At 73.5% G+C, this 115,343-nt stretch carries 86 protein-coding genes, 1 other RNA gene and 1 riboswitch (2 of these 88 running past the window's edge); of the genes, 42 read left to right on the top strand and 45 right to left on the bottom strand.

The genetic code is table 11. From position 1 onward, the window contains the following. A protein-coding gene (locus WMF20_RS34425; RefSeq protein WP_437606071.1) for an allantoicase crosses the window boundary here: on the bottom strand, positions 1-590 show its 5' end (the start). The gene continues 964 nt to the left of window position 1, outside the view; 590 of the gene's 1,554 nt are visible here — the first part of the coding sequence; the start codon lies at positions 588-590; its stop codon lies beyond the left edge, outside the window. Next, positions 569-1,924, bottom strand: a complete 1,356-nt coding sequence (gene allB, locus WMF20_RS34420; RefSeq protein ID WP_437606070.1) for an allantoinase AllB — start codon at positions 1,922-1,924, stop codon at positions 569-571. The genes WMF20_RS34425 and allB overlap by 22 nt, the downstream gene beginning before the upstream one ends. Positions 1,925-2,069: 145 nt before the next feature. Between allB and WMF20_RS34415 the strand changes: the two genes are divergently transcribed. From WMF20_RS34415 to WMF20_RS34405, 3 genes are read left to right on the top strand one after another with little or no spacing between them, the layout of a single operon-like run. Further along, on the top strand, positions 2,070-2,891 hold the full coding sequence (locus WMF20_RS34415; protein ID WP_437606069.1) for a DUF3025 domain-containing protein: 822 nt from the start codon (positions 2,070-2,072) through the stop codon (positions 2,889-2,891). A 46-nt stretch (positions 2,892-2,937) separates the two neighbouring features. Beyond that, entirely contained in the window at positions 2,938-3,645 is a 708-nt protein-coding gene (locus WMF20_RS34410; protein ID WP_437606068.1) for a glutathione S-transferase family protein, read from the top strand. Positions 3,646-3,696: 51 nt separating this feature from the next. Then, complete coding sequence (locus WMF20_RS34405; protein WP_437606067.1) at positions 3,697-4,401, top strand: glutathione S-transferase N-terminal domain-containing protein; 705 nt, start codon at positions 3,697-3,699, stop codon at positions 4,399-4,401. Between the two features lie 494 nt (positions 4,402-4,895). On the opposite strand, the gene WMF20_RS34400 is transcribed toward WMF20_RS34405, so the two are convergent. The 13 genes from WMF20_RS34400 to WMF20_RS34340 form a co-directional block, all read right to left on the bottom strand. Then, entirely contained in the window at positions 4,896-5,885 is a 990-nt protein-coding gene (locus WMF20_RS34400; RefSeq protein ID WP_437606066.1) for an ATP-dependent nuclease, read from the bottom strand. Positions 5,886-5,891: 6 nt separating this feature from the next. Next, positions 5,892-7,808 (bottom strand): type VI secretion system Vgr family protein, encoded by a 1,917-nt coding sequence (locus WMF20_RS34395; protein ID WP_437606065.1) that lies wholly within the window; start codon positions 7,806-7,808, stop codon positions 5,892-5,894. Between the two features lie 47 nt (positions 7,809-7,855). Beyond that, positions 7,856-8,341, bottom strand: a complete 486-nt coding sequence (locus WMF20_RS34390; RefSeq protein WP_437606064.1) for a hypothetical protein — start codon at positions 8,339-8,341, stop codon at positions 7,856-7,858. Between the two features lie 10 nt (positions 8,342-8,351). Beyond that, complete coding sequence (locus WMF20_RS34385) at positions 8,352-8,846, bottom strand: hypothetical protein (protein ID WP_437606063.1); 495 nt, start codon at positions 8,844-8,846, stop codon at positions 8,352-8,354. Continuing rightward, positions 8,846-9,628, bottom strand: a complete 783-nt coding sequence (locus WMF20_RS34380; protein ID WP_437606062.1) for a hypothetical protein — start codon at positions 9,626-9,628, stop codon at positions 8,846-8,848. Before WMF20_RS34380 ends, WMF20_RS34385 begins: the two co-directional genes overlap by 1 nt. A gap of 123 nt (positions 9,629-9,751) precedes the next feature. Continuing rightward, positions 9,752-10,558: a class I SAM-dependent methyltransferase gene (locus tag WMF20_RS34375; RefSeq protein ID WP_129578301.1), complete on the bottom strand. Its 807-nt coding sequence runs from the start codon at positions 10,556-10,558 to the stop codon at positions 9,752-9,754. Positions 10,559-10,605: 47 nt separating this feature from the next. Further along, positions 10,606-11,715: a DUF2330 domain-containing protein gene (locus WMF20_RS34370; protein WP_437606061.1), complete on the bottom strand. Its 1,110-nt coding sequence runs from the start codon at positions 11,713-11,715 to the stop codon at positions 10,606-10,608. Further along, on the bottom strand, positions 11,690-12,286 hold the full coding sequence (locus WMF20_RS34365; RefSeq protein WP_437606060.1) for a hypothetical protein: 597 nt from the start codon (positions 12,284-12,286) through the stop codon (positions 11,690-11,692). Before WMF20_RS34365 ends, WMF20_RS34370 begins: the two co-directional genes overlap by 26 nt. 24 nt (positions 12,287-12,310) lie before the next feature. After that, positions 12,311-12,835, bottom strand: coding sequence for a hypothetical protein (locus tag WMF20_RS34360; protein WP_129578299.1), 525 nt, complete (start codon positions 12,833-12,835; stop codon positions 12,311-12,313). Beyond that, positions 12,832-13,392: a hypothetical protein gene (locus WMF20_RS34355; RefSeq protein WP_129578298.1), complete on the bottom strand. Its 561-nt coding sequence runs from the start codon at positions 13,390-13,392 to the stop codon at positions 12,832-12,834. The genes WMF20_RS34360 and WMF20_RS34355 overlap by 4 nt, the downstream gene beginning before the upstream one ends. Before the next feature lie 88 nt (positions 13,393-13,480). Continuing rightward, positions 13,481-14,356, bottom strand: a complete 876-nt coding sequence (locus WMF20_RS34350) for a PAAR domain-containing protein (protein WP_437606059.1) — start codon at positions 14,354-14,356, stop codon at positions 13,481-13,483. Between the two features lie 272 nt (positions 14,357-14,628). Then, positions 14,629-18,372, bottom strand: coding sequence for a methionine synthase (metH, locus tag WMF20_RS34345; protein ID WP_437606058.1), 3,744 nt, complete (start codon positions 18,370-18,372; stop codon positions 14,629-14,631). Next, positions 18,369-19,436: a metalloregulator ArsR/SmtB family transcription factor gene (locus tag WMF20_RS34340; RefSeq protein WP_437606057.1), complete on the bottom strand. Its 1,068-nt coding sequence runs from the start codon at positions 19,434-19,436 to the stop codon at positions 18,369-18,371. Before WMF20_RS34340 ends, metH begins: the two co-directional genes overlap by 4 nt. Positions 19,437-19,804: 368 nt before the next feature. Here WMF20_RS34340 and erpA point away from each other — a divergent pair, with 368 nt between their 5' ends. Together erpA and WMF20_RS34330 are read left to right on the top strand one after the other, a co-directional pair. Continuing rightward, positions 19,805-20,128 (top strand): iron-sulfur cluster insertion protein ErpA, encoded by a 324-nt coding sequence (erpA, locus tag WMF20_RS34335; RefSeq protein ID WP_012238498.1) that lies wholly within the window; start codon positions 19,805-19,807, stop codon positions 20,126-20,128. Between the two features lie 508 nt (positions 20,129-20,636). After that, positions 20,637-21,488, top strand: coding sequence for a sigma-70 family RNA polymerase sigma factor (locus tag WMF20_RS34330; RefSeq protein WP_012238497.1), 852 nt, complete (start codon positions 20,637-20,639; stop codon positions 21,486-21,488). Between the two features lie 66 nt (positions 21,489-21,554). On the opposite strand, the gene rnpB is transcribed toward WMF20_RS34330, so the two are convergent. Together rnpB and proC are read right to left on the bottom strand one after the other, a co-directional pair. Beyond that, an RNA gene (gene rnpB / locus WMF20_RS34325) (RNase P RNA component class A) lies at positions 21,555-22,019 on the bottom strand. Between the two features lie 182 nt (positions 22,020-22,201). Continuing rightward, positions 22,202-23,059 (bottom strand): pyrroline-5-carboxylate reductase, encoded by an 858-nt coding sequence (gene proC / locus WMF20_RS34320; RefSeq protein WP_437606056.1) that lies wholly within the window; start codon positions 23,057-23,059, stop codon positions 22,202-22,204. A gap of 257 nt (positions 23,060-23,316) precedes the next feature. Between proC and WMF20_RS34315 the strand changes: the two genes are divergently transcribed. After that, positions 23,317-24,804, top strand: a complete 1,488-nt coding sequence (locus WMF20_RS34315) for a Do family serine endopeptidase (protein WP_437606054.1) — start codon at positions 23,317-23,319, stop codon at positions 24,802-24,804. Between the two features lie 48 nt (positions 24,805-24,852). Here WMF20_RS34315 and WMF20_RS34310 read toward each other — a convergent pair whose 3' ends face one another. Then, entirely contained in the window at positions 24,853-26,121 is a 1,269-nt protein-coding gene (locus WMF20_RS34310; protein WP_437606053.1) for a lysylphosphatidylglycerol synthase transmembrane domain-containing protein, read from the bottom strand. A gap of 315 nt (positions 26,122-26,436) precedes the next feature. Here WMF20_RS34310 and WMF20_RS34305 point away from each other — a divergent pair, with 315 nt between their 5' ends. Next, the gene (locus tag WMF20_RS34305; protein ID WP_237244351.1) at positions 26,437-27,561 is read left to right on the top strand and encodes a 6-phosphofructokinase; all 1,125 of its coding nucleotides are present in this window, start codon (positions 26,437-26,439) and stop codon (positions 27,559-27,561) included. 203 nt (positions 27,562-27,764) lie between these two features. Further along, positions 27,765-31,076 (top strand): response regulator, encoded by a 3,312-nt coding sequence (locus tag WMF20_RS34300; protein WP_437606052.1) that lies wholly within the window; start codon positions 27,765-27,767, stop codon positions 31,074-31,076. A 39-nt stretch (positions 31,077-31,115) separates the two neighbouring features. Here the strand turns inward: WMF20_RS34300 and WMF20_RS34295 are convergent, their stop codons facing one another. Together WMF20_RS34295 and WMF20_RS34290 are read right to left on the bottom strand one after the other, a co-directional pair. Next, the gene (locus WMF20_RS34295; RefSeq protein WP_237244350.1) at positions 31,116-31,577 is read right to left on the bottom strand and encodes a cytidine deaminase; all 462 of its coding nucleotides are present in this window, start codon (positions 31,575-31,577) and stop codon (positions 31,116-31,118) included. Beyond that, the gene (locus WMF20_RS34290) at positions 31,574-32,425 is read right to left on the bottom strand and encodes a purine-nucleoside phosphorylase (protein WP_437606051.1); all 852 of its coding nucleotides are present in this window, start codon (positions 32,423-32,425) and stop codon (positions 31,574-31,576) included. The genes WMF20_RS34295 and WMF20_RS34290 overlap by 4 nt, the downstream gene beginning before the upstream one ends. 58 nt (positions 32,426-32,483) lie before the next feature. Between WMF20_RS34290 and WMF20_RS34285 the strand changes: the two genes are divergently transcribed. The 3 genes from WMF20_RS34285 (at position 32,484) to WMF20_RS34275 (ending at position 35,666) form a co-directional block, all read left to right on the top strand. Beyond that, positions 32,484-32,927: a hypothetical protein gene (locus tag WMF20_RS34285; protein WP_437606050.1), complete on the top strand. Its 444-nt coding sequence runs from the start codon at positions 32,484-32,486 to the stop codon at positions 32,925-32,927. A 388-nt stretch (positions 32,928-33,315) separates the two neighbouring features. Beyond that, entirely contained in the window at positions 33,316-34,260 is a 945-nt protein-coding gene (locus WMF20_RS34280) for an RNA polymerase sigma factor (protein ID WP_437606049.1), read from the top strand. Further along, the gene (locus WMF20_RS34275; RefSeq protein ID WP_437606048.1) at positions 34,257-35,666 is read left to right on the top strand and encodes a FecR domain-containing protein; all 1,410 of its coding nucleotides are present in this window, start codon (positions 34,257-34,259) and stop codon (positions 35,664-35,666) included. Before WMF20_RS34280 ends, WMF20_RS34275 begins: the two co-directional genes overlap by 4 nt. 44 nt (positions 35,667-35,710) lie before the next feature. Here the strand turns inward: WMF20_RS34275 and WMF20_RS34270 are convergent, their stop codons facing one another. Continuing rightward, on the bottom strand, positions 35,711-36,016 hold the full coding sequence (locus tag WMF20_RS34270) for a PilZ domain-containing protein (RefSeq protein ID WP_020738867.1): 306 nt from the start codon (positions 36,014-36,016) through the stop codon (positions 35,711-35,713). A 226-nt stretch (positions 36,017-36,242) separates the two neighbouring features. Here WMF20_RS34270 and WMF20_RS34265 point away from each other — a divergent pair, with 226 nt between their 5' ends. Continuing rightward, complete coding sequence (locus WMF20_RS34265) at positions 36,243-37,259, top strand: hypothetical protein (protein ID WP_437606047.1); 1,017 nt, start codon at positions 36,243-36,245, stop codon at positions 37,257-37,259. A 64-nt stretch (positions 37,260-37,323) separates the two neighbouring features. Here the strand turns inward: WMF20_RS34265 and WMF20_RS34260 are convergent, their stop codons facing one another. From WMF20_RS34260 to WMF20_RS34250, 3 genes are all read right to left on the bottom strand, one after another. Beyond that, entirely contained in the window at positions 37,324-37,887 is a 564-nt protein-coding gene (locus WMF20_RS34260; protein ID WP_437606046.1) for a hemerythrin domain-containing protein, read from the bottom strand. Between the two features lie 165 nt (positions 37,888-38,052). Next, positions 38,053-40,296: a hypothetical protein gene (locus WMF20_RS34255; protein WP_437606045.1), complete on the bottom strand. Its 2,244-nt coding sequence runs from the start codon at positions 40,294-40,296 to the stop codon at positions 38,053-38,055. 60 nt (positions 40,297-40,356) lie between these two features. Next, positions 40,357-40,761: a PilZ domain-containing protein gene (locus tag WMF20_RS34250; protein WP_129578282.1), complete on the bottom strand. Its 405-nt coding sequence runs from the start codon at positions 40,759-40,761 to the stop codon at positions 40,357-40,359. Positions 40,762-40,809: 48 nt separating this feature from the next. Here WMF20_RS34250 and WMF20_RS34245 point away from each other — a divergent pair, with 48 nt between their 5' ends. The 3 genes from WMF20_RS34245 to WMF20_RS34235 all read left to right on the top strand — a co-directional run bounded on the left by WMF20_RS34245 (position 40,810) and on the right by WMF20_RS34235 (position 44,649). Next, the gene (locus WMF20_RS34245) at positions 40,810-42,546 is read left to right on the top strand and encodes a class I adenylate-forming enzyme family protein (protein WP_437606044.1); all 1,737 of its coding nucleotides are present in this window, start codon (positions 40,810-40,812) and stop codon (positions 42,544-42,546) included. Positions 42,547-42,601: 55 nt separating this feature from the next. After that, on the top strand, positions 42,602-43,702 hold the full coding sequence (gene dnaJ / locus WMF20_RS34240; RefSeq protein ID WP_129578280.1) for a molecular chaperone DnaJ: 1,101 nt from the start codon (positions 42,602-42,604) through the stop codon (positions 43,700-43,702). A gap of 101 nt (positions 43,703-43,803) precedes the next feature. Then, complete coding sequence (locus tag WMF20_RS34235; RefSeq protein ID WP_437606043.1) at positions 43,804-44,649, top strand: pyruvate, water dikinase regulatory protein; 846 nt, start codon at positions 43,804-43,806, stop codon at positions 44,647-44,649. Between the two features lie 277 nt (positions 44,650-44,926). On the opposite strand, the gene WMF20_RS34230 is transcribed toward WMF20_RS34235, so the two are convergent. The 6 genes from WMF20_RS34230 to larE all read right to left on the bottom strand — a co-directional run bounded on the left by WMF20_RS34230 (position 44,927) and on the right by larE (position 55,284). Beyond that, on the bottom strand, positions 44,927-46,165 hold the full coding sequence (locus WMF20_RS34230) for a TIGR02679 family protein (protein WP_437606042.1): 1,239 nt from the start codon (positions 46,163-46,165) through the stop codon (positions 44,927-44,929). Continuing rightward, positions 46,162-50,292, bottom strand: a complete 4,131-nt coding sequence (locus tag WMF20_RS34225; protein ID WP_437606041.1) for a TIGR02680 family protein — start codon at positions 50,290-50,292, stop codon at positions 46,162-46,164. The genes WMF20_RS34230 and WMF20_RS34225 overlap by 4 nt, the downstream gene beginning before the upstream one ends. Continuing rightward, positions 50,289-51,560: a TIGR02678 family protein gene (locus tag WMF20_RS34220; RefSeq protein ID WP_437606040.1), complete on the bottom strand. Its 1,272-nt coding sequence runs from the start codon at positions 51,558-51,560 to the stop codon at positions 50,289-50,291. The genes WMF20_RS34225 and WMF20_RS34220 overlap by 4 nt, the downstream gene beginning before the upstream one ends. Beyond that, complete coding sequence (locus tag WMF20_RS34215; protein ID WP_437606039.1) at positions 51,557-53,119, bottom strand: TIGR02677 family protein; 1,563 nt, start codon at positions 53,117-53,119, stop codon at positions 51,557-51,559. Before WMF20_RS34215 ends, WMF20_RS34220 begins: the two co-directional genes overlap by 4 nt. Before the next feature lie 355 nt (positions 53,120-53,474). After that, entirely contained in the window at positions 53,475-54,395 is a 921-nt protein-coding gene (locus WMF20_RS34210) for an MBL fold metallo-hydrolase (protein ID WP_437606038.1), read from the bottom strand. Between the two features lie 28 nt (positions 54,396-54,423). Continuing rightward, positions 54,424-55,284, bottom strand: a complete 861-nt coding sequence (gene larE / locus WMF20_RS34205; protein ID WP_437606037.1) for an ATP-dependent sacrificial sulfur transferase LarE — start codon at positions 55,282-55,284, stop codon at positions 54,424-54,426. A gap of 126 nt (positions 55,285-55,410) precedes the next feature. Between larE and WMF20_RS34200 the strand changes: the two genes are divergently transcribed. Beyond that, the gene (locus WMF20_RS34200) at positions 55,411-56,223 is read left to right on the top strand and encodes an OmpA family protein (RefSeq protein ID WP_437606036.1); all 813 of its coding nucleotides are present in this window, start codon (positions 55,411-55,413) and stop codon (positions 56,221-56,223) included. Positions 56,224-56,329: 106 nt separating this feature from the next. Here the strand turns inward: WMF20_RS34200 and WMF20_RS34195 are convergent, their stop codons facing one another. Further along, positions 56,330-58,735, bottom strand: coding sequence for a fused MFS/spermidine synthase (locus tag WMF20_RS34195; protein ID WP_437606035.1), 2,406 nt, complete (start codon positions 58,733-58,735; stop codon positions 56,330-56,332). 226 nt (positions 58,736-58,961) lie between these two features. On the opposite strand from WMF20_RS34195, the gene WMF20_RS34190 reads away from it, so the two are divergent. The 3 genes from WMF20_RS34190 to WMF20_RS34180 are packed head-to-tail and all read left to right on the top strand — an operon-like array spanning position 58,962 to position 62,565. Next, the gene (locus WMF20_RS34190) at positions 58,962-60,578 is read left to right on the top strand and encodes an ABC transporter ATP-binding protein (protein ID WP_437606034.1); all 1,617 of its coding nucleotides are present in this window, start codon (positions 58,962-58,964) and stop codon (positions 60,576-60,578) included. Continuing rightward, positions 60,575-61,666 (top strand): ABC transporter permease, encoded by a 1,092-nt coding sequence (locus WMF20_RS34185; RefSeq protein ID WP_437606033.1) that lies wholly within the window; start codon positions 60,575-60,577, stop codon positions 61,664-61,666. Before WMF20_RS34190 ends, WMF20_RS34185 begins: the two co-directional genes overlap by 4 nt. After that, positions 61,663-62,565 carry an ABC transporter permease subunit gene (locus tag WMF20_RS34180; RefSeq protein WP_437606032.1) on the top strand — a complete coding sequence of 301 codons (903 nt, stop codon included), beginning with the start codon at positions 61,663-61,665 and terminating at the stop codon, positions 62,563-62,565. Before WMF20_RS34185 ends, WMF20_RS34180 begins: the two co-directional genes overlap by 4 nt. A 78-nt stretch (positions 62,566-62,643) precedes the next feature. Here WMF20_RS34180 and WMF20_RS34175 read toward each other — a convergent pair whose 3' ends face one another. Together WMF20_RS34175 and WMF20_RS34170 are read right to left on the bottom strand one after the other, a co-directional pair. After that, positions 62,644-63,240 (bottom strand): Uma2 family endonuclease, encoded by a 597-nt coding sequence (locus WMF20_RS34175; protein WP_437606031.1) that lies wholly within the window; start codon positions 63,238-63,240, stop codon positions 62,644-62,646. A 73-nt stretch (positions 63,241-63,313) separates the two neighbouring features. Further along, on the bottom strand, positions 63,314-63,844 hold the full coding sequence (locus WMF20_RS34170; protein ID WP_129578266.1) for a hypothetical protein: 531 nt from the start codon (positions 63,842-63,844) through the stop codon (positions 63,314-63,316). A 107-nt stretch (positions 63,845-63,951) separates the two neighbouring features. On the opposite strand from WMF20_RS34170, the gene WMF20_RS34165 reads away from it, so the two are divergent. Next, a complete protein-coding gene (locus WMF20_RS34165) occupies positions 63,952-65,184 on the top strand; it encodes a M14 family metallopeptidase (RefSeq protein ID WP_437606030.1) in 1,233 nt (410 codons plus the stop codon). Positions 65,185-65,227: 43 nt separating this feature from the next. Here the strand turns inward: WMF20_RS34165 and WMF20_RS34160 are convergent, their stop codons facing one another. From WMF20_RS34160 to WMF20_RS34150, 3 genes are all read right to left on the bottom strand, one after another. Continuing rightward, positions 65,228-66,430: an MFS transporter gene (locus WMF20_RS34160; protein WP_437606029.1), complete on the bottom strand. Its 1,203-nt coding sequence runs from the start codon at positions 66,428-66,430 to the stop codon at positions 65,228-65,230. Positions 66,431-66,598: 168 nt separating this feature from the next. Further along, positions 66,599-67,201, bottom strand: a complete 603-nt coding sequence (locus WMF20_RS34155; RefSeq protein WP_437606028.1) for an N-acetyltransferase family protein — start codon at positions 67,199-67,201, stop codon at positions 66,599-66,601. A gap of 253 nt (positions 67,202-67,454) precedes the next feature. Next, on the bottom strand, positions 67,455-72,416 hold the full coding sequence (locus WMF20_RS34150; protein WP_437606027.1) for a hypothetical protein: 4,962 nt from the start codon (positions 72,414-72,416) through the stop codon (positions 67,455-67,457). A gap of 560 nt (positions 72,417-72,976) precedes the next feature. Here WMF20_RS34150 and WMF20_RS34145 point away from each other — a divergent pair. Then, positions 72,977-74,995, top strand: a complete 2,019-nt coding sequence (locus WMF20_RS34145) for a serine/threonine-protein kinase (RefSeq protein WP_437606026.1) — start codon at positions 72,977-72,979, stop codon at positions 74,993-74,995. Between the two features lie 66 nt (positions 74,996-75,061). Here WMF20_RS34145 and WMF20_RS34140 read toward each other — a convergent pair whose 3' ends face one another. Further along, positions 75,062-76,213, bottom strand: a complete 1,152-nt coding sequence (locus tag WMF20_RS34140) for a THUMP domain-containing class I SAM-dependent RNA methyltransferase (RefSeq protein ID WP_237244345.1) — start codon at positions 76,211-76,213, stop codon at positions 75,062-75,064. A 316-nt stretch (positions 76,214-76,529) separates the two neighbouring features. On the opposite strand from WMF20_RS34140, the gene WMF20_RS34135 reads away from it, so the two are divergent. The 8 genes from WMF20_RS34135 (at position 76,530) to WMF20_RS34100 (ending at position 85,752) form a co-directional block, all read left to right on the top strand. After that, positions 76,530-76,871 carry an SPW repeat domain-containing protein gene (locus tag WMF20_RS34135; protein ID WP_437606025.1) on the top strand — a complete coding sequence of 114 codons (342 nt, stop codon included), beginning with the start codon at positions 76,530-76,532 and terminating at the stop codon, positions 76,869-76,871. A gap of 155 nt (positions 76,872-77,026) precedes the next feature. Continuing rightward, positions 77,027-77,764 (top strand): pyridoxine 5'-phosphate synthase, encoded by a 738-nt coding sequence (locus WMF20_RS34130; protein WP_437606024.1) that lies wholly within the window; start codon positions 77,027-77,029, stop codon positions 77,762-77,764. Positions 77,765-78,823: 1,059 nt separating this feature from the next. Next, entirely contained in the window at positions 78,824-79,834 is a 1,011-nt protein-coding gene (locus WMF20_RS34125) for a pectate lyase family protein (protein WP_437606023.1), read from the top strand. Between the two features lie 123 nt (positions 79,835-79,957). Then, positions 79,958-80,023: riboswitch (guanidine-III (ykkC-III) riboswitch) on the top strand. Between the two features lie 21 nt (positions 80,024-80,044). Further along, on the top strand, positions 80,045-80,362 hold the full coding sequence (sugE, locus tag WMF20_RS34120) for a quaternary ammonium compound efflux SMR transporter SugE (RefSeq protein WP_437606022.1): 318 nt from the start codon (positions 80,045-80,047) through the stop codon (positions 80,360-80,362). Between the two features lie 54 nt (positions 80,363-80,416). Then, a complete protein-coding gene (locus WMF20_RS34115) occupies positions 80,417-81,442 on the top strand; it encodes a dipeptidase (protein WP_129578257.1) in 1,026 nt (341 codons plus the stop codon). A gap of 78 nt (positions 81,443-81,520) precedes the next feature. Then, on the top strand, positions 81,521-82,285 hold the full coding sequence (locus WMF20_RS34110; protein ID WP_437606021.1) for a class I SAM-dependent methyltransferase: 765 nt from the start codon (positions 81,521-81,523) through the stop codon (positions 82,283-82,285). A gap of 143 nt (positions 82,286-82,428) precedes the next feature. Next, positions 82,429-83,658, top strand: coding sequence for an NAD(P)/FAD-dependent oxidoreductase (locus WMF20_RS34105; RefSeq protein ID WP_437606020.1), 1,230 nt, complete (start codon positions 82,429-82,431; stop codon positions 83,656-83,658). 318 nt (positions 83,659-83,976) lie between these two features. Beyond that, positions 83,977-85,752 carry a protein kinase domain-containing protein gene (locus WMF20_RS34100; protein WP_437606019.1) on the top strand — a complete coding sequence of 592 codons (1,776 nt, stop codon included), beginning with the start codon at positions 83,977-83,979 and terminating at the stop codon, positions 85,750-85,752. An 18-nt stretch (positions 85,753-85,770) separates the two neighbouring features. Here the strand turns inward: WMF20_RS34100 and WMF20_RS34095 are convergent, their stop codons facing one another. Genes WMF20_RS34095 through WMF20_RS34085 form a run of 3 tightly spaced genes read right to left on the bottom strand, consistent with a single transcriptional unit; the run spans position 85,771 to position 89,695 of the window. After that, positions 85,771-86,634, bottom strand: a complete 864-nt coding sequence (locus WMF20_RS34095) for a hypothetical protein (protein WP_437606018.1) — start codon at positions 86,632-86,634, stop codon at positions 85,771-85,773. Then, positions 86,631-87,527, bottom strand: a complete 897-nt coding sequence (locus WMF20_RS34090; protein ID WP_437606017.1) for a hypothetical protein — start codon at positions 87,525-87,527, stop codon at positions 86,631-86,633. The genes WMF20_RS34095 and WMF20_RS34090 overlap by 4 nt, the downstream gene beginning before the upstream one ends. An 8-nt stretch (positions 87,528-87,535) precedes the next feature. After that, positions 87,536-89,695, bottom strand: a complete 2,160-nt coding sequence (locus WMF20_RS34085; protein ID WP_437606016.1) for a TonB-dependent receptor — start codon at positions 89,693-89,695, stop codon at positions 87,536-87,538. Positions 89,696-89,993: 298 nt separating this feature from the next. On the opposite strand from WMF20_RS34085, the gene WMF20_RS34080 reads away from it, so the two are divergent. The 3 genes from WMF20_RS34080 to WMF20_RS34070 are packed head-to-tail and all read left to right on the top strand — an operon-like array spanning position 89,994 to position 92,898. Continuing rightward, positions 89,994-90,977 carry an MbnP family copper-binding protein gene (locus WMF20_RS34080; RefSeq protein ID WP_437606015.1) on the top strand — a complete coding sequence of 328 codons (984 nt, stop codon included), beginning with the start codon at positions 89,994-89,996 and terminating at the stop codon, positions 90,975-90,977. 5 nt (positions 90,978-90,982) lie between these two features. Continuing rightward, the gene (locus WMF20_RS34075; protein WP_437606014.1) at positions 90,983-92,236 is read left to right on the top strand and encodes an MbnH family di-heme enzyme; all 1,254 of its coding nucleotides are present in this window, start codon (positions 90,983-90,985) and stop codon (positions 92,234-92,236) included. Next, positions 92,233-92,898: a hypothetical protein gene (locus WMF20_RS34070; RefSeq protein ID WP_437606012.1), complete on the top strand. Its 666-nt coding sequence runs from the start codon at positions 92,233-92,235 to the stop codon at positions 92,896-92,898. The genes WMF20_RS34075 and WMF20_RS34070 overlap by 4 nt, the downstream gene beginning before the upstream one ends. Before the next feature lie 75 nt (positions 92,899-92,973). Here the strand turns inward: WMF20_RS34070 and WMF20_RS34065 are convergent, their stop codons facing one another. Then, positions 92,974-93,945, bottom strand: coding sequence for a hypothetical protein (locus WMF20_RS34065; protein WP_437606011.1), 972 nt, complete (start codon positions 93,943-93,945; stop codon positions 92,974-92,976). A gap of 316 nt (positions 93,946-94,261) precedes the next feature. Between WMF20_RS34065 and WMF20_RS34060 the strand changes: the two genes are divergently transcribed. Genes WMF20_RS34060 through WMF20_RS34040 form a run of 5 tightly spaced genes read left to right on the top strand, consistent with a single transcriptional unit; the run spans position 94,262 to position 99,136 of the window. Beyond that, entirely contained in the window at positions 94,262-94,852 is a 591-nt protein-coding gene (locus tag WMF20_RS34060) for a hypothetical protein (RefSeq protein WP_437606010.1), read from the top strand. Between the two features lie 57 nt (positions 94,853-94,909). Next, the gene (locus WMF20_RS34055; RefSeq protein ID WP_437606009.1) at positions 94,910-96,694 is read left to right on the top strand and encodes an OmpA family protein; all 1,785 of its coding nucleotides are present in this window, start codon (positions 94,910-94,912) and stop codon (positions 96,692-96,694) included. 3 nt (positions 96,695-96,697) lie between these two features. Further along, entirely contained in the window at positions 96,698-97,219 is a 522-nt protein-coding gene (locus WMF20_RS34050) for a Rab family GTPase (protein WP_129578247.1), read from the top strand. Beyond that, positions 97,207-98,364, top strand: coding sequence for a sensor histidine kinase (locus tag WMF20_RS34045; RefSeq protein WP_437606008.1), 1,158 nt, complete (start codon positions 97,207-97,209; stop codon positions 98,362-98,364). Before WMF20_RS34050 ends, WMF20_RS34045 begins: the two co-directional genes overlap by 13 nt. A gap of 13 nt (positions 98,365-98,377) precedes the next feature. Further along, entirely contained in the window at positions 98,378-99,136 is a 759-nt protein-coding gene (locus tag WMF20_RS34040) for a response regulator (RefSeq protein WP_437606007.1), read from the top strand. 214 nt (positions 99,137-99,350) lie between these two features. On the opposite strand, the gene WMF20_RS34035 is transcribed toward WMF20_RS34040, so the two are convergent. The 3 genes from WMF20_RS34035 to WMF20_RS34025 form a co-directional block, all read right to left on the bottom strand. Next, the gene (locus WMF20_RS34035) at positions 99,351-100,085 is read right to left on the bottom strand and encodes a high-affinity nickel-transport family protein (RefSeq protein ID WP_129578244.1); all 735 of its coding nucleotides are present in this window, start codon (positions 100,083-100,085) and stop codon (positions 99,351-99,353) included. A 368-nt stretch (positions 100,086-100,453) separates the two neighbouring features. Continuing rightward, complete coding sequence (locus tag WMF20_RS34030) at positions 100,454-100,789, bottom strand: hypothetical protein (RefSeq protein WP_129578243.1); 336 nt, start codon at positions 100,787-100,789, stop codon at positions 100,454-100,456. 63 nt (positions 100,790-100,852) lie between these two features. Beyond that, the gene (locus WMF20_RS34025) at positions 100,853-103,564 is read right to left on the bottom strand and encodes a vWA domain-containing protein (protein ID WP_437606005.1); all 2,712 of its coding nucleotides are present in this window, start codon (positions 103,562-103,564) and stop codon (positions 100,853-100,855) included. A 996-nt stretch (positions 103,565-104,560) separates the two neighbouring features. Here WMF20_RS34025 and WMF20_RS34020 point away from each other — a divergent pair. The 5 genes from WMF20_RS34020 to tnpC all read left to right on the top strand — a co-directional run bounded on the left by WMF20_RS34020 (position 104,561) and on the right by tnpC (position 114,294). After that, positions 104,561-110,740 carry an FG-GAP-like repeat-containing protein gene (locus tag WMF20_RS34020; RefSeq protein ID WP_437606004.1) on the top strand — a complete coding sequence of 2,060 codons (6,180 nt, stop codon included), beginning with the start codon at positions 104,561-104,563 and terminating at the stop codon, positions 110,738-110,740. Positions 110,741-111,166: 426 nt separating this feature from the next. Next, positions 111,167-111,760: an RHS repeat-associated core domain-containing protein gene (locus WMF20_RS34015; protein ID WP_437606003.1), complete on the top strand. Its 594-nt coding sequence runs from the start codon at positions 111,167-111,169 to the stop codon at positions 111,758-111,760. Positions 111,761-111,879: 119 nt separating this feature from the next. Then, positions 111,880-112,215, top strand: a complete 336-nt coding sequence (gene tnpA, locus WMF20_RS34010; protein WP_437606002.1) for an IS66 family insertion sequence element accessory protein TnpA — start codon at positions 111,880-111,882, stop codon at positions 112,213-112,215. Beyond that, complete coding sequence (gene tnpB, locus WMF20_RS34005) at positions 112,209-112,685, top strand: IS66 family insertion sequence element accessory protein TnpB (RefSeq protein ID WP_437605159.1); 477 nt, start codon at positions 112,209-112,211, stop codon at positions 112,683-112,685. The genes tnpA and tnpB overlap by 7 nt, the downstream gene beginning before the upstream one ends. Then, entirely contained in the window at positions 112,627-114,294 is a 1,668-nt protein-coding gene (gene tnpC / locus WMF20_RS34000; RefSeq protein ID WP_437606001.1) for an IS66 family transposase, read from the top strand. The genes tnpB and tnpC overlap by 59 nt, the downstream gene beginning before the upstream one ends. 652 nt (positions 114,295-114,946) lie before the next feature. On the opposite strand, the gene WMF20_RS33995 is transcribed toward tnpC, so the two are convergent. Continuing rightward, a protein-coding gene (locus WMF20_RS33995; RefSeq protein ID WP_437605999.1) for a hypothetical protein crosses the window boundary here: on the bottom strand, positions 114,947-115,343 show its 3' portion. 293 nt of this gene lie beyond the right edge of the window; 397 of the gene's 690 nt are visible here — the last part of the coding sequence; the start codon falls outside the window, past its right edge — the gene reads right to left on this strand; the stop codon is at positions 114,947-114,949.

Genomic DNA, 115,343 nt, shown 5'->3' with positions numbered 1-115,343 from the left:
CCGTTCTCCGCGGCCGCGAGATCGAGCTCCGCGCCCGCGCGGTCGAGCCGGCGCCAGTCGGGGACGGCATCGCCGTGCACCCGGAGCCGCGCCACCCCGCCGTCCGGATAGATGTTCAGGCGGAGGTGCGTGAACCGGAAAGAGCAGCTCACCGCGAACGCGTTCTGCGCGTCGCCCGCGAGCGGCGAGCGCGGCAGGATCTCGACCCAGTGGGTCCGCGGATTGAGCAGCTCCTCCACCCGCGCGTCGGGCCGCGCCGCGCACGCCTCGATCGAGCAGTGCTCGGGGTAGTTGCCCCGGAAGAACGCCGTGTCGACGACGACCCCGCGGATGATCCCGGGCAACCCCAGCCGGACGAGGCACCAGTCGAACCCGGGAGTCCGGCGCCGGCGCGTCTCCCAGCCATCCATCCACTTGCCGCGATCGGTGTACTCGTGCTCGAGGAACACCGGCTTCGTCGCCTTGAGCAGGTTCTCCTTCGGCGCGAAGAACTCGTCGTTCGCCGAGATCACCGCGCCGCCCAGGCGCTCCGAGGCGAGATCGAGCGCCTCCGCGAACGCCGGCCCCGTCACCCCTCTCGCTTCAGCCATCGCCCCCTCGCCTCTCCGGAGAAGCTCCCGCGGTCGAACACCTTCTCGCCGCGGAGGTAGGTGGCCTGGACGACCCCGTGGAGCTCCTCCCCCGCGTACGGCGTCACCTTGTGCCGGTGCTGGATGAGCGGCGGCTCGACCCGGAAGCTCGCCTCCGGATCCCAGATCACGAGATCCGCGTCGAACCCGCGCCGGATCTCCCCCTTCCGGCGCAGCCCGGCGAGCCGCGCCGGCCCCCGGCACAGCCAGTCCGCGAGCCGCTCGAGCGGGACGCCCCGCGTTCGGGCGTCGGTCCACACGATCGACAGCCCGAGCTGCAGGCTCGAGATCCCGCCCCAGGCCGCGTCGAAGTCGCCGGCCTCGAGCCGCTTGAGCTCGGGCGTGCACGGGGAGTGGTCGGAGACCACGAGATCGATGAGCCCGCCCTGCAGCGCGGCCCAGAGCTCCTCGCGGTTCTCCCGCTCCCGGATCGGCGGAGCGCACTTGAAGGGCGTCGCGCCGTCCGGGATCTCCTCGGCGGCGAAGTGCAGGTAGTGCGGCGTCGTCTCGGCGGACAGCGCGGCGCCGCCGTCGCGCGCCCGCCGCAGGATGCCGAGCGCCGTCGCCGACGAGAGGTGGACCACGTGCGCCGCCGCGCCGGTCGCCTGGCAGAGCGACGCGAGCAGGGCGATCGCGTCGTCCTCGGCCTCGCGCGGCCGCGAGCGCAGGTAGGCGGCGTACGTCCGCGGATCCAGGCCGGCGATCGCCGCGCGCGCCGCGTCGATGGGGCCGGGGAGCTCGGCGTGGACGAGCAGCGGCGCCCCCGTGCCCGCGAGCACCTCGAGCGCCGCCCGCAGATCCGCCTCGGCGACGTGGCCGAACTCCGCGACGCCGGAGTCGACCATGAAGCACTTGAAGCCGAGCGCGCCGGCCTCGAGCAGCGGAATCAGCTCTCCCGCGTTGCCCGGGACGGCGCCGCCCCAGAAGCCCACGTCGACGAGGCAGCGGCCCTCGGCCGCGCGCGCCTTTTCCTCGAGGTGCGCGACCGTGGTCGTCGGCGGGATGCTGTTGAGGGGCATGTCGACGAGCGAGGTCACGCCGCCGGCGGCCGCGGCGCGCGTCGCCGTCTCGAACCCTTCCCACTCGGTGCGTCCGGGCTCGTTGATGTGCACGTGCGCGTCGACCAGCCCGGGCATCACCACCGCGCCTCGTGCGTCCACGACGGGGCAGCCCTCCGGCACCTCGTCGTGCCCGGCGACGGCGGCGATCGTGCCGCCCTGGATGTGAACCGAGGCCGGCCGCACCGCGCCCCCGGTGACCACCCGCAACCCGCGAACGATGAGGTCCGGCGTCATCAGGGGCGCCAGGATACCACGGCGCCGAGCGGGCCGCCGGGGCGGCGCTCCGTCGCGGATCGAGCGCTCGCGGTCCGTGGCGGTTCGAGCGCACGCGCTCCGTCGCGGCTTGAGCTCTCGCGGTCCTGCTCCTACGCTGCCCGGCGTGAGCGCCGACGGCCGAGCTGCGCCGCAACAGGGCGGCGCACCGGGGCGCAGCCCCGTCCCCTGGGAGCCGCTCTTCTACGAGAAGAGCCGCCTCTACTGGCCCATCCGTCCGCGGGCCGAGGTGTTCTCCGGGTGCGTCGACTGGCCGCCGGTCGAGGAGTATGGCCGCGCGCTCGGCGAGGGCTTCCCCGTCCGCTTCGTGGAGCAGCCGCCGAGGCCGCGGCGCCGCGGGCGGCGCGGCCCGGTCGACCCCTCGTCGCTCTACGACGCGCGCATCCACGTCGAGGGCTGCGTGCCCACGCGCCCGAGGAACTGGCACGACTTCCTCAACATGCTCGTGTGGGCCGCGTTCCCGCGCGCGAAGGCGGAGCTCCACGCGCGCCAGCACCGGGCCATCGCCGCGCGCCTCGACCCGTCCGCCGCGGCGCTCCCGCCAGCGCGCACGCGCGAGCTGGACGGGCTCGCGCTCCTCGACGAGGGCGGGCTCTTGCTGCTCCACGACGCGCGCCGGGCGCCCCTGCTCGAAGACGCCGCCGATCTCGGGCGCTGCGCCGGCGAGGCGCGGGGCGCCGTTCAGCGGGGCGAGGCCGCGGCGCTCGTCTTCGGCCACGCGCTTTACGAGAGCCTCCTCCGGCCCGGTCCGACGGTCCACGCGCTGGTGCACCTCATCCCGTGCGAGGGCCCGCTGCCCGCCGCGCCGGGCGCGCTCGTCGCGCTGGCCGACGCGGGCCTCTGCGACGCGCTGCGATCGCCCGGCACTTTCGCGCACCCCGAGCGCAGCGCGCGGCTCCCGGTCGACGAGCGCGTCCTGTGCGCGTGAGCGGCGCTCCTGATTCCACCGCCCGACGAAACAAGGAGACGAAACGATGAGCACCCCCGAGCTTCACCTGTACATCGGCAGCAAGAACCTCTCGTCCTGGTCGCTCAGGCCGTGGCTCGCGATGTCCCACGCGGGCGTCCCGTTCGAGGAGCACGTCATCCCGTACGAGCTCCCCGACTGGGTCGATCGGGTGGCGCAGCATTCGCCGACGCGCAAGGTGCCCGCCCTGCGCCACGGCGAGCTCGTCGTGTGGGAGTCGCTCGCCATCTGCGAGTACGTGGCCGAAGCGTTTCCCGGCGCGCGGCTGTGGCCCGAGGGGCGCGAGGCCCGCGCGATCGCGCGCGCGGTCAGCAGCGAGATGCACGCCGGCTTCGCCGACCTGCGCCGGGAGCTGCCGATGGACGTCGCGCGGCGGTACCCGCGGCGCGCGATCTCGGACGGCGCCGCCCGCGACGTCGCGCGCGTCCTCGAGATCTTCCGCGACTGCCGCTCTCGGTTCGGCCAGGGCGGACCGTTCCTGTTCGGCGCCTTCTCGATCGCCGACGCGATGTTCGCGCCCGTGGTGACGCGCCTGCTCTCATACGACGTCGAGATCGATGAGGTCGCGCGGGCCTATGCGGGCACCATCACGTCGCTCCCGGCGATGGCGCGCTGGTCCGCGGCGGCCGCGGAGGAGGTCGAGAGAAACCCGCACCTCACGGCGCCGGCGGGCAGCTCGTACGCCAAGGCGGCCGGCGGCGCGGCGGCGCCGTGAGCGTGCGCGAGGCTTGCGGCGGCGGGCGGCTCGCCTGGAAGATGGCGACCCATGACAGCGATCCGACTCTACGATCTCCAGGTGCGCGACGACCGCCGGCCGAGCCCCTTCTGCTGGCGGATCAAGTACGCGCTGGCGCACAAGGGCCTCTCGTACGAGGCCGTGCCCGTCGGGCTCACGGACATCCCCGCGATCGCGGGCGGCGCGCACAAGACGGTGCCGATCGTCGAGGAGGGCGGCAAGACCTTCTGCGACTCCTGGGTGATCGCGGATCACCTCGACGAGGCCTATCCCGACAGGCCGCGTCTCTTCGGCTCGCCGACCGAGCGCGAGCTCTGCCGCTTCGTCGAGCTCAGCCTGTTCATGAGCGCCGGCAGGGCGCTCCTCAAGAGCTACGTGAAGGACATCCACGACCACCTGCTCGACAAGGATCGCGCCTATTTCCGGCAGAGTCGGGAGAAGCTGTTCGGCTGTACGCTGGAGGAGCTGGCCGGCGCGCGCGCGGAGCACATCGACTCGGCGCGCGCGGGCTTCGATTCGGTCCGGCTGACGCTCAAGGGCGGCGCGCCGTTCCTCTCGGGGGCGCACCCCGGCTACGCGGACTACATCGTGGCGGGCTTCCTGCTCTGGATAGCGTCGATCGGCACGGCCCCGCTCCTCAAGAGCGACGACCCGCTGCTCCCGTGGCTCGACCGCGTCCAGGGCCTCTATGGCGGCCTCGGGCGGAGCGTGCCGGCGGGCGCGCTCGCCGCCTGAGCGGCTGCTCCGTGCACGGCGCGGCCGCTTTCTGCGGAGGGCTGGCGCGCATCGCGCCCGGCGCCTACTCCGCCGTGGCGACGCGGTAGTCGAGCACGGGCAACGGCGAGCGGAGGCGCTCCGTGAAGGTGAGCTGTTCCTGGCGAGCTGCCGCGACGCCGGGCGGCCAGACGGCGAGCACACGAAATCGCGCCCCTGCTGGGCAACCGGCCCGCCCGGAGCCGTCGCGCAGCCGAGGGCCCCCGCGCAGACCGCGAGCAGGGCGCAACCCCGCACCTTGCGCCAGGCGACGACGGCGGCCGGGGACGCGCTGCAGAGCTCGGGGGATACCGCGGGGAGGAGCGGCCCGCCGGCTCCAGGTACGGGAGACCTGGCGGGGTACGCTCGCACGGCGTGGGCGCGCGCTGCCGGATGCATGAGCATGCCGGAGGCTGCCTGATCCTCGACGTCGCGGCGCTCGACGCGCCTCGGCACAGGTCACCTCGCGCTGCCGTTCAGCCGTGCTTCGATCTGCAAAGGAGCGTCTGATGGCGGGGTACGCTCCCGAGCAGCTCGCTCGATCCTGTCGCGGCGATGATCTGGTGGTCCTCCCCGAGGCCCGCGAGCGCATGGAGCAGCCGGCTCTGCTCGCTCGGGTGGATATGCGCCTCCGGCGCGTCGATCAGGACGAGCGCGCGGCGCAGCCCGAGGAACACGTGGACCAGGGCGAACAGGACAGCCTGCTGCTCGCCGTGCGACAGGCTGTACAGCTCGACCCGCGCGCCGTTGTCCCGCTCGAACCATAGCGCCGCTGCGCCGCCCCGCGGCTCGACGCCGGACAGGCGCAGCCATGGGCACAGCGCCGCGACAGCGGCCTTGTAGGGCGCGAGCGAGTCGCGCTGATCGCCGCGGAGCAGGATCCCGCTCTCCTTGACGTGTGCCATGGCCTGAAGGCCGTCCTCGACGGCGAGCTGCATCAGGACCTGCTCCAGGCCGGCATACTTGTCCGGCCGACGGGTGAGCCGCAGGCGGCCGCCGTCCGCTTCGCCGGGCGGGGCGAGCCCCACCCGCGGCACGAGCCGCCGATCACATGGAAAGTATTCGGCTTTCCAGGCTGCGGGGTCGCGGGTGTACGCGCTGAACAGCGCCTCCAGCGCCGGCTCCGGGGCGCGCACCTCGCCGCCGCCGAGCTCGAGCGCCGCCGTGAAGGTGGGCTCGGACAATCCCGCCTTCGCCATCTCTTCTGGGCTCAAGAGCCACCGCCCCCGGACCTGCCCCGACCGCTTCCCGGACCGGAGCAGGCGCGACGGCTCGGGCAGGACATGATAGCTCCCGACGCTCTCCTTCAGCGCGATGATCGCTTCGAGCAGCGATGTCTTGCCCGAGGAGGGGCCGCCCCCGACGAGCACGAGCGGCAGCGGCGCGCCCGTGGTCGGGTGCGTGAACGCGTACCGGCCGTCCGGGAGCCCCAGGAAATTCTCGACCTCAAGATCCAGTAGCTTCATAGGCGCTCAGGAGTTCAGCTTGATGGGCGTGCCCTTGACGTCCACGATCGCGCCGTTGATCTCGATCGTCCCGCCGCTCGTGATCTTGATTCCGCCGCTCGAGATCTCGATCTTCGACCCGCCCGCGTCGAGCACGATGTCCCCGGAGAAGACCACGAAGCGCGGCGTCACCACCTGCATGACGGATTTGGCGTCGATCCAGAAGCCATGGGTGTCGACGAAGTGGTTGAGGCTGCCGTCGCGCCGGATGTTGACGGCGACGCTCTCGATGTCGGTCCGCGATTTCATGTCGATGGACCTCGCCGTCAGCCGGTAGGGCCCCGTGGAGATGCTGGTGCTGCCCGCGCCGATCGACTGGGCCCCGGAGACGGTCGTCGACGAGTTGCCGCTGACCCGGCTCGTCTGGTTGTTCCCGACGAGCGTGACGGCGTCGCGGCCCGTCTCCGACTTGAAATCGAGCTGCGCGTGCAGCTCGAGCCGCTCGGCCCCCGCCTTGTCGTCGAGGAGGATCTGGTTGAAGCCCCCGCCGCCCGGCGACGATTTCGAGCGCCACACCGAGATGGTCCTCTCCGCGGGGGAGCTGAACGGCCGCACGTTCACCGCGTTGTGGACGCGACCGACGACGATCGGCTGATCGGGGTCGCCGTCGAGGAAGTCGACGACCACCTCGTCGCCCACGCGCGGCAGGCAGATGAAGCCATAATCCATGCCGGCCCACGCCTGCGAGACGCGGACGTAGCGCGAGGTGTTTGCGCGGAGGCCGCGCCGGTCCCAGCGAAACTCGATCTTGACCTGGCCGAGCGCGTCGGCGTCGATCTCGTCGCCGGCGTGGGTCGGCACGACGAACGCCGTCTGCGTGCCGATGATGCGCGGCCGCGGCAGGCGCCGCGGCCGGAAGGGCACGGCGGCGTCGATGCACTCCATGTGATGGCTCGCGCCGCGCTCCTGCCCGACGACGACCGTGCGGGTCACGAGCAGCGGGACGTTCACGTCGGCGCGCGCGTGCCCCGCGAGGCGTACCCGGGTGCCCGGCGCGATCGCCACGTTGGCCGTGATCTCGAGCCTTCGCCCCGGCACGCGCGTCGCCTCGAGCAGCCGCTGAGCGCGGGCCTTCGCCTGCTCCTCGTCCTGCGCCTCGCCGACCTCGAACGTGTACGCCTCGAGCTCGTTCTCCTCGACGAAGAGCTCGGCCCCCTCGGCCGAGGAGCGCGCCTGGATGGTGAACGACGGGTTCAGGTGATCATAGTCGCGCACGGCGACAGCCGAGGTCTTGATCTTGGCCGTCACCACGACCGCGCTCACGGACGGCACGGGCGGCTCGTTGCCGAGCGCGGGCTCGACATAGGGGATCGGCGCGTCGCGCTTGGGCGTCAGGCTGTCGGTCTGATCGACGAGCACCCACTGGCTGCCGGCGGTGTGATCGAAGCAGGTCGCGATCCCCTCGTCCGCCAGGAGGCGAAAGATGAAGTCGTGATCGCTCTCCCCGTACTGGGCGCAATAGGAGCGCTTGCGGTAGCTCCCCCCGAGCCGCTTGATCGGGGCCGGGACGCGGCCGCCGTAGTCGGCGAGCACGTCGTCCACGATCTCCACCGCGGTCCGGTCCTGGAAGATCCGGTGATTGGTCCTGCGCGTGGTCAGCCAGAGCGGGGGAACGATGTAGAGGAAATAGCGGGAGACGCCGCTCGTCTCCGTGGAGACCACCTTGACCTCGCGCAGGATCCCGGTCACGCGCGGCAGCTGGATCCCCGGGCCGAGATCGAGCGCGATCCGCCGGCCGACGAGGGACGCCATCTCGAGGGCCGCGTCCGTCGACTCGACCAGGAGATCCAGGCTGAACAGCCGGCTCATGTCGTCGCGGAGCTCGTACGACAGGAGGTGAAAACCGGGGTCCGGAGCATCAAGGAACGACAGCGTGACAGCCATAAGCCTCGTTGAGGTTCGTCGCACGACCCGAGGAGCGCGCTGTCAGGTCACAGCACCGGCTTGAGCGCGATGGGGGGAGTGACGGTGAGGTTGCCGCTGAAAACGCCCTTGTCCGTGGCGAGGACCGGCGCAGGGCCCAGCGAGCCCACGGCGTCGCCGGCGTTCACCTCCCCGTCACCGTTGCTATCGTACCAGCCTGTCAAGTTGACGTAAACGCTCCGCTTGCGAAACTTGAGCTCGACGTCGAAGCCCGAGGCGGCGGGCGTGACCTCCACCTCGGCGAGGAGCCGCTGCTCCGGCGGCTCGATCCCAGGCGGAGGCGCGGCGAGCGGGCCTGCGGCGGTGGATGCCGCGAAGGTGACGTGCAACTTTTGCCGATCCGGGCTGCCGACCGATGCCGGCAGATCCAGCCGCGAGCGGACGCGGGCGAGGGGAGAGCAGGAAACGAGGAGCACGGAGAGGAACGCGAGGCCGACGGCGGCGGTCGTGGCCTCGCTCCTCCGGCTCGCTGGCTCAGGTCGCATCGCCGTCATGCACGCCTCGTCAGATGAACCAGAGCAGGCTGCGGATATCGTCTCGGATGTAGCGGTAGAGCGGATCGTCCGTGCGCTCTCCTCGCACGAACCAGTCCTCGACGATGCTGGCCTGCTGCTCGGCGTTGTAGCTCGACCAGCTCTGCCCGGGCGCGTAGCGGTAAGGGTCCGTGCCCGTCATCCAGCCGATCGCCTGGTGCGCGATCGATTCCCACATGTATTGAGACGCGATGAGCCGGTGCGCGCCTTGCCAGACGTGCGTGAGCTCGTGGACGAGCGTCGCTGGCTGCGCCGTGTCCATGCCGTGGATGAAGCCGTTCCACCCCACGTTGATCGTGTAGGCCAGCGGCACGATCCCGGCGACGAGCGGCGGGATGGTCGACGTGAACGGCCGGGATTGCATGCCGACGATCGGGGTGATGAAGATCTTGGGATACGGCAGCGTGGCCTTGAAGACGCGGGTCGCGATCTCCAGCTCCGCCGGAAAGAGCGGTCTGCCGGGCATCAGCGCTTCCTCTCCTCGCCCGCGGCCGGCGCGACGTCGACCCAGACCGGGTACGGCAGCGGCTGCCCGGTCTGCGGGTCGAAGCGCATCAGCCGCTTGCGCGGGGGCGCGCCCGGCGCGGGCGCGGCGCCATCGAGGTGCTCCGGCGCGGCGGGCTGCGGCGGGATCGCGATCTCCGCCGCGGGGCGCGGCTGGAACGGCAGCCCCGCGAGCGGGGGGCGCGGGCCCGGAGGCGGCGGGCTCGTCCGCGGCGCCTCTGTGGAGATGAAGGGCAGGACCGGCGCGCTCGGCTCGGACGAGAAGACGGGGAGCGTCGATGTCTCCCACTGCCCGCCCGCGCTGCTCGCGGCCGCGTTCGCCGGCCCGGCTTCGTCGGTCGCGGCGCTCGCGGCGACGGCTCGTTGCGCCGGCGCCGCGGGAGGCTCCGGGGGCGACGGCGCGCTGGAGGGAACGAGCGCGACCTGCGCCGCTTCGGCGCGCCACGGCTGGGCGTCGCGGCTCAAGAACCGCGCGTCCTCCGCGCGCGGCGCGCCGTCCTCCCCCCCGGCGCGCGCGCGGCGCGCCGTCTGGGCTTGCCGGTAAGCGATGGCGAAGCGTCGGCCGAGCTCGCGGCCGGCGTCGCCCTCGAGGGCGAGCCGCGCGCGCCACGCGCCGGTGAGCTCCGCGTACGACCGCTCGTCGAGCCCCGCGCCAGCGAGGCACGCCGTCGGGTCTCCGAAGGGATCATCCATCGACGCGCGCAGCGCCGCGAAGTCCTCCACCGAAGCGTGATAATCCGGCATGAGCCCCCTCCCGCAGCTGGGTCGCCTCGCCTTCGGGGGCGCGCCAAGCAGGGTGCCCTCCAGGCCCGCCCGGCGGAAAGCCTAGCATCGAGGCGATGCGGCTTACAAGCCGCCCAGCTCCGCTCAGCGCCCCTGTCGCGCCGCGAGCGCGTAGACGAGCGGGAGGCGGCGCCCGAACTTCTTCATGCGGAACTGTCCGGGCGGCCCTTCCTCCATGTCCGGGAAGATATCGTAGGGCGACCAGTCGAGCTCCCGGAGCCGCTCCAGCGTGAGGCCTGCCTCGAGCAGCGCTGTCACCACCGTCCCGATCCCATGATTGAAGCCGACCTCCCGGAGCTTCACGGGCGCGTTGCGATCGGCGTACGTGCCCGTCTGTTCCGTGATGATCGGCTCTCCGTGCCCGTCGTATGCGTAATCGATGCGCTCGAACGCGTCGTCGAACATCCAGACGGCGGGGTGGAACTCGATGACGTGGAGGACGCCTCCCGGCTTGAGGCACGCGGCGGCCGCGCGCGCCCAGCGCCCTATGTCCGGGAGCCATCCGAGGACGCCGTAAGACGTGAAGACGATATCGAACGTCTCGCCCCCGAGGGCGGTGGGAGCGTCGTAGACGTTGGCCTCGACGAAGCGCGCATCCAGCGAGAGATCCTGGGCCAGCGCGCGTGCGGCCCTGACGGCCTCGTCCGAGAGATCCAGCCCGGTGGCGCGGGCGCCCCGGCGCGCCCACGAGAGCGTGTCCTGGCCGAAATGGCACTGCAGGTGGAGGAGCGTCTTGTCGCGCACGTCCCCCACCTGCTCGAGCTCGATCGGCTTCAGGGAGCTCGCGCCGGCTCGAAACGCGTCCACGTCATAGAACTTCGAGGCCAGGTGCACGCGGGTGCGCGCGTTCCAGGCGGTGCGATTGAGCGCGAACCACTCGGCTTCGGACATGCAGCGACGGTAGCACGGCCCGTGCAGCGCGGGCGAACAGGCCCTCATCACCTGCGCTGTGCGCGCGGGGATCGCAGCGCGAGCCACAGCGCGAGGCCGGCGGCCAGCACGAACGGCTCGAGCGGCAGCCGGAGCGTGCGCCCGCGGACCACGCGGATCGGCTCGGGGTGGAGCGGCGCCGCGTCGCCGGACGGGTCGAAATAGACATCGGAGGTGCCTGGCCGCGGGCTCGAGCGATCCTCGAACGCCGTGAGCCATGGCTGCGCGATGCCGCCGGCCAGCGCGCCGAGCAGCGCCGCCGCCTCGTCGCGGGGCCATGCGTCGGCCCACACCGCCTCGCCGGGCCACCTCTCGTGCCCCTCGCCGAGGACGCCCTGGACCTTCCCGCCGCCGACGAAGAAGATGCGCAGCAGGCGCGCGGGCGGCTGCGCGTCCGCCGCTCCGGCGGGCACCTCGCGCTGGTCGGCGGGCTCGCGGTACGGGAAGAACGGGCGTTCGGTGGCGAACGACATGCGGACGGCGGAGCTCGCGACGGCGCCGCCGCCGGGCCCCGGCGCGTACTTGAACGCGGTGATCGTCCAGCGGGCGCTCACGTACGGCGCGAGCCACGCGTCGAGCGACGGCCGGAGGGCATAGCCGTGCTCCTTCAGCCACTGCGCCAGCGCGACCGCGCTGCTCGCCTCCAGGACCGCGACGTCGTATCCCGCGAGCCGCCGCGTCTCGAGCACCTGCACCGGCGGCGCAGCGGCGATCGAGGAGCTGGCCGTGTCGCTGTCGCGCCCCAGCAAGGCGCACCCGACGCTGACGTCGTCGACGTCCGCCTGCGTGATCACCCGCGGCGCCACGCGCTCGTCCAGGGCCTGAAAGAGGGTGTCGGGTATTTCCCCGAGCTCGGGGCGGCTCGGGGTCGGCACGATGAACCCGAAATCCGCGGCCGTCGTGGTGAACGTGGCGCGGCGGATGAAGTGCTCCACCTTCGCGCGCTCGTCCCACACGATGACCGCCGACTCGTTGGCGATACGGACCCACTTGTCCGGCGGGTAAGCCGAGGCGCACGCCGCCGCGGGCCTCGCCGCGGCGGCGACCGCGGCGCACGCCGCGGCGAGGCAGAGCGCGGCGCGGCGGACGATGTCAGGGGGCGTGGCCGTAGGATTCATAGGCTGCGACCTGGATGAGCCTGTCGATGTCGTTCCCGACGATCTGCCGGAGCTCGTCCGCCTGCCAGGCTTCCTCGGACTCGAGCGTCGCGTCCCGCTGGATGTCCCAGGCCACGGCGCGCGCGGCGTAGCTCGACGCCTCTCTCGCCGCGTCGAGCGCGTCGTTCCGCGCCGCGCGGGCTGCGGCCGTCATCGCGCACGCGAGCGCGGCCGTCCAGCCCGGGCGGGCTGCGGCCTGCTCGGCGGCGTCCTGCGCAGCGCGGAAGGCCCGCCGGAGCTCCTCGATTCCCACCTGCGCGTTCGCGTGCCGCTCGGCGACGTCGATGGCCTGCGTGCTGCGCGGATCGGCGAGGAGAACCAGGTTCCGCCGCGCGCAGCGCGCCGCGAAGAGGTGGAGCCGCCGGCTGCCCTGATAACCCAGCTGGGCCATCGCCCAGAGCATCCACTCCGGGCGCGGGCAGCGTAACCAGAGCTCCTCCAGGCTCGACCCTTGCCTCGACCAGAACACCGCCTCGGGGCAGGCGCCGCGGTGCTGCAGGAAATTCGACAGGCGCGTGGGTGGGCGGGTCATCTCTACCTCACGAACGCTGAGCGTTCACGTCGCGGCCGCGGCCAGCCATCGGAAGAACGACTGGCCGAGCTCCGCGTAAACTGGAAGGAGCGGCTGCTCCGCCATCTGCCGGAACAGGGGCTCGAACTCGGCGGCGACCCGCGCCGCGCCGGGGGGCAGGTGCGTCCTGCCAGCCGCGAACTCGGGCATGAGCACGTCGTAGCCGGCGAGCAGGTGCGCCCGCCGCGCGCGCGACTCGGCTGCGCCTGACGGTGCGGCCACGGCCTGTGAGGGGAGCTCGTCCGCCGTGCCTCCCGGGAGCAGCCGGACCTCCTTGACGGCGCCGGCCTCGGCGTCGACGAGCGCGATGTACCGCGGCGCCTGGATCAGCAGCCCGCCGTCGAGCTGCGGAGTCGACCTCCCGTAGACGAACGCGACCCGTAGACCGCCCGGCCCGGGTACGGGGACCGGCAGGGATTGGTAATTGCAGAGGGGCAGCGCGCCCAGGGCGGCCAGCGATGCCTTCCTTTGCAGCAGCTCGATCGGCTGAAGCCTGGGCAGCGCCTTCACGGCCGCCCAGGCGCCGCGGCCGACGTGGCCGCGCGAATCCAGGCGAAGAAGTCCGGCGACGCCTGCAGGTAGAACGGCGCCACCTCGCGCTTCGTGATCTGCGAGAACAGCGACCAGTACTCGCTCGCGAGCGGCCGCACCGCCGGATCGGTCGGGGCGGCCCCGCGCGCATAGGCGGCCCACACGTCCGGCGAGATCGCGAGAAGGCGCTCCCGCTTCTGAAAGAAATCGTCGGAGCTCATCCCCGGCGGGATCCCCACGCCCTCGACCGCGGCGCTTGGATCGTTGATCCCGAGGTCCTCGGGCACGACGGCCCAGAACTTCAGGACCCGCCCTGTCCGGCCGTCGAGGTGCATCGCGTAATGGGGCGGCGCCACGACGCGCTGACCAGGCCGGCCTCGCTCCCGGTAATACATGATGAGGATGACGACCGCCCCATCCACCTTGACCGGGATGGGCAGCGTGTCGGCGTCCTCGTCCGGGAGCACCGCGCCGGAGGTCTTTCCTGCAATCTGCCGCAGCTCGTGCGCTGACTGGAACGGTCCCGTCGAGCTCATGGGTTCCCCTCGTGGATTCCGGCAGCCGATCGAGACGGCCAGGCACAGCGCGAGCGCCAGCAGCCACGAGCGCCTCCCCGGCCTCGTCCTACCAGATCGGGTTGGTGGTGACATTGATATCTCGCCCGGGCCGCAGGGAGTTTCGGAATTGCGCGGCGGGAACTCTGTTCTGGCAGTTTCCGCTCGACCTGCCCGTGTCATTGATGACGACGTTGATGAGGTTGCCGTTCTGATCGTATTCGAGCCCGGTGACGACCACGGCGTGGCCTCCGCTGTTGCCTGGTCCCCAGAGCACGGACACGTCGTGCGACGTGATCACGCCCCGGCGTTCGGCGACGGCCTGGGTGATGTTGTCCATCGTATTGGGTTGCAGGGTAGATGGAACCCCGTTGCGCGCCAGGATCGACTGGCGCTGCGCCGGGCTCGTGCCCCCGCTGTCGAAGCGCCGCCGCTCCTGGTCCGCGTCGCCATTGCGCATGGCCTCGTCGAGCAGCGCGTCCTCGCGGACGCTCGAGCCGTTCGCTTGATTGATGAGCTGCCGCGAGGATTCGACCCCACAGTTGTTGTAAGACTGCTGCGTACGCCCCGAGCTGCGCCCGGACGCGGCCGCCTGGCACGTCGTGTTGCCGCCGGCGGGGTTGCCGAGGGTCGCCCCGACCGTCGGGCCTCCGATGAGGACGTCAGGCGAGCCGATCATGATCTGCCCCGGGGGAGCATGCATCGTCCGGTCCGTCTTGCGCGCCGCAGGGAGCCCGTCGACGAGCACGCTCCCTGCGCCGGTCACGATGAAGTCCGGCGCAGGGACGGCGCACGTGAGCCGATCGGTCGCGCGCGCCTGCGCAACGCTGTTGGTGATGACCGTCGGCGAGCCCGGCGGATTGACCGGCCCGCCCGCGTGCGGCGTCCCGCTCGGATCCACCATGTTGCAGGTGTGGTTGTCACCCACGCGTGCGGCCTCGGGCATGGCGCGCCTCCACGAAAGCGGGCTGGAAGTCCATCGCTGACCAAAGCGGTTGGAGCTCCAACGCTACCAGGCGGGACTGGTCCAGAAGAGATGGCTTTAGGACGGTCTCATGGATCCGGTTTGTCGTCCACCAGAAATGCTCGACGCGCGGCTATCCTCAAGATCGCTGCCGAGAACAGCCGCTGATCTCTACGCAAAATTGTACAATGGGCGGACGAGCTTGATGTGCTCGGCTTCGGCCGCGAGGGCTCACATGCCTTATCGCGTGGATCTCACGCGCCGCCGCTCGCTCCCGGATCGTATCCGAGGTTCGGCGACAGCCACCGCTCCGCCTCTTCGAGCGTCATCCCCTTGCGCTTCGCGTAGTCCGCGACCTGATCCCTGCCGAGACGCCCCACCATGAAATACCGCGCCTCGGGGTGCGCCAGGTAGATGCCGCTCACGCTCGCCGCCGGCGTCATCGCGCAGGTGTCGGTCAGCTCGATGCCGACCGAGGGCGCGTCGAGCAGCGCGAACAGCTTGCGCTTCTCGGTGTGATCCGGGCACGCCGGATACCCGAACGCCGGCCGGATCCCCCGGTATCGCTCGGCGATGAGCTCCTCGTTGCTCAGCGCCTCTGCCGTGCCGTATCCCCACGCCTTCCGCGCCCGCTCGTGGAGCAGCTCGGCGAACGCCTCCGCGAGCCGGTCCGCGAGCGCCTTCGCGATGATCGCGCTGTAGTCGTCCTTGTCCTTCTCGTAGGCGCGCACGATCTCATCCAGCCCGATCCCCGCCGTCACCGCGAACGCGCCGACGTGATCGGCGAGCCCGCTCTCCCTCGGCGCCACGAAGTCGGCGAGCGACAGGTACGGCTTCACCCCGCCCACGGCCTTCTCGCCGTCCTCCTCGGCGCCGCCCGCGGCCTTCACCTGCTGCTGCCGGAGCATGTTGAGCCGGAGGAGCTCGCGCGAGCGCGCCTCGTCGCCGTAGAGCACGATGTCCCGCTGCTCGCCGCTCGCCGGCCAGAACCCGTAGACGCCCCGCGCTTTGATCAACGCGCCGTCGATGATCCGCTGCAGCACCTTCTGCGCGTGCTCGAACAGCTCGCGCGCCGCTTCGCCGTACTGCGGGTGCTCCAGGATCTGCGGGAACGGGCCCCTGAGCTCCCACGCCGTGAAGAAGAACGTCCAGTCGATGTACCGCGCGATCTCGGAGAGCGGGACGTCGTCCACCACGCGCCGCCCCGTGAACGACGGCGCCGCGATGTCCTCGGGCCGCCACGCGATCTTGAGCCGCCCCTCGTCCGCCGCGGCGAGCGTCACGAGCGGCTTCGCCCGCTTCCTGGCGAAGAGCTCGCGCAGCTTGGCCTGCTCCTGCCGGTTCTGCGCGTCGAACGCCTGCCGGTTCGTCTGGTCGAGCAGGCTCGACACCACGCCCACGGCCCGCGACGCGTCGAGCACGTGCACCACGGTCCCGCCGTACTCCGGCGCGATCTTCACCGCCGTGTGCTGCCGGCTCGTCGTCGCCCCGCCGATGAGCAGCGGCAGCCGGATGCCACGCCGCTCCATCTCGCGCGCCACGCTGACCATCTCGTCGAGCGACGGCGTGATCAGCCCGCTCAGCCCGATCATGTCGGCCTTCTCGCTCAGCGCGGTCTCGAGGATCCTGTCCTGGGGCACCATCACGCCGAGGTCGATCACCTCGTAGTTGTTGCACCCGAGCACCACGCCCACGATGTTCTTGCCGATGTCGTGCACGTCGCCCTTCACGGTCGCCATCACGACCTTCCCCTGGAACGACGTCCCGCCCCCGGCGGCCTTCTCGGCCTCCATCAACGGCAGGAGGTACGCGACGGCCCGCTTCATCACGCGGGCGCTCTTCACCACCTGCGGGAGGAACATCTTCCCGGCGCCGAACAGCTCGCCGACGATCTTCATCCCGTCCATCAGCGGCCCCTCGATGATGGAGAGGGGCCTCTCGTACTTCTTCCGCGCCTCCTCCACGTCGGCCTCGATGAAGTCGACGAGCCCCTTCACGAGCGCGTGCGACAGCCGCTCCTCGACCGGGCCCTCGCGCCAGGCGAGGTCGAGCTCCTTCTTCTTCCCCTTGCCCTTCACCTGCTCGGCGAACTCGACGAGCCGCTCGGTCGCGTCCGGGCGCCGGTTGAAGATGACGTCCTCCACCCGCTCGAGCAGGTCCTTCGGGATGTCCTCGTAGACCGCGAGCTGCCCCGCGTTCACGATGCCCATGTCCATGCCCGCCCGGATGGCGTGGTACAGGAAGGCCGAGTGCATCGCCTCGCGGACGACGTTGTTCCCGCGGAACGAGAACGACAGGTTCGACACGCCGCCGCTCACGCGCGCCCCCGGGCAGGTCGCCTTGATGAGCCGCGTCGCCTCGATGAAGTTCTTGGCGAAGTCGTTGTGCTCCTCGATGCCGGTCGCGATCGCGAGGATGTTCGGGTCGAAGATGATGTCCTGCGGATCGAAGCCGGCCTCCTCGGTGAGCAGCCTGTACGCGCGCTGGCAGATCGCGACCTTCCGCTCCACCGTCTCGGCCTGGCCGATCTCGTCGAAGGCCATCACCACGACCCCCGCCCCGTAGCGGTGGATGACGCGCGCCTTCTTGAGGAAGTCCTCCGGCCCCTCCTTGAGGCTGATCGAGTTGACGATCCCCTTGCCCTGGATGCACTTGAGCCCCGCCTCGATGACCGACCACTTCGAGCTGTCGATCATGACCGGGATGCGGGCGATCTCGGGCTCGGTGGCGATGAGGTTCAGGAACGTCGTCATCGCCTGCTCGGAGTCGAGCATGCCCTCGTCCATGTTGACGTCGAGGATGTTCGCCCCGCCGCGCACCTGGTCGAGCGCCACCTCCAGCGCGGTCGTGAAGTCGCCCTTCTTGATGAGCTCCATGAACCGGGCCGAGCCGGTCACGTTGGTCCGCTCGCCGATCATCAGGAAGTTCGTGTCGGGCCGGATGACGAGCGTCTCCAGGCCGCTGAAGCGCCCGAAGCCGTCGCGCGCCGTGGGCAGCGGCCGCGGCCTCCGCTCCGCCACCGCCCGGACGATCGCGCGGATGTGGTCCGGCGTCGTCCCGCAGCAGCCGCCGACGACGTTCACGAGCCCGCTCTCCGCGAACTCCGCGAGCAGCCGCGACGTCGTCTCCGGCTGCTCGTCGTACTCGCCGAACGCGTTGGGCAGGCCCGCGTTCGGGTAGCAGCTCACCCGCGCCCGGGCGAGCTTCGCGAGATCCACGAGGTACGGCCGCATGTCGCTGGCGCCGAGGGCGCAGTTGAGGCCGACGCTGAGCGGGCGCGCGTGCTCGATGCTCGTCCAGAACGCGTCGATCGTCTGGCCGGCGAGCGTCCTGCCGCTCCGGTCGGTGATCGTCACGCTGAGCATGATCGGCAGGCGCCGCCCCTTCTCGGCGAAGACCTCCTCCATCGCGACGAGGCACGCCTTCATGTTCAGCGTGTCGAGGAACGTCTCCGCGAGCAGCGCGTCGGCCCCCCCGTCGACGAGCCCGCGCGCCTGCTCGGCGAACGCGCGCCGCAGCTCGTCGAAGGTGACGGCGCGGAACGACGGGTCGTTCACGCTCGGCGAGATCGACAGCGTCTTCGGCGTCGGCCCCATCGAGCCCGCGACGAAGCGCGGCTTGTCGGGCGTGCGCGCCGTCCACGCGTCGGCCGCCTTCCGGGCGATCTGGGCCGCGGTGAGGTTGATCTCGTAGGCGAGCGACTCGAGCCGGTAGTCCGCCTGGGCGATCGAGGTGCCCGTGAAGGTGTTCGTCTCGATGATGTCGGCCCCGGCGTCGAGGTACGCGCCGTGGATCTCCGCGATGACGTCCGGCCGCGTCAGCACGAGGAGATCGCTGTTGCCCTTGAGGTCGATCTCGTGGTCGCGGAAGCGCTCGCCGCGGTAGTCGGCCTCGCCCAGGCGGTAGCGCTGGATCATCGTGCCCATCGCGCCGTCGAGGCACAGGATCCGGCTGTCGAGGATCTCTTCGAGGCGCGCGGGGCGTTCGCTTCCGTTCATGGCTCTGCTCTTCTCCTGGGCTTCTTTACCGTGGGTGCTGCGGCCGCGGGGCAGCCGTCCTGCTGGGAGGGCCGCGCGGCCCGGGGCCCTGTCTCCTCGCCCTCGCGGGCCGGCGGGGCGGCCTCGGCCGCGCCCTCCTTGCGGGCGTGGATCGAGATCACCTCGAAGTGCGGCGGGCGCTTCTCGCGCGAGGTCACGTCGCAGGCGTCCACGACGAGGCCCGCGGCCTCGAGCATCGCCCGGAGCTCGCGCGGCTCGAAGCCGAAACGCACGTGGCTGTACGTGACGGCCGCGATCTCGTGCCGGTGCGCCTTCAGCGTCACCCCCGCGAGCGCGCCGCCCGGCCGGAGCACGCGCGCCGCCTCGGCGACGGCGCGGGCGGGCGACCGGGCGAACGTCAGGCAGTTCATCAGCATCACCTGATCGAACGACGCCGCCTCGAACGGCAGCTCGTGCATGTCGCCGCGCGCGAAGCGGACGTTGCCGAGGCGCGCGAGGCGCAGCCGGGCGGCCTCGATCACGGTCTCGCTCGCGTCGAGGCAGGTCATCGCGCGGCACCGCGGCGCGACGAGCTCGGCCAGCGCGCCGTCGCCGGAGGCGATGTCGAGCACGTCGCCGAGGGACATCAGGCCGAGCAGCCCGCGCAGCGACGCCTCCCAGGTCCGCCCCGGCGAGTAGTGCCGCTCCATGCGCCCGGCCACCGAGTCGGCCCAGCTCGCCCCGCCGGCGCGCGCCCGCACGACCTCGCGGACGCGCTCGCGATCCTGCTCGATCAGCGGATCTTCCGTGGTCGCCTCGAGCAGCGCCCAGACCCGCCGCGCCTCCTCGGGCATGGCGCCGTGGCTCATCGCGTAGAAGGACGACGCCCCGTCGCGCCGGTCCTTGACCAGGCCGGCCTCCCGCAGCTTGCCGAGGTGCGTGGAGACCCGGGACTGCGCGAGCTGCGTGACGTCGGTGATCTCGGCGACGCTCAGCTCCTCGCAGCCGAGCAGCGCGAGCAGGCGGACGCGGGTCGGGTCGCTGAGGAGCCGGAGGAGCTCGGTGGTGGCCGTGAGGTCGGGCAACGCGTATCTCTCAATCCGGATGAACGGATGACATCGTGGCGGGCCGGCGGGCGGGCGTCAAGCCTCGCCTGCGGCGGGCGAGGACGGCGGCCCTCAGCTGCGGCCTCACCGGCGCGAAGGGCGGGATCCCCTGGGCGAACGGAGGCCCTGCCTGGACGAGCGGGCGGTCAGGTCGAAGGCGTACCCCGTTCCGGTTGAGGCACTGGCGGACATCGCTCAAGGTGCGTATCTTTGGCTAGCCCTGAGCACCCCACCCCAGGGCACGGCCGGCCGGGCGCGCGCGCGGTTCGCCCTCCAGCGGGGCGAGCGCCCCCTCGGGCAGGACCTGCCGTCCCCCGCCGGTCTAAAGCACGCAGAGGAGATTCAGGATGATCACGATCACGCAGAAGGCAGCCGAGAAGGTGATGGAGATCGCGACCGCGGAGGAGCTGCTGGGGCAGGGGCTGCGCCTGCGCGTCGTGGGCGGCGGATGCGCCGGCTTCTCCTATGACCTGTACTTCGAGGACAAGCCGACCGAGTTCGACGAGGAGTTCGAGGACCGCGGCATCAAGCTCTACATCGACCCGCTCAGCTTCCAGTACCTCGACGGGACCGAGATCGACTACGTGGAAGGCCTCCACGGCTCGGGCTTCAAGTTCAGCAACCCGTCGGTCAAGAGCACCTGCGGTTGCGGCTCCTCGTTCTCCGTCTGATCCCGTCGCTCTCGTCGGTTTCCGTCGCTCTCGTCGGTTCCCGTCCGATTCCCGTCCGATTCCCGTCCGATTCCCTCGGACCGAGCGCGCTCGCGCCTCTCCTGAGCCTCGCGTCCGTCCTGGCTCGCTCCGCCCGTCGGCGGAGCGGCCGACGTGAGATGCACACGGGCCCCGCGCGCGCGTACGCCCGGAGCATCGAGACCTTCCCGGCTCTCTAGCGGCTCCTTTTTGCCCCAGCGCTCGCGCGGGCGAGCCTGAGCCGCGTGCGCCATGGCTTCGCAGCCACGGTGTACAAGCTGCCCGCCCGGGGCGGCATGCCAGCTGCATCGCAGCCTGGGTGGGCTGCTCTCTTCGGAATCTCGAACCAACCACTTCGGCGGCAAGTGCCGGCGAGGCGATCAACGCGATCGAGGTCCGGCTTCGGCCGGCCTCGGCCGCAGGAGCCGGGGTCCGGCGTCGGCCGGCCTCAACAACCGAACCGGGGTCTTCGGACCTCGAAGGAAACCCTGTGCAAACGTCCCGAGATCAGGCCAGCGCGGTTTCGCGCTACATCACGCATGTTCGGCAGATCCCGGAGCTGTCGCGCGAGGAAGAGGTCGAGCTCGCTCGACGGTGGAGGGACCACGGCGACGAGCAGGCCGCAGCCGCGCTCGCGCTCGCGAACCTGAGGCATGTTGTCTCGATCGCGATCAGCTACCGGCGGTACGGGATCCCGCTCGCCGACCTCATCGCCGAGGGGAACTTCGGGATCGTCCACGCGATCCGCAAGTACGACCCTGACCGTGGAAATCGCTTCGTGACCTACGCGGCCTACTGGATCCGGGCGTACATCCTGAACCACGTCATCCACTCCTGGAGCCTGGTCGGCGTGGGCTCGGGCCCGCTGCGCTCGAAGATGTTCTTCCGGCTGCGGCGGGAGCGGGCGCGCATCGCGGGCCTGGTGGGCGAGGGGGAGGAGGGCGATCGGCTCCTGGCCGAGAAGTTCGGCGCGCCCGCGGAGAAGGTGCTGGAGATGGCGCACCGGCTGGAGGCCCGGGACGTCTCGCTCGACACGAAGGTGTTCGAGGACGGCGCCCGGTCGCTGGTCGACACCCTGCCGGCGGACGACCAGGACCAGGAGGAGCGCTTCTCCCGCGCCGAGGAGGGGGCGCTGCTCCGCGAGCGGCTGACGCAGGCCGTGGAGAACCTCGACCCGCGCGAGCGGTACATCGTCGAGACCCGGATGATGGCCGACCCGGAGGAGGAGCTGTCGCTCGCCGAGATCGGGCGCCGCCTCGGGGTGTCGCGCGAGCGGGCTCGGCAGCTGGAGGCGCGCGCGAAGAAGAAGCTGCGCGACCGCCTGCAGCCCCTGGCGGCGTAGCGCCTTGCCACAGGTGAGCGGCGGGCGAGCACAAAAGCACGGAGCCCCGCCGGGGCGGGGCTCCGTGGTCGCAGGGGACGTAAGCCGAGTTCTGTTGCGCGGGGGGTCGCCCCCCTCGCGCTGGCGATCATTCCTCTAGGACGCGCGTCGCCGCGCGCCTCAAGCAGCCAACCCGGAGGCCTGGGGCGGGCAGCCCTTGCCGTGACGGCGGTCGCCGCCGCGGACGCCTCCCTACGCGGCCTTGCTCCAGGTGGGGTTTGCCGTGCCGCCCTTGTTGCCAAGGGCGCGGTGGGCTCTTACCCCGCCGTTTCACCCTTGCCGCGCGGCGCGCCGGCGGAGGCTCGGAGCGCAGCCCGTCCGGGCAGGAGGCTCCTCGCCCTCGCGAGGCGCGCGGCGCGGCGGTCTGTTCTCTGTGGCACTTTCCTCGAGATCGCTCTCACCGGGCGTTACCCGGCACCCTGCCCTGCGGAGCTCGGACTTTCCTCCCGCGACCGGGTTCCCCCGGCCGCCGGCGATCGCCTGTCCCGCTGCGACGCGGCGAACATAGTCAAGGGACGTCCAGACGCCAATACCTCCGCGCCGGTCACGTCCCGGGCAGCGCGGAGCGGGCCTCTGTCGCGGCCCGCTGTGACAGCTGTGGCAATTTGCTATCGGCTCATCGAGTCATCGAGGCGCCGCAGGCCTCGCCTCGACGGCATCGCGACGCGGGGCGATCAGGTGCGGCGGAGCTTCTGCGCCATCTGCGCACCCAGCTCGGCCGAGCGGTTCGACGCGGCCTCGACCGCGTCGATCAAGGTGCGCCGGAGCCCGCCGGCCTCCAGCGTGTGGAGCCCTGCGATCGCCGTGCCGCCGGGGCTCGTCACCATGTCCTTCAGGCGCCCGGGGTGCTCGCCGGTCTCGAGCTGCAGCTTGGCGGCGCCGTACACGGTCTGCGCCGCGAGCAGCAGCGCCGCGTCGCGGCCGAGGCCGACCTTCACGCCGCCGTCGGCCAGCGCCTCGATCATCAGCATGACGTACGCGGGGCCGCTGCCCGACAGGCCGGTCACCGCGTCGAGCAGCGACTCGTCGAGCACGACCACGCGGCCGACCGCCTGGAACAGGGCCCGCGCGATCTCGACGTCGTCGCTCGTGGCGTGGCTCCCGGCGGCGATCGCCGTGGCGCCGGCCAGCGCGATCGCGGCGGTGTTCGGCATGCTGCGGATGACGCGCGCCCCCTCCGGCAGGCGCGCCTCGATCGCGTCGATCGGCACGCCGGCCGCCACCGAGATGACGACGTCCGCGCGGCCGAGCCCCGACGAGATGGGCGCGAGGATCCGATCGACGATCTGCGGCTTGACGGCGATGACGAGCACGTCGGCCCACTGGCAGAGCGCCTCGTTGTCGTCGGTGGTGTCGATGCCGTACCGCGCGTGGAGGAACGAGAGCCGATCGCTCTTGAGATCGCTCGCCCTGATCTGCTCGGCGCCCACGGCGCCGCCCTGGATCAGGCCTCGGATGAGCGCCTCCGCCATGTTCCCGCCGCCAAGAAACCCGATCTTGCGCCCTCGCAGCCGGCCGTCGTCGCTCCCCATCGCCCTCGCTCGCCTCCAGGAGCGCGCACCCTAGCAGCCTTGCCGAGCCCGCGGCTCAAATCTCGACGGACACCGTCGCCGGCGCGGCGTGCCGCCGGGGACGGGCGTGCCGGCGCGCGGCGCCCGCCCGGCCCGGCGCGCGGCGAGCGCCCTTGTCAGCGGACCTCGTGGGGCTATTTGTGCGGCGGAATGAACGCAGTCGGTCCCCTGTTCGCCGAACGCAGGACGGGACCTTTCGACTGCCCGACGGAGATTCCATGATTCAAGCGGTTTCCTATCGCTCTCGCGCCTCGGCCCTGGCGCTGCTCTCGATGGCGGCGCTGGCGTTCGGCGGGTGCGGCCAGCAGGCTCACGCCACGCCCCCTTCCACCCAGGCCGCCGCCGCCGCGCCGCCCTCTGCGGCGCCGCCGCCCGTCTCGACCGTGACGCTCCCGCCGGCGCCGGTGCCGGCCACCTTCGACGTCGCGGCGCTGTCCGAGCGGGTCAGGCCGATGGTCGTCAACATCACGACGATGCACGAGTCCCGCGGTCCCGAGGGGCTCGACCCCTTCGAGTTCTTCTTCGGCCCGCCCGGCGGCGGCCGGCTCAACCCGCGGGGCGGCCCGCGGCCGACGCAGACGGCGCTCGGGACCGGCTTCATCATCGATCCGAGCGGCTACGTCGTGACGAACGAGCACGTCATCCACGAGGCCTCCGGCGTGCGCGTCCGGCTCGCCGACGAGCGGGAGTTCGAGGCCGAGGTCGTCGGCCGCGATCCCAAGCTCGATCTGGCGCTCCTCCGCCTGAAGGGCGCGACCGGCTTGCCCGTGGCGCCGCTCGGCGACAGCGAGCAGCTGCGGGTCGGCGAGCACGTGCTCGCGGTCGGCAACCCGTTCGGGCTCGGCCACACGGTCACGCTCGGCATCGTCAGCGCGAAGGCGCGCGCGATCGGCGCGGGGCCGTACGACGACTTCATCCAGACCGACGCCTCGATCAACCCGGGCAACAGCGGCGGGCCGCTGTTCAACTGGCGGGGCGAGGTCGTGGGCATCAACACGGCGATCCGGGCGGGCGCGAACGGCATCGGCTTCGCGATCCCGATCGACGCGCTGAAGGACGTGCTCCCGCAGCTCCGCGAGAAGGGCTTCGTCGAGCGCGGCAAGCTCGGCCTGCTGTTCCAGCCCGTCACGCGCGAGCTCGCCGCGGCGCTCCAGCTGGACGCGCCGAAGGGCGCGCTCGTCGCCGATGTCGAGCCGGGCGGGGCGGCCGCGCGCGCCGGCATCAAGCCGGGCGACGTGATCGTCGACGTGAACGGCACCCCGATCCTCCACGCCGAGGAGCTGCGGCGCAACGTCGCGCGCAACGCGCCCGGCTCGGAGATCGAGGTGACCGTGGTGCGCGGCCAGAAGCGGCAGGAGCTCCGGGCCAAGCTGGACGCGCTCCAGGACGAGGAGGGCGACGCGCAGGGCCGCGCGCGGCCGGGCCAGGGCGCGCGGCCCGAGCGGCAGCAGAGCGCCGAGCAGCTCGGCATCCACGTCTCGGACGTGGCCGGCGGCGGGGTGCGGGTCGACGGGTTCGCGCAGGGCGTCGACGCCCAGGAGCTCCAGGTGGGCGACGTGATCCTCGAGGTGAACGGCGCCCCGATCAAGGACGTCGCCGGCCTGCGCGCGGTCATCGGCAAGGCCAAGGCGGGGTCGACGGCGCTCCTCAAGGTGCGGCGCGGGAAGGTCGTCCAGTTCGCGGCCGTGCGCATCCCCGCGCGCTGATCCCGCGGCGCGGCCGGCGCGCGTCGCTCCGCGCCGGCCCTCCCCGCATCACCCCGCGCCTCGCCGCCGGCCGGCGGCCTCCTCTCCTCCCTCCGACACGCTCGCAGGCGGGGCGCCCCCGGGCGCGCTGGCGGGCGAGGCGCCGGCGGCGCGCGCCGCCTCGAGCGCTCGCTTCTCCGCCTCCGTCTGCTCCACGCGCGCCTCGAGCACGTCGGTGCCGAGGTAGCGGAAGACATAGATGCCCCCCACGAACATGCAGAGGAACAGGGTGAGCACCCGCCACAGGACGACGTACGGCACCACGAACGCGCCCTCGACCCAGGGCGACATGAGCGCGTTCGAGCCGAGCTCGGCGACGCCGCTCGCGCCGGGCGTGGGGCTCATGTAGAGCGCGAAGTTGAGCACCGTCTGCGTCAGGATGATCTGCACGATCGGCGGGCCCACCGAGACGAAGGTCGAGGGCGTCGTCGGGATGCCGAGCCCGAGCAGGATGAAGTAGGCGACGGCGAACCGCGAGCAGAAGAAGCCGAACGTGAGCAGCAGCGCGGCGGCGTACGCGCGCTTGCCGCGGCGCATGTAGATGCGGAAGCCCTTGTGGAACTCGTCCACGCTGTGCAAGACGCGCGCGGTCGTGGCGTGGGGCGCGGCGAGCGCGGCGTCGGCGCGGGCCCGCAGCCGGGGCACGCGCCGGGCGACCCGCAGCGCGGCGCGCAGGAGCCCCCCGAGCGGCACCGACAGCGCGCGGACGATCGCCTTGAGCAGCGGCGGGTACGCCGCCGCGAAGATCAGCGCGACGAGCGCCGAGCCGAACATGGTGATGGTGAAGAAGAGCAGCCACTCGATCTGCGGGCCCCCGTGCAAGACCAGCATCCCGTCCTGCCGCAGCGCGAAGATGGCGACGGCCGAGAGGAGGAAGAACGAGACCGTGCACGAGGCGGTGAGCAGCTCCGCCGTGGCCACGTCGACGAGCCGCATGCCCCCGTGGACGAGCACGGCGGCCTGCGACGGCGCGGCGCCGGCCTGCCCCGGGGTCACGCCGGCGCAGAACATCAGCACGAACTCCGAGGTCACCGCGGTGCGCACGCGGAGCCCGGGCCAGAGCACGCGCCCGAGGACCCAGATCCTGAGGCCTCCGAACACGCCCTCTTGCAGGGCCAGCGCGGCGCCGACGAGCAGCCAGCCCGGTCGCACGTGCGCGAGCCCGGCGGCGAGGCTCTCCTGCTTGTCGTGGATCTCGCTGTAGAGCACGTACGCGAACGACGCGAGCGTGAGCGTGACGATGACCTGGATGCCTCGGATCAGGGTGGCGCGGTTCATACGGGGGCGCGCAGCCGGGGTGATCGCATGCGCATGCCCCTATACCCTGTCGCCGGCGCCCGCGACCGTCATGCGGCGCTGCTCCCGGCGCGAGGCGCGCCGCGGAGCGGGCCCGACCACACGACGCGCGCGCCGGTGCGAACCACGCTTCGCGGAGGCGTCTTCGCTCCTCCAGCGCGCCGCGCGCCGTCGTTCGTCGTTCGTCGTCGGCGCGAAGCGTGGCTGTCGCGCGCGCCCCGCGCCCTTCGAGTCGAGGCTCGGGCGGGGAAGATGTCTATTGCGTCGCCGAGGATGGCTCGCAATGCTGGCCGCCTCATGGCGGCACGTAAGATCGCTATCTGCACCGGCGGCGGCGACGCGCCCGGGCTCAACGCTGTGATCCGCGCGGCCACGCTCGGCGCGATCGAGCGCGGCTGGGAGGTCTGGGGGATCCGGCAGGGCTACCGCGGGTTGCTCGACGACTCGCCGGACGGGCTCATCCGGCTGGACCGCGAGCGTGTGCGGGGCATCGCGCACCTCGGCGGCACCATCCTGGGCACCGCGAACCGCGGCGACCCGTTCCACTACCCGACGCCGGGCGAGCACGGGCTCGTGCCGCGGGATCGGTCCGAGGATCTCGTGCGGCGGTTCCGCGCGCTGGGGTTCGACGCGCTCATCTCCGTGGGCGGCGACGGCTCGATGCGGATCGCGCACGAGCTCCTCCAGCGCGGTCTGCCCCTCGTCATCGGCGTGCCGAAGACGATCGACAACGACGTGTGCTGCACGGACATCACGTTCGGCTTCGACACGGCCGTGTCCATCGCGACCGAGGCGCTCGATCGGCTCCACACCACCACCGAGGCGCACGAGCGGATCATGGTCGTCGAGGTGATGGGGCGGCACGCGGGCTGGATCGCGCTCAACGCCGGGATGGCCGGGGGCGCCGACGTCATCCTGATGCCGGAGATCCCGTTCCGGTACGAGCCGATCGCCGAGAAGATCCGCCTCCGGGAGTCGCGCGGGCGGCGCTTCTCCATCGTGGTGGCGGCGGAGGGGGCGTACTCGCAGGGGGGAGAGCTGATCATCAAGGACGCGGGCGACGCGTTCCGTCGCACCGCCGTCCTCGGGGGCGTGGCCGAGCGCGTCGCCAAGGAGCTCGCCGCCCGGACGGGCAAGGAGGCGCGCTCGATGGTGCTCGGCCACCTGCAGCGCGGCGGGGGGCCCACGACGGCGGACCGCTTGCTCGCGCTCCGCTTCGGCGCGGCCGCGGCGCGCTGCCTCGTCGAGGACTGCGGGAGCGGGATGGTCGCGCTGCGGGCGAACCGGATCGAGCTGGTCCCCCTCGACGAGGTCGCGGGAAAGACGAAGACGGTGCCGCTCGACTCGGACACGGTCGTCACGGCCCGCGAGATGGGCCTGTGCTTCGGCGACGAGCCGGCCGGCCACTTCGCCCCGCCCTGACCCGCGGGGGCGCGGGTGGGCTGCTGTCGGCCGTCGGCCCGGCCGCAGGCACGGCGGGGCTGTCCAGGTTCGCCCTCGGCCGGCGCTTCGCGCAGCGCGTCGTCGGCCGGACGGCCTGAGCGAGGCAACCAGCCTCGTGTTTGACACTCGTCGAAGGGGGCCGATATCTTGGGTTCCCCTCCGAACCCGCGCACACCCGGAACATGACGAAAGTCCTCGTATTTGAGAGCGATCCGGCGTTCGCCGGGGAGCTCCGCACGGAACTCGGCCGCCTCGGCTGCACCGTTCAGGTCGTCGACGACGGCAACGTCGGCCTGCAGGCCGCCGCGGCGGATCGCCCCGACCTCATCCTCCTGTCGATCGAGCTGCCGCGCATGAACGGCTTCTCGGTCTGCAACAAGCTCAAGAAGGACGTGCAGCTCAAGGACGTCCCGCTCGTCATCATGTCGAGCGAGTCGAGCGAGGAGACGTTCGAGCAGCACCGCAAGCTCAGGACGCGCGCGGAGGACTACATCCACAAGCCGATCGCGTTCGGCGAGCTCCTCGAGCACATCCGCAACTACGTCCCGCTCGACGGCGACGAGGCCGAGGCCGATCCGATCATGATCGACGAGGCCGAGGTGCTCGAGGCCGACATCGACGAGGACTCGGGAGACCCCACGATCATCACGGCGGCGGTGTCCTCGAACGGCACGCCCGCGAGCGCCGCGCCGCCGCCCGCCGCGCCGAGGCCGCCGTCCGCCGCGCCGCCGCCGCCGCCGCCGCCGAGGCCGCCGTCCGCCGCGCCGCCGCCGCCGCCGGCCCCGCCGCGGCCGCCGTCCGTCGCGCCGCGGCCGCCGTCCGCCGCGCCGCCGCCGCCCGCCGCCGTCGCGCAGGATCGCGCGCGGGCGCCAGGGCCGACGAAGCCGCCGCAGGCGCCCGCGGTGAGGTCGGATTCCGGCAAGTCGGACGAGGACATCGAGGAGTTCATCGGCGGCGCGTTCACCCGGTTGATCCGCGACGAGGAGGAGGAGCGGACCGACGTCAGGCCCTCGGTCGCGCCGTCGACGCGCACGCCCTCGGTCGCGCCGTCGACGCGCACGCCCTCGGCCGCGCCGTCCGCGCGGACGCCGACGTCCACCGGCACGCCCTTGCCGGCCTCGGTGCCGCCGGTGAGCTCGTCGCCCGTGGCCGCCTACCGCGCGCCCGTCTCCGATCGCGGGGGCGCCTACCGCGCGCCTGTCTCCGAGCGCGGCGGCGCCTACCGCGCCCCCGTCTCCGAGCGCGGCAGGCTGACCCCCGCGCCGCCGGCGCCGCGATCCGACGCCGACGCGGGCGAGATCGAGCGCCTGCGCGCCGAGCTGGACAGGTCCAAGGACGAGATCGTCCGCCTCACGAAGGAGGTGGCCGCCGCGCGCGCCACGTCGCTCCGCCTCGAGGGCGAGCTCTCCTCGACGAGCGACAGCAGCCAGGAGGCGGTCCGCCTGCGGCGTGAGCTCGAGGAGCTCAGGGCGAAGGCCGCGACCGGCGGCAGCGGCATCAGGCCCGGCGGCGTGTCGAGCCGCGAGTTCCTCGATCTGCGCGAGGCGCTGAACAAGAAGGACAAGGAGATCCTCGCGCTCCGCGACCAGATGTCGCGCAAGGACAAGGAGCTCCTGGAGCTCCGGGATCAGGCGCTGTCGCTCGAGCGGGAGAAGGCCGACCAGGTCGACAGGATCCTGGAGCTCGAGCGCGCGAGCGAGGACCTCGACGCGCAGGTGGCGTCGCTGCGCGCCGACAAGGAGCTCGCCGCGAAGCGCGCCGACGACTTCAGGGCGCGCACCGAGAAGCTGCAGGCGCAGATCGCCGGCCGCGACGCGGAGCTGTCGGCGGCCCGGCAAGCGCTGATGGACGCGGAGGCCGCGCACACGGAGGCGCTGCGCTCCGCGGCGGACGAGAGGGCGCAGGCGATCGCCGCCGTCGAGGCGTCGGCGCGGCGCGAGCTCGAGGAGAGCGCGCAGGCGGAGCGGGAGCGCTTCGAGCAGGCGGCCGCGGCGCACCGGGCGGAGGTCGAGCGGCTGAGCGCCGAGCACGCCGCCCGCGCGGAGCAGCAGGCCGCCGAGCACCGCGCGGCCGCCGACAGGATGGCCGGCGAGCACGCCGCGGCCATCGACAAGCTGGCCGGCGAGCACGCGGCGGCGCTCGAGCGAGCCAGGGCCGAGCACGCGGCGGCGGCGGACGGCCTGAGGGCGGAGCACGCGGCAGCCATGGACGGCCTGAGGGCGGAGCACGCCGCTGCCGTCGATCGGCTCAGGGCCGAGCATGCCGCGGCGATGGATGGCCTGAGGGCGGAGCACGCCGCGGCGCTGGATCGGCAGCGGGCGGAGCACGACGCGGCGGTCGCGACGTCGCAGCGCGAGCACGAGGCCGCCGTCGAGGCGCTCCGGCGCGAGCACGCGGGCGAGGCGGAGCGGCGCGACCGGGAGCACGCCGCGGCGCTGGACGCGGCGCGCGCCGAGCACGCCGCCGCCGTCGAGCGGATGGGCGCGGAGCACGCGGCCGCGCTGCAGGCGGCGCGGGCCGAGCAGGTCGCCGCGCTCGAGCGGCAGCAGGGCGAGCACGCGACCGCCGTCGAGGCGCTGCGGGGCGAGCACGCGGCCGCGCTGGAGGCGCTGCGGGGCGAGCACGCGGCGGCCGTCGAGGCGCTGCGGGGCGAGCACGCGGCGGCCGTCGAGGCGCTGCGGCGCGAGCACGCGGACGACAGGGAGCGGCGCGATCGCGAGCACGCGGGCGCGCTGGAGGCGCTGCGGGGCGAGCACGCGCGCGCCGTCGAGGGGCAGGCGAACGAGCACGCGCGGGCGCTCGAGGCGGCGCGAGACGACTTCGCGGCGCGGCTCGCGGCGCGAGAGCGCGAGCTCGTCGAGGAGCGCGAGCAGGCCGTGCGCGCCGCCGAGCAGGCGCATGCGGCGCGGGTGGCCGACCTCGAGGCGCGCGTCGCCGAGCGGCAGGCGCAGATCGAGGCGGCGCACGCGCAGGCGCTCGCCGATCTCCACGAGGCGCAAAGGGCCGAGATCGCCGAGCGCGAGGCCGCGTGGGCGGCGCAGAAGCACGAGCTGGACGAGAACGCCCGCGGGCTCTCCACCGAGCTCGGGCAGGCGCGCAACCAGGTGGCGCACCTCGAGTCCCGGGCGCACGATCTCGAGCAGCAGCTGGAGCAGCGCGCGGGCGAGCTCTCCGCCCGCACCGGGGAGCGCGATCGCCTGCAGGGTGAGCTCGCCGAGCGGGCGCGCGACGTCGAGGCGCTCCAGGGTCGGCTCGTCGAGGCCGAGCAGCGGGAGAGCGAGCTCGGCGCGCAGCTCTCGCATCGGACCGAGGAGCGCGACACCCTGAGGGTGCAGGGCGAGCAGCTCGCCGAGCAGCTCGCCGTCGAGCGGGCCCGCCTGCAGAAGGCGCGCTCGAAATGGGGCGAGGACCGCGCCTCGCTGGAGCGCGCGCGGGAGGCGCTCGCCGTCGCGCTGTCGCAGATCGAGCAGAACGACGCGCTGTCGGTCGAGTGAGCCGGCGGCGCTCGCTGGCGGGGGCGGCGCGCGGGGCGATCAGCGCGAGAGCGCGGCCGCCCCGAACGCCTCGGGCAGGAGCGCTGCCAGCGAGGTGAGCCGGGGCGGCGCGCCGCCGCCGGCGGCGATGAGGCGGATCGGGAGATCGGCGGCGAACTCGGCGAGGGTCTGCCGGCACATGCCGCACGGGCTGCCGAGGACGGGCCCGCTGGTGGCGACGGTGAGCGCGATCGGATCGCGCTCGCCGGCCGCGACCATCTGCACGATGGCCGAGCGCTCGGCGCAGATGGCGAGCCCGTACGAGGCGTTCTCGACGTTGCAGCCGGCGAACACGCGGCCCGATCGCACGAGGATCGCCGCGCCCACCCAGTAGCCCGAGTACGGCGCGTGCGCGCGCTCCCGGACGGCGAGCGCCGCCCGGTCGAGCGCGTCCCAGTCGATCGCCGGCGCCGCCTCGGCCGCGGCGGCCGGTTCGCCGGGGTCCTGCGGGGCGCGGCTCACGACGCCGCGCTCCCGGCCGCAGCCTCGGCGCCGACGCGGCGGACCCACGCCGAGAGCAGCGCCGTGAACCGGGCGCGCGTCCTCCGGGCGGTCTCCTCGACCTCCTTGTGATCGAGCTCGCGCTGGGTCAGGCCCGCCGCGAGGTTCGTGATGCACGAGATCGCCGCGGCCGGCACGCCCATGTGCCGGAGCGCGATGATCTCCGGGACGGTGCTCATCCCGACCGCGTCTGCCCCGAGCGTGCGCAGCATCCGGATCTCGGCCGGCGTCTCGTACGTCGGGCCGAGCAGCCCGGCGTAGACGCCCTCGCGCAGCTGGACGCCGGCGTCGCCCGCGGCCGCCCGCGCGAGCTCGAGCAGCCGGGGATCGTGCGCGTACGTCATGTCGGGGAAGCGCTTGCCGAGCGCGTCGTCGTTCGGCCCGACGAGCGGGTTCGTCCCCATCAGGTTCAGGTGATCGATGAGCAGCATGAGATCGCCGGCGGCGAAGCCGGGGTGGATGCCGCCGGCCGCGTTCGTCAGGAGCACGGCGCGGCAGCCGAGCCGCGCGAGCACGCGCACGCCGAACACGGCCTTCGCCGGCGGGTGCCCCTCGTAGAGGTGCGCGCGGCCCTGCAGGCAGGCGACCGGCACGTCCCCGACGCGCCCGGCGCAGAGAAAGCCGGCGTGCCCCTCGACGGCTGGCCGGGGCATGCCGGGGATCTCGGCGTAGGGGACCTTCACGAGCCCGGAGAGCTCGTCGCCCCAGCCCCCGAGCCCTGAGCCCAGCACCACACCGACGCTTGGAAGCGCTGGAATTCGTTGGCGAATGACGCGTGCGGCTTCGTCGAGCTCGGCCAGGAGGGTCATCGCGACAAGCTACCCCAGGGCGACGCAAAGGTTAAACGTCGCAGGGTAAACGTCGCAGATGCACGACGACATCGCCCGTGATAGGGTCGCCGCCCTTTCGGGGCAAGTGACGACGATGGGCACCAAGATCGAAGATTTCTTGAAGGAAAAGAAGGTCGACCCCCGCCGCATCATCGCGGCGTCGGTCAAGATCGAGCGGCTGCAGCCGGAGGATCGGGCGATCCGCCTGATCAAGCGGCTGGCGCGCGGCAGCGAGGACGCCGCGAAGAAGAAGGAGGCCGCCGGCGCCAAGAAGCCGCGCAGCGGCCGCCCGGTGACCGACCGCACGCTGAGCGCCGCGTTGCAGGGCAAGCCGATCAGCGGCCCCGCGAAGACGCGCCTGCTGCGCGCGGTCAACCGCATCCTGGAGCAGAAGAAGCAGGAGAAGGTCGAGCTGTCGGCGCTCTTCGACCTGCCGAAGAAGGGTGGCGCCGCGGCGGAAGGCGCCGAGGCCGCGGGCTGATCCCACCGGACGGCCCGGACCCCTACGGCTCTTTCCGCCGCCCGGCTTGAGCGCACGTCGGCCCTAGGCCGAAGCGGGCTCAAGCCGGGCACTTTTTGTCGGCCCTAGGCCGAAGCGGGCTCAAGCCGGGCACCTTTTTGTCGGTCGGGGCCTGACGCCGGCCGCTATGCGCGCTCGCGACGGCGGGAGCCCAGCTCGAACAGGTCGGCGGCCACGAGGGCCACGGTCAGCGACACGGCGATGATGATCATGCGCTGGAAGGTCGCGCCAATGTGCCCGGAGGAACAACTTTTGTGCGTTTCCGGGCGCCATTGCGGGCCTGGGGAGGCGCCGCGCGAGGCCACGCCGCGGCCTGAATGATCCGGCTGCCGGGCGCATCAGAGGCCTTGTGCATACCGTGGCGGTCGAGACGGGGGCGTTCTGGGCGCACCTCTCGCGGTCGTTCTTGTTCCCGCTCACCTGGGGTGCGCCGAGCGGCCGCGCCGACGAGCTGCCCGCGCGGGAGGCCGAGGGCGCGCGCGTGGCGCTCGATGTGACGTCCGCTGGCGACGACCTCTCTCGCCGTCCGGAGCCGGTCGCCTCGCCATCGAGCTCCATGAGCGCCGAAGGGGCGGATAGGCTTCCGCCCGTGACCGAGCCCGACGACGTGGGCGAGTGGATCCGCCGCTTCCAGAGCGGAGACCCCACGGCTTTCGCCGAGATCTTCCGCCGCTATCGCCGCGACGTCGCGCGGCTCGTCTTCCGGATGCTCGGGCCGTCCGCCGACGCCGAGGACGTCATCCAGGAGGTGTTCATCCAGGTGCACCGGAGCCTGGGGGACTTCCGGGGGCAGTCGAAGTTCACGACGTGGCTCCACCGGGTGACGGTCAACGCCGTGCTGATGGCCCGGCGCGCGGCGCGCTCCCGGCCGGTGTTCTCGGGCGAGCCCAGCGTCGAGCTCGAGGTCGACCGCGGCATGCTCCCGGACGAGGACGCCGCCCGCGCCCGCAGGATTGACGCATTCCGTCGCGTGCTGGAGCGCCTCCCCGAGAAGAAGCGGGTCGTCTACATCCTCCACGAGCTCGAGGGGATCGCGCCGACCGAGATCGCGGAGATCGTCGGCGCGCCGGTCCTGACCGTCCGGACGCGCCTGTTCTATGCGCGCCGCGAGATCGAGGCGATGATGCGCGCCGAGCCCGCGCTCGCCCAGCTCGCCGCCGAGCTGGCCGAGGGCGGCGCGGACAAGGCGGACGGCGCAGGTCCGGAGGCGGCGCGCGCTCGGGTTTCGGTGGGAGGCGCCGCCGTGCGGTATCCCGCGGCGGATCAATCGGCTGTCGACGCGGAGGACATGTGAGCGGCGCAAAGCAGTACGAGCGGGCACGGGAGCACATGGAGCGGCTGCTCCGCGCCGAGGAGCCTCCGGAGCCTCGCTGGGACGCGATCGAGCGCGAGCTGTTCGCGCGGATCGAGCGGCCCGCTCCGCCGCGCCGCGCCGCTCCGCCGCGGCGGTCGCCGCTCGGGCGCGCGCTCGCGTTCGCGGCGGCCGCGGCGGCCATCGCGTTCGCGGTGCTCGCGGCCGGGCGCTCCGCCCCGCCCGTCGTGGCGACGTCGACGCCGCCGCGCGCCCGCGATCTCGCGGACGTGCCGAGGGCCGCCGGGGCGGCCGACGATCTGGATTTTCGCGCCCTCCGGCCGGGCGACGCCGTCGAGTCCGCCGCCCACGCGATCTCCTTCGCCGACGTCGGCTCGGTGCGCTGGACGCTGCTGCCGAACAGCCGCGCCGTGGTGCGCGCCGTCGGCGCGGCGGGGGTCGGCCACGTGATCGCGCTCGAGCGTGGCGCGGTGCGGGCCGACGTCGTCACGCGCGCGCCCGAGGAGGGCCTCGTCGAGGCGTTCGCCGTCGAGGTGGACGGCACCCGCGTCGCGGTGCACGGCACGCTCTTCACGGTGACCCGCCTCGCGGATCGCGTGGAGGTCGACGTGGAGCACGGCACCGTCGCGGTCGGTCCCGCGGCGTACCGCGGCGCGACCACCGCGCACCTGCTCGTCGGTCCGTCGCGCGGCACCTTCTCGCTCGACGGCGGCCGCGAGGCGCGCCTCCTCCAGCGCCCGGCGCCGGAGGGCAACGCCGCGCCGGAGGACAGCGCCGCGCCGGAGGACAGCGCGCCCGCCGCCTCGCCGATGGAGCCGGCGCGTCCACCCGCGCCGCCCCGGCCCACCGCCGGCGCGACCGCCGGCGTGCGCCCGCCGAGCGGCGCCGCCGCGGCCCGTGGGGTGGTCGCTCCTGTGGAGGAGCCCGCCGCAGCATCCGCCGCCCGTGCGATGGTGGCTCCCGTGGAGGAGCCCGCCGCAGCATCCGCCGCCCGTGCGATGGTGGCTCCCGTGGAGGAGCCCGCCGCAACATCCGCCGCGCCCGCCGCCTCGGCGGTCGCCGCGCCGGCGATCGAGCCGGCGCCGGCGGTCGCGGCGCCGGTCGCCGAGGCTCAGGCGACGCCTCCCCCGCCGGCGTTGACGCCGGCGTCCGTGCAGTCGCAGCTGTCGAGCTGTTTCGCGCGCGAGACGGCGAGCGGCCCGTCCCTGGTCCGCAAGTCGATCGTCTCGACGCTGCGCATCTCCGTGCGCCCGGACGGCAGCGTCGCCGCCATGCGCTTCGACCCGCCGCTCCGGCCCGCGCTGCAGGCGTGCGCCGAGGGCCTCTACCAGGGGCGCTTCGCGGGGGGCCCGATGCAGCTCGCGATCCCCTTCATCCTCGAGGACTGAGCGCAGCCGCGGCGGGGAGCGCGGCGCGGCCGCCGCGCGGAGGCTCAGAGCGAGCCGAGGAGCTGCGTGAGCGCGTAGGTCTCCCGCGCACCCATCACCCCGAACTGCACCCCCATCCCCTCGGGGGTGGTCCAGCGCACGACCGACGGGATCGCGGCGGCCTGCTTCAGGCCCTCCAGCGACAGCAGCACCTCGATGCTCGCTCCGAAGGGAGCCGGCGAGGTGGTCTCGATGAACATCCCGCCGAGGCTGATGTCGCGGCATATCGCATCGATGCGCGGGCCGTCGCCGATCCGGAACGCGATCGAGAGCTCGATGGGCTTGCGCGGGTGCTTGCGGTGATCTCGCACGTTCCTCGCTGGTTCGGTGCGCGGCGCTGGAGGTCGCCGCGTGGGGTATTCTGAGGCGGAGAGGAGACGATCAATGTCGCGAGCCGAGAGCGCCTCTGTCAAGCGCCGGGAGCCGCGCTCGGCCCCGTCGACCCGTGGCCCGGCCGGTGGGCTTCTTCGTCGCCTTCGTCGTCTTCGATTTCTTCCCGCGCGCGCGATCGAGGAGCGCGCGGCGGAGCGCCGCGGCTTGCGGCGGCACCTCGAAGGCTGGGAGCCGGGGCTCGTGGCCGTCTTCATCGCGGGCTGCGCGGCGATCCTCGCGGTGCCGCGCGCGGTCGAGCCCGCCGAGCTGCCGCTGCCGCTCGCCGACGCGCGGGCCCTCGCGCGGGTGCGGGACGCGGACATCGCCCGCGCCCGCGAGGCCGAGCAGCTCGGGCTCGACGCCGAGGTGCGCGCGCTCGGCTCCGCCATCCGCGCGTTCGGGATCGTCGACGCCGACGCGGATCACACCGAGGCGGAGCTCCTCGCCGCCCGCAAGCGCGTGCTCGAGGCCGTCGGCCCCGCGCTCGCCCAGGGCGACGAGGCGGTGCTCCGGCTGCGCGCCTACCAGATGAGCTCGTTCGTCCGCGAGGTGCGCCGCTTCGAGGCGACCGGCGAGGCGTCCGACGAGCTCCGCGAGCTCGGCGGCAACTTCCCCGGGCTGCTCCGCCGCAACGCGTGGCTGAGGGCAGGGGCCGCGGGGCCGCGCGGCGGCGGCGAGGCGCGCCGCGTCGCCCTGGATGGCGCCGCGCTCGGGGCGCTGTTCAAGAAGCGCTGGGACGCGATCGTGGGCCTGCGGCGCGCGCCGTTCGGGGTGGCGCTCGACGAGGAGCGCGCGCTGTACAAGTTCCTGCTGTCGCACCCGCTCAGCGGGAGGAGCGCGCAGGAGCTCGCGGCGCCTCCCGCCGCGGACGCGGCGGCGCTCCTCGATTCGCAGGCGAGCGATCCGGGGCCGCGCTCGCCCGCGGCGGCGCTCCGGGCAGCGGACGCGCAGCGCGCCGAGGAGCACTACCGCCTGAAGAAGATCGACGAGCTCGCCGCGCTCGATCCGGCGTATCCCAGGCACCTCGCCCGCGGCATCACCCTCTACCGGCTGGGGAAGTTCGTGCAGTCGGCGGACGCGTTCCGCAGCCACCTGGACCAGCACCCCGACGGGGCGTACACGCTGCGGGCGCAGAACTACCTGCGCGCGGCGCTGGAGCGCGCGAGCGAAGATCGGTTTTAGTCAGCGCGGCGCTCTTTCCGCTGGGCGAGCGCGCGCTGGGCAGCGCGTCGAGCTCGCCGCGCCGTCACGGGCCCCTGCGCATCCCGCCGGGCCGGTACGGGCGCCCGCTGATCCCCTTGGCGGGGTTGCCCTGCCCGCCGCGCCCCCGGCGCGTCTCCATCTCGTTCATGATCCCTTGCATGGCCGAGGCCTGCAGGAACCGGCGAGCGGCCGGAAACACCTCCTGCTCCTCGCAGGTCACGTGGCGATGGTACGCGGCGCGCAGGTCCTCGATGAGCTGGGGGAGCTTCTCCAGCGCCTCGGCGCCGCCGTCTCGCTCGATCGCGGCGCGCAGCTCGTTGATCGCGCGCTGATGCGCCTTGTGCTCCTGCCGGAGGCGCTCGAGCGTCGGCGCGATGGCCTCCAGCACCGCGAGCCGCGGGAACAGCGAGCGCTCCTCGTCCTCGTGGTGCCGGCTCATCGATCGCTCGAAGTAGGCCACCACGCTGGAGAGGCCCTCGAGCGCGCCGGCCCGCCCGCGGGCATCGCCGAGCGCCCGCGCGGCGCGCGCGAGGTCGTTCAGGTTCTCTTCCAGGCTCCGGTGAGCGGAGGCGAGCTTCTCGAGCGGATCGTTCCGGTCATCGGACATCAATCGATGATCGAACAAGAGCGCGCACGCGTGGAAGTCATTTTCTCTCCGCGCATGCGGTTTCGCGCGCCGCGCGCCGACCATCCGACCCCCTCGCCACCTGCCCGGCGCGGGGACGACATCCCACCTTGAAGGGAGGCTCTCGCCGCGGCGCAGCCCGGGCCGCTACGGGAGGCTCGCGTTGCGGGGCAGCTCGATCCGCAGCTCGGGGGCCAGCATCTCGCGCGCGAGGTGCACCTCGAGCAGGTCGATGACGGGGCTCTTCGACACCGCCCGGAGCCGCTCGTCCGCGCCCGCGTCGCCGGCCGCCTTCTTGGCCATGGCCGTGTAGAATTGCGCCTCGACGCGCTGCGCTGCGTTCTGGGCGAGCTTGCCGAGATCCGCGTCGCTGATCCTGCCGTTCGCCCACGCCGCGAGCTTTCCTGTCCAGGACGCGCGGCTCACCGCGCTGTCCAGCGCGCGGCCCGCGGTGCCGTCCGTCGCGACGCCGAGGGAGCGCTCCAGCAGGAGGACCCAGAGCCCGCCGTAGACGAGATCCTCCTCGTCCAGGTTCGCCTCGAGGCCGCGCTTCAGCGCCCGCCGCGCGGCGGGGAGATCGCGCTCGACGAGCGCGCGCCCCACGGCGTCGAGCATCGTGGCGCCGAGCTGCGGCGGCTCGGCGGCCACCAGGGCGAACGCCCGCTCGTAGGCCCGGGTCGCGCCCTTCTCGTCGCCGTAGCCGTCGAGGATGCGCGCGAGCAGCCGCTCCGTCCGCGCCTTGGCGCCGGGATCCCGCGCGCGCTGCCGGGCGTCGAGCGCGGCGGTGAGCGCCGCGTCGAGCGACTCCTTGGCCCGGTCCTGCGTGCCGGCCTCGCGGTGGAGCTCGAAGGCGAGCAGGTGCGCCTGGATGACCTCGAGCGGCGCGGTGCGCGCGTCCGGCGCGCCCAGCGCCCGCCGCACGTCCTCCAGCGCGGCCTGGAGCTCGCCGGACTGCCGCTCGGCCATCGCGAGCAGCGTGAGCCCGTTGACCGTCGGCTCGGCCGCCGTCGCCGCGCGGAGCAGCGGCAGCGCGCCGGCGAGGTTGCCGGCGCGCAGCTCGAGCGACGCCATGAGGGACCGGACGCGCGCGCCCGACGGATCCAGCGCGGCGCCGCCGCGCGCCGCCCGGTCGGCGAGCACGAGCAGCGGCCCCGCGGCGTTGTAGGTGCGCCGCGCGGCCTCGACGTCGTCGTTCGACGCCTCCTCCGAGAGCGCGCTCAGCACGAGCCCCAGCGCGGCCCCGAGCGCGCCGGCGCTCGGCCGGTCGCCGAGCGCGCCGGCCAGGAGGAGCGGCGTCACTTCCGACATGCCGAGGCGGATCATCACCTGCGAGAGCAGCGTGGCGCTGTCGTAGCTCTGCGGGTCGCGCCGGTAGGCCTCCAGGGCCGTGCCCCAGATCGCCCCATCGAGCAGGTCCTGCAGCATCCCGGTCTCGGCGTCGCGCTCCTGCGTGTCGTGGTTGGCGAAGGCCGCCGCGAGCGCCTGCCACGAGACCGCGTCGCCGTCGGACGCCGCCGCCTGGATCCGGTCGTACAGGCCGGGCGGGATCACCCGGCGCGCGCTCGTGCGGTCGATCTGCTCGAGCGCGCCCTTCGCGTCCCCGTAGCGCAGGAACAGCGCGGCCATGCTCGCGCCGCCCGACTCCAGCGCGCGCGCCGCCTCGACCGCCTCCTCGCGCTCCGGCCGCTTCCCCCCCTGCCGGTACTCGATGTTGAACTCGATCGCGCGGTCGATCCACGCCGCGGTGGCGGCGGCCGCGCGCTGGATCGCCTCCGGGCGGCTGTCGAGGAGCGCGCGCGTGACGGACGCGCGCTGCTCCATGCCGAGCTGCTCGAGCGGCCCGCCGGTGCGCGTGTCCTTCATCCAGCGATCGAGCGCGGTGAGGTGCTCGTCGACCTCGGCGCGGGCCCGGCTGCCGGCCGGCAGCCCGGCGGCGCGGAGCTCCATGAGCGCCCGCACCCGCCCCTCGTCGCCGCGGGGGCTCAGCCGCTCGATCGCGCCGGCGAGGGCGCGCTCGCCCACGGCGTCGATCATCTCGGCGTGGCCCTCGCCGGGACGGACCAGGTAGAGCGCGCCGCGGACGCTGTCGACGCCCCGGTCGGCCCGCCCGGCGTGGAAGCGCGCCGCGGCGTGCGCGAGCTGCCGGCGGACCACGCCGATGAGCAGGCCCGTGCGCTGCGGGCTCTGCTTGCCGTCGCGCACGATCGTGTAGAGGCTGGCGGAGAAATCGGCGTCGCGGACCTCGACGGGGGCGGCGCGGCCTTCGGCGCCGGGCGGCCCCTTCGCCCCCGGCGTGCCGGAGGCTGCGCAGGCGAGGGGAGAGAGCGCGAGGGCGAGCGCGGCGAGGCCCCGGGCGAGACGGCGCCGGGGGGGCAGGGTCGGCAGCGACATTGCGGGGCAGTGTACACGGGCACAGCGTGCGCGCACCCCCCGGGGCGCTCTGTCCCGGCGCTACCGCGAGCCGTCGCCGAGCCTGCGGCCGAGCAGCTTGGAGGCGAGCGTCTCGCCGAGCTCGTTCATCATCAGCTGCTCGACCACGGCCTCGGTCGCGCCGCGCTCCGCGTCGCTCGCGTACTGGAACTCGATGCCCATCCCCGCCGGGGCCGTCTCCGTCGCCTCGGCGGGCATCACGATCCACTTCACCCGGCCGCGGAGGCGGAGCGGCTCGGCCAGGTTGCGGATCGAGAGGGCGAAGACGAACTCGGTGCCCACCGCGAGCGGGCGCTCCGTGCGGATGAAGGTCCCCCCCTTCGAGATGTTGCGCGTGTAGTCGGCGAAGAACGTGTTGAGTCGCTTGTACTCCACGCTCAGCTCGATCGCGGCGCGATGGGCTGTGCGGCGGTCTGGCTCCGTCACGGCCCCACCCTACCACGGCGCGCCAGGGCCAGAGTAAAGTCGCCGGTCATGGAACTCGGTCATGTCAGGGCGGCGCTCGCGAGCGGGCGGCGCAGGGCGTCCGCGCTCAAGGACGGGGCGCTCGTCGCGGGGCGGGCGGTGACGCAGACGGGGCTCCTCGCCGCGCTGCGTTGGCCGGGGCTCAAGGTCCTCGCGCGCGAGCTCGCGAAGGGCAGGGCGAACCCGTCGCTCCTCTTCCGGTTCTACGCCGAGAACAGCCCGCACCGCATCGCGGTGATCGATCCGCGGGGCCTCGGGCGCCGCGCGGCCGGGGGGGAGGCGACGGCCCCGGCCGAGGATCGGGTCTACTCGTTCTTCGCGCTGAACGAGGCGATCGAGCGGCTCGGCCACGGGCTCGACCGCCGCGGCGTGGGCCCGGGCGCGACCGTGCTGCTCGCGCTCAAGAACCGCCCCGAGTTCGTGATGTGCCAGATCGCGCTCGCCCGCGTCGGCGCGTCCGTGGTGACGGCCTCCTGGCGATCGACCCCGGCGGAGCTCTCGTACCTCGCCGGCCACTCCGGGGCGCGGCTGCTCGTGTTCGACGCCGACATCGCCGACGTGATCCGCGAGGCCGCGCCCCGGCTAGAGGGGATCCCTCCCGAGGCCATGATCGCGGTCGGCGAGGGCGCGCCGGGCTTCTCGCGCTTCGACGAGCTGCTCGCCGAGCCCGGCGCCGCGCCGGACCGGAGCGAGCGCGCCGCGGTGGTGATGTACACCTCCGGCACGACCGGCAAGCCGAAGGGCGCGGTGCGCGGCTTCGGCGGCGGGGTCGTCGTGTCGGCGCTCGGGGCGATCGGCGCGACCCCGATGCGCGCGGGCGACGTGCACCTCGCCGTGTGCCCGCTCTACCACCTCACCGCGTTCGGCTTCGTGAACCTGTCGCTCGTCCTCGGCGCGACGATCGTGATCTTGCCGGAGTTCCATCCGGAGCTCTTCCTCGAGGCGATCCAGCGCTACCGCGTGACCACCACGGCGGTCGTCCCGACGATGCTCCACCGCGTGCTCGAGCTCGGCGAGGCGCGCCTCCGCGCCTACGACACGTCGTCGCTCACCGCGATCTTCACGGGCGGCGCGCCGCTGCCGCCGGCGCTCGCGGCCGAGGTCATGGGGGTGTTCGGCGACAAGCTCTTCAACTTCTACGGCGCGACCGAGACGGGCATCGTGACGATCGCGGGCCCCGAGGATCTGCGCGCGTCGCCGGGCACCATCGGGCGCCCGGTCGCCGGCAGCGCGCTCCTGCTCGTGGGCGAGGGCGGCGAGCCGTGCCGGGACGGCGAGGTGGGCGAGCTCTACGTGAGGAGCCCCCTGCTCGTGTCCGGCTACCACAGAGATCCCGGCGCCACGCGCGCGTCGACGCTGGACGGCTACTTCTCGGTCGGCGACCTCGCGCGCCGCGACGCGCGCGGCTGCTACCACATCGAAGGTCGCAAGCGGGACCTCATCATCTCGGGCGGCGAGAACGTGTACCCCGCCGAGGTCGAGGCGGTGCTCCACGATCACCCTGCGGTCGCCGAGGCCGCCGTGGTGGGCGCGCCGGATCGCGCCTGGGGGGAGCGGGTGCGCGCGTTCGTCGCCCTGCGCCCCGGCGCGTCCGCGAGCGAGGACGACATCAGGGCGCACTGCCGCGCCGCGCTCGCGGGCCCCAAGGTCCCGCGCGAGATCGTCTTCGTCGACGCGCTGCCGCGCAACCCGACGGGCAAGGTGATGAAGCGCGAGCTCGCCGGAGCCGCGCGGAAATCGGCCTGATAGCCCCGCCGGTAGCCGCTGTCCCGGGGGGGCGATCGATGCTATTTCGCACCTCGTGCGGGATCCGTACGAAGTATTGGGCGTCGAGCGTTCCTCGACGCAGGATGAAATCAAGAGCGCTTTCCGGCGGCTCGCCGCGCAGCACCATCCCGACAAGAACCCGGGGGACCAGGGCGCGCACGTCCGCTTCAAGGAGCTGAACGCGGCCTACCAGATCCTGAGCGACCCGCAGAAGCGCGCGGCGTTCGATCGGTTCGGCCCCGCCGCCGTCGGCGCCGCCGCCGGCTCGGGCTTCCAGGGCGTCCCCTTCGACATGCAGGACCTCAACCTGGACGCCATCTTCGGCGACCTGCTCGGCGCCCTCGGCATCAAGGTGGGCGACCGCGGGACGCTCCAGAAAGAGGTGCGGATCAGCTTCGAGGAGGCGGCGTTCGGCTGCACGAAGCAGATCACCTACGATCGCGTCGAGCCGTGCGGCGACTGCGCCGGCTCGGGCTCGGCGCCCGGCTCGTCGACCGAGCGGTGCGCGGCGTGCGCGGGCCGCGGCCGCGTCCGGATGCAGCAGGGGATGTTCCCCATCGCGATCGAGCGACCGTGCGGGAAGTGCCGCGGCACGGGGCGGATCGTGATCGACCCGTGCAAGACGTGCCGCGGCGCCGGCCTCGCGGCGAAGCAGAAGACGATCGAGGTGACCATCCCCCCGGGCGTGGAGAACGGCGCGACCCGGCTCGTGGAGCGCGGCGGCAACGCCGTCCGCCCCGATCGCGGGCCGGGCGACCTCGAGCTCACCATCCGCGTCGCGCCGCACGAGCTCTTCCGCCGCGTCGGCGACGACGTGGTGTGCGCCGTGCCGATCTCGTTCGCGCGCGCGGCGCTCGGCGGCGAGCTGGAGATCCCGACGCTCGACGGCAAGGGCCGGCTGCGGATCCCCCCGGGCACGCAGCCGGGCTCGGTGCTCCGCATCAAGGGCAAGGGCATACCGCGCCGCGTCGTCGGCGGGCGCGGCGATCAGCTCGTCGAGGTGAGCGTCGAGGTGCCGACGCAGCTCACCGCCTCGCAGAAGGAGCTCATCTCCCAGCTGGCGAAGGAGCTCGGCGAGAGCGTGCAGCCGCAGCAGGTCACCTTCATGGACAAGCTCAAGGGGCTGTTTGGTTGACCCGCCCCGCGCTCGCGGGCGATCCTCTGCGTCCCGCTGAACGCCGAGGCACGACCGCTGCCTCGAGCGCCTGCGCCGACACGGCGACGGAGGCATCGGACATGGACAAGCCGAAGTTCATCGACGTCCTGAGCGACTCGACGGGAGAGACGGCCGAGAAGGCCGTGCGCGCCGCGCTGCTCCAGTACCCGGACGCGGGGGTGCAGATCCGCCTCCACACCCGGGTGCGCACGCCGGAGATCGCGCGGCCGGTGCTCGAGCGCGCGGCCCGGGAGGGCGCGCTCGTGGTGTTCACGGTGGTGAGCCCCGAGCTGCGCGAGTTCGTGCACGCCTCGACGGCCCAGCTGAACATCGAGGCGATCGATCTGATCGGCTCGCTCATCGTCCGGCTCGGCACGTTCCTCGACCGGGAGCCGATCAACCTGCCGAGCGCGATGCTGCCGCTGAGCGAGGAGTACTTCCGGCGCATCGAGGCGGTGGAGTTCGCGGTGAAGAGCGACGACGGCAAGGAGCCGCGGAACTTCAAGCGGGCGGACATCGTCCTCGTCGGCGTCTCCCGCACGTCGAAGACGCCGCTGTCGACGCTGCTCGCGCAGCGCGGCCTCAAGGTCGCGAACTTTCCCCTCGTGCTCGGCGTGGCGCCGCCGCCCGAGCTCATGGATGCCCCCCAGGACCGGGTCGTCGGCCTGACCATCGGGATCGACCAGCTCTGCGAGATCCGGCAGGCGCGCCTGCGGCAGCTGGGGATGCCCGCCGAGACCAACTACGCGATGCGCGAGCACGTCCGGCAGGAGCTCGACTACGCGAGCCGGCTCTTCGCCGCGCACCCGGAATGGCCGGTGGTCGACGTCACCGGGCGCGCCATCGAGGAGACGGCGGTGATCATCCTGGAGCACCTGAAGGAGCGCGACGAGCGCGCGAAGGCCGCGCGCTCGTCGCTGATGTGAGGCGGCGCTAGCGGGCGAGCCGGACGCGCGGCGCTGCCGCACGGCGCGCAGGCAGGGGAGCGGCGTGTCCGGGTGGGCTGCGGCATGTCCAGATGGGCGTGCGGCGTGTCCAGATGGGCTGCGGCATGTCCAGATGGGCGTGCGGCGTGTCCAGATGGGCGTGCGGCGTGTCCAGATGGGCGTGCGGCGTGTCCAGATGGGCGTGCGGCGTGTCCAGATGGGCGTGCGGCGTGTCCAGATGGGCGTGCGGCGTGTCCAGATGGGCGCGCGCACCAGATCAGCGCGCGCCCGCGGCCCGCAGGTCCGCGAGCAGCGCCACCACCACCCCCTCCTCGTGCACCGCGCGCCCGTCCTCGCGCATGGCGGCGCCGAGCGCCTCGTCCCAGGCCGCCGCGACCGGCGCCCCGGCGAGCTCCACCCCCTTCGGCGCTTCGCGGTAGTCCGCAGCGCCGTACCGCCATGGCAGGGCGCCGTGGCACCCGATCACCACGTTCCCGATGCGGACGCCGCCCCAGTCGAAATCGCCGTGGTACCGCAGCGTGGCCCCGGCGCCGCGGAGGCGCTCCAGGAGGAGCCGCGCCGCGGTCCGGACCTGCCCCTCCACGCAGACGAGCGGCGCCCCGCGCGGGCCGAGATGATCGGCTGCCGCCGCGAGGATCGCAGGGTTCTCGCAGACGAACACCTCGCGGCCTGATAGATCGAAGCGCGGCGGCGCGCGCCGGAGCTGCCGGACCGCGAGCCGGCACGGCTCCCCGGCCTCCGCGTGCATCGCCAGCACCCGGCCGGCCAGGCTGTCCGGCGCCGCACCCAGGTTGAGCACCAGCACCGGCGCGCTCAGCTCGTCCAGCAGCACGCCCGACTGATCCCACACGTCCCGCCGCTCCGCCGCGCGCGCCCACCGCGCCACCCCGGAGACGGCCGCCGCGAACCGGATCACCAGCGCGCCGAGCGGCGCGCCTGCGTCGAGCGCGTGGCTGTCGCCGGTCGCCGACGCCGCGAGCTCGGCGAGCGGGATGCCCTCGGCCGGCAAGCGGCGGACGACCTCCACCCCCTGCCGCAGGAGACGCCGCGCCACCTCGACATCGCCGCAAGACAGCCGCCGTACGAGACCGGTCGCCCGCAGATCGTCGAGCCACGCGACCACCTCCGCCCGGCGCTCACACGCCGCCGCGGCCTCCTCGAAGATCGCCCGGAAGGCCGCCTCGACCCGGGCCGCCTCCGCGCGGCGGTCCCACGCCGGCCCCGCGAGCGCCGCCACCGCCGCCTCGAGGCCGGCGCAGATCTCCGCGTCCCGCAGGAGCTGGTCGAGCTCATCCAGCGACACCGACAGGACGGCCCCGCGCATCACCCGGCCGAGCAGGCGCTCCACCGCGGCGCGCTCCGCCGCCGCCGGCGCGCTCCGCCGCACGACGGCGCCCCGCAGCGGCTGGCCGCGCTCCAGCCGCCGCCGCGCCTTCTCGATGATCCACCCGAGCTCCGGCGCGCCGAGGACCTTCCGCAGCCGGTCGCCGCTCACGAGGAGCCGTCGCGGAACATCGGCCCCGGCGTGGCGCGCGGCGGCTCCGCCGGCGCTGCCGCGCCGCTCGCGCGCACCCGCTCCCGCCCGTTCCACACCCACCGGGTCACCCCGACGGCGTCGATGTCGGGCTTCACCGTGAGCTGGTGGATCGACAGGCCGGGCAGCGTCGCGTAACACCCCCACTCGCGCTCGCTCGTCATCACGAAGTCCAGGTCGAACGCCGCGAGCAGCCCCATGCACTTCGCGCGCATGTCGGGGTCGATGCCGACGAACGCCTCGTCGAGCAGGATCAGCCGGGGCGCGTGGGGATCCGCGCTGCGGTAATGCGCGGCCGCCGCCGCGAACTGCGGGATCGTCAGCGCCAGCGCCTTCTCACCGCCGGAGCCCGTGCCGTACGTGCGGCGCGTCAGCCGCTTCCAGATGCCGTCCTGGTGGCGCTCCACCGCGAACGCGTGCCACGCGCGGTAGTCGAGCGCGCTCGCGAGCTGCTCCTGCCAGCTCGCCGCCTCGTCCCGAGCGCGCACCTCCTCGATGCGCGCCTTCAAGAACCCCGCGAGCAGCTCGCGGTCGGCGAGCGACCAAGTGCCGCCCGCGCGCATCAGCCGCTGCCTCGCCTCCGGGAGCCCCGGCGGCCCCTCCGCGAGCGGCGTCCACGAGAAGCGCAGCCTCATCCCCGTGCTCGTCGGCCGCGCCTCGAGCTCCTGGTTCATGTCGCGCACCATCGCCTCGCACCGGTGCAAGAGGTCGTGCAGGTGGCTCGCGACCTCGCCGATGAGGTGGTTCTCCAGCACCTCCCGCTCCCGGGCGTCCAGCATCATGCGGCGGTGCGCCACCTCGTCCGCCAGCATCCGCTGGAGGTCGTGCACGGCCCACGTCCGATCCTGGAACGGCACCGTCACCGCGATGAGCCCGTCCTCGCTCGTCGTCTGCGGCCCGTAGCCGTGCGGCAAGAGCGCGTCCCGCAGCGCCTCCACGTGCCGGAAAATGCCCCTCTGCAGCCGGTCCCACGCCCTGTCGTCGTGCTCGACATCGCCGCTCGACGCCTCGATCCTCCGCGCCACCTCGACCGCCCGCGTCGGCGACCACCCCGCGGCCACGTCCGCCGTGAGCTCCACGTCCGCGAGATCGAGCACCGAGAGGAAGCGGGCCCGCGCCATCACCGCGAGCGACTCGATCTGCTTCGCCCGCTCGAAGGTCGCCCGCTCGACGGCGTCGCGGAGCGGCTCGAGCCTCTCGTGCGCGCGCCCCTCCTCCACGCGCGCGTCGACGTGGGCCTTCTGCGCGCCCTCGAGCGCAGCGCTCAGCGCCTCGTGCCGCGCTCGCGCCGCCGCGAGCTGGCGCAGGATCTCCTCGACCCGCGCGCCCGTCGTCCGCTGCAGCGTGTCTCGGCGCACCTCCGCGTCGTGGCGACGGGCCACGGCGCGCCGCCGCGCGTCACCGCGGTCGGCGGCGCGCTCGGCGGCGAGCCGCGCTTCCTCCTCGGCCTGACGCGCGCGGCGCGCCGCGAGCGCCGCGGCGCGCGCGGTCGGCCAGAGCGCCGCCGCGGCCCGCTCCAGCGCGGCGAGCGCGGCGTCGTGCCGATCCAGCGCGTCGACCCACGCCGTGAGCCGCAGGTCCCGGGCGGCCCGGTCGCGCTCCGCGAGCGCCTCTGCCTCGCGCCGCTGCCGCGCGAGCGCGCGCTCCTCCTCCGCGGTCACCGCCGCGCGCGCATCGACGACGCCCGCCGCCGCCGCCTGCTCCGCCGCGAGCGCGCCCCGCAAAAGGGCGTCCGACGGCGCCCGGGCCGCCTCGTCCCGGGCGGCGCGCTCCCGGCGATCGAGCTCCGCGAGCGCCGCCCTCGCGGCGGCGCGAGCCGCCGCCGCCGCGCGGAGCTCGGCCTCGAGCGCCGCGAGCCGCCGCCTCCGGGCCGCCTCCCGCGAGGCCTGACCGATGTGCTCCGCCTCCGCCTTGGCCCCGGCGCCGTGCAGCGGCCCCAGCGCGAAGCTGCCCGACACGTCGACCCAGACCCGCCCCGATCCGCGCCCGGCGCCGACCCGCGCGAGCACCAGGTCCACCACCTCCGGCGGCACCGGCGGGGCGCCCGCGGCGCCTTCCGCGCCGCCGGCTTCGCCCGGCGCCGCGCGCAGCCAGCGGCCGAGCTGCCGCTCGCGCGGGAGCGCAGGGACCCCGGCGCCCGACAGCGCCGTGTCGAGCACGCCCTCCGCGAGCAGCTGCCCGTCGGGCGTCACCCATGCGTCGAGCAGGCCGGCCGCCTCGAGGGCCGCCTCCAGGCCCGCGCGCGCGGCCGGACCGAGCTCGGGCGCGAACTCGCAGAGATGCCACAGCGGCGCCCCAGGGCGCCCCTCGCGAGCGTCCGGGGCGCGCGAAGGCGGCGGCGGCGGCGGGCGGTGCGCGCCGCGCTCGAGCGCGGACCGCTCTTCCTCGAGCGCGCGCCGCGCCGCCTCCGCCGCCGCGATGGCGCCGTCGGCCAGGGCCCGCTCCGCCGCGAGCCGCCCCTGCACGTCGGCGAGCGCGCGGTGCGCCACCCGCGCCGCAGGGCCCTCGCCGTCGCCGCGCTCGCACCACGCCGCGAGGGCGTCGCAGAGCTCCTCGACCTCCGCGCCGGAGACGCGCAGCTCCGCGAGCCCGGCCGCCCATGTGCGCCAGGCGAGGATGAGCGCGTCCGCCTCTTTCTCCCGCTGCTCCTCTGCGCCGCGCGCCCGCTCCCGCGCGCGCTCGAGCCGCGCGGCGGCCGCCGAGAGCTCCGCCCTCGCGCGCTCCAGCGCGGCGCGCGCCGCCGCGAGCTCGACGTCGAGCCCGCGCACGAGCGAGACGCCCCGGCGGCGGTCGGTCACGTCGGCGTCGAGGCGAGCGCGCGCGCCTGGCAACGCGCGCTCCGGGTCGGCTTCCCAGCCGTCAGGCAGCGCCGGCGGCGCCAGCGCGACGGCCGAGGCCGCGCCCTCGACGAGGGCGAGCGCCTCCGCCAGCGCGCCGCGCTCGGCGCGCGCGTCGGCCTCGGCGCCCTCGAGATCGCGCGCGCGCTGCCCGGCGTGCTCCGTGGCGCGGCGGAGCTCGCGCTCCGCGTCCTCCGCCTCGCGGGCCGCGGCGTCCGCCGCCCGGCGCGCCTCGTCGAGCGCGCGGGCCTGATCCATCTCGGGGCGCTGGCTCAGGGTCTCGACCTCGCGCGCCGCGCCGCGCTCCGCGAGCGACGCCTCCTGCTCGCGCGTCGCCGCCTCCTCCACGCCGGCCTTCGCCCGCTCGAGCCCTGCCTCCGCGGCCCGCAGCTCCCGCATGGCGGCCTCGTAGGCGGCGTGCGTGCCCCGCACGCCGGCGGCGCGGCGCCGCGCCGCGACCCGGACGTAGCGGCGGTACTCGTCGAGGAACGCCGCCGACGCCGCGTTCGCCGCGAGGAAGCCGTCGAGCCCCGCGCGATCTGCCTCCAGGCTCCGGAACGAGTCGGCGAGGTCCGCCACGACCGCGGGCGGGACGGGGGGCAGCGCGCTCGACAGCGCCCTGGAGAGCTGCGCCTCGTCGAGCTTGCGCGAGAGCTGCGGCTGCCGGAGCTGGATCAGGAGGTCGAGCAGCGCGCCGTACCGCTCGCCCAGCCGGAAGAGCCGGCGATCGACGGCGGCGCGGTAGGCCGCGGCGCTCGTGAACACGTCGCCGCTGTCGCCGATCTCCGCCTCGAGCCGCTCCTTGCCGATGGCGGCCCCCGCGCTCTGCAGGAACAGGTCGCGCCCGACGCGCTTCTGGGTGACGAACAGCCACTTGCCGGCGAGCCCGCGCCCCTCGACGGCGTGCAGGCCGCAGCCGAGCGTCAGGTAATGCTCGGTCCCGTCGTCGTCGCGCCGGCCGAGCTCGATCCAGGTGTAGCCGCGCCGCTCTTCGTAGCGGCCGAGCAGCAGGTTCCACTCGATCCGCTTCGCGGGATCCGCGTCCGGCTCCAGGCGATGCGGGCTCACCTCGCCGTCGAGCAGGAAGGGGAGCTGCAGCGCGAGCACGCGCGACTTGCCGCTGCCGTTGTTGCCTCGCAGGAGCAGCCGGCCCCCTTCGAAGTGGAACTCCTCGTTGTCGTAGCGGTAGAGGTTGAGCAGCCCGCTGCGGAGCGGCTGCCAGCGTCGGGTCGAGGGCGAGGGCAGGATCACGGCGTGCTTTCGGTCGTTGTGGGCATCGGCTCCCGCGCCCGCTCGGCGGGCGGCGTCGCCGCGCGTGTGCTCGTCGTCTGCGCCCGCGGACCGGCCGGCGCGGCGACGGCGTACCGGGCGAGCGCCGGGAGCGGCTCGATGCCCGCCGGGGTCCAGCGCAGGAGCCGGAGCGCCGTGAGCCGGGCGAGCGCCAGGTCGGTGAGCTCGATCTCCGCGCCTGGCTCGGTCGCCGCCTTCTTCCAGCGCCCTCGGTGCACGGCGATGAGGCCCGCCACGTGCTGCTCGACCGCGGCCCGGCCGACGCGCTCGTCGTTCCGCGCGCGGCCGGCGAGCCACTCCGCGACGAGCAGCGTCAGGTGGCCCTCGGTGCCCTCCTCCGGCATGGCGAGGTCGGTGAGCTCCTCGTGCGGATCGACCATGGCGAGCCCCTCGCGCCGCGCCTCGGCCACGAGCCCGGTCGCCGCCTCGATCTCGCCGACGATGAACGGCCGCTGGCTCGTGAGGTAGGCGCGCTCGTCCGGGCCGAGGTCGTCGTAATAGACGACCGGATCGTCGAGCAGCCTGCGGAAGAGGCGGGCGCGCAGCGCCTGGTTCCTTCCGTCCTCGGTCTCCGGGGCGAGCTCCTCGACGAGGCACGCGAGCCGCGCGGTGAGGTCGTCGGTCTCGACGGTCGACGGGCCGCGGCGCACGCTCAGCATCGCGGCCAGCGCGGGCCGGTTCACGTTGTAGAGCACGTCGCGGCGCTGATCCGCGATGAACCCCTGCTCCTCTCCCGTGACGCGCGCGAGCACGCGCAGGTCCAGGAGGAGGCGCACGACGTGGACGAGGTCGCGCCGCTGGTCCTGCACGTCGAGCGCGAAGGTGCCGGCCTGGGCGAGCGCCGGATCTCCGGCGAAGTAGCCCATCACGCGCCCGGCGAGCCGCCCGAGCGTGGTCTGGCGATCTTCGCCGTCCAGCGCGAGGAGGGCGAGGCAGAGCAGCACGTAGCGGCGCCGCGTGAAGGGCGTGCCGTGGATGGGGTCGAACGCGGGGCGGGTGCCGTCGGCGAGGTCGGCCGGGGTCTTGCGGAGGCGCGCCTGCTCGACCTCGACGTGCAGCGACCAGCGGGGGAAGCGCGCGAACCAGGCGCGCAGCGCCGCGGCGTGGCGCCGCACGAGCAGGAACGACGCGGCGTGCGCGCCGGCCGCGGGCAGGAGCGGGCTCTTCAGGAGCGCTCGCATCGCCTGCTGTTGCTCGTGCCGCGCCTGGGCTTCGAGGGCGCGCGTCACGGGCCCTCCGGCGGCGCCGGCGCGGGCGGAGGCGCGCGGCGCGGCGCGGGGGCGGCCTCGTCCGGCGCGACGGCGCGCAGCGTGATGACGTGATCCGGACCGCTGAACGTGCCCGCGGGCGTCGTGATGGTCGCGGTCCGACCGTCGCGCGTGGGCGAGAGCGAGATGGCGATCGCGCCGTCCGCGGAGAGGATCTCGCCGTCGCCGGCGGCGAGCGCCTCGCCGAGCCAGTCGAGGAGCATCTCGAAGGCCAAGGGCGAGAGCTCGCCGAGCTGGGACAGGCGCGTGGGCCGGCCGGTCGCGAGCTGGGCGCGCGCGGCGCGGAGCGCGTGCGCTTCCTCGTCCTGCTGGGCGAGGAGGAGCGCCTTCTCGCGGGAGCGGTCGATGACATCGCTCGGGCGCCCGGGCCGCGCGTGCCGTCCGGTGGCGCGGAGGCGCGGCGAGATGCGGAGCGGCGGCGCGTCGAACCACGACCGCGCGGCCGGGACCGGCGCGCCTTCTCGCTCGGCGATCGCCTCCTCGTTGATGAAGAGATGCCGGGCCGAGGCGAGGGCGAACGCGGCGCGCCAGAGCCGGTGGGCGTCGGCGTCGCTCGGGGACGCGGCGAACCATCGGGCGAGGGCGCGGAGGTCGGCCGCCCGGTCGCTGCGGGTGAAGCGGCGGTCGTGGAGGCTCGCGATCGCGGCGAGCAGGGCCGGGATCGCGGCGCGGGCGCGGGCCCGGAGCTCCTCCGCCTGGGACGGCGTGCCCGGGCGGCCGATGAACCAGCCGCGCAAGCCCTCGATCCGCGCGGCCCACCGCGCCGACGCGGCCCGGAGGTCGGCCTCCTCGCCGTCGAGGGCGTCGGCGATCTCGCGCCTGCCGGCGCTCTCCGCGAGCCGCTGCGCGGCCGCCGCGTCGACGCGGCCGAGCAGCTCCGCGATGTCCGCCGTCGCGACGACGAGCTGGCCGACGAAGCGCTCGAGGTAGTCGATGAGGCGCTGCTTGTAGGCGAGGAAGCTCGCCACGTCGGCCCCGTGCAGATCGATGCTGCGCTGGAGGCTGCCCATGAACGCCTGCGCCTGCGTGGTGAGCTCGTCGAAGCGCGCGCGCAGCGTCGAGAGCGCGAGGTGGACCGCGCTGTCGTCGAGCTCCGGCCCGGCGAGCATCCGCGCGACGCTCTCGAGCAGCGTGCGGATGTCGTCGAGCGCCGCGGCCTTCAGCTCGCCGCGCTGCGCGAGCGCCTCGACGTAGGCGCCCACCGCGCGCTCCACGGCCTCTCCCTGCGGCGTGAGCTGGTAAAGAAAGCGCGGCCGGTAGAACTCCTCGACGGTCGCGACATCCGCCGTGTCCAGGTGGGATTGCAGGTTCCCCCACTCGCAGAGCTTCTGGAGCGACGCTTCGACCGAGGCCGGGTCGAGGCCGCCATCGCGGACGGCGCGGCCGACGTCGGCCGGCCTGAGGTGCAGCACGAAGCGCTCCCGCGCCTCGACGAACGATCGCATGATGGCGCGGTAAAGCGCCGCGTTCTCGACCGTCAGGTAGGTGAAGGCCGGAAGCTTCGCGGACGACGTGTCCATGACCCCTGAGCAGCTCCTGCGCGCTCGTGCGCTGGTGCCTTTGCCCGGCAGCGCGTCGTCGCTACCTGTGGCCGGTTTCGTATCGCTGTCAATCGAGGGTTGCGGCCGAATCTCGCAATGTCACCGGCGCGGAGCATTGCAATTATTCATGGCAAATTCTCATGGTCTTTCGCTTTCCTTCCTCATTCTGGCTCATGCCTCGTTGTTCTGGCTCATGCTCGAGGTCTCCTGCCGGAGAGGCTTCATGCGGTCTGCTCGACGGACCGACGCGCCCTCCGGCGGACGGCCGAGGCGCACCGCGGCCGGCGCGCGCGGCGCTCCCCGAACGGCGCGCGCCGGTCGCCGCGGTGCCCGCTCAGCGGACGAGCGCCCGCGTCTCTCCGATGTCGAGGATCCAGAGCGCGTCTTCCGGGAGCCCGCGCGCTTGCCAGCCGGCGCGCGTCCGCTCCGGCGGCTCGCCGGGAGGCTCGTCCGTGAGCCGGTACGTGCCCCAGTGCATCGCCACGAGGCGGCGCGCGCCGAGCAGGACGCTCGCCTCGATCGCCTCCTCCGGGGACATGTGCTGCGGCTCCATGAACCACCGCGGCTCGTAAGCCCCGATCGGCAGCATCGCCCAGTCGATCGCGCCGGCGCGCCGGCCGATCTCCGCGAAGCCGTCGAAGAACGCGGTGTCGCCCGAGTGATACGCCGTCCCCTCGGCGGCGCGCATCAGGTACCCGCCCCAGAGCGCCTCGTTCCGGTCCCAGGGGAAGCGCATCGACCAGTGGCGCGCAGGGACGAGCGTGATCTCCACCCCGCCGACCACGGCCCTGCCCCACCACTCGAGCTCGACGATCCGCTCGGCGCCCGCCTCGCGGAGGATCGCCTCGTGGCCGACGGGCGCGACGTAGACCGGCGCGCCGCCCAGCCGGGACAGCGTCCACGTGTCGAGGTGATCGCGGTGGTTGTGGGTGATCAGCACCGCGTCGAGGGGCGGCAGCTCGCCGAGCGGGATGCCCGGCGGCGCGAGGCGGCGGAGCGGGCCGGGGCCGTCGCGGTAGATCGGGTCGATGAGCAGCCGCGCGCCGCCCAGCGTGACGAGGAAGGACGCGTGGCCGATCCAGGTGAGCGACGGCGCGGCGCCCGCGACGAGCGCGCGATCGTAGGGCCGCGCGGGCGTCGAGAACCCCCCGGGATCTTTGCGGTTCCTGCCGGCGATGGCGTCGATGACCTTCCAGCGGAAGATGTCGGCCGGGCCGCGGATCGGCCGAGTCGCGAGATGATCGAAGCGTCCCATGACCAGGATCCTCCGGCGGAGGCCGCCGTCAGCTCACGATCTTGAGGGCGCGGCCGACGAGGACCTCGTTGTGGCTGCCGGTCCGGTACCCGCCGAGATCGAGCGTCACGTACCGGAAGCCGTGCCGCTTGCCGGCGGCCACGACCTCGGCGCGCACGGCCGGCTCGGCGGCGCGCGCGAGCTCGCCGGCGTCGAGCTCGATGCGCGCGAGGTCGTCGTGGTAGCGGACGCGGACCTGGCGGAACCCGAGGCCGCGCAGCGCGGCCTCGAAGCCGCCGATCTGCGCGAGCCGCTCGCGCGTGACGCTCGTCCCGTAGGGGATGCGGCTGGAGAGGCAGGCGGCGGCCGGCTTGTCCCAGATGGGCAGGCCGACGCGCGCCGCGCCGGCCCGCACGTCGGCCTTGCTGAAGCCGAGCTCGACGAGGGGGCTCACCACGCCGGCCTCGCGCGCCGCCTCCAGCCCGGGGCGGTAGTCGCCGAGGTCGTCCGTGTTGGTGCCGTTCAGGATCGCCGCGAGCCCCCACTCGGCGCGCTTGCGCGCGGCGATCCGGTAGAGCTCGCTCTTGCAGTGGAAGCAGCGGTCGGGGTTGTTCGCCACGTAGCGCGGGTCGTCGATCTCGGACGACTCGACGAGCCGGTGGTCGGCGCCGATGAGGCGGGCGATCGCCGCGGCCTCTTCCTTCTCGGCGGGCGCGAGGCTCGGCGAGACCGCGGTCATGCCGACGGCCTCCGGGCCGAGCTCCTGGTGGGCGACCGCGAGGACGAAGGCGCTGTCGACCCCGCCGGAGTAGCAGACGAGGACGGAGCCGAGCTCCCGGAGCCGGGCGCGCAGCCCGGCGAGCTTCGTGTCGATGGGGGAGCCCTCGGGCGTGAGCGACGGCGCGGACATGGCGATCCTCCCTTTACCACACGCCGTCTCGGGCGCCGGTCCGCCCGGCGCCCGCGGGGGTGACCCCGAGGCCGCCGCCAGGTTACTTGCGGTTCGAGCGCCGGTTCTGACACGCTACAGGGCGAGATGGACTCGAAGAGGAAGCAGGCAGGCCGCACCGCCCTGCCGTTCGCGGTCGCGGTGGCGCTCGCGGCCGCCGCGCACGCCGGGCAGGGGTGCGGAGACAACCGGCTGCCGCCGCGGGACCTGCCGCGCGCCGACGAGCAGCGCCCGCTCCCGCGCTGGTACCCGGAGAAGCCCTGGTCGGAGCAGGGCGGGGAGAGCCAGGTCTACATCCAGGGGAAGATCGTCTTCGAGACGAGCAAGGCGGCCATCCGGCCGGGCAGCGAGAAGACGCTGGAGACGCTGCTCCAGTTCCTCAAGGAGCACCCCGAGGTGACGCGGCTGCGGATCGAGGGGCACACCGACGCGCAGTCGAGCGAGGAGCACAACCAGGAGCTCAGCGCGAAGCGCGCGCTCGCGGTCGCCGACTGGCTGGTCGACCACGGGGTCGAGAACATCCGGCTGATCGCGGTCGGCTTCGGCGAGTCGCGCCCGCTCGGGCCGAACGAGATCGCGGCGGGGCGCAGCGAGAACCGCCGGGTCGAGTTCCACGTGGCCGAGGTGGACGGGCGCCCGTTCCAGGGGCAGGACCCGTACGCGGGCGGCCTCGCGCTGGAGGTGCTGAGCCTCGAGGAGCGCAAGCTGCGCGCGGAGCAGGCCGCGCGGCCCAAGGCGCCCCCGCCCCGCAAGGCCTTCGTGGCGACCGGCGACGAGATCAAGCCGGTGCCGGTCAAGCCGCCGGTCGAGGCGTCGGGGCCGGAGGGCGAGCCGCTCAAGCCGAGCGCGCCGGCCAAGGAGGCGCCCGCGAAGGGCGGCGCGCCGGCGGGCGGGGGCTGAGCGCCCGCGGGCCCGCGGTGGCGCGCGCGGGCGGGCGACGGCAGCGCCTGAGCGCCCTCAGGGCCCGAGGTGGCGCGGGCGGGCCGACGGCGGCGCCTGAGCGCCCTCAGGGCCCGAGGTGGCGCGCGCGCGGCGCCGGCGTGCGGTACCGCGAGAGGAACGCGAGCGCCGCCTCCAGCGACGCGCCGTAGGGGAGCACGTTGCCCTTCGGCGTGGCGTACTCGAGGTAGAGGTTGTCGTCCGTGGACAGGATCGGCCCGCCGTCCTCGGCCGCGTCGGCGACGAGGCGGTCGAGGTCGTCGCCGGAGGTCACGAGATCGTCGAGGAGGTCCGCGAGCCGCGCGCCGGCGAGCGTCGCCTGGAGCGCCGGGCGCGCGTCGAGGGCCGCGAGGCGCGCCGCCGAGGCGACGAGCGGCGCGGCGCTCGCGACCAGGATGCCCTGCGCGCCGCCCACGAACAGCGCCACGTGCGGGAAGGCGCTGCGCATGGTCCGGATCACGGCGGCGAGCTCGCGCCGCCGGATGTGGTGGAGCTGCACCCACTGCTGGAGGACGCCGCCCTCGGCGAGCCGGGACCTGGCGAGCTCGTAGAACTCGCGGCTGTAGAGGCTCGCGGCGCCCGCGAACCAGACGCTGGTGAGCTCGATCGCGATGAGGTCGTAGCGGCCCTCGGCGGCGACGAGCAGCTCGTTCCGGCCGTCGTTGAGCGAGAGGCGGACGCGGGGGTCGTCGAGGGCGTTTAGGCTCGGGCCCGCGAAGAAGCGGCGGGAGGCCTCGACGATCGCGGGCGAGATCTCGGCGACGTCGATGCGCTCGAAGGGGTAGGCCGCGATGGTGCCGGTCGTCGTGCCGGTGCCGAGGCCGATGACGAGCGCCGCGCGCGGGTGGCGGACGAAGAGCGAGGGGAAGTGCGCGAACCGCCGCTGCGCCGTCATCTCGGGGCCGTCGTCGCCCTGGAACTTGCCGTTCGTGTACATGGTCGTGACGCCGCCGAGGTGCGCGACGGTGGTGACGCCGCCGTGCACGTCCTCGCGCACGAAGTCGATGCGCTCGGGCCGCGGCCCCATGGCGAAGTAGACGTTCGCGCCGCTCGTGAGGCGGGCCATGTCCCAGCGGGGCGCGAGCGCGGCGAGGGCGGCCGCGGCGGCGGCCGCCGCGAGGGCGCGGGGGAGCTCGGCGCGGGCGCGCGCGGCGGCGAGGACCGCCGTGAGGGCGAAGGCGAGCGCGATCGCGAAGAGGGCGCGCTCCGAGCCGAGCGCGGGGAGGATCAGGTAGCCGGTGATGATGGAGCCGGCGATCGTGCCCAGGGTGTTCGCGGAGGTCAGCCTGCCGACGCGCGCGGCGACGTCGGCGTGCGCGGCGGCGCGCGCGAGGAGGAGGGGGAAGGTGGTGCCCATGCACAGCGTGGGCAGCGCGAGGATCGCGAGCGCGGCGAGCGCGCGGCACGCCTCGCGGCCGGCCCAGCCGTCGACGTGCTTGCCCGCGAAGGCGAAGAGCCGCGGGAGCTGGTCCCAGAGCGGGGTGGTGGCGGCCAGCGCGAGGGCCGTGGCGACGAGCCCGCGCCAGAGCGCGCCCTCGCCGTGGCGCCGCGCGAGGGCCGGCGAGCGCGCGGCGCCGACCGCGAGGCAGACGAGGAAGACGGCGAGCATCAGCCCGAAGGCGTAGGCGCTGTTGCCGATGAGCAGCGCGAGCAGGTGCGTCTCGACCACCTCGGCGGCGAAGACCAGGAAGCCCGAGGCGAACGCGAGCGGCAGCAGGAACGACGCCTCGCCGCGGCCGCCGGCGGGCGGGAGCGGGGCGCGCGACGCGCGCGCCGTGGACGACGCGCGGGCGTCGGGCGCGGCGGCGGCGGGCGGGGCGAGCGCCGGGCCGCGGAGCCCGGCGGAGATCGCGACGGCGCCGAGGGTGAGGTTGGCGATCGCCGCGGACCAGAGCGCCCCGCGGATGCCGAGGTGCGGGAGGACCACGTAGGCGCCGGAGAGGGCGCCGGCCGCGCCGCCGGCCGTGTTGATGGCGTAGAGCGAGGCGAGGCGGCGCGCGGCGTCGTGCTCGGCCGGGGGCGCGCCGTCCGGCGCGGCGCCGGCGCGGAGGATGCGCGAGAGCACCGGGAGCGTGGCGCCCATCGCGACCGTGGGGACGACGACCACGAGGGCGGTCAGCGCGGCGCGCGCCGCGGTGAGCAGCGCGAGCGAGTCCGGCGCGGCGCGGGCGACGGCGACGTAGGCCGAGGTCAGCGCCTCGAACAGGAACGGCGAGACGGCGCAGATGGCGCCGACGATCGCCTCGAGCGCGCCGTAGACGACGAGCGGGCGGCGGGCGGCCGCTGCGTGGCGGCCGCCGAGGTGCGCGCCGAGGGCCAGGCCGCCCATGAAGGCGGCGAGGACCGTGCTCACGGCGTAGGCGGTGGCGCCGAAGACGTAGGCGAGCAGCTTGGAGAAGGCGACCTCGTAGAGGAGGCCGGTCGCGCCGGAGACGAAGAACAGGGCGGCCACGAGCGGGAAGCGGGAGCGCACGGGCGCGCACGCTAGTACAGGCGCGCGAGGAGCAGGCACCTTCGCGGCGGGCGAGGGGTGGGCGACGCGCCGTCCCCGGCGCCGCTCTTCGGGCGAATCCGGACCTCCAAGCAGCGCCGGCGCGACTGGTGTCACGCCGGCGCGGGCCCTTGATCGCCGGCGTGGCCGCCCAGCGTCGCCCACCCCTCACCTCCGGCCCGCCGCCCTCGCCCCGGAGCCCCGCGCCGTGACGGAGCCGCCGGCCTCGGGCGTGCCCGCGCCGCCTTTCCCTGGCGGCGCGGTGATCGAGCTCGACGGCGTGATCCTCCGCTACGGCGCGCACGTCGCCGTGCGCGGCGCCTCGCTCCGGCTCGCCCCCGGCGCGATCCACGCCATCGTCGGCGAGAACGGCGCCGGCAAATCCACGCTCCTCAAGCTCGCGGCCGGCGTGCTCGCGCCCGACGCCGGCGCCGTCCGCGTCGACGGCGCCCCGCTCCGGCCGGCGACGCCGGCCGAGGCCGCCCGCCGCGGCGTGGGGATGGTCCACCAGCACTTCATGCTCGTCGGGAGCTTCCTTGCGCTCGAGAACGTCGTGCTCGGCTGCGAGCCCACGCGCGGCGGCGGGCGGCTCGACCTCGCCGCCGCCCGCGCCCGCGCCGGCGCCCTCATGCGCGCCGCCGGGCTCTCGATCCCGCTCGACGCGGCGACCTCCGCGCTCACCGTGGGCGAGCGGCAGAAGCTCGAGATCCTGCGGGTCCTCTACCGCGGCGCCCGGGCGATCCTGCTCGACGAGCCCACGGCCGTGCTCTCCCCGATCGAGGCCGACGGGCTGTACGCGACCCTCCGGCGCCTCGCGCGCGAGGGCCGCACGGTCGCGGTCGTGACCCACCGGCTCGACGAGGTGATCCGGTTCGCGGACCACGTCACCGTGATGCGCCGCGGGCAGGTCGCGCTGTCGCGGCCCGCGGCGGGCCGGTCCGCCGAGGCCGGGGGCGACGGCGCCGAAGGAGAGCTCACCCGCGCGATCATGGGCGGCGAGCCGCCGCCGCGGGTCGAGCGGCCGCCGCTCGGCGAGGGCGCGCCGGCGGCGCTCGAGGTCGCCGGGCTGACCCTGACCGGCGCCGGCGGGCGGCGCCTGCTCGACGGCGTGACCCTCACCGTGCGCGCGGGGGAGATCGCCGGCGTCGCGGGCGTCGAGGGCAACGGCCAGCGCGAGCTCGTGCGCGCCCTCGCCGGGCTGGAGCCGCGCGCGGCCGGCCGCGTCGCCGTCGGCGGCGTCGACCTCTCCTCGTGGGACATCCGCGCGCGCCGGGCGCGCCTCGGCGTGGTGCACGAGGACCGCCACGCCGAGGGCGTGCTCCTCGGCGCCTCGGTCGGCGACAACCTCGTCCTCGGCGACCTCGGCGAGCTCCCGCGCGGCGCCCGCGGCCGCGACGCCGAGGCGGCCCTCGTCGCGCGCCGCGTCGCCCGCTTCCGCGTCGAGCCGCCCGATCCGTCGCGCCTCGCGGGCGAGCTCTCCGGCGGCAACCAGCAGAAGATCGTCGTCGCGCGCGCGCTCGATCGCGTCGCCCCGGCGGCGCCCGGCCCGGGCGCGGCGACCCGGGCGCCGCGCCGCGCGGCCGCGGTCCTCGCGCAGCCGACCCGGGGGGTCGACGTCGGCGCCGCCGCGGTGATCCACGCGGCCATCGCCGAGGCCGCCGCGGCGGGGCTCGCGGTCCTCGTGATCAGCGCGGACCTCGGCGAGCTCCGGCGGCTCTGCCACCGGCTCTTCGTGATGCGGAAGGGCAGGATCGTCGCGACCCTCCCGCCCTCGTGCTCCGACGAGGAGATCGGGCGCGCGATGCTCGGCCTGGAGGCGGCGTGAGCGCAGTCCGCGGGCTCGCCGGGGCCGCGCGCCTCCGGAGCGGGCTGCGCGAGCTCCGCGGGGCCGCCCTCCCGGCGGCGCTCGTGCTCGGCGGCATCCTCCTCGCCCTGAACCTCATCTCGTTCGGCTTCGGCGAGGCGCCCGCGCCGATCCTGCGCCGCGCCTTCGAGGGCACGTGGGGCACCCCGTACGGCGTCGGTCAGGTGCTCTTCAAGGCGACGCCGCTCCTCTTCACCGGGCTCGCCTTTTCCATCGCGCTCCGCGCGGGCCTCTTCAACATCGGCGCCGAGGGGCAGCTCGCGATGGCGAGCCTCGCCGGCGCCGTCGTCGCGGCCCGGCTCCCTCCGGGCACGCCGTGGGCCGTCGCCGTCCCGGCGTCGATCGCGTGCGCCATGGCCGCGGGCGCCGCCGTCGCGCTCGTCCCCGCGCTCCTGCGCGCGCGCCTCGGCGCCCACGAGATCATCAGCGGGATCATGATGAACCGCGTCGCCGACGCGCTCGCGCCGTGGCTGCTCGCGTCGGCCCTCGGCAGGGCCGCGATGCGCACCGCCGACGCCATCCCCGCGGCCACGCTGCCGCGGCTCGACCGGTTCGTCCCCGCGCTGCGCGGCAGCGCCGCGAGCGTCGCCTTCCCCCTCGCCGTGGCGCTCGCGTTCGCGGCGCACCGCGCGCTGTCGCGGACCCGCGCGGGCCGCGAGATGCGCTTCGTCGGGCAGTCGGCCGAGGCGGCGCGCGCGGAGGGCATCGACGTGCCGCGCCGGCGCCTCGCGGCGCTGCTCGCCTCCGGCGCCGTGGCCGGGGCCGCCATGACCGCGACCACGCTCGGGTACAAGGGGTACTACGAGCTCGGCCTCGGCGCGGGCGCGGGCTTTTCCGGGATCCCGGTCGCGCTGCTCGGCCGCGGGACGCCGGTCGGGCTCGTGCTCGCGGCCGTGCTGTTCGGCACCCTCGAGCAGGCCGGCCTCGCCATCAACGCGCGCGTGCCGAAGGAGGCGATGGACGTGCTCGAGGCGCTCGCCATCGTCCTCGTCGCCGCCGCGGCCAGGAGCGGCGAGCGCGCGGGCCGCCCCGAGGGGGCGCCGGCGTGAGCTCGCCCGCGCTCGTCCTGCTCGCCGAGGCGCTGCGGATCTCCGCGCCGTACGCGTGCGCGGCACTCGGCGGCATCTGGGCTGAGCGCGCGGGCGTCGTCCAGATCGGCCTCGAGGGGGTGCTGCTCGCCGGCGCGTTCGCCGCGGTGGCGGTCGCCCACGCGAGCGGCAGCGCGGCGGCCGGCCTCGCCGCCGCGCTCGCCGCGGGCGCCGCGCTCTCGCTCGGCCACGCCCTGATCGTCGAGCGCGCCCGCGTGCACGCCGTCGTCAGCGGCATCGCGCTCAACCTGCTCGCCTACGCGGGGACGCGCCTCCTCCTGCGCGGGCTCTACGACAGCGCCACGAGCTCGCCCCCGATCGAGGGCTTCCGCGCAGGCCCGACCGGGCGGAGCGGCGCGGCGCTGCTCGCGCGCGTGCTCCTCGATCCGATCGTCCTCGCGGCGGCGCTCGCGATCGCGGCGACGCCGCTCCTCCTCGCGCGCACCCGCTTCGGGCTCCGGGTGCGCGCCGCCGGCGAGGACCCGGCCGCCGCGGCGGCCGCGGGCGTCCCCGTGACCCGCGTCCGCTGCGCCGCGCTCGCGCTGTCCGGCGCCCTCTGCGCGCTCGGCGGCGCGCACCTCGCCTACGACCAGCACCGCTTCGACGCCGGCATGTCGAACGGCCGCGGCTTCATCGCGCTCGCGGCGGTCGTCGTGAGCGGCCTCCGCGCCGGCCGCGCGGCGCTCGCGTGCCTCCTGTTCGGCGCGCTGGAGGCCCTGCAGATCGCGCTCCAGTCCGCGGCGCGCGGGGCGTCGCGCGCGGCCGATCTCGCGCAGCTCCTGCCGTACGTCGCGACGCTCGTGGCGCTGGGGCTCGCGGCGCGTCGCGGCGCCGCGCCGGGCGAGCGCGCCGCGCCGTGACCTCGTCGACCTCCGTCGCGGCGCCGCGCCGGGCGAGCGCGCCGCGCCGTGACCTCGTCGACCTTCGGCGCGGCGCCGCTACGGATCCGCGCCCATCTCCGGCTCGATGCCCTCCCACCAGGCGGAGAGATCGATCTCGACCGCGTCGAACGGCGCGGCGCGCACCGTCTCGTCCGCGCCGTGGAGGCCGAGCTCCATCCACTTGCCGTCGACGTGCTGGGCCACGAGGAGCGTCCGGTCGCGTGGGTCGACGTACCAGATGTGCGGGACGCCGATCTTCATGTAGAAGCGGCGCTTGACGATCTGATCGTAGCTCGCCGTGCTCGGCGAGAGGATCTCGCAGACCCAGTCCGGCACGAGGGTGATCGGCCCCTTGACGGGGAGCGTCGGGAGGCGCTCGCGGCGGAAGCCCGCGACATCGGGCGAGATCTCCGGCGCGCGGGGCAGCTGGATGCTCGGCTCGGGGAGGATCCACCAGCCGCCGGGGCCGCCGCGCCCCCGCTGGAACGGGTTCGTCAGGTCGGTCGTGATCAGCCCCTCGACGCTCGCGTGCGGCGCGCGCGGGCGAGGGAACGCGTAGAGCGTGTCGTCGAGGATCTCGCCCCGCCACGTCGGCGGCAGCGCCTCCAGGTCGGCGAGCGTCGCCGGACGGACGAGCCTGGGTGCGAGTTCCATGGGCAGCCTCGAGGAAAAATTACCCCAGCGGAGCGGCGCGCGCTCCACAGAACGACCGCCCGGCGCCGCCTCGTCACCAGCCGAGCCGCTGCAGCCGCTCCCGCGCCCCCTTCACCCCGAAGATCGTCGCCTCGCCGGGCGGCACCACGGGCGCGAGCAGCACGGCCGCGAGGATCGCCGTCACGACCAGCGGCGCCCGCGCGTCGCCGCCGGCGACCGGCGGCTCGCGCACCTGCCAGGCCCGCCGCGCCCGCGCGATCAGCGCGTCGAACCCGCGCCCGCCGATCGCCCGCACCCCCGCGGCGGCCGCCGCCCGCAGGAGAGGCGCGCGATCCAGCGGCACCGTCAGCACGAGCACCCGGCTCGGCGCGCCGCCGGACCGGGCGACGTCGACCTCCACGGCGTCGGCCATCGGCGTGGCCCCCGACGGATACGCCTTCTTCTGCGCGAGCGTGAGCTCCGCGCCGAAGAAGACGCGCGCCTGGTGCGCCCAGCGGTGCTCGTCGATCCGCGCCTCGGGCTCCGGCGACAGCAGCGACCAGCCCTGGCCAGGCGGCGCGAGCTCGATACGTCCCTCCGCCCACCCGTTGACATCGAATTCCATCGGCGCGCCCGCTGCCACGATAATCACGGCTCAGCCTGGTCCGGATCGCGCGAAGGCGCGACCCGTGCTCTATAGTGCATGTCATCTAGGCTAAAGGTGAGCCCTGCATGCCGAAGTCCGATCCGGCGTCGGAAGAGCAAGGCCGGGCCGCCCTGAGGGCGGCCCTCTTTGTACATCGCCGCGCGCCCCTCTCGCGCCAGCTCGCTCGCCGCGGCCTCGGCCCCTACCGCGGCTACGGCGAGCTCCTCGAGGCGATCGAGCGGCTCGCCGATCGGGGGGCGCAGCTCTCCCTGATCGGCCGCTCGATCCGCGGCGAGCCGCTGCTCGCCGTCCACATCGGCGCCGCCCGCCCGCCCGGTGACGGCGGCGACCGGCCGGGTGTAGGTCGCCCAGCGCTGCTCTCCCACGGCGGGCGGCGCTTCGCGAACGGCGCGCCGCCCCGGGGCGCCCACCTCGGCGGCGACGCGCCGGGGGGCGCGGACGAGCCGCCGGCGAACGACACCGCCGCGGCGGAGCTGGCCGGGCGCGCCGGGCCGCTCGACCCGCGCGGCGCCGCGGGCGCCGGCCCGCACGATCCGCGCCGCGCCGCGGGCGCCGGGCCGCGCGGACGGACCACGGTGATCCTGTCCGGCATCCACCCCCTCGAGTGGATCGGCATCGAGGCGAACCTCGCGCTGCTCGAGCGCCTCGCGACCGAGGACCTCGGCGGCCGATCGATCTTCGCCGTCCCGATCGTGAACCCCGACGGGCTCCTGCGCGTCGAGATGAACCTCCGCGCCGGGCGCCACCGCTACGTGCGCGGCAACGCCCGGGGCGTCGACCTCAACCGGAACTTCGACGCCGGGTGGTACGAGCGCGGCCTCGTGCAGCGCCTCATCGGGCTCGCCGTCTCGCCCGGCAGCCGCCCCGCCAGCGAGCCGGAGGTCGAGGCGATCGCGCACGCGCTGTCCTCGCGCCGGATCGACCGCGCCCTGTCGCTGCACAGCGCCGGCGGCGCCGTGCTGTACCCGCCGGCGCACAGCCTCTGGCCCGTGGCCGACGCCGCCGAGCACCGCGCCTTCGCCCGGAGTGTCGCGCGCGCCGCGGGCCGCAGGCCGTACCGCGCCATGTCCTACGTCCGCTTCGCCTGGGGCATCCGCAAGGCGGGCCTGGAGATCGACTGGCTCCACGACCGCCACGGGGCGCTGTCGCTCCTCGTCGAGTGCTCGCGCGGCGGGCTCGGCCTGCGCCCGTCGCGGCTCGTCGAGCCGTTCGCCTGGTACAACCCCCTGAAGCTCGACGACGCCACGCCGCCGCTCGTCGAGGCCGTGCTGCCCTTCGTGAAGGGGGCGCGCGCCTGAGCGCGCCGCGCGGGGCGGCTCGCTCAGGCGCAGGCGCGCGCCCTCAGGACTCGACCGGCTCGCCGACGGGGAGCTTCTGCAGGCCGAGGAGGACGCCGACGGCGGCGAAGCCCGCCGCCATGAGGCCGTAGGCCGAGAGCGCCCGGTGCTGGATCAGCCACCCGGCGCCGATGGGGCCGACGATCTGCGCGAGGCTCGCCAGCGACTGGCTCACGCCGAGCGCCGCGCCCTGCTCGTCGCGGCCGACGCTCTTCGTGAGCAGCGTGGTGACGGCCGGCCGAACCACCGCCGAGCCGAACGCCCCGATCCCCACGAGCACGAGCAGCGTGGGCAGCGCGTACGCCACGCCGAGCAGGCCGTAGCCGATCACCATCGTGCCGAAGCCGATCAGCGCGAGCCGCTCCTCGCCGTACCGCTTCGCCAGCCGGCCGATCGCGCCGCCCTGGATGCTCCCGCCGATGAGGCCGGAGAACGCGTAGAGGTAGCCCGTCTCCTTGACGCCGAACGCGAAGCGCCGCTCGAGGAACAGCGCCAGGCCGCCGATGAGCGTCGAGAACGAGAGCGTGAACGCGAAGAACTCGAGCAGCCGGCGGCGCGGGAGCGGCCGGTCGAACAGGCGGCGGAAGGCGTCGCCGCGGCCGATCGCCGACGCGCGGGCGGGCTCGGCCGCGGCCGCCTCGGGCGAGGCCGCCGGCACGATCGGCTTCGCCGGCAGCAGCGTGGCCGTCAGGAGGATCGACGTCAGCGACAGCGCCGCCGCGCCGTAGGCCGGGGCGCCGTAGCCGAACCGGCTCGCGAGCTCGCCGGTGATCGCCGGGCCGAGCAGGAACCCCGAGCCGAAGGCGATGCCGATCAGGCCGAACGCCCTGGTGCGCTCCTCCGGCCGGGTCACGTCGCTGATGTACGCCTGCGCGATCGTCAGGTTCCCGGCCGTGAGGCCGTCGATGATCCTCCCCACGAAGAGCATCGACAGCGAGCTCGCCGAGCCGATCACGAGGAACCCGAAGAACGTGCCGGTCTGGCTCGCGAGCAGCGTCGGCTTGCGGCCCACCCGGTCGGAGATCCGCCCGAGGATCGGCCCGGACACGAGCTGGCAGACCGCGTAGCTCGCCGCGAGCACGCCGACCACGAGCTCGCTGGCGCCGAAGTGCTCGGCGTAGAACGGGAGCAGCGGCAGCACGAGCGTGAGGCCGAGGACATCGACGAAGACGGTCAGGAAGATCGGCAGGAGCGGCGAACGGCGCATGGTGGCTTTCGGTGGCGATGGACGGCGGCGAGGACCGCGGGCGATCCGCGCCGAGGTGGCCGGGCCGGCCGACGGGCGCCCGGGCGGCGGTCTCCTCATGACCCATCTGCGCCGCGGTGGGTACCCTCCAGCGCGCCCCGACGGCACAGCCCGGCCGGCGCGCCGGGATCAGCGCCCGGCGGGCCTGGCGTCGCGCGCGTCCGGACGCGCGTCGGGGGCGCGGAGCGCGAGCGTCATCTGGATGTCGTCCAGGATGGCGTCACCCACCCGGAACGCGTCGCGGCGGGTGCCGATCGGGACGAAGCCCATCCGCGTGTAGAGCCGCATGGCGCGCTCGTTGTTGGAGAAGACGCCGAGATCCAGGTACGAGAGGCCCGCCTTGTCGCGCGCCCAGGCGATCGCCGTCTCGAGCAGCCGCCGGCCGTGGCCCTGCCCGGTGTAGGGGCCGAGGATGCCCATCGCGACGACGGCGCGGTGGCTCTCGGACCAGACCCGGCCGCCGCGCAGCTCGATGTGCCCGATGACGCGCGCCCGCGGCTCGGTCGACCGGAGCAGCCAGGCCCGCCCCCAGAGCGGCTCGTCGAGCGCCTTGCTCCAGCGGTCGCGCGCGCCCTTCTCGACCTCGTCGGGCGCGAGCGACGTCACGACGGCGAAATGGGGCGCGCCGCGGCGGCCGGACTCGGCCATGTGCTCGACGAGGTAGGTCATGAAGGCCCGCGCGTCCGAGAGCTGCGCCGGGGCGATGGCGGGGAGGGCGGGGGGGGCGTCCATGCCGTGGCGCGCGCTGCGCTTCGGGGAGCGTAATGCCGCCGCGGCGCCGGCGCGACCTCGAAGCCGCCGCGCGCGGGGCGGGGCCGAGCGACCGCGGGCTCGCCCGGCCTGACGGCCGGCGACGGCCGCGCGGGTCACGGCGCCCGCGGGGATCGCCGAGCGCCCGCGCGCTCGGGTCGCTGGTGCTGGAGGGGGAGAGAGGAGGGGAACGCGGGGGCCCCGGCGTGGGGCCCCCGGCGCAGCGAGGCGCGGATCAGTCGGGGTAGATGCCGAGCTGATCAGGATCGGCGAGGCCGAGCCGGACCATCATCTGGAGCAGGTAGTCGGGCACCGACTTGTAGCTCTTCAGCTCGTACGCGTAGTGGTTCTTGTAGATGGTGAGCTGCGCGCAGTTCGCGTTGATGTTCTGGTCGCACGGCTTCACGGCATCCAGCTGACCGCTGTTCGGGTTCAAGTCCCTGACCGCGGAATCCGGGACGATGATCGCGGCGCCGTCCGGGTGGTGCATGACCACCGCGCGACCGTACTTGTTGAAGCCCGGGCCGTAGTCGGCCGCGTGCGCGGGATCCCCGGGCACGGTGCCTTCATACGCCGGATCGAGCTGGTACCCCTTCGACGTGAGGTCGTTGGCGTATTCGAGCACGCGCGCCGCGATGCCCTTCTGCACCCACTTGCCGCCGGAGTCCTTGCAGGTCGCCCTGTCCTTGCCGGTCCCGAAGAGGCACTCCATGCCGTACGTGCGGGCGTAGTAGACCTGCCCGGACGTCGGGTCCTGCCACTCGATGCGCTGCTCGATGCCGGGCTCGGCGTCGGTGCCGAGCCGGTAGACGCGCATCATGTCCATCCAGTTCGTCTTGCCGTTCGCGGGGATGTACGCGAGCGTCCAGGCGATCAGGAACTTCTGCACCTCCCAGCCGACCTGCGGATCGACCGCGATGGTGCGGGGGACGGTCTCCGGGTTGAAGTCGCCGCCGATGTAGTTCGAGCAGAGGTTCTTCCCGTCGCTCGGGAAGCAGACCTTCGGCCCCTCGTTCGGCCACCAGCTGATCCAGCCCATCGGCCGCGCCGGGTACTGCGTCGCCAGCGGGTCGGGATCCTTGCTGTCCGCGCTGACCACCGGGAAGCCGTTCGCGTCGGCCTCGAGGCGAGGCGCGAGGAGCGTGCGGTCGCCGGTGAGGGCGTTGGCGAGCAGGCGGCGGTAGCCCTCGGGCAGCACGTCGGCCATGCCGACCGCGCGGAAGCGGGCGTCGTAGAAGTCGCGGCGGGAGCTGCTCACGAACCGGTCCTCCGACTCGGAGAGCAGGATCGCCGTGTTGATCTTGTCGTAGTAGCTGCCCGCGTTGATCGTGAAGTCGGTGTCGAAGTCGCCGTTGTCCTCCGAGTTCTTGTTCGCGAGCGGGTGACCGCCGAACCCGATGTCCTTGAAGTAGCCGGTCGAGCCGTTCGGGATCTGCACCAGCACGTCGGTGTTGGCCTGGCCGCCGAAGCCGCTGAAGTCCTCGCCCGCGCCGTAGTCGTCGCTGTCGTCGTTCGACCGCAGGATGCCCCACTCGGACCACGGGTTGCCCGGATCGAAGGCCTCGCTGTTGCGCAGGTAGTGCGGCCCCACCTCCGGGCGGGACAGCTGCCGGGCGAAGTGATCGAAGGCCACCGTCGCGGCGATGACGTTCTCCTCCAGGTTGCCCTCGATGAGGAACGGCCACAGCGAGTCGAACGACAGGCCCTGGTTCGTCGCGAGATCTTGGTAGATCGTCCCGAAGAACCCGATGCCGCCGGCGATGCCGAGGAGCTTCTCGTTGTAGCGGCTGTAGGACCGGTCCGCCGCGGCGCGGACGTTGAACGTCGTGCGGCCGCGCCGGAAGTTGTCGAAGATGTGCCTGTTCTCCTGGGAGGTGATCAGGAACATCAGCTGCTCGTACGGGTCGGCGCCGTTGTCGTGGCGGAAGACCGAGACGTTGCCGGTGTCGGCCCAGTTGTCGCTCGCGAACGCGTACGGCACGCGGACCCGGCCCCGATCGTCGACCGCCGGGCCGCCGCGGAAGGAGATCATGTTGGTCTCCTTGTCCTGCGGCTTGCGCAGGTTCCTCCAGCTCACGTAGTCGACCGGCTGCTGGCGGCAGCGCTTCGTCTCGTTGCCGACGGTGACGATGCCGCCGTCGATGACCTGGTGCCACTTGCCGTCGAGCGCCTCGTTCCAGCTCGCGGGCGCCTTCGTCTCCACCTCGTAGCAGTCGCGGATGACGTTGTACTGCGACTGCAGCTGGGAGTAGTGGAAGTCCGAGACGTTCCCGCTGCCCTTCGCGTACGTGCCGTACTTGATGCCGGCGAGCCCGCCGAAGGTGTCGGTCGCGGCGAGGAGCGCGCCGCCGACCTTGCCGCCGGCCAGGTATTTGCTGTCGCCGTTGTCGTAGACGCTCACCGTGTCGCCGTAGAAGAAGCGCGCGGCGGCGAAGTCGTAGACGCCGAGGCCGACCAGGTCCTGCGAGACGTCGCCCGGGTAGTCCATGACCGTGGAGTGCTGGAACATCCAGATCATGTTCTTCTGCTCTTCGTCCGTGATCGCGTCGAAGTAGCGGGGGCCGACGCACTGCTCCGGGTTCTCCCCCGGCTCGCCGGTGCACTGCGCCTTGATCGTGCCGTTCTTCGTCCTGAGCTGCCAGTACTGGGGCCGGAAGAAGAGCGAGGCGTAGGTGCTCACGAAGTTGTGCCGGAGGCCGATGGAGTGCCCCATCTCGTGCGCGATGACCGCGTACTGGTAGCGGCGCTGGATGTACTTGAACATCCGCTCGTAGCGCTGCCGCCGCTCCGCGGACGTCTCGTTGTCGCCCGCGGGGAACTTCTCGCGCAGCGCCTCCGCGAGGCCCGTCATCGCCGAGGCCTCGGGCGCCTCGTGCAGGATGCAGGCGCCGCGCGCGGCGAGCGCGCTGTCGTGCATGCGGCGGAGCTGCGACTGCACCTGCGGGTTGTTCATCGCGAACGGCGACGCCGCGTCGGCGAACGGCCCCTCGACCGGCACGCTGGCGGGGACGCCGGCGCGCTGGAGCATCGCCGGGTTCATGAGCTCCGCCTCGGCGAGGCTGCCCCGGGCGGCCCTCATGCGCGCGCTCACGACCGCCTGGTGCGGGGAGGGGACGTCGCTCCGCACCGCGATGTCGGCGACCTTGGCCTTCATCGGCTCGATCACCGCACGGAGCTGCGGGGAGACGCCCTGCGCGACGAGGTTCTTGTACGCCTCGGGGTCGAGCTTCGTGACGCTCGCGAGCCGCGAGGTGACCTCGTCCTTCGTCATCGTGGGCCCGGTCCCGCCGCCCGAGGCGCGGCTCGCCTGCGCCCAGTCGCGGATGTACTTGCCCTCGGTGATCTCGGAGGTCGAGATCTCGCCGTTGATGTAGCGGACGAGGTCGATCAGCCCCTGCGCCGCCGAGTCGGTGATGTGGCTCCAGATGTTGATGCTGGCGGCCACCTTCTCGCCCGTGATCGGGTCGTCGCCGTCGACCATGATGCCCCACGGCGACGGGGTCTGCGGCTTGTCGACGATGAGGACGCTGTTGTAGCGGAGGTCGCCGAGGCGCGGGGAGAGCCCCTCTGCGCCGCAGGCCGGGTGATCGCCCGCGACGACGGGGTTGTGGCAGAGCACGATCACGGGCGGCTGCGTCACGACGTTGCCGATCGCGAGCGTCGCCTGGTCGTTGTTGCGCAGCTCCGAGAGCTTCGTCACGGCCTCCCAGGCCGCCTGGTCGCACTGCGGCGCGTCCCAGCCGTTCGCGCGGCGGCACGCGTTGAGGTCGCGCGAGATCGCGACGGCCTCGTCGATGTCGTCCTGCTGGCCCTTCCACATCGGGAACCGCGCGTCGCAGTCGGCGCCGCCGGTCTTCCTGCACTCGACCAAGCGCGAGGTCTGGATCGAGGTCTTCATCGCGAGATCCCACTCCTCGGCGGCCCAGTTGGTCGCCTCGAAGAGGTCCTCGGACGTGTTGCCGCCGATGTACCAGGGGATGACGACCGCCTCGCGCTGCGCGTAGGGCAGCGTGCACTTCTGCTTGAACACGTCGCACTGCGAGCCCGGGCCGGCCGCGGCGCACTCGTCGGCGGTGCCGTCGTTGTCCTCGTCGCGGTTCGGATCGGCGTTCAGCTCGCCCGACGGGAGGGCCGTCTCCCGGGTCGCGCAGGCGATCGCCCCCTCCATCGTCTCCGGGGCCGCGTAGAAGTGGCTGCGCTTCCAGAGGTTGTAGCGGGCCGCGAAGCGCCGCCACTGGTTGTCGAGGATCCCGTAGTTGCGCTCGTAGCCGTAGCGGTAGTCGAAGTTGAAGATGCCGAACGCCTGGAACCGCACGCCGTCGAAGTCGACCGGCTCGTAGTCGGTGTCGACCACCTTCTTGAACGACTGCCGGATCGTGATCTCGACCGGGTTGCAGTTGCCGTACGGGTCGGTGCCGCCGGCGAAGTCGCCCGGGAGCATGCAGGCCGGGTACTTGTCGATACCCCAGCCGAGGCTCGAGAGGTCGAGCATGGCGGGCGTGGCGAACGCCTTCGTCGTGACGTCGAAGTAGCCGTTCGCGGCGTCGAACTTCGGGGCGTCGGCGGCGTTGGGATCGTTGACGGTGTAGGCGAGCGGCTCGTACTCGACGCCTCCGTAGAGGCCGAGCTGCGAGAGGGTGTCGAAGTTGTAGGCGTCGGTCGCGAGGTTGCGCGACCAGTCGACGCGCATGTACTCGCGATCGTGCCAGAGCCTGTCCGTCGTGTTCTCGACGATGACGTTCGACTCCTCGCCCGTCGCCGGGTTGTAGTCGCGGCGGATGTCGAAGTGCGACTCGATGGCGTAGCTCGCGACGATCTGGCCGTCGTTCGTCGTCTTCTTGGTGAGCCCGTTATAGGTGTTGCCCTTGGCGTCGGTGCCCTCGATCCGCTCGTAAGCGAGCCGAGCATTGAGCTGGCGCTCGGTGATCTCCCACTTGATGCGGGCGACGGGCTGGGCGTACGTGGACGTGAAGAGGCCGTCTTGGGCAGCGCCGTACCCGACGTCGATGACCGTGCCCCGCATGTAGAACTCGGGGTCGTCGGCGATGTCGGCCAAGCTCCCTCCGACGAAGAAGGACTTGGCGAGCGCATCGCTCTGGACCTTTCTGATGGACTGCCGCTCCTCCGCGCAGCCCGCCCCCACGACGGTCAGCGCGACGGTGCCGAGGAGCACCGCGCGCCTAAAAATTCGATTCATCAACGATCCTCCGGAAGCTGCCTGTCGAGATCGACGCACAAGCCGGCCCTTCGCGACGCACCCGGCGCGGCGCGAGGCATTTCCCCCCAGGCAAGAACGCTGCCAACGGTCGAAGGCGAGCTCTTTCGATAAGTTAAGCATCTGTCGCACATTTGCACCGGGGGTGGCGTTAAAGAGTTAACTGCCGTCGGTCGGGCCCCGCGGCCGGCGCCGTCTCCGGGGTGACGGTGGCCGCGCGCGGTGGTCGGGAACGGTGGTCGGGAACGGTGCTCCGGAGCGCGGGTCGGGAACGGTGGTCGGGACGGCCGATCGCGCGCTGGCCGGCGGCTGCGTCCGCTGGTGGGCTGCCGCCGGGGCCGACAAGTCGTCCCCTGACACGTTCTTTGGTATGGTCGCCGCGTGCACTCCCCCTCGCATCGAGCGCGCGGGTCGCGCAGGCGCGCGGACAGCCCTGCTGGCGGTGCGCTGCTGCGCGGGCGGCGGGGCGGCCCGCCGGCGGGCGAGCGGTGCGGCCGGGCGGTGGCGAGCGAGCGCCAGAGGCGCGGGCGGGTGCCGGGCGCATGAGGCATGAGGCTCTCCTCGGCCGCAGGGTGGCCGGGCGGTTCACGATCACCCGCTTCCTCGGCGAGGGCGGGATGGCCAGCGTCTACATCGCCGAGCGCGACGCCGAGCCCCGCCGGGTGGCGATCAAGATCATGAACCCGGAGCTCACCGCGGACCGCGCGTTCGTCCGGCGCTTCCAGCGCGAGGCGAAGGCGGCGGCGCGGGTGAAGCACCCGAACTCCGTCAAGATCTTCGAGTACGGGGTGGAGGGGTCGCTCAGCTACATCGTGATGGAGCTGCTCTCGGGCGACGACCTCTACGTCCTCCTCGAGCGCCACGGCGCCGCCATCGGCCAGGCGAGGGCGGTCCGCATCCTCTCGGAGGTGTGCGAGGCGCTCGCCGTCGCCCACGAGATGGGCGTCGTGCACCGCGACCTCAAGCCCGAGAACATCATGGTGGTCCCGGACCCGACGCACCCTCACGGCGAGCGCGTCAAGGTGCTGGATTTCGGGATCGCCAAGATCCTCGACACCGCCACGTCGGCCGACGAGCCCTCGATCCAGGCCGATCCGCTCTCGGTCGTGACGCGCGCGGGGACGTTTGTTGGTACGCCGGCTTACATGTCGCCGGAGCAGTGCGGGCTGCTGCCGATCGATCAGCGGGCGGATCTGTACACGTGCGGGGTGCTGCTGTTCCAGCTCGTCACGGGGCGGCTTCCGTTCGAGGGGGAGACGCCGCTCCACACGGCGACGCTCCACATCCACGCGCCGGTGCCGGCGCCGCGCACCTGCGCGCCGGGGATCGACCCCCGGCTCGAGGCCCTGATCGTGAAGGCGCTCGCCAAGCAGCCGGCGGACAGGCACCAGACGGCGCGCGAGCTCGGGTACGCGCTGCACACCTTGCTCGCCGATCTGCCCGACACGGCCGTGGGGCTGGGGCCGATCTCGCGCCGGCAGCCGAGCTCGCTCTTCTCGCGGGACCTGCCGCCGGGGCCGCTGTCGTCGCTCCCGCCGCTCACGTCGCTGCCGAGCTCGACGTCGGCGCCGATCTCCGGCCCGGAGCCGCGGCCGGAGGTGTCGATCGAGTCGGCCAGGACGCTCGTCTCGGGCACGGCCGGGCCCGAGGCGGGGCCGCCGCCGCCGGCGCTGCTCCACGCGCCGGCGCTGGAGCTCCCGCCCACGCTCGATCCGCCGGGGGTGTACCCGTCGCTGGGCGCCGAGCCGCAGCGCTGGGCCGGGGAGTCGGTGCCGGAGATCTCGCTGCAGCTCCCGTCCTGGTCCCACAGCGAGAGCGAGGCGTTGCTCTCGGGGAACGGCCTGGCCGCGTCGCCCGACGACGGGGGCGAGGACAGCACGCTGACGATGGTCCGCCGCGACGAGCTGCTCGGTCCGCCGAAGGTCCGCGTGAACGCGGCGTCATCCCATGACGAGGGCGACGAGCTCGACATCACGCCCCCGGGGCGCGAGGTGAAGGCGACGCTCCGTTCGGCCGAGGACTTCGGGCTGGGCACGCCGGCGAAGCGGGCCGAGGTCGGCCTGGTGCGCGTCGACTCCGCGCCGACGCCGCCGGTGCCGCCGACGCCGCAGAGCCCGCAGTTCGATCCGGGCGCGGCGGCGTGGGATCGGCGGCCGAAGCGCGTCGCCAACACGCTCCGGCTGGTCTCGTCGCCGCCGCCGGCCGACAGCCAGCTGCCCACGTTCCAGCCCGGCGAGCTGCAGGCGATGATCCCGCCGGCGCCCGCCGCGCCGAGCGCCGCCGGCGCCGGGAGCGCCGCCGTGGTGGTGAGGGCGGCCGGGGGCGCCGCGCCGGCGGCCCCGGCGGAGGCGCTGCCGTTCGAGCTCGCCTCGACGCTCGCCGCGGAGCGCTCGTCCCTGGAGCGCAGCGCGACCGTGCCGGATTTCGGGGCGCCGCCCGCGCCGTCGCCGGCGCGCGAGCCGAGCTGGCTCGCCGGCAAGCGCGGGCTCGTCATCGGCTTCGTCGCGGGGATGATCCTCACGGCGGCGGCCATGGCGCTCGTGATGCGCCTGCTCTCCTGAGGCGCTCGCCCGGGCGCGCGCCGCGCGGGGCAGCGCGGGGGTGATCCGCGCGGAGGAAGCCGCGCTTCAGGGGATGTCGTACGTGAGCAGCCGGCACTCGATCGGGCCGTTGAACACGGTGAGCGACCGCTCCGGCCGGCGGCGCATCGCGCGCTCGATGTCCTCGGTGCCGGCGAGGAGGGCGACGCGGTGGCCCGCGAGCCGCGAGAGCGCGGCCGCCATGTCGCGGTAGAGGGCGAGCGTGCCCGGGAGGCGCTCGCCGTACGGCGGGTTTGTCAGCACGTGGCCCGGCGGCTCGGTCGGCGCGATCGCCGTGATGGGCTGGCAGCGCACCTCGATCTGCACGCCGGCCATGCGGGCGTTGCCGCGGGTGATCTCGGCGGCGCGGGGGTCGATGTCGGCGGCGAGGATCGGCGGGCCCTCGGGCCGGATCCGGGCGCGGGCGGCGTCGCGGAGGGCGGTCGTGCGCTGCGCGGCGGCCTGATCGTGGCAGGCCCACCGCTCGAAGCCGAAGCGCTGCGCGCGCAGGCCGGGGGCGATGTCGCGCGCCCAGAGCGCCGCCTCGAGGGCGATGGTGCCGGCGCCGCACATCGGGTCGACGAACGGGCGGGCGCGGTCCCAGCCGGAGAGGCGGAGCAGCGCGGCGGCGAGGGTCTCCTTGAGCGGCGCCCCGCCGATGTGCGTGCGGTAGCCGCGGCGGTGGAGCGCGGCGCCGCCGAGGTCCGCGTAGAGCGTCGCGCGGTCGCGGACGAGGTGGACGAAGAGGGCGAGGTCCGGGTCGTCGAGGTCGACCGACGGGCGCGCGCCGACGCGGCGGCGGATCTGGTCGACGATGGCGTCCTTGGTCCGCTGGGCGATGAACTGGGTGTGGGTGAGCGCGCTCGAGCGGCAGGAGGCGCGGACGGCGAGCGTGTGGACCGGGCTCAGGTACGGGGCCCAGTCGACGCGGGAGACGCCCTCGTAGAGCGCGTCCCCGCTGGGCGCGTCGAAGGAGGCGAGCTCCGTGAGCACGCGCACGGCGGTGCGGAGCTCGATGCAGGCGCGGAAGCCCTCGTCCGCCGCGCCGGAGAAGTGGACCCCGCCGCGATCGGCGCGGACGCCGCGGAATCGGAGCTCGCGGAGCTCGTCGCGGAGCGCGGGCTCGGTGCCTTTGGCGGCGGTCGCGAAGAAGTCCATGGCGACCGGCTTGTAGCCGAACCGCCGGCTTCTGGCCCTCACGAACGGTCGCTGCGGCGGCCTTCACGAACGGCGGCCGCGGCCCCGCGGCCGCTGCCGCCGGGCGAGCCGCGCCGGTCGGGGGGCGGCGCGGGTCGCGGCGGTGGCATCGGATTCGCACGGAGCTCGGCGAGCTCGGTGATGTGTGGACCGGGCGCAGGCGCGCGCCGGCGCTCGGCAGAGGGGGGGAGCGGACTCGGCCTTCCCGGGGCCGCTCCGGGGCGTGACGCTCGCGCGCGTCATGGGGCGAGCGGGCGGGGAGCGAGAGCGTCGCGCGGCGGAGGGCGCCGGCGCGGCGGCAGGAGAGGAGGGGGAAGCCATGCAGCGTCGGACGGCGACCGTGCGCGGCGTCAACATCGCGCTCGGGATCTGGTTGTTCATCTCCGCGTTCCTCTGGCGGCACAGCCAGGGGCAGTTCACCAACGCCTGGGTGGTGGGCGCGCTGTGCGTGCTCTTCGCCCTGCTCGCGCTCTGGGCGCCCCGGGCGCGCTACCTCAACTCGATCCTGGCGATCTGGCTCTTCGTCAGCGCCTGGTCGATACCGGCGCTGTCGGTGTGGACGGTGTGGAACAGCGCGGTCGTCGCCATCGGCATCCTCATCGTGTCGCTCGTCCCGACCGAGGTGGAGGTGCGGGGGGCGCGGACCGTGCCGCGCATCTAGCGCCGGCGGGGAGCGGGAGGGCGGGGCGCCGCGCCCGGTCCGGCGCCGCCCCGCCGGCCGGCCGCGTTTCCACGGCCGGCGCGCGGCGTGTTCGCCTCGCGGCGTCGATCGTGTATAGCGGCGTCGCGCGCGGCGCGCCCGCGAGAGGATGCCCCATGAAGCTCAGCGTCAACGTGAACAAGATCGCGCTCTTGCGGAACTCGCGGGGACACGACGCCCCGAACGTCCTCGCCTTCTCGCAGCGGATCGTGTCTTACGGGGCGCACGGCATCACGATCCATCCGCGGGCCGATCGTCGGCACATCACGCCGGACGACGCGCGGGCGGTGACTCGGCACATCACCACCGTGGAGACGAACTTCGAGGGCGATCTCCGCGAGGAGTTCCTGGACCTCACGCTCGAGCTCCGGCCGACGCAGTGCACGCTGGTCCCGGTCACGCCGGGGGAGCTCACGTCGCACCGCGGCTGGGACGTCGTGAAGTGGCGCTTCGTCCTGCAGCCGGTGGTGAAGCGGCTCAAGGAGGAGGGGATCCGGACGAGCCTCTTCGTCGAGGCGGACCCTGCGGTCGTGCCGGTGGTCGCGGAGATGGGGGCCGATCGCATCGAGATCTACACCGGGCCTTACGCGCAGGCGTTCGATCGCGGCGATCACCGCGCGGAGCTCGACAAGATCGTCGCGACCGTGAGGGCCGCCGCGGCGGCCGGGGTCGGGATCAATGCGGGGCACGACCTCACCGTGGAGAACCTCGCGCCGCTCGTGAGCGAGGCGCCGCAGATCCAGGAGGTGTCGATCGGCCACCACCTCGTGGTGCGCGCGCTCGAGGTCGGCATGAAGCAGTCGGTGCTCGACTACCTCGCGGCGGTCGAGGGGCGCGGCGCGCAGGCGCGGTAAGCGGGGCCGGCGAACGGGCTGGCGCGGGACACGTCGTCTCCGTCTTCCGTCTTCGTGCGCGTCATTCGTGCGCGTGCGCGTGCGCGTGCGCGTGCGCGTGCGCGTGCGCGTGCGCGTGCGCGATTCCCCGAAATCAGCGCGCCCGCGCACGGAAGAGCGAAGACGAAAGACGGAGACGGAAGACGGGGACGAGAGACGGAAGACGGGAGACGGGGCCGAGAACCGCTCTAGACGTCTCGTCTTGGCGTCTCGTTGGTCTGATTTCTTATTGGTTTAGAGCCGCTATGGATTGATGCGCCACGCCGGCGTGTCGATCTCTGGCGAGCTGGTGTGTCGCCGTGTCTCGCAGCGTGCTTTGCGAGACGTGCGTAGTTGCAAAGCCGGGCAATCTCCGCTCAGGCGCTCGAGCCCCGGTGTGCCTGGTGTCGTCGCGGGTGGGAGCGCGCCGGTGTTCCATGAGCCCGCTCGTGCGCTTCGCGCTCAGGATAACCAGGCTCGCTTCACCTGGCGATATGAAATTGCCAAATCGATTCCGATGTGCCCTGTCGCACAGATTGGTAATTGTCGATTGCCATCGATGAAGTCGGTCCTGTAGGGTCATCACACTACGGCTTGCGGTTAAGACGTACGAAAGGGGAGCGAGACGTCATGACATATCTTCCTACTTGTTCTTCCATTGGAGCACAGGGGCTTCGCCGTCTCGGCTGCGCGATCGCAGCGGCCTCTGCGCTCACCGCGATGTCGGCTCCGGCGAGCGCGCTCCCGGCGTTCCCCGGCGCAGAGGGCTTTGGCGCCGTCGCGACCGGCGGGCGCGGCGGGCGCGTCATCAAGGTCACCAACCTGCGATCGAGCGGGGCGGGGAGCCTCCAGGCGGCGCTCGACGCGAGCGGGCCGCGCATCATCGTCTTCGACGTGAGCGGCGTCATCGAAGGGGATGTCGTCATCCGGAATGGAGACGTGACGATCGCCGGACAGACCGCGCCGGGCGCGGGCATCACCGTGCGCGGGCGCCTGCTCTCCAGGTACTCCAACGCGGTCAACAATATCATTGTAAGATTCTTGCGAGTCCGCCCCGTGTTCGACGGCTCGGCCGGGGAGCAGTTCGACGGGGCGCAGTTCTCGCTGAACTCGAAGGTGATCCTCGATCATGTCTCGATCGCCTGGGGCGTCGACGAGACCCTGGATCTCTATGAGGCGGACGACGTCACGGTCCAGTGGTCCACCATCGAGTCGTCATCGACCACCGGGCATCCAGAGGGGGCGCATAATTACGGTCTCATCAACGGCCCTGACGGCCATCGGATCACGTTGCATCACAACCTGTTCGCCCATCACAAGGCGAGGTGCCCCGCGGTCGCGAACGGACCCGCGGACATCCGCAACAACGTGGCCTACAACGTCAGACACGGGTTCGTGCACCACAACCGGGCGAGCGGCCAGTTCAACATCGTGGGCAACGCGTACATCAAGGGGCCGAGCGATCAGCTGATCCCCTTCTATTTCGACGGCAGCGCCGGCGCGGGGCTCAAGTACTTCCTCGCCGACAACTACATCGACGATCCCGGCAAGTTCACCGGGGTGGTCGACAACCCCTGGCAGAAGCCGTACCTCCACCCGAGCTTCAGCCGGCTCAACAGGCCCGAGTCGTACCGCGCCTCGTCGCAGTTCAACTTCTCGCGCGACGTCCCGGGGTATATCCCCGTGACGACGCACCGCGCGGAGGACGCCTATCGGCTCGTCCTCGCGCAGGCCGGCGCGCTGCCGCGCGACGCCGTGACGAAAGGTGTCCTCCGGAACATCGAGCGACGCGACGGCGCGTGGGGCGCTCGCTACGTGAGCAACCTGATGGAAGGGCTCACCCCAGGGGCTGCGCCCGCCGACGCCGACCGCGACGGGATGGCGGACGCGTGGGAGCGCGCCCACGGCCTCAGCTCCTCCGACGCGAACGATCACAGCCGGGTGATGCCGTCCGGATACACCGCGATCGAGGAGTACATCAACGAGCTCGCCGCGGCGCTGATCAGCACGGCGGAGGCCAGCGTGGCGTTCCAGGGCGAGGAGACCGACTAGCGAGCTCGGCCCCGGCGCACGCCGCGACGTTCATCGATCGCGAACCGGGTCGCGCCGCCACAGCCGCGCCGCACCGCGTCGGCGGCAACCCTTTGCACGGCCCGTCGCGCCTGCTAGGTTCCCGCCGGCGCTCCACAGGAGCGTCCCGGACGAGACGCGCCGTACCCGGTTAGGATAAGACGACGCAGCCACATTACGAGGAGAGTCGTCATGTCCTGGCTGTCGTTGTTCCTGGCAGGTCTGCTCGAAGTCTGCTGGGCCGTCGGACTCAAGTATACAGAGGGCTTCACGCGCCCCCTGCCCACGGTGCTCACGATCTCGGCGATCGTCGCGAGCCTCGTCCTTCTCGAGGCCGCCTCGCGCACCCTGCCCATCGGCACGGCCTACGCCGTCTGGGTCGGCATCGGCGCGTTCGGGGCGGCGCTCGCCGGCATCGTCCTGTTCGGCGAGCCCGCCACGCCCGCCAGGCTCGGGTTCCTCGCGCTCCTCGTCGTGGCCATCCTCGGCCTCAAGCTGTCGAGCTCCTGAGCCGCCGCGCGCGGCGCGCACGACCGAGCGCCCCGCCTCGACTAACCTCTCCCCATGCACGGAAGCCCCGAAGCCCGCGCCCTGCACGCGCAGTTCCCCGCCATCGACCTCCACGCCGACAGCCTCATGTGGGCACGCTGGGTCGGCTACGATCTGCACGAGCGCCACGAGCCGATGCTGCCGTTCGCGGCCCTGGGCGGGCACGTCGACGTCCCGCGGCTCGTCGAGGGCGGCGTCGGCGCGCAGTTCTTCGGCCTGGTCTCGCTGCCGATCGGCCAGCGGCGCGGGCTCGCCGCCGTCGTCGACGAGCAGATCGACCTGCTGGAGCAGGCCGCCCTCGCGCAGCCGGATCGCCTCGTCAAGGCGCGCACCGCCGAGGACGTCGAGGCGGCGAGGGCCCGCGGCGCCGTCGCGGCGCTGCTCGGGATCGAGGGCGCGCACGCGCTCGAGGGCGAGCTCGACACGCTCGAGCGCTTCGCGCGGCGCGGCGTGCGCTACCTCGGGCTCTGCCACTTCAGCGCCAACGACGTGTGTTATCCCGCCTACGGCCGCGGTCGCAGGGACGGTGAAGGCCTCACCCCCTTCGGCCGCGACGTCGTGCGCCGCGCCGAGGATCTCGGCGTCATCGTCGACCTCGCGCACATCAACCGCGCTGGCTTCCTCGAGGCGTGCGCGCTCGCCCGCCGGCCGCCCATCGTCAGCCACACCGGCGTCGCCGGCGCGTTCGACCACTGGCGCAACATCGATGACGATCAGCTCCGCGCCCTCGCCGACCGCGGCGGGTGCGCCGGGATCATCTTTTGCCCGCTCTACCTCGGCGGCAACGGGCTCGCTCCCGTGGTCAAGCACCTCCTGCACATCATCAACGTTGCCGGCGAGGACACCCCCGCGCTCGGATCCGATTGGGACGGGTTCATCGTTCCCACACGCCAGCTCCGCGACGCCGCGCACCTTCCGCTCTTGACGGATGCCCTGCTCCAAGCCGGGTTGAGCGAGCGTGTCATCGGCAAGTTGCTGCGCGGCAACGCAATGCGCGTCTTGCGCGACAATCCACTTCCAACGCAGCTCTCGGTTGCGTAGCCTCTCGACAGGGCCGTCGGGGTGGGTGGTCCCTCCGGCGCTGGTCGAACTCATCCTCACGCGGAGCGGACGCAGGCCATGACTCTCCATCGCCTCGCTGCACAGGGCTACGCGACTGCAGCGGATGCTTACGAGAAAGGGCGCCCCGACTACCCGCGCGGCGCGATCGAGCTCCTGCTCGACACGCTGCGCATCGACGCCGCCAGCACGGTGCTCGATCTCGGCGCGGGGACCGGCAAGCTCACGCGGCTCCTCGTGCCGACGGGCGCCCGGCTCCTCGCGCTCGAGCCGGTCGAGGGGATGCGCCGCAAGCTGGGCCAGATGGTCCCGTCCGCCGTCCTGCTGGACGGCGTGGCTGAGGCCATTCCCCTGCCCGAGGCGTCGGTCGACGCCGCGGTCGCCGCGCAGTCGTTCCACTGGTTCCACGGCGATCTCGCGCTCGCCGAGATCCACCGGGTGCTCCGGCCGAGGGGGCGCCTCTCGCTGCTCTTCAACCTGCGGGACGAGCGGATCGACTGGGTCGCTCGCATCTCCCACATCCTCAACCGCTACGGCCGCGACGCCCCGGTCCACCGGATCGGCGCGTGGCGCCGGTCGTTCTCCGACTCCCGCCTCTTCGCGCCGATCGGAGAGCACGAGCTCACCCACACGCAGGAGCTCGATCTCGACGGGCTGCTCGAGCGCGTCGCCTCGATCAGCTACATCGCCGCGCTCCCCCTGAAGGAGCGGTACTCGGTCCTGAACGAGGTCCGCGATCTGGCCGGGAGCCACCCGGAGCTCGCCGGCAAGGGCGCGTACCTCTTCCCGTACCGCACGCAGGTGGCGTCCTACGAGCGGCGCTGATCCCCCGCGCGCCCGCGCCTCCGACGGCAGAGCTCGCCTCTGCGCAAGCGTTCCGCCCGCGGATCTCCCGGCCTGCCCGCGAGCGTCCCGCCCGCCGAGCATCCCGCGCCCGCAGCGCGAGGCGCCGTGCTAGAGGGCGCCCCATGTCGGCGCATGAAGTCGTGATCGTCGGCGGCGGGCCCGCGGGCCTGAGCACGGCGCTCTTCCTCGCCCACCATCGCCCGGCCCTCACCGACAGGATCGTGGTGCTCGAAAAGGAGCGCTACCCGCGGGACAAGTGCTGCGCAGGCGGGCTCGGTCAGCGCGCCGACAGGGCGCTCGCGGCGATCGGGGTGACGATCGACGTGCCGTCGGTCGTGGTGCACGGCGTCAGCGCGGCCTTCCAGACGGGCGAGATCGCGCTCCGCGAGGGGAACATCGGCCGCGTCGTCCGGCGCGTCGAGTTCGATCGCGCGCTCGCGTTCGCCGCGCGCGCCCGCGGCGTCCGGATCGTCGAGGGGGCGCGGGTCACCGCCGCCTCGCTGGGCCCGGGCGGCGCCCGGATCGAGAGCTCGGCCGGGGATTTCGACGGCAGCGTCGTCGTGGGCGCGGACGGCGTCGGCAGCGTCGTCCGCCGCGCGATGGGGCTGCCGTTCGGCCGGCTGCGCGCGCAGGCCGTCGAGGTCGACACCGAGCCCGTCGCGGGGGACCGGGCGCGCGACCTCCTGCACTTCGAGATGCGGGATCGCTCGTTCGCCGGCTACCTGTGGGATTTCCCCACGATCGTGGGCGGGCGCGAGCTCGTCTGCCGGGGGGCGTACGTGCTGCACGAGGGCGCCCTCGGCGCGGCGCGCCCCGCCCCCGACGCCGAGCGCGTCCTCCGGAGCCGGCTCGCGGCGCTCGGCCTCGACCCGGACCGCTACCGGCGCAAGCGCTTCGCCGAGCGCGGCCTCGACCCGAGGGCCCCGATCGCGCGGCCCGCGGCCCTGCTCGTCGGCGAGGCCGCGGGCATCGATCCGATGCTGGGCGAGGGCATCGCGCAGGCGATCGCCTACGGCGCCCTCGCGGGCGCGTACCTCGCCGAGAAGCTCGAGGCCCGCGACCTCGGGTTCGACGACTGGGGCCGGCGGGTCGAGCGATCGCTGCTCGGCCTGGACCTCCGGTTCCGGCGCCGGGCGATGCGCGCCTTCTACGGCGCGCCGCGGGAGCGCGTCGAGCGCTACCTCCTCCGCGAGCCGTCGTTCCTGCGCTTCGGCATGCGCCACTTCGCCGGGAGCCCCCAGCCGGCGCCCGACGCGCTCCGCGCCGCGGCGACGGGCGCGCTCGTCGCCGGCCGGATCGGGCTCGATCGCCTGGTCGCGTCGCTCCCCCCGCGCGACGCCGCACACCCGTGAGCGGCGGTCACCCGCTTCGGATACGGGCCCATCTCGACGTTTTCGGTGCTCAGCGCACTGGAGTGCGCTTCCGCGCCGAAAACGCCGAGCTGGACCCGTCTCCTGTGCGGGTGACCGCCGCTCTGTAACGCATGTACCAGAGACGGGCGAATACCGCTCTAGCGAGGCGCGCCGCGCGCGCCGTCAGGACGCACGCGGCGCCGACGCGCGCCGCGCCCGGGCGCGCCCGCCCGACGGCGCGTCCGTGTGCGCTGCAACACGGAGCCGCGCCGTGAGCGGCGACACCCCCAAGGCACCCCCATGCTAGCATCGCGGGCCATGATCGCGCCGCTTCAGCCGGCGGTCGGGATGCTCTTCGGGGAGTTCCGGATCGTTCGGCCTCTCAGCGCCGGGGGCATGGGCGCCGTGTACATCGCCGAGCAGGCGAGCACCGGCAAGCTGCGCGCCCTCAAGCTCATGCACCCGCAGCTCTGCGCGGACACCCGGCTGCGCGAGCGCTTCGAGCAGGAGGCGCGCGTGGGCGCGCTGGTCGAGAGCGATCACATCGTGCAGGTGATCGCCGCCGGCGTGGACGCGGCGAGCGGCGTGCCGTGGCTGGCGATGGAGCTGCTCGAAGGGGAGGACCTCGCGCAGCGCATGAAGCGCTCCGGGCTGCTCGCGCCCAAGGACGTGCACGAGATCTTCCAGCAGCTCTGCCACGCGCTCGGCGCCGCCCACCGGGCGGGCGTGGTCCACCGGGACATGAAGCCGCAGAACGTCTTCCTCGCGAAGTCGAACAGCGCGACGGCGCCGTGGTCGGTCAAGGTCCTCGACTTCGGCATCGCGAAGATCGCCGCGGAGGCGAGCACGATGGCGACCGCGTCGCTCGGCACGCCGCTCTGGATGGCGCCCGAGCAGACCGACGCGCGCGGGCAGATCACGCCGGCGACCGACGTGTGGGCGCTCGGGCTCATCGCCTTCGCGGCGCTCACCGGCCGCATGTACTGGCGCGCCGCGAACGACCCGATGGGCACCGCGATGCCCGTGCTGCTCCGCGAGATCCTCTTCGAGCCGATCGACCCGGCCTCGACGCGCGCGACGGCGCTCGGGCGCGCCGGCTGCGTCGTGCACCCGTTCGACACCTGGTTCGCGCGCTGCGTCGCGCGCGAGCCGTCGCAGCGCTTCCAGACGGCGCAGGAGGCGTTCGACGCGCTCGGGCCGGCGCTCTTCGCCGAGCCGCGGAGCGTGCGCCCCCCCGGCGCCGCCATCTCGGTGACGCCGCCCGGCATCGCCGCGGCGGCCACCCCCGCGGGGACGGCCTCGCCCGTGTCGCTGACCGGGCCGACCGAGATGGCCACGGACGCACAGCGCTCGGCGGACGCGCGCGCGGGCGGCCGCGGAGGCGCGTCGACCGCCCCGCCGGCGGAGCGGCCGCGGCCGGGCGCGTCCTTTCCGCCGGCGAGCGCGCCGGCCCTGGCGAGCAGCGCGCCGGCGCCGGCGCCCTCGAGGCCAGCCATGTGGAGGCCGATGCTGCTCCTCGCCCTCGGCCTGCTCGGCGGCGCCGCGGCGGCGCTCGCGTTCTCCACGGGCCGCGCGCGGCGCGAGGTCCAGGTGGCGCAGCGGCTGCCCGAGCCGGCGCGCCCCACGGTGATCAGCGCCGGCCGCGGCGACGAGGCGCGCCCGCCGGCGTCGGCGGAGGGCGCGGACGCACAGCAGCCGCCGCCAGGCCCGCGCCACGGGCCGGTGCCGGTGCTCCTGCCGCAGGCCCCGCGCCCCTCGCGCGACGGCGGCGCGCCGGAGACGGCGACCGCGGCGCAGCCGGGCGCGGCGCAGCCGGGCGCGGCGAGGCCGTTCGATCACGCCGCGGCCCATGCCGCGCTGCAGCGCAAGGGGGCGACCGCGCCGATCCACTGCAGGGGCAAGGAGGGGCCGAAGGCGGTGACGGCGCGGGTGTACTTCAACCCCGCGGGCGCCGTGCAGCGCATCAGCATCGAGCCGAGGGTCGCGATGACCCCGGCCGGGACCTGCGTGCAGATGGTGCTCAGCTCCGCGCGGGTGCCGGCGTTCGACGGGAACGAGCTCCAGGAGGTCTCGACGACGGTCGCGCTCGAGTGAGCCCCGCCCGCGGCCCGATCACGGGTCGACGGAGACGCACTCGCCCTCGCCGCGGAAGTGCCCGAGCGTGCGCGAGAGCGCCGCGACGAAGGCGCCGAGATCGTCGATATTTCCGGCGCTGCCCGTCCCGTAGGGGCCCTCCTCGATCGCGACGAGGCGCACCGCGGCGAGCTCCTCCAGGGTGACGGCGCCGTCGGCGTCGGCGTCCGCGGCGGCGATCGGCGCGAAGCGGCGCGCCGCGGACGCGGACTGGAGGTCGTCGTAGAAGAAGTGGTCGCCGTGGATCGTGAGCTCCACGGTGTCGGTGCCGCCGTTCGTGACGAGGATGCCCTCGGTCTCCTTGCCGGCCTTGTCGCCCTTGCAATCGGCGTAGCGCGTCGCGAGCGAGAAGGTCCAGTCGAGGCGCTTCTCGTCGCCGCCGTCGCCCTTCCGCGCGGTCGCCTCGATGTGCACCGACGCGCCCGCGGCCAGCATGAGCGCCTTGTCCTCCTCCGTCGCCCCGTCGAGCGCGGTGTCCGCGTCCGCCGGGCCGATCTCGTAGGAGACGCGCTCCCAGGGCTTTGCCTCGAGGCCCTCGAACCTCACGACCGGCTTCACGCCGGGCTTCGTGTGGTCGAACAGGATCGAGCCCTCCATCCGCGCCCCGACGTTCCCGTCGCGATCGGCGACGGCCACGTTCCGGAGGACGAGGAGGAACTTCTCGTACCGGATGCTCCAGCCGTCCTCGAGGTCGGCGGCCGGGATCTCCTGCTCGATGTACTCCTCGCCCCACGTCGAGAACGCCACGCTCCCGACCCCCGACGCGCCGTCGTCGCCGCAGCCGGCGAGCGCCGCCGCGGCGAGCGACAGCGCCGCCGCGCACGAGCTTCCCATGGTTTTCATCGCTCCTTCTCCTCCTCCTTCTCCTCGTGCGGCGCGCCGGGCGCGAACGAGAGCGCGTAGGCGGTCCCCTTCTTGAGGCCCCGCACGAAGCCGCGCTGGGCCTGGCTCTCCGGCTCGAGATCGGCCGGCGCGCCGTCCTCGCCCTCGGCCACCTCGTCGAACTCGACCTGGTCGAGCCAGACCGACGGCTTGACCACGAGCGTGACGACGCCGGGGCCGTCGAGGTACGTCTCCTCGAAGACGCACCCCTCCACCGCCGGCTCGCCGGTCACGTCGCTCGCGACGTCCGCGGCCAGGGCGCGCGCGCGGAACACGCGGGCGGCGTCGCCCTTCTCGGCGCGCCCCTCGAGGGCGACGACGTGCCCGTCGAGCTCCGCGGCGAAGGGGCCCGCGGGCGGCGCGCCGAACGTGAAGCGCGCGGATCGCACGACGCCGCTCACCGCGTCCGCGTCCGCGAGCGCGGTCGCCCCCTCCAGCAGGTCGACCGAGGCGGGCTGCGCCATCTGCCCCCGCGCCTCGCCGGCCTGGTAGTGGCCCGGGTGGGCGTGCGCCTCCGGGACGGCCCACCGGGCGAGCCGGTCGAGCAGCGAGGGCGCGCCGCCGCGGCCCGGGGCCGCGCGCCGCGCCGTGAACGGGGCGCCCTCGAAGTAGTAGAGCGGCCCGATCGACAGGTGCGCCTTCGACAGCGTGACGGTCCAGCCGAGCGCGTTCGTGAACGGCGCGACCGACGCGGCGTCGGCGGCGACCTCGGTCGCGAGCGTGAGGCGCTTGCCCGCGGTCGCGCCGTCGCCCCCGGCGCCGCACCCTGCGGCGAGCGCCGCGGCGAGGAGCGCCGCCGCGGCGAGCGCGGCGCGCCGGCGGGGCTCTGGTTTCCGTGCTGTGGTGGACATCATCGAGGACCTCATCCGAGAAAGAGGGAGAGCGAGACGAGGAAGCTGCGGGGGGCGCCGACGGTCACGTGCCGCGCGGGCAAGAGGTCGGGCGCCGCGCCCCGGGTGAAGCTCGACGGGTAGACGAACTCGCCGTCGAACCAGGCCGCGTCGAGGAGGTTGTAGACGTCGAGCCCGAGCTCGACGCGGTGGTAGCGGACGTGCGCCGTCACGTCGGTGAGGAGCGCGTCGCGCCCGAGCTCCCCGTACGGCAGGGGGCGGCCGTGGAGCAGCGTGACGCCGGCGCCGGCGCGGGCCTCGAGGCGCCGGCCGAAGAGCGCGCCGAGGCGCGGCGTCGCCGCGAGATCGGCGCGCGCGACGACCTGCGGCACGAACGGGAGGAGATCGCCGGCCGCGTAGCGCCCGCCGGGAGCGGTGAAGGCGGCCCGGGTGTACGTCAGGCCGACGCTCGACACGAGCCACGGCGCGGGGCGCGCCACCGCGTCGAACGCCACCCCGGTGCGGGCCGTGGCGGGGACGGGCTCGTTGCGGCCGGTCGCCTCGTCGAAGACGAGATCGTCGGTGAGGCGGGTGTGGAACAGCGCGATCGACGCCCGCACGAGCTCGTCCGCGTAGCGGAGCCCGGCCTCGGCCGAGAGGGCGCGCGTGAAGGGGGTCCGCTCGCCGTCGCCGAGGCTGCGCGCCTGGGGCGAGCGGAACCCCTGGCCCACGCTGGCGAGCGCGCGCAGCCCGGGGAGCAGCGCCACGTCGACCGTGCCCTTGCCGCCCACGTGGATCCCCTGCGCGCTGCGCGCCTGCGCGCCCTCGCCGGCGTGGTCGACGACCTGGTACGCGAGCCCGTCGGCGCGCACCCCGCCGCGCACCGTGACCCGCCGCGCGGGCCGGATCGACGCGTCGAGGTAGCCGGCGAGGTCGGTCGCGCGGACCTTCGCGTCGACGAGCGTGGCGGTCGGCCGGCCGTCGACCGCGGCGAGGCGCCGCTGCGACTGCTCGATCCAGTCGGTGCGCGCGACGACGCCCGCCTCGAGCGTGTCGCGATCCGAGAGCAGCGGGAACCTGAGCCGGTACGAGGCGGTCGCGCCCGCGGTGATCGCCTCGTTGAGCTGCTGGGTGGCGTCGCCGGAGGTCGGGTCCTCGAGGTAGCCGGTGAAGTTCGAGCGCAGCCGGAGCGAGCGCAGCACGACGAACGGCGCGAGCGAGAGGCCCTCGCCGCGGGCGGCGTCGGCGCCGGTGCCGCGCAGGTCCACGACGAGCTGCGCGCGCGACGAGTCGCCGCCCTGATCCGGGTCGTACGAGGCGAAGCGATCGACCTTGCCCGCCTCGAGGTCGTCGAGGCGCAGGACGCCGGCGGAGGCGAAGCGCGAGGCGAACGCCGAGGCCATCACGCGCGCGCGGACGCCCGCGACGGGCTCGTAGACGCCCTGCGCGACGGCCGAGGTCCGGCTGGCGGCGCGGGCGGGGCCGAAGCCGTCGGTGGCGTACGCCTCGAACGCGGCGAACGTGGTCTCCTCGGCGCGCTCGGGGTGGTAGGCGAGGAAGAGCCGGCGGGCGCCGAACGAGCCGGCGGAGGCGGTCGCGGTGATCCCCGGCTCGTCGTAGCCGAGCTCAAGGCGCACGCTGCCGGCGACGGCGAAGTCGCCCTGGCGCGGGTCGTACGACCCGGGTTGCGCGCGGAGCTCGCGGATCACCTCGGGCATGATGAAGTGGAGGTCGGCGTAGCCCTGCCCGTGGACGTTGGACACCTCGTTGACCGGCGCGCCCGCGACCCAGATCTCGAGGTCCTGGCCGTGGACCGCGTCGAAGCCGCGGAAGAAGATCTGGTGCGCCTTGCCCTCGCCGCCGTGCTGGGCGGCGAACACGCCCGGCACGAGCTGCAGCACGTCGCTCGCCGTGCGGTGGGGCGCCGCCCTCACCTCGGCCCGCTCCCGCACCGCCTCCGAGGCGCTGCGCGGCGGCGCCGCGCCCTGGACCACGACCGAGACCGGCGCGGCGCCGCCGGCCGCGCCCGGGCCAGCGCCGCCGTCCGGCGCCGCGGCCGGGGTCTCCGCCGCCGGCGAGGCCTCGGCCGCCGCGACGGGCGGCGGAGGGGCCGCGCCGTCGCCGGCGCGCGCCGGCACGGCGGCCGTGGTGATAAGAAGCGGCGCGAGCGCCGTGCGCAGGGAGAGGGTCACAGCGGGACCGTCCGTAGCACGATCTGGAGGATGCGTGCTACGATCTGGATGCGCTCGCTCGCCTGGGACGGCGTCGGCATGTCTGCGCGGTCTCGGGCGGCGGGCGCGGGGAGCCCGCGGCGTTCATGATCGCTGGCCGCCGGGCCCCGCACCGGGGCGCTCGGAGGCTATTTTTCGACGCCGGCTCGATTCGTGCGCTCCAGCGGATCGCGACGGCGATCGCGACAAGATGTCGCATTCAGGTTGGTGGCGACGCGGCCTATCGTTGCGCGCGTCTTTGTTCCTCAGGAGGCTTCTCATGAACCGCGGTCTTCGTGCATTACGGCTCTTGTTCCCGCTGGCCGGGGCGGCGCTCTCGCTGACGGCGTGCGGCGGCGGCGAAGGTGGGGTGAACCCGGTCGATGGCACATCGACCTCGACGGGCGTCGGCGGCGCCGGCGGCGGCGGCGGGAGCGGCGGGGCGGGCGGCGAGGGAGGGACCGGCGAGGCAGGCGGCGGGGCCGGGGGCGGCGACGCGGGGATCGCCGTCGAGCTGGAGTTCGAGGCCCGCGTCAGAGACGAGGTGTTCTCCTGCGGCGACACGTACGCTGTCGGCACCGCGGCGACGGACGTGAAGCTCAACGATTTCCGCCTGTACATCCACGATGTACGCCTGCACCGCGCGGACGGCGAGAAGGTGCCGCTCACGCTCGAACAGGACGGGAGGTGGCAGCTCGAGAACCTCGTGCTCCTCGATTTCGAGGACAAGTCCGGGAGCTGCGCCAACGGGACGCAGGAGACGAACGGGCTCGTGCGCGGGACGGTCCCGGCCGGGGAGTACGATGGGCTGTCGTTCAAGCTGGGCGTCCCGTTCGAGCGGAACCACGGCGACGCCTCGGTCGCGCCGTCGCCGCTCAACCTGTCGGGGCTGTTCTGGAGCTGGAACGCCGGGTACAAGTTCCTGCGCATCGACAGCGTCCCGGAGCAGGGCGGGGACCCCTTCATCATCCACGTCGGGAGCACCGGCTGCGTCGCCGGCGACGGCGGCGAGGTGACCGCGTGCGATCGCCCCAACGTGGCCGAGATCGTCTTCGAGGGCATCGACCCGCTCGCGACGAAGGTGCTCGTCGACTATGGGGCGCTCGTCCTGGACACCGACGTGTCGGCGAACGCGGGCGGCACGCCCGGCTGCATGTCCGACGCGACGGATCCCGACTGTGCGCCGCTGTTCACCCACCTCGGCATCGACGTTACCGACGGCTCGCCGCGCCCGGAGCAGCAGTCGTTCTTCAGGATAGAATAGGAGCCATGACGATGTCCGCAATGGTGACCGCGCTCCGCCGCTCCGCGCTCTCCTCCGTCCTGGCCGCGCTGGCGGCCCTCGCCTGTGCCTGCGGCGACAGCGAGGGCACGCCGGGCGCGGGCGGAACCTCGGGGGGGGGCGCCGGCGGCCAGGGCGGGGGCGACGGGGGAAGCGGCGGGGGCGGCGACGCGGGCGCGTTCGCGTGGGGGCTGCCGCCGGGCTTCCCGGTGCCGAAGGTCCCCGAGGACAACCCGATGTCGTCGGCCAAGGTCGAGCTCGGCAGGCGGCTGTTCTACGACAGGCGCCTGTCCGGCAACGGCACGTACTCCTGCGGCTCGTGCCATGTCCAGGAGCTCGCGTTCACCGACGGCCTCCCGACCGGCAAGGGCTCGACCGGGCAATTCCACGTGCGCGGCTCGATGAGCCTGGCCAACGTCGCTTACCTGACGGCGCTGACCTGGGGGAATCCGCTGCTCGACTCGCTCGAGGAGCAGGCGCTCCTCCCCATGTTCGGCGAGACGCCGGTCGAGCTCGGGCTCGCGGGCATGGAAGCGGAGCTGTTCCAGCGGCTCCGGGACGAGCCGCTGTACCAGGAGCTCTTCCCCGCGGCCTTCCCCGGCGACGAGGGCCCCATCCGCCTCGGCAACATCACGAAGGCGATCGCGGCGTTCGAGCGGTCGCTGCTCTCGTACCGCTCTCCCTACGATCGGTACCGCTACGACGGCGACCCTTCGGGGATGTCGGAGGCGGCGCTGCGCGGCATGGATCTCTTCTTCTCCGAGAAGCTCGAGTGCTTCCACTGCCACGGCGGCTTCAACCTGTCGGACTCGGTGCAGCACGACGGGACCACCTTCACGGAGGTGATGTTCCACAACACGGGTCTCTACAACATCGGCGGGAGCGGCGCTTACCCGGAGGGCAACGCCGGGGTCTACGAGATCTCGGGCAACGAGGCGGACATGGGCCGGTTCCGCGCGCCCACGCTGCGCAACATCGCCCTCACGGCGCCGTACATGCACGACGGCAGCATCGAGACGCTCGAGGAGGTGCTCGACCATTACGCCGCCGGGGGGCGCACGATCGAGGACGGCCCCAACGCCGGTGTGGGGAGCAAGAACAAGTTCAAGAGCGAGCTCATCACCGGGTTCGATCTCACCGAAGAGGAGAAAGCAGACGTGATTGCCTTCCTGGAGAGCTTGACGGACGATGAGTTTCTGACGGACCCGCGCCACGCGGATCCGTGGGCGGAGGCGCCGTGAGCCGGACACCCATCCTTCACCGGGCGGTCCTCGTCCCCGCGCTGGCGGCGCTCGCGTCGGCCGCGATGTACGTCGGGGCGTGCGGCCACGAGGACACTCCGGCCCTGCCGGAGCTGGCCGACGTGATCTTCGAGGGGGGCGCGACCGACGAGGCGCTGGACGCGCTGCTCGCGGTGGATCCGAAGGACGAGCCGTCGCAGGGGACGGTGTTCGACGCGCCCGAGGACGGCACGTCGGTCCCCGGCGACGCCGCGCCGGAGCTGACCTTCCACGTCGCGGGCGCGGCGCGGTGGACGGCCCCTGGGGCCGCGCCGGCGCTCGGCTTCGCGGGCGCTCGGCCGGGGGCGCCGGCGGCGGGGGCGTCGCCGTGGGCGGAGCTCGGCGCGCTCCTCGGGCCGGTGCGGGCGGCGCAGGCGCACGGGATGCCGATCAACGGGCGCGCCTACTTCCTGGTCTTCTCGACCTCAGGGCGCGAGGGGCTGCTCCGGGTGTTCACGACGAAGCTGAGCTACACGCCGGACGCGGCGGCCTGGGACAAGCTCCGCGCCGCCGGCGGGCCGATCACCGTCAGCGTGCTCAACGCGGTGTTCGAGAACAACCGCATCGTGCAGGGCGGCGGGCCGTTCGCGGGCGAGCCGGTCACGTTCTCCGTAGCGCCCTGAGGGCCTCGCGCCGCGCGCCGCCAGAAGGGCGGCGCGACGGCCGCTGCGGCCCTTCGAGGGAGCGCTCGTGGAGGCTCAGGACGAGCGAGGGAAGATGAGCACGTACGCGCCCGGCGCCGGGTTGAAGAGCACCGTCTTGTCCGGATGCGCCTCCCGGTCGAAATGGGGATACCAGGGCAGCGCCCGCCAGGACTCCGAGTCCTTGATGAACTCGCGCACGATGAGATCGAGCTCCACGTACTTCCCGCCGGTCGCCGCGGAGAGCTCCGGTCCGAAGCTCCAGCGCTCGCGCCCGGGGCGCGGGGCGACGTCGTTGTGGAGCGCCCCGCCGTAGGCGATCACCATCTTGCCGGCGGCGTCCTCGCGGCCGAGCAGCGCCTTCGCCTCGGCGGCGGTCAGGCGCGCGATCATCTCCAGCATGGCCGTCACCGCGTCCGGCCCCGCGCGCACGATGGCGTCGTACTCCTGGCAGGAGGGCGCGAGCAGGTGGGGGCGGATGCCGAGCCGCTTCGCCTCGCTGCCGAGCGCGAGGAACTCTCCCTGGTTGCCCGCCGACTGGGCCTGGGTGACCGCCCTCTGCTCCTCCTCGACCCGCGCCACCTGCTCCCTCTTGCAGCGCGGATCCACCGCCCAGAGCTCGACGATGAGGTCCGAGGCGCGGCCGGCGAGCGCCGGCAGAAAGAGCTCGGTGAAGCGCCGGGTCGCCGAGGGGACGCCCTCCGCGCCCTGCTGGGCGTGCGCCTCGCCCACCGCGAGCACGCGCGGGCCGCTCTGCAGCGCGTGGGCGAAGGCCTGGGCCGGCGCATCGAAGGCGAGGCAGCCGAGCGCGCCGCAGGGCGCCGGAGCAGGGGAGGTGGGGGCCGCGGCCGCGGTGGCCGAGGCGGCGGGGCCGGGGGCCTGCGGGGCGGGCGGCGGCGCGGCCGACGGCGAGCTCGGGCCGCCGGCGACGGCGCGCGCGGCGCCCGCGGAGGGAGCGCCGCCGCCGGCCGGCGCGCCGCAGGCCGCGAGCAAGGCCGCGGCCACCAGGGAGGTTCGCGGGGTTCGCATGCGGGCATCTTAGCCGGGCTCCGGGATCCCCTGCGCGCCGGGCCGCGCCGGAGCAGCCGAGCGGTTCCTCGGCCCGGGCCGTGGCCACCCGGCGGCCTCGCGAGGGCTACCAAGAGCCAGGGCGATGACCCATGGAGCGCGGTGCGTGACGTGATGAGCGAGGGGGCCTCGTGTCCAGACGAAGAGAACACCCGGAGCGAGCGGGCTCGGTGGGGCGTCGCGAGCGCGACCGCGCGGCGCGGAGGCTCCCTGACGAGCGTGCTCGGCGCTCGGCAGGGGACGCGCGCGGCGCGCACGGAGAGGGGGGATCTCCATCATGACCATGAAGATGAGCGGGCGGACGGAGCACGAAGCGAGCGCAGGACACGCGGAGTCCGCGATCGTCAACAGCCTGGAGCAGGTGCGCGACATCCTGTGCGGCGCCCAGCTCCGCGAGCTCGCTCGCCGGCTCGCGCACACCGACGCTCAGGTCGCCGCCCAGGCGGAGGAGCTCCGGCTCGAGGCGCGACGGCGCCTCGACGTGCTGGAGGCGCACGTGCGCAGGGAGCTCGAGGCGCTCGCCGCGTCGCTCGAGGCCCAGCGCGCGGCCGGCGCCGGCGCGCTCGGCAGCGTCGCGCGCGACGCGCGGGAGGGGATCGAGCTGCTCGAGCAGCGGGTGCAGCGGCTGGAGGACCTCGTGGCGCGCACGCAGCGGGAGCTCCGGCAACAGCTGCTCGATCAGTCCAAATCGTTCCTCGACGAGGCGCGGCGCACGCGGAGCGAGCTCTGCGCGATGGTCGAGCGCGAGCTCGCCGTCCTGTGGACCGACGGCGCCGACGCGGCCCAGCCGGACGCGCCGGCGCGGGAGGGGCCCGCGGAGTCGGAGCGCTACCAGAAGGCGGAGCGCCGCTCGGACGAAGCCGCGTGAGGCGCCCGCGCCGCTCCGGCGAGCGGCGCGGGCGTGGAGGGCCGGAGGCGAAGAACGATGGGACAGCCGAGAGCGCGTCGCGGGCCGCCCCCGCCGGTCAACAAGACGCTCGAAGACCTCCGCCCCCTGCTCGTGGGCCCCGAGCAGCGCCGGATCCGGCGGCTCGAGGAGCGGCTCGACCAGTCGATGGCCGAGATGGTCGCCGGGGCGCTGCCCGAGGCCGTGATCGAGAGCCGAAAGAAGGGCGAGGCGCTCTCGTGGGCGCTGGAGCCGCTCATCGCCAGCGCGATCCACGAGCGCGTGCGCCGGGACCCGGGGTCGTTCGCGGACGCGATCTCCCCCGCCATGGGGCCGGCCATCCGCAAGGCCGTGACCAGCGCCCTCCGGGGGATGATCCAGCGCCTCAACGAGGCGCTCGCCCTCGGCCTGTCCTGGGAGAGCGTGCGCTGGCGCCTCGAGGCGCGGCGCACCGGGCGCCCCTTCGCGGAGGTGGTGCTGCTCCGCGCGATGATCTACCGGACCGAGCAGCTCTTCCTGGTCCACCGCGGGACGGGGATCGTCCTCGAGCACGTGAGCGCCGAGGACATCCCCTACCGGGATCCCGATCAGGTCTCCGCGATGCTCACCGCCATCGACGCGTTCGCCCACGACGCGTTCCGGACCGACGCGCGGCTCCAGCGCTTCTGCGTGGGCGATCTCACCGGGTGGGTCGAGCACGGCCCGTCGGCCCTCCTCGTGGCCATCGTGCGCGGCGTGGCGCCGCAGGCGTACGGGACCGTCCTCTGCGAGACGCTCGAGCGCGTGCACCTGGCGTACGCGGACGAGCTCGCCGGTTTCCGCGGCGATCGGTCGCCGTTCTCCGGCGCCCGCGAGCTGCTCTCGAGCTGCCTCCAGCAGCAGCGCAAGCCGGTCCCGCGCCGGAGCGGGCGCGCGCTCGCGGCGGCCGCCGTGCTTGTCGCGATCGCCGCGACCGCCCTCGCCGTCTGGATGCGCGCCTCGTGGGAGGACCAGCGCCGCTTCGCCGGATGGGCCGAGGCGCTGCGGCGCGAGCCCGGCCTGGTGGTGACCGAGGCGGAGCGGCGCGCGGGCGAGGTCGCGTTCACGGGCCTGCGCGATCCGCTCGCCGCGGACCCGCGGGCGGTGATCGAGCGCGCCGGCCCCGCGCGCACGCCGGTGACGCTGCGGTTCGAGCCGTTCTATTCGCTCGACCCGCAGATCGTCGAGCGCCGGGCGGCGCGGGCGCTGGAGCCGCCGCCGGGCGTCGCCCTCTCGCTGCGCGGCGGCGTCGTCGTGGCCAGCGGGGTCGCGCCCGAGCGCTGGATCGAGCGCGCGCGCTGGACGGCCGCGGTGCTCCCGGGCGTCTCGGGGTTCGACGGCGAGCGCCTCACGGCCCAGGAGGCGATCGAGCGGGCGCGCGCCGCGGCGCGGTCGCTGGAGGGGATCGAGCTCCTCTTCCGCCGCGGCGCCGCCCGGCTCGCCCCCGAGCAGCGCGCGCGCGCCGCCGAGGCCGCGGCCGCGGCCGCGCAGGAGATCGCGCTCGCGCGCGAGGCCGGCATGACCGCCGAGATCCGCGTGATCGGCTACGCGGATCCGGTCGGATCGGAGGCGTCGAACCGGGCGCTCAGCCTGGCCCGCGCAGAGCACGTCGCGGCCGAGCTCATCGCGCGCGGCGTCCCGGCCGAGCGGCTGCGGGCGAGCGGCGGCGGCCTGCGCCGCGACCTCGCGCCCGCGCCGTGTCCCGGGGGAGCGGCGCGCGCCGGGTGCGCCGTCGGCGGCGCGGGCGAGCGGCGCGCGCGCAGCGTGATCTTCCTTGTGGACCTGCGCCCGTCGAGCAAGGAATGAGTCATGGGGGAGAAGCGCAAGGTCTGCGTGCTGGGCGCCACGGGGGTCGGCAAGACAAGCCTCGTCGCCCGCTTCGTGCGCAGCATCTTCTCCGAGGCTTACCGGACGACCATCGGCGTGACGATCGAGACGCGCCGCGTGAGGTGCGATGATCGCGAGCTCGATCTCATCCTCTGGGACCTGAGCGGAGAGGACGAGTTCCAGGACGTCCAGATATCGTATGTGCGCGGCTCCGCGGGCCTGCTCCTCGTCATCGACGGCACGCGGCGCCTCACCGTGGAGACGGGGCTCCGCCTCCACGCCGACGCGCGGGCGATCGCCGGGGAGCTCCCGTCGGTCGCCGTCCTGAACAAGGCCGATCTCACGGCGGCGTGGGAGATCGACGAGGCCGCCGAGGCCAGGCTGAGGAGGGCGGGCCTCTGGGTCGCGAGGACGAGCGCCAAGACCGGCGCCGGGGTCGAGGGCGCGTTCGGCGCGCTCGCGCGCGCGATGCTGGCGAAGGAGGCGCCCGTGTGGCGGGGCTGATGGACGTGGACACCCGGCTCCTCTCGGCGCTGGACAAGCTCGTGCTCGAGCGCCTGCACGACGGCGCCTTCGTCGTCCGCGGCGAGCCGCCGCCCTGGTTCCTGCGGCTCGGGATCGCGCCGCCGTGGCGCGATACGCCGCTCCGGATCGACCGCGCGCTGCCGTTTTTGGAGGTGTTCCTCCCCGAGGCGGAGCGGGCCTGGTCCGCGGGCGGAGCGCCGAGCGTGCAATCCGACGGCTGGACGCAGATGACCGAGGACGATGAGGCGCTGCACCTCGAGGCCACGGCGCTCTGCGTGGGCCCGTCGCGGCTGCTCGTGATCACCCGGAACGACGCGCTGTTCCACGAGCGCCGCCGCGTCCTCCAGCGGGCGCGGGAGCTGCGCCTCGTGCACGAGGCGCTGTCGCGCGAGATCGAGCGGAAGGACGTCCTCGTCCACTGCATCGTTCACGACCTCTCCGGCCCGCTGAACAGCCTCCTCGGCGTCCTGTCGCTGCTGCGGGAGCAGCCGCTCCCGGAGAGGTGCGGCGCGCTCGCCGAGGTCGCGCTGAAGGCCGCCCTGCGGCAGCGCGAGCTCATCCGGGAGATCCTCGACACCTTCGCGGCCGAGGGGGCCGCGCTCGACGCTCCCGGCGGCGATCCCGCCGAGGTGGCGGATCTGCGCGGGGCCGTCGCGCAGGTCGTCGAGGCGCTGCTGCCCATGGCGCGCAGCCGCGGCGTTCGCCTGGAAGGGCCTCCGGAGACCGGCGGGGGACCGCCGTGCCGCGTCGTCGGCGAGGAGCGCCGGCTTTCGCGCGTGGTCTCCAACCTCGTCGAGAACGCGCTCCGCTTCACGCCCGCGCGCGGGGCGGTGCGGGTCCTCGTGCGCGACGAGCCCGGGTGGGCGCGCGTGACGGTCGAGGACGAGGGGCCGGGCGTCTCGCCCGCCATCGCGCCGCACCTGTTCCAGAAGTTCGCGCACGGCCGCGATCCGGAGGCGGGCAGCGGCCTCGGGCTCTACGGCGCGCGGATCGCGGCGGAGCGGTGGGGCGGGGCGATCGGGTACGAGGCGCGGCCGGAAGGAGGGGCGAGGTTCTGGCTCCGGCTGCGGCGCGTCGGCGCGGCGGGCGAGGCGGGGGGCAGAGGGGCCCCGGGAGAGACGTAAAGGGAGTGATGCCATGGCCAAGCTCTTGCTGGTCGACGATGATTCGGGGACGCTCGCGTGGATGGCCGAGGCGCTGGAGGGCGCGGCCTACGATGTCCGGACGGTGCGCGGCGGGAGCGCGGCGCTGGAGCTCCTCCGCACCTGGACGCCGGACCTCATCCTCGCCGACTTCCTGATGCCCGAGATGGACGGCTTCGCCTTCAACCGGCTGGTGCAGTCGCGCGAGCGGGTGCCCGTGATGCTCGTCTCGGTCGTGAACAAGCCGGCGGAGGCGATCCTGCGGGGGGTCGCCGGCTATGTGCGGAAGCCCGTCACCGCGGCGGAGCTCCGCGCCGCGGTCGAGCGCGTGCTCGGCGCCGTCGAGGGGGTCACCCTCCTCGTCGTGGACGACGACGCGGACATCCGGGAGTGTTACCGGCTGATCCTCGCTCCGCGCTTCACCGTGATCGAGGCCGAGAACGGGCGCGCCGCGCTCGATCTGCTCTCGCGCGAGCCCGTGGCGCTGGCCATCGTCGACGTGCACATGCCCGTCATGAACGGGGTGGAGCTCATCCGCGCGATGCGCGAGGACGCGAGGTTCTGCACGATCCCTGTGGTGGTGCAGACGAGCGACCGGGCGGCGGCGCGTGCGCCCGTCTGGACCGATCTGCACGTGGCGCAGACGATCCTGAAGGACGAGTTCCTGGACTGGCTCATGACCCAGATCGACGCGCACCTCGCGCCGGCGCCGCCGCGCGAGCCCGAGCGCGCGTGGCCGGCCGTGAGCCGCTGATGGTCTGATTTACAGATCCGCCATCGGATGGTCCGGCGCGCAATTCACCGCCTGGAGGGCGAGACAGGCGGTCAGTCCGCTCGTCACCTGCGCGATGGACTCCGCGTGTCGCGGGTCGGGGTTGCCGCCCAAGCATTCATTTTGGATGCGGTTCCGCGCCGCGAGACAGGCGGTCAGCGCGGCGATGGTGCGTGTCGGCCGGCGCCGGGCGCCGTCAGCCGGGCGTCCACTGCGGGTTCGCCGTGAACAGCCCGGACCCGACGCTGATGTCGTAGGCGAGGAACAGGCCGAAGCCCACGCTGAGCAGGCCCGCGGCCGCGCCGAGCGCGCGGTGCATCCCGCCGAAGCGCGCGCTCGTGTACGCGAACGGCACCGCCAGCATCCCGGTGATCAGCATCATCCCGGCGATCGTGCCCGCGCCGAACAGCGCGATGTACCCGAGCCCCCACCGCGGATCGTGCACCGTGGTCAGCACGAGGAGCGCGACCGCCGCGGAGCCGGCCACCCCGTGCACCACGCCGATGAGCAGCGGCCGGAGGCTCACGTAGAGGCGCGACCCGCCGAACACGCGGTCCGCCCAGCCGACGCCGTGGCGGTGGCCGTCGTGGTGCTCCGCCGCCTGCGCCTGCGGCTCGCCCCGCCGGACCGCCCGGTAGATCCGCACGAGGTGGTACGCGCCGAGGCCGATCAGCATCAGCGCGACCGTGAGCTCCATGGCCAGGCCGACGTGCGGCGGCACCACAAGCCCGAACAGGAGGATGCCGCCGCCGATGAGCATCAGCGTGACGGTGTGGCCCAGCCCCCACATCGCGCCGATCAGCAGCGCCACCCCGAGGCTCCGGACGCGGCTCACGATCGTCGCCACCGCGATCACGTGGTCCGCGTCGGTCGCATGGCGCACGCCGAGAGAGAAGCCGAGGAGCAGCAGCGGAAACGCCGAGGCGATCATGCCCGCTTCGTAGCACGGACCGTGCTCCCCGTGCCACGGCGGCGTGCGACGGGCTCCCTGCGGTGCCCCGGCCCCGCGCGCCGCGACCGATGGCTCGGCTCGGCCCTGTCCGGCCGGCAGCGCTTCGCGGGCAAACCCGGTGAAGAATGTCCTCTCGACTCGACTCAAGAAAGCAGGCTCGTCGATCGTGTCGCGACGCTGCGGTGACACCCGATCAGCGCAGCCTCGAGGCGTGCTCGACGATTCGCAGTCCTCACAACCCTCGTCCCACAGAGCGTCGCTTTCAGCGGGGTTCGAGGAATCCAGATCCCTTGTACGAACGCCCGGTCCACGGGACCACCGACGTCGTCTCCTCCTGTCTTCTCATGTCAGTTGGCGTGCTCTCGGCTCAGCGCGTCGATGGCCTGTTGCATCCAGACCGCGTCCTCTTCGGCTTGCTTGAGGCCGTGCCTCATCTGCTCGCGCAGCACCCCCGTGGTCTCCCGGATGCCCCGCCGAAAGACCTCGGCTGCACGCTCGTGGACGACCTTGAGCCAGGGGGCCAGGGCGCGCTTGTCGAGCGGACCGGGAGCGTCCAGGACGGTGATGCAGGCGTCGATGGCCTCGCGCATGGCACGGGATTCGAGCGCGTCGGCGAAGGCGGAGAACTGGAGCAGCGACTCTCGCAGCGCAGCGCGACCGGTCGATGAGACTCTCTCTGTCATGGCCGCGCTCAGCCTACCACCTGGGCGACGCCTCCGCCCGTGTGCGCGCTGCGATCGCGCGCCTCAGCGCAGGTGGGATCGGCCCGCCGTCTCCAGCAACATCGCGAGCACGAGCGGATCGCCGAGGCCGTGCTCTGCGCCCATGTGCGCGCGGAGGCGCGCGAGGCGCGCAGCGTCCTCCAGAAACAGCGGCTCGTCGAGCCGGGCCGCCGCCTCGCGCAGGATGCCCTCGCGCTCGGCGAGCAGCGCGGCCGCGCCGCTCGGGTCGCCTCGCCCGACGCGGGCGGCGGCCTCGGCCAGCGACTCGCCCGCGGCGAAGCCCTGAAGAGTCCGCGTCATCGACGCGTCGACGGACGCCGCGCTCGCCGCGTCGCTGTCGGCATAGCGCACCTCGATCGGGATCTCCTCGATCACGTTCTTCCTGGAGAGCCGGTCCTTGTACTTGAGCTCGACCGTCGCCAGGGTGCGCGTGCCCGTGCCGGGCTCGGCGCTCAGCTTGAGCAGGAGGGCGTGGCGGTCATCGCGGGCGAACATTGGCATGAAGAAGCGCAGGCCGCCCTCGGCGTCTTCGCGCCGGTCGACCGCGATCCGGTCGCGCGACAGGGCGGCGATGTCGGCCGCGATCTCCTGGGCGCGGACGCGGGAGGCCTCGGCGTCGTTCAGCCGGCGCGAGCCGTAGACGCGGAGCAGGTCGACGCCGCGCTTCAGGCGCACGCGCACCTCGACCGCGGTTGCCACCGGGTCGAGGCGCTTGTCGAGCTCGGTCGAGAGCGCGGGCGCGATCTGCTCGGGGTGCCGCAGGTAGTAGTAGCCGCCGGCCCCGTCGCTCGCGATCGCGCTCATGAGCTGGCCGTCGTAGTCGTCGCCGAGCCCGAGCGCGCTCGTCTGGACGCCGAGCTGGAACGCGTCGAGGGCGAGCCGCGCGAGCCGCTCGCCGTGCGTGAGGCCGCTGGTCGCGCGGCCGTCGGAGACGAGCAGCACCACGCGCACGGCGTCCTCGGGGATGCCGGGCCGGTTCGCCTGCGCGTAGCCCAGCGCGAGCCCCGCGCCGATGTTCGTGCCGCCGCCCTCGCGGATCCCCTCGATGGCGCGGCGGATCGCCTCGCGGCGCGGGCCGACCGGGCCGTCCTCGATCTCCACCGAGGCGTCGGTCGAGAAGGTGGTGAGCGAGAAGTCGTCGGTGGGCGCGAGGCGGTCGACGAGCGCCTGCGCCGCGCGGCGGGCGCTCTCGATCGGCGCGCCGGCCATCGAGCCGCTCGTGTCGAGCACGAGGTGCACCGAGAGGTGCGGCCGCGCCGCCGCGGCGGCGGCGGAGGAGCGGAGCGCGAGGCGCAGGTGGACGGCGCCGCCGCCCGGCGCGAGCGCGGCGCGCTCCAGGTCGGCGCGCAGGCCGAGCGCCTTGCCGGGGCCGAGCGGGACCTCCGGGGCGTAGCGGGCGCCGACGTCGCTGACGAGCTCGCGCTCCGCCTCGGGCACGACGCCGCGCGCGAGGGCGGCCTCGAAGGCGGCGAGGTGGCCGCCCCCGGGCCGGTACGTGGTGGCGAAGCGGCCGTTCGGATCGAGGGGGACCTCGGCCTCCGGGGCGTACGCGGCCGCGCCCTGCGGCGACGCCGGCGGCGCGGCGCCGGCGCGCCCGTGGCCGCCGCCGAACCCCTGGCCCGACCCGGCGCCCGCGCCGTGCCCGATCGTCCCGATGGAGCCGAGCCCCAGCCCCTCTCCGGCGCCATCGTACCCCAGGCCGGCGAGCGGGAGGCCGGCGCCGCCCGCGCCCGCGGGCGCGATGGGATCGCCCCAGGGCTGGCCCCGCGCCGACGGCGGCGCGCTCGGCTGGCCGCCGGCCCCGGCGTTGAGCAGGCCGATCATCCCGAACTCGGCGGCGTCGCGCAGCGCCTCCTGCGGCGTCGCGTACGGCGCGGGGCGATCGCTCGGGCCGGCCACCCCCCACCGGTTCCCGGTCGCCATGGCGCGCGCGGGCGCGCCGCCCATGGATCCCTCCTCGCCCTTCGCCCTCGTTCCCGTCCCGCCCTCCTTCGCGTCCGCGTTCGGCGCGGCCTCCTGCTCGAGCGACGCGCGCAGCTCGCGCTCGTCCGCGGACGCGAGGTACTGCCGCATGAGCGCGATCCGGCCTTCGCTCATGTCGGAGGACGGGCCTTCGGGGGGCGGAGCCCACCGCGCGAGCGCGCCGAGCAGGCCGAGGTGCAGCGCCGCGGAGGCGGTGTGGAGGGCGAGGCTCTTCCGGCTCACGAGCGACCGGCGCGCGCGCTCGGCCGCAGCGGCGTCGGCGGCGATCTGGATCCGCACGCCCGCGAGCTCGACGTCCACGCGGGCGCGGGCGGGGAGGGGCACGAGCACCGCGCCGGGGAGGTCCGGCCGCGTCGCGCCGGCGTGCCGCGCCCGCGCGTCGGCGGCGGACAGGGGCGCGCCGCCCAGGGCGAGCGTCCCGGTCGCGGCGCCGAGCAGGACGAAGCGGACGCGCCCCGCGGGGTCGACGTCGAGGAGGGGGGCGCGCCGCGCGCCGAGCACGCGCTCGGGGAGGAAGAGATCGCACGGGCGCCCGTCGTCGCGCCGCTCGCCGACGTCGAAGGCGCGGGGCGGCGCGAGGTGCTGGACGAAGAGGACGGTCGTGCCCCACGAGACGAGGATCTCCACGGAGCGCACCGCGGCTCCCGCGGCCTCGCCGGGGCTCGCCGCGTCGGGCGGGCACGCGGCCGTGGGGGTTGCGTCGGTGATGGCGGCGGCGCCGCCCGCGGCGTCCGATGCGTTCGCGCTGGGCATGGATCTCCCCTGTGCGCCGCGCGGAGCGGCGCGCTCATGTCGTCAGGAATCCGGCGGCAGGCGCGTGGAACCGCGCCCTCCGGGCGACGCGCTCGGCGCTCCGGCCGGCGGTCCGTCGTGCCAGCGACAGACAGCGGCGCCGCGGGGAGGTTCCGGCGGCGAGGGGGCGGGCGTTGCTCGATGGGAGCGCGGCGCGGGCGGCGCCGCGGGAGCGCGCTGCTGTCGGCGCGGCGCGAGCCCGCCGCGGGCGGCGTGGCGGGAGCGCTCCGAGGCGCGAACGATCGAGCCCAGCGTTTGTCTCCGGACGGGTACGGGGTGCAGTGGGAACGCCCCCGGGCCGTGATCCGGGTCGTTCCGGGCTGTGGCCCGAATGTCTCTGGCATGCAGCTCGGATCCCTCCGGAGTGCAGTTGGGACCGCTGGGGAGTGCAGTCTGGACCCCTCCGGAGTGCAGTTGGGACCGCTGGGGAGTGCAGTCTGGACCCCAGGAGAGTGCAGTCTGGACCCCTCAGGAGTGCAGGCGGGGCGACCCTCACCCCGAGCCCCATATCGCCGGGTTGCGCGCAACGTGCAATCTCTTGCGTCCTGCCGCAACAGGTTGCGGTCATGGTCCAGCGAGGAGCAGCGTGCCCGGGCCATCATCGCCTCGCTCGCCGCGATGAACGCTGGGAGCTCCGTTTTCCAGGGGCCTGAGCCCTCCTTACGCCCGCGCTGGCCCCGCGTGTGCAGAGCGCGGCCGCGCGACCGGGTGTGAGGTCGCCAACCCAGGGCAGAGGTCACGGAGATCATGATGAAGCCTTTCTGTGCGTGGGCGCAGCTCGCCCTGCTCGCGTTGCTGGCGATGCTGTCGTGCGCCGGCGACCGCGTGCCCCAGCTCGACGCGGTCCGGCAGGCCTTCAACTAGGAGGCACCTCCCGAGCAGCCGGCGGCGTTCAAGCTGCCCGAGACACCGATCGTCGCCGGCGCGGACGCAGGCTACCTGCCCGGGTCGGGGGAGGTGACGCCGGACGGCGCGTATACCTACCGGCTGCCGATCGACGTGCCGCCCGGGCGTGGCATCGAGCCGCGCCTCGCCATCACGTACTCGAGCCGCGCCGGCGACGGCTTGCTGGGCGTCGGGTTCTCGCTGAGCGGCCTCTCGTCGATCCTGCGCTGCCACAAGACGATCGCCGTCGACGGGGTGGTCGACGGGATCGACAATGACGCGACCGACGTCTTCTGCCTGGACGGCCAGCGGCTCGTGGGCGTGAACGGCGCGTACGGGGCGGATGGCACCGAGTACCGTACCGAGGAAGAGAGCTTCACCCGGGTGATCTCTTACGGCACCCCGCAGCCGGAGCGCTTCCGGGCGTGGCTGAAGGACGGGCGCATCCGCGACTACGAGCGGGTCGGGCCGCTCGACTTCCGGATGACGAAGGAGCAAGACCGCTACGGCAACACGGTCTCCTATATCTATGCGGATTTCGCGGGAGATGAAGCGAAGGAGGACGAGGCCGAGCACCTGATCGACAGGATCGAGTACCTGGGCCATCGGATCGATTTCGGCTACGGCATGGGCCGGTACGGCACGGGGACGCTCTACACGGCCGGCGTGCCTCGAAGGCGAAGCCGGGTCCTGCGATGGATCGAGGTCCATGGGCCGAACCCGAGCGCTCAAGGGCTGCTATGGCGTTACGATCTCGCCTACGAGGACGGCCCCGAGGAGAGCGCGGACACGGCGCGCCCGCGGCTCGTGGAGGTGAAGCGTTGCGGTGGGCTCGGCGGCTGCTTTGTCGCGCGGCAGTTCAAGTGGTCGTCCCGCTACGGCGACTGGTTCAAGGAGGTCCCGCTCGACGAGCACCCGTGGTTCACCGGCGCAGAGCACCCGCTCGTGCTGGACGTGGACGGCGACGGCAAGGACGAGGTGCTGCTCGAGACCGCCGATCCCGCGGCGCCGTACCTGCTCTTGCGCAGCCTGCCCTCGGGCGAGCCGCTGGGCGCGAAGATGGCGCTCGCCGGAGAGACCGGGAGCTCGCCGGCCTTCGAAGGCGCGACGCTGAAGCACGCGAAGGCGGTGGATGCGGGCGGGGACGGCCGGAGCGAACTCTTCACCTGGAATCGCCGGGCGGAGCAGTTCGAGATGTACGCCTGGACGGGCAGCGGGTTCGCGCCGACCGGGACCGCGGTGCCGATGTCGCCCGATCTCGGGTCGACCGCTGCCGGCGTGGAGCCCTTCCACTTCGCCGACGTGGACGGCGACGGGCTCGCCGACCTGGTGAAGCTGCTCGATAACGTGGTGGATGCGATCTACGAGCCGAGGTTCCTGGTGCGGCGCAACCTGCCGAGCGGCGACTTCGACTCCGTGGACGAGACGGGGATCCCCGTCACGGTCGATGCGCTCGAGTTCGCGTCCGTCGCGCTCGACGTGCAGGGCGACGGTCGCGCGGGTCTGTGGCTGAAGGGCGCTTCGGAGGCATATTATCGGGATGACGCTGGCGGCTTCAGCGCCGTCGAGATTCCCATGGCGGGCAACTACACGGTCTTCGACTCGCACATGGGGGACATGAACGGGGATGGTCTTCGTGACCGTGTGTTGCTCGAGCACATCGCGGGGGGAACCACCGCTGTCGACCTGGCGTGGAACTCGGGAAAGGGATTCGTCGAGCGCGAGGAGCCCTTCGGGTACGGGGCGGCCAGGTATCCCGGCACGCTCCAGGTGGCTGATGTCGATGCGGATGGTCGTGACGACTTCATCGTCGTTGCCGACGATCCGCCGCGAGTCGAGATTCAGCGGCTGCTCGCGGCCTATTCGCAAACTTGGGACCAGGGGTGGAGGACCACGACGGTCGCGGCCCCGTCGGCGCGGATCACCGCCCTGCGGCGCGGCGATTTCGACGGCGACGGGCTGCTCGACTTGATGTACCTCGCCGAGCGCTGCTCGAGCGCCACCGAGGGGCCGACGTCCGCGTGCTCCTCGGGCACGAAGGTCGGGAGCCTGCGCGTGCTCGTGCAGCAGAGCACGGTCATCGACGTGGTCGATGAGATCCTGGACGAGGGCGGCACGCGCCGGGAGGAGATCGAGTACGCGCGGCAATGGACGGACACGCCGGAGTCTGCGGCGTGCGCGTATCCGCAGGTGTGCCACCGGCGCGGCATCCCGGTGGTACGGAAGCACCTCGTGCACCCGGGGATGGGCGCGCTGAGGTCGCGATATTTCTCGTACGAGGATCCGCGCTCGGACCTCTTGGGGCGGGGCTTCCTCGGCTTCGGGAAGGTCCGCGTGTGGGAGCCGAAGATCCCGCGCGAGACGGTGACGACGTTCGACCATGGGACGCGCATCGGCACGCGGTATCCGTTCGCCGGCCGTCCGGCGACGGTGACGGTGGCGACACCGTTGCTCGAGAACGACTCCGATGGACCGACGGACCAGCCGAGCAAGGCGGTGGCGCGGATCGAGCGCAGGACGATGCAGTACGAGGCGCGCGCGCTGAACGGCGGCGCGACCCATGCGGTGTTTCCCCGGGACTGGATGAGCGAGGCGTGGGAAGAGGAGGTGGCGATCGACTGGGGGCCGGACGGCGGCGCCCACATCGCGGAGATCGACGGGCCGGTGCAGGCGGCGCTGCGGACGCGGTTCGGCTCGACCCGTTTCGACGACTGGGGTAGCTTGGAGCGCGAGGCGACCGAGACGGTGGGCGGGACGCGGACGGTGGTGGAGAGGGGGTACGAGCACCGGCTGGAGCCGTGGCTGCTGTCGCTGCCGGCGTGGGAGAAGGTGACGTCGACGACGGCCGGGGGGACGGCCTCGACGGAGCGGCGCGCCAGGTTCGAGTTCACCGGCGAGGGGAGGATCGAGCGCGCGGTGGTCGAGCCGCTGGATCTGCCGGGTTCCGAGCCGAGCGTGGCGGCGGCGGTGCACTATGAGTATGACGCCGAGGGGCTGTTGCGGCGCGTGACGCAGACGGCGCCGGGGGTGCCGGCGCGGCGCATCCACGTCGGGTACGGCGGGACGCCGGGGCACACGGCGCCGAGCGTGATCTGGAACGACCTCGGGCACGCGCAGTGGTTCGCGGTGCACGCCGGGTATGGCGTGGTGATGGCGGAGATGGACGCGAACGGCGTGCAGACGAGCCGTGTTCACGACGATCTCGGCCGGCTGGTGAGCCGGCGGTCGGGCGGCGCCGGCGAGCAGGCGTTGAGCTACGAGCAGCGGTGGGACGGGGTGACGGTGCGCGCGTCGGACGGCGGCGGGGCGAGCGGGTTCGTCGAGCTCGACGTGTCCGGCAGGCCGTGGCGCGCCGGCCACGTCGGCCACGACGGCAGCACGGTGACGAGCGAGACGACGTACGATGCGTTCGGCCGCGTGATCGCGCAGAGCCGTCCGGCGCGCCAGCTGGACGAGGCGCCGCGGACCAAGCAGGTCTACGACAGCCTCGGGCGGCTGCTGAGGGTGGTGGGCCCCGACGGCGCGACGACGCGCTACACGCACTCGTTCTTCGAGACGGTGGCGTCGGACCCGCGGGGCAGCCTGACGAAGCTGGTGCGGGACCTCGACGGCCGCGTCGTGCAGAGCACCTCGTACCTGGGCTATAAGAAGCTGTCGACGGAGCCCGACCGGTTCGACCCTCACCTGTCGCGGCCGCTGACGACGCGCTACGGGTACGGCCCGTTCGATCAGATCGAGCGCGTCGTCGATCCGGAGGGCAACGCGACGGTGATCGAGTACGACGTGCGGGGGCGGCGCACGCGGATCGAGGACCCGGACAGGGGCACGACGCGGTTCTCGTACAACGGCCTCGGCGACCTCTACCAGAAGGTGGACGGCGGTGAGGTCACGAATTACGAGCACGACGTGATCGGCCGGATCGAGCGGTTCGTGGACGGCGATGGGGAGACGGACTACGCGTGGGACACGGCGGCGCACGGGGTGGGGCGACTCGCGGCCACGGCGAGCCCGGATGGGACCACGACGAGCTACGACTATGACAAGCAAGGGCGGCTGGAGTCGTTGACGTGGAGGGTCGACGGCGAGCCGTTCGAGGTGCGCACGACCTATGATGCGCAGGGCCGGGTGGAGACCGTGGCGTACCCCGAGGTGCCGAAGGCGCCGCGGTTCACGGTGAAGCACACGTACGACAGCCGGGGCTATCTCGAGCGGATCGCGGACGTGACGTCGGATCCTGCGTCGGCGGGGGCGCCGCTGTGGACGGTGAACGCGCGCAACGAGGACGGTGCGCTGCTCGAGGCCGAGTACGGCAGCGGCGTGATGCTGACGCGGTGGCATGATCCTGTCACGGGCCGGCTGGTGTCGGTGGAGCAGCGGATCGACGGGCTCGTGCTGTCATCGCTCAAGTATGCGTACTACTCCGATGGCCGGGTGAAGCACCGTTTCGAGCCGGGGGGAGATCGGAGCGAGAGCTATGCGTATGACACGCTGCACCGGCTGCGCGCGTGGAGCTTGAAGGCCGGCGGCGTGGAGCAGGAGACGGAGTACCTGTACGACCGTCTGGGGAACCTGACGCGGGTGCTGGTCGACGGGAAGGAGCGAGAGAAGAACGAGTATCTGGATGCGCGCCCGCACGTGGTGTCGTCCAACCTCGAGGGCAGCTTCCATTACGATGCGCGCGGGCGTCTGGAGCGGGACCCGGAGCGGGAGATCCGGTACACGAGCTTCGACCTGCCGCGTGAGATCACCACGGCAGCGGGGGTGACGCGGTTCGACTACGACGCGGCGGGGGCGCGGGTGCGGAAGGTGGGCCCGGCGGGGACGACGGTGACGGTGGGCGGCCTGTACGAGCGGCGGCAGGGGGAGGAGGGGACGAAGCACGTGTTCCTCGTGCCGGGGAGCGACGGGCTGATGGTGGCGCAGGTGGTGGTGGAGGCGGGGAGCGCGGCGCGGCGTGTGCAGTACCTGCATCAGGACGCGCAGGGGAGCGTGACGCTGGTGACGGAGGCGGACGGGAGCGCGTCGAAGTCGGCGTATGCGTATTACGAGCCGTTCGGGAGGCGGATCGAGCGCGACGGAGCGCCGCTGGGTGGCTTGCTGGCGGAGCTGCGGCTGGGGCTGACGGGGCACGAGCACGACGACGAGCTCGGGCTGATCAACCTGAAGGGGCGGATTTACGACCCGAAGCTGAAGCGGGTGCTGACGCCCGATCCGGTGGTGTCGGCGCCGCTGTTCGGGCAGAGCTACAACCGGTACAGCTACGTGCTGAACGACCCGATGAACCTCGTGGATCCGACGGGGTACGAGCCGACGGGGCCGGACTGCACGACGTGCGCGCCGTGGACGCCGCCGGGTGATGGCGGCGGGGGAGTGACCATCATCTCGGGGGGCAGCGGAGATGGGGGCGACGGGAACCCTTACTCCCGGGATGGGAGCGCCGACGACCGCGACGACCTAGGTCCGCCTTCGCCTCCGCAGGTGGTGAAGTCGGACGTGGACGGGTTCCAGGGAGCGGGGGCCGGGTCGCACCAGGAGAGCTTGCTGGTGCAGCTGTTGAACGAGCGCGCGCGGCAGGACCGGCTGTACCACGAGGCGCTGCAGCGCGATACGTTCCGGGTGACGCAGTGGGCGATGCTGGGCGCGGGCGCGGCGCTGCTGGTGTGGTCGGGGGGCTACGCGCTGCTGGCGATCGAGGAGCTGTCGGTGTTCGGCGGGGCGGTGGGGATGACGTCGACGCAGGTGGGGGCGGCGAACGCGGCGAGCTTCGCGCTGAAGGCGGTGCCGGCGCTCGTGGGCGAGGTCTGGGTGCTGGAGGGGCTGAGCCAGAACGACCCGGGGAGGATCGCCGACGGGCTGATGATGGCGGCCTCCGCGGGCGCCAGCTTCGGCGACGGGTTGGGGGCGGGGCCGCGCGCGGGGGGAGGGGCGGGCGCAATTGGCGCGGGGCGAATTCTGCGCCATTACACGGATAAATCTGGATATGAGGCTATTATGGAATCACGAATGCTTCGGCCCAACTCAAAGGGTCAAGTGTTCGCTACTGAGAGGATGTTAAGCCCAGAGCAAGCGTTTGACGAGATCTTTATTGGAGCGCTGAGTCATGTCGACCGCGGAGCATATGTCATTGAGTTCTCGACGAGGCAGGGAGTGATCTTTGTGCCGGGTAAGCCCGGTGAGCTGATTTATAAAGGAACGGTGCGATTCGGTCGCCATGTTGATGTGCTGTTCTCAGGTCCAAACCCGTACCGATGAGCGTGAGGTTTCAATGATTGAAGTTGGGTCGCATGCTGAGGCGCTGGCACTGCTTCGAGCTATAGTCGAGGCAAAGTTTCATCCAAATCCAGACGATTTGGACATTCCTGGAAGCTCAGTCCTGGCTGCTCTGGCCGTTAGGATTAAGGAATCCATCGTCGCAGAGGAGGTTCGACGGGAAGGCGCGGTTGCTGCTGAGCGGTGGAGCTCGTGGGCGCGTCTTGGACCAGGCAGGCCGGAATGGGCAGCGGCATGCGATTTTGCTGCTTCCTCTTGGCGAGGCGTTTGGAGGAAATGGTCGGAGGAACAGAGGCGCGATGCTGCGGCAGTGCTGCTCAGTCCATTTGAGGTTGATCGAGAAAGGCTCTCAATGTTTCTCGGCGAGGTTGAGCTCCGGCTTCATAGCCTCGATAGCAAATAGTTAAAGTGACGCTGGTGACGGAGGCGGACGGGAGCGCGTCGAAGTCGGCGTATGCGTATTACGAGCCGTTCGGGAGGCGGATCGAGCGCGACGGAGCGCCGCTGGGTGGCTTGCTGGCGGAGCTGCGGCTGGGGCTGACGGGGCACGAGCACGACGACGAGCTCGGGCTGATCAACCTGAAGGGGCGGATTTACGACCCGAAGCTGAAGCGGGTGCTGACGCCCGATCCGGTGGTGTCGGCGCCGCTGTTCGGGCAGAGCTACAACCGGTACAGCTACGTGCTGAACGACCCGATGAACCTCGTGGATCCGACGGGGTACGAGCCGACGGGGCCGGACTGCACGACGTGCGCGCCGTGGACGCCGCCGGGTGATGGCGGCGGGGGAGTGACCATCATCTCGGGGGGCAGCGGAGATGGGGGCGACGGGAACCCTTACTCCCGGGACGGGAGCGCCGACGACCGCGACGACCTAGTACTACAGCCGCACGTCGCGGAATCTCCGCGGATTTCGATGAGCGGGCGGGCGATCGGAACGCTTGGCTCTTCCGCACACTGGTGGAGCCCAGCTCGTTCGGTGCTCACCGACGTGCGGCTGTAGTACTAGCACCAAACGCCCCGGAGCCCTTCGGAGCGTTCACCGTAAGCGCCCGACCAACGCCATCGTGACCGCCCGTGCGGCGCCGGTTAGCTGTTCCCATCGCGACGAAGGAGGAAGCGATGGCGACGAGAGTGGAGTGGGCCGAGCGGGTGCAGCGATGGGAGCGGAGCGGACTGAGCGCCGAGCAGTTCGCACGGCGCGAGGGGTACAAGGCCAAGCAGCTGTACTGGTGGCGCTGGAAGCTGCGGGCTGAAGTGGCCTCCCAGCCGTCGCCTCCGTCGGTGGAGGCGCCGCGCTTTCTGCCGGTGCACGTGGTGGCCGACACATCGCCGGCGGCGGCAGAGCCGATCGAGATCGCGCTGCCCAACGGCCGGGTGGTCCGTGTTCGGCCGGGCTTCGACCCGGCCACGCTCGAGCGAGTGCTGGCGCTCGCTGCCGAGGAGGTGCCGTGCTGACGCTGCCGCCGTCGGTGCGCGTGTACGTCGCGGCCGAGCCGACCGACCTGCGGAAGAGCTTCGATGGCCTTTCGGCGCTGGTCGCGCAGTGCTTCGGAGCCGATCCGCTCTGCGGGCATCTGTTCGTGTTCAGGAATCGGCGAGGCGACCAGATCCGGATTTTGTTCTGGGATCGCACTGGGTACATGCTTGTGGCGAAGAAGCTGGCGTGCGGAAGGTTCCACTTGGCGCGCGACGTGCCGCAAGGGGCGACGCACGTCGAGGTCGAGTCCGCGGAGCTGTCGCTGATGCTCGAAGGGCTGGACCTGTCGACCGCGACACGGCGCAAGCGCTGGCGCCCGACGAGGGCCGAGACGGAGAAAACTCCGTCTGAAAACGGAACGCCTTGTTTGTCCGGCGCGCCGTGGATACATGGCGCGCCCGATGACCGAGCCGCCCGCACCGCCCGCCAAGCTACCCGTCGACATTGAGGATGTCCGGCGCAAGCTCGAGCAGCTGGCAGCCGAGGGGCGCATCGCGGACCTCATCGAGCTGGTCGTCCAGCTGCTCGTCGGGCAGCGAGACACCAACACCGCGCTGAGCGTCCGGCTGGCCAACGCGCTTCGTGAGCTGTACGGCCGCAAGAGCCAGAAGGTCAGCTCCGAGCAGCTGTCGCTCATGCTCGCGGCGCTCGGCGACGCGGAGCAGAAGGGCGGCGAGCCCGCGCCCGCTCCCTCGAACGAGGCGGCAGCGACAGAGCCGGGCGACGGCCCCATACCGCAGCCGCCTGATCCTCCGAAGCCTCCGCGCGGCCGCGGTGGCCGCGCGCCGCTGCCCAAGGACCTGCCGCGCGAGGAGCGCGTCATCCAGGTCCCTGAGGCCGAGCGCGCCTGCGAGCAGTGCGGGGAGACGAAACAGTGCATCGGCTATCGCACCAGCGAGGTCCTCGAGTTCGTGCCGGCCCAGTTCCGGATCATCGAGGAGAAGCGCGAGAAGCTGGCCTGCCCCGCCTGCCCCGAGGAGGGCGTCGTCACCGCGGCGAGCGAGAAGGTCATGGATCGGGGCCGACCGGGACCGGGCCTGCTCGCGCACATCCTCGTGCACAAGTACCACGATTCGACGCCGCTCTACCGGCAAACGCAGCAGTACGAGCGCAGCGGCGTGTCGCTGTCGCCCTCGACCCTCGGCGACTGGGCGGCGTTCGGGGTCGACGTGCTCACCCCGGTCGCCGACCGCATCTTCGAGCGGGTGGTCGAGGCGTTCTACCTGCATGTGGACGACACGGGCCTGCGCGTGCTCGATCGCGATCATCCCAACGGGGTCAAGCGCGGGCATGTCTGGTCGTTCGCGGCCCAGGTCGATGATGGCACCAAGCTGGTTGCGTTTCGTTATGCCCCGGACTGGAGCTCGAAGCGGCCGGCCGTGATGCTCGCCGGCTTCTGCGGGTACATGCAGGGCGACGGCTACGCCGGCTATGACGCGATGGAGGACGAGGACGGCGCCCCCGTGGTGCCTGACGAGCGCCGTCTCGGCTGCGGCATGCACATCCGCGCCAAGTTCGAGAAGGCGGCGAAGAGCGGCGATGCGCGCGCCGCCATCGCGCTGTCGTACTTCAAGACGATCTACCGGGTGGAGGCCGCCTGCAAGGCCGAAGGACTGGGGCCCGATGCGCGCAAAGAGCGACGCGACGAGCAGTCGCTCGGTGCGGTCGATGAGCTGTATCGGTGGATTCGCGAGCTGCACCCGCGGCTCGTACCGAAGACACCGCTCTACGAAGCGACCCGCTACGCGCTCGGTCAAGAGGCGGCGTGGCGGCGCTGCTTCACCGACGGTCGATTCGAGATCGACAACGGTGAGGCCGAGCGAAGCCTGCGGCGTATCTCGATCGGCCGGAAGAACTACCTGTTTGCCGGCTCGGACAAGGGAGCAGAGCGCCTCGCCCGTGCGTATACCGTCTTCGGCTCCTGCCAGCTGAACGGCATCGACCCGCTGGCGTGGGCCACGGACGTCATCGGCAAGCTGCAAGCCGGCTGGCCGCTGTCGCGCCTGGACGAGCTGCTGCCCGACGCCTGGGGCAAGTCGCCGGCGACCGACGCGTGAGCCGAGGCCCCCCCGGGGGGGGGCGGCGGCTGATCGAACAGATCGCGGGGAGCGCGAGAGCCGCCGCCTGGTGCGCTGCGGCGGCGCGGTCGCGTATGGCCGCGGACGGCCGCGGCTGCGCCGGGCGCCGCTCCGCGCGGGCCTCGCCGCCTGCGAACGCGCGCGCACGGCTCGCAGCGGCGAAACGGCGGAGCGTGCTCGCGGGAGCGCGACGGCACAAGATGGCGCCTGTCGGGCGGTTACCGTTCACCCACGACTTCCGCCTGAGCTGCTGACCTCTGTCTGAGCCTCGCTGCGGCGGTCCGGCGTCCTGGTGAAATGCTTGCCCTCGCCCGCGGCGTCTCCCTCCCGCGCAGGCCACCTTGCACCAGCTACACGATCGTGTAGCCGGGTCGCTCCGCCGAGAGCACGCGATCGACGACCCGCGCCGCCCCTCCCGCTGCCGAGGACGCGCAGGGAGCGGGCGCATCGAGCCTCGATCGGGCCGCGCGGCTGCGCCGAAACGGGCGCAGACCGCGCGCGGCCTCGACGCCGGCGTTGCGGGCGCCAGGGGGCTTCGCCTGCGGCGCTCACGCCGCTTCGCAGTTGGGGCTCCGCGCACGCGCGATGGGAGGCGCCAGGCGGCGAGAGCCGCGCGCTCGACGTCGCGACGTCAGTCGACGGAGAGCTCGACCGCCGTGTCGTCCGGGTACGTGAAGCTCTGCTCGACGGTGAACGGCTCGCCGAGGGAGCACAGGCCCTCGTCTTCACACGTGGCCGCGCCGAAGAGCTCGAGGGCGATCTTGAACGCTCCGGGCTGCACGGCGACCGCGCGCGGGCAGTCGTTGGCGAATGGATTGTCCGGCTGCGCCGCGCAGGCGATCGGCATCTGCTGGGTCTCGTACAGCAGACCGCTCCAGGAGAACGTCGCGCTCTCTCCGGCGGCGATCTCGAACGTGCTCCCGCCCAAGCAGTCTTGCGGCCAGTCGTCTTCCGTCTGGACCTCTTCGCAGGTCATATACACCCAAGGGTAATCCGCCGTGCCGAGGCGCCCGCCGTCCGGACCGATG

Source organism: Sorangium sp. So ce834 (genome assembly GCF_051521425.1).
In the GTDB taxonomy this organism is placed as follows: Bacteria; Myxococcota_A; Polyangia; order Polyangiales; family Polyangiaceae; genus Sorangium; species Sorangium cellulosum_D.
The sequence above is the reverse complement of the archived record's forward strand: the minus strand, read 5'-3'. Positions and strand labels throughout refer to the sequence as shown.

Coding starts and splice junctions, on each gene's coding strand:
- allB (WP_437606070.1), bottom strand. CDS start 1,924: ATGACGCCGGACCTCATCGTTCGCGGGTTGCGGGTGGTCACCGGGGGC.
- WMF20_RS34410 (WP_437606068.1), top strand. CDS start 2,938: ATGAGCACCCCCGAGCTTCACCTGTACATCGGCAGCAAGAACCTCTCG.
- WMF20_RS34405 (WP_437606067.1), top strand. CDS start 3,697: ATGACAGCGATCCGACTCTACGATCTCCAGGTGCGCGACGACCGCCGG.
- WMF20_RS34400 (WP_437606066.1), bottom strand. CDS start 5,885: ATGAAGCTACTGGATCTTGAGGTCGAGAATTTCCTGGGGCTCCCGGAC.
- WMF20_RS34395 (WP_437606065.1), bottom strand. CDS start 7,808: ATGGCTGTCACGCTGTCGTTCCTTGATGCTCCGGACCCCGGTTTTCAC.
- WMF20_RS34390 (WP_437606064.1), bottom strand. CDS start 8,341: ATGACGGCGATGCGACCTGAGCCAGCGAGCCGGAGGAGCGAGGCCACG.
- WMF20_RS34385 (WP_437606063.1), bottom strand. CDS start 8,846: ATGCCCGGCAGACCGCTCTTTCCGGCGGAGCTGGAGATCGCGACCCGC.
- WMF20_RS34380 (WP_437606062.1), bottom strand. CDS start 9,628: ATGCCGGATTATCACGCTTCGGTGGAGGACTTCGCGGCGCTGCGCGCG.
- WMF20_RS34375 (WP_129578301.1), bottom strand. CDS start 10,558: ATGTCCGAAGCCGAGTGGTTCGCGCTCAATCGCACCGCCTGGAACGCG.
- WMF20_RS34370 (WP_437606061.1), bottom strand. CDS start 11,715: ATGAATCCTACGGCCACGCCCCCTGACATCGTCCGCCGCGCCGCGCTC.
- WMF20_RS34365 (WP_437606060.1), bottom strand. CDS start 12,286: ATGACCCGCCCACCCACGCGCCTGTCGAATTTCCTGCAGCACCGCGGC.
- WMF20_RS34355 (WP_129578298.1), bottom strand. CDS start 13,392: ATGAGCTCGACGGGACCGTTCCAGTCAGCGCACGAGCTGCGGCAGATT.
- WMF20_RS34350 (WP_437606059.1), bottom strand. CDS start 14,356: ATGCCCGAGGCCGCACGCGTGGGTGACAACCACACCTGCAACATGGTG.
- metH (WP_437606058.1), bottom strand. CDS start 18,372: ATGAACGGAAGCGAACGCCCCGCGCGCCTCGAAGAGATCCTCGACAGC.
- erpA (WP_012238498.1), top strand. CDS start 19,805: ATGATCACGATCACGCAGAAGGCAGCCGAGAAGGTGATGGAGATCGCG.
- proC (WP_437606056.1), bottom strand. CDS start 23,059: ATGGGGAGCGACGACGGCCGGCTGCGAGGGCGCAAGATCGGGTTTCTT.
- WMF20_RS34315 (WP_437606054.1), top strand. CDS start 23,317: ATGATTCAAGCGGTTTCCTATCGCTCTCGCGCCTCGGCCCTGGCGCTG.
- WMF20_RS34310 (WP_437606053.1), bottom strand. CDS start 26,121: ATGAACCGCGCCACCCTGATCCGAGGCATCCAGGTCATCGTCACGCTC.
- WMF20_RS34305 (WP_237244351.1), top strand. CDS start 26,437: ATGGCGGCACGTAAGATCGCTATCTGCACCGGCGGCGGCGACGCGCCC.
- WMF20_RS34300 (WP_437606052.1), top strand. CDS start 27,765: ATGACGAAAGTCCTCGTATTTGAGAGCGATCCGGCGTTCGCCGGGGAG.
- WMF20_RS34290 (WP_437606051.1), bottom strand. CDS start 32,425: ATGACCCTCCTGGCCGAGCTCGACGAAGCCGCACGCGTCATTCGCCAA.
- WMF20_RS34285 (WP_437606050.1), top strand. CDS start 32,484: ATGCACGACGACATCGCCCGTGATAGGGTCGCCGCCCTTTCGGGGCAA.
- WMF20_RS34260 (WP_437606046.1), bottom strand. CDS start 37,887: ATGTCCGATGACCGGAACGATCCGCTCGAGAAGCTCGCCTCCGCTCAC.
- WMF20_RS34255 (WP_437606045.1), bottom strand. CDS start 40,296: ATGTCGCTGCCGACCCTGCCCCCCCGGCGCCGTCTCGCCCGGGGCCTC.
- WMF20_RS34245 (WP_437606044.1), top strand. CDS start 40,810: ATGGAACTCGGTCATGTCAGGGCGGCGCTCGCGAGCGGGCGGCGCAGG.
- WMF20_RS34235 (WP_437606043.1), top strand. CDS start 43,804: ATGGACAAGCCGAAGTTCATCGACGTCCTGAGCGACTCGACGGGAGAG.
- WMF20_RS34215 (WP_437606039.1), bottom strand. CDS start 53,119: ATGGACACGTCGTCCGCGAAGCTTCCGGCCTTCACCTACCTGACGGTC.
- WMF20_RS34210 (WP_437606038.1), bottom strand. CDS start 54,395: ATGGGACGCTTCGATCATCTCGCGACTCGGCCGATCCGCGGCCCGGCC.
- larE (WP_437606037.1), bottom strand. CDS start 55,284: ATGTCCGCGCCGTCGCTCACGCCCGAGGGCTCCCCCATCGACACGAAG.
- WMF20_RS34200 (WP_437606036.1), top strand. CDS start 55,411: ATGGACTCGAAGAGGAAGCAGGCAGGCCGCACCGCCCTGCCGTTCGCG.
- WMF20_RS34175 (WP_437606031.1), bottom strand. CDS start 63,240: ATGGAACTCGCACCCAGGCTCGTCCGTCCGGCGACGCTCGCCGACCTG.
- WMF20_RS34170 (WP_129578266.1), bottom strand. CDS start 63,844: ATGGAATTCGATGTCAACGGGTGGGCGGAGGGACGTATCGAGCTCGCG.
- WMF20_RS34165 (WP_437606030.1), top strand. CDS start 63,952: ATGCCGAAGTCCGATCCGGCGTCGGAAGAGCAAGGCCGGGCCGCCCTG.
- WMF20_RS34160 (WP_437606029.1), bottom strand. CDS start 66,430: ATGCGCCGTTCGCCGCTCCTGCCGATCTTCCTGACCGTCTTCGTCGAT.
- WMF20_RS34155 (WP_437606028.1), bottom strand. CDS start 67,201: ATGGACGCCCCCCCCGCCCTCCCCGCCATCGCCCCGGCGCAGCTCTCG.
- WMF20_RS34150 (WP_437606027.1), bottom strand. CDS start 72,416: ATGAATCGAATTTTTAGGCGCGCGGTGCTCCTCGGCACCGTCGCGCTG.
- WMF20_RS34145 (WP_437606026.1), top strand. CDS start 72,977: ATGAGGCATGAGGCTCTCCTCGGCCGCAGGGTGGCCGGGCGGTTCACG.
- WMF20_RS34135 (WP_437606025.1), top strand. CDS start 76,530: ATGCAGCGTCGGACGGCGACCGTGCGCGGCGTCAACATCGCGCTCGGG.
- WMF20_RS34130 (WP_437606024.1), top strand. CDS start 77,027: ATGAAGCTCAGCGTCAACGTGAACAAGATCGCGCTCTTGCGGAACTCG.
- sugE (WP_437606022.1), top strand. CDS start 80,045: ATGTCCTGGCTGTCGTTGTTCCTGGCAGGTCTGCTCGAAGTCTGCTGG.
- WMF20_RS34115 (WP_129578257.1), top strand. CDS start 80,417: ATGCACGGAAGCCCCGAAGCCCGCGCCCTGCACGCGCAGTTCCCCGCC.
- WMF20_RS34110 (WP_437606021.1), top strand. CDS start 81,521: ATGACTCTCCATCGCCTCGCTGCACAGGGCTACGCGACTGCAGCGGAT.
- WMF20_RS34105 (WP_437606020.1), top strand. CDS start 82,429: ATGTCGGCGCATGAAGTCGTGATCGTCGGCGGCGGGCCCGCGGGCCTG.
- WMF20_RS34100 (WP_437606019.1), top strand. CDS start 83,977: ATGATCGCGCCGCTTCAGCCGGCGGTCGGGATGCTCTTCGGGGAGTTC.
- WMF20_RS34095 (WP_437606018.1), bottom strand. CDS start 86,634: ATGAAAACCATGGGAAGCTCGTGCGCGGCGGCGCTGTCGCTCGCCGCG.
- WMF20_RS34090 (WP_437606017.1), bottom strand. CDS start 87,527: ATGATGTCCACCACAGCACGGAAACCAGAGCCCCGCCGGCGCGCCGCG.
- WMF20_RS34080 (WP_437606015.1), top strand. CDS start 89,994: ATGAACCGCGGTCTTCGTGCATTACGGCTCTTGTTCCCGCTGGCCGGG.
- WMF20_RS34075 (WP_437606014.1), top strand. CDS start 90,983: ATGACGATGTCCGCAATGGTGACCGCGCTCCGCCGCTCCGCGCTCTCC.
- WMF20_RS34065 (WP_437606011.1), bottom strand. CDS start 93,945: ATGCGAACCCCGCGAACCTCCCTGGTGGCCGCGGCCTTGCTCGCGGCC.
- WMF20_RS34060 (WP_437606010.1), top strand. CDS start 94,262: ATGACCATGAAGATGAGCGGGCGGACGGAGCACGAAGCGAGCGCAGGA.
- WMF20_RS34055 (WP_437606009.1), top strand. CDS start 94,910: ATGGGACAGCCGAGAGCGCGTCGCGGGCCGCCCCCGCCGGTCAACAAG.
- WMF20_RS34050 (WP_129578247.1), top strand. CDS start 96,698: ATGGGGGAGAAGCGCAAGGTCTGCGTGCTGGGCGCCACGGGGGTCGGC.
- WMF20_RS34040 (WP_437606007.1), top strand. CDS start 98,378: ATGGCCAAGCTCTTGCTGGTCGACGATGATTCGGGGACGCTCGCGTGG.
- WMF20_RS34035 (WP_129578244.1), bottom strand. CDS start 100,085: ATGATCGCCTCGGCGTTTCCGCTGCTGCTCCTCGGCTTCTCTCTCGGC.
- WMF20_RS34030 (WP_129578243.1), bottom strand. CDS start 100,789: ATGACAGAGAGAGTCTCATCGACCGGTCGCGCTGCGCTGCGAGAGTCG.
- WMF20_RS34025 (WP_437606005.1), bottom strand. CDS start 103,564: ATGCCCAGCGCGAACGCATCGGACGCCGCGGGCGGCGCCGCCGCCATC.
- tnpA (WP_437606002.1), top strand. CDS start 111,880: ATGGCGACGAGAGTGGAGTGGGCCGAGCGGGTGCAGCGATGGGAGCGG.
- tnpC (WP_437606001.1), top strand. CDS start 112,627: ATGGCGCGCCCGATGACCGAGCCGCCCGCACCGCCCGCCAAGCTACCC.